Here is a 111,119-nt window from a genome sequence, read left to right on the forward strand (position 1 = left end):
TTGACCAGACCGATCGTGTGGAAGAAGCCCGCGGCGACGCCGAGGTCGGTGGGGTTGACCGTCGCCGCGGCGACGGCGACGCGGATCCGGCCGGGACCGGGCTCGACGACGGGCACGTCGATGATCTCGATCGAGTCGGGCCCGTTCGGGACGCGGACGACGGCGGTGCGGAAAGTGCGGGTGCTCATGGCTTTGTTCCCTCGCGGTGGGAGTGATCGTTTCCGGTTGTGGGATCGTGCGGCGGCCGCATTCCCGGATGCGGGGACTTCGATGGTCCGCTGCCACCCGGGGAGCGGGGATCGTGCGCCGCCGGCGCGGGGCCGGCCCGCGGGCTCAGACGAGGGCGGCGACCAGCAGGGTGAAGGCGGCGATGATGACGGCGACGCGGACGTAGTGGAAGCGTTCCCAGCGGTTCACCTGCTGCTTCCAGTCGGCGGGCCGGTTCTCGGGGGTCCACGTCTTGTTCCGGTTGTTGATCGGGACGAGCAGCAGGAGCGACATGACCACGCTGAGGATCAGCAGCGCGCCGGCGGTGACGACGAGGCCGGTGCCGGGGTCGTGCCGTCCGGCGACGGCCCAGACCGTGACGAGGACGAGCGAGCCGATGTACCAGACCGGCATCACGGCGCCGAGCATCCGGCCCCCGTGAGCGTGGCCGAGTTGACGGCTGTCCTCGGGGAGGGCGTTGAGGATCGGGTTCATGACGAAGGCGACGGAGAACTCCACCCCCACCATCACGCCGACGATCACGGTGGTGATGACCTCGAGTGTGCTGAGCATGATGACCCCTCTGGAAATCTAGCGCCGCTAGGCAATGAGGCAACGCTAGTACTGCTGCCGCTCGATTGTCTAGCGGTGCTAGGATCGAGTCATGTCGGTACAGGAACGCAAGCAGCGCGAACGGGCGGAGCGCGAACGCCTCATCGTGGCGACGGCCCGCGAACTCGCCGAGCAGCAGGGCTGGGACGCAGTCACCACCCGCCGGCTCGCCGAGCGCATCGAATACAGCCAGCCCGTCCTCTACAGCCACTTCCGCGGCAAACGCGAGATCATCGGCGCCGTCGCCCTCCAGGGCGCCGCCGAGCTGGCCGCGGCAGTGCGGGCCGCGACCGCCGCCGCGGACGGCCCGCGCGCTCGGGTGTACGCCCTCGCCCGCGCCTACCTCGACTTCGCCGCACGCAACCCGGCGGTCTACGACGCCATCTTCCAGCTCGACGGCGGCCTCGCGTACGGACAGGAGGACACCCCGGAAGCTCTCAAGGACGGCTTCGCCGCGCTGCTGGAGTGCCTCGGCGAGGTCGCCGGGGACGGCGTCCACCCGGGGCTGTTCACCGAGGTGTTCTGGTCGTCCCTGCACGGGGTGGCGACCCTGACCCGGGCGGGACGGCTGCCGCCGGAGTACACCGAGTCGAGGCTGGAGCTGATGGTGGACCGGCTCGCCATGGCCTGACACCCCGGCACCGACACACCATCCCGGCAGGCGCGCAGCCGGGGCCTTCGGCCCCGCTGCCCGCCGACACGGCTCGGCTCAGGAACCGCGATGCCGGGCGGCAGGCCTTCGGCGGGTCGCCTGGTGAACGGGTCAGTCGAGGAAGGATGCCAAGGCCTCGATGACTGCGTGGGGTTGTTCCTCGGGGATGTAGTGGCCGCAGTCGGCGACCTCGATCACCTTGACGTCCGTACCCTTCGACGGCATCAGTTCGCGCAGGTAGGCGTAATTGCTCTCGTCTCCGCCGAGGGCGAGGATCGGTGCGGCCACGGGCCCGTAGGTCTGCTCGTCGGCGATGTCACGATTGAAGGCCTGGTACCAACCATTGCCCGCGCGGATGGCGTCGGCGGTGGAGTAGGCGTGGGCGTAGACCTGCCGGGAACGTTCGTCGATGCTGCCGGGCTCCCGGGCCTGACGATCGAAGAGCCAGTCGGTCAGCAGCCGGGTGCGGCCGTCCAGCAGTTGCTCGGGCAGGTCCCGGACCTGGTTGAACGCGAACCACCAGAGGTAGGAGCGGGCGCCGGCCTCGATGGCCGATTCGACGTGCTGGTCGGGTTCGGGCAGCAGGCCGAAGGTGGACCAGGTCCCGTCGGGGTGCGGGACGTCCAGCAGGGCGATTTTCTCGGTCGCCTCGGGGTGGTTGGCCGCGAAGGCGTAGGCGACCATGGCGCCGATGTCGTGGCCGACGACGGCGACGGTCGTCAGGCCGAGGTGGCGGACGAGTTCGTGGATGTCGCGCGCCATGGTCTTCTTGTCGTAGCCGCCGGCGGGCTTGGCGGAGCCTCCCATGCCGCGCAGGTCGACGGCGATCACCCGGTGGCGGCGGGCCAGGGCGGGCATGACCTTGTTCCACTGCCACCAGGTCTGGGGCCATCCGCCCAGCAGGAGCAACGGGGTGCCGCTGCCGCCCTCGACATAGTGCAGGCGAACGCCGTTCACCTCGGCCTGGTGGCTGGAGAACTCTCCGTCGAGAGAACGCGCCAGGTCGGCGTCGTGCGGCGGTGTGTGTGCGGACGTGTTCACGCCACTCCTCAAAGTTCGACCGTACGAAGAATTCGTACGATGGGCTTGTACGAGATACTCGTACAGTCGAACGATGCACGTCAAGACGAGGGAGGCGGAGACCGTACGAGAGTCCCGTACAGTGGTGTCATGGCCGTACTGCACCATCCCGCCGCCGACGAGATCGAACTCGTCGACGTGCTCGCCGCCCTGGGGCATCCCGTCCGCCTGGAGATCGCACAGGCGCTGGCTTCCGGCGAGGAGAGGTTCTGCGGTGAGTTCATGCCCGACGTACCGAAGTCGAGCATGACCCACCACTGGCGGGCCCTACGCGAGAGCGGAGTGATCCACCAGCGTCGTTCCGGACGCAAGCTCTACCTCAGGCTCCGCCGTGACGATCTCGAGAACCGGTTCCCCGGTCTGCTCCACGTCGTACTCGGCGATTGACACCCGGCACTTCACGCGGGCGCCCGCAACGGGGCGACGGCTCGTGGGCGCCGCCGTCATCCGGCCGCGGCACCCCGCGGGCCTGCGCGCCGCAGCGCGCAACGAACGCGGCGAGCACGAGGACCTCGGCCTGTGGCTGCGCCGAATACCGCGAGGTAACACGCCAATCACCGTGAAAAGTCACAGCGGTGCGGGCGGCGCGGGCGATGGCGCAAGCGGTGGTGGCGGCGGCTCAGGCGGTCGCATGGGCCCTGCCCGACTCACCGTCACGAGGTGGGTGGGCGTGATCCGACGCAGTGTCAGGGCCCGGTGGGGAGGGCGTGGGGCCGCGCCGCGTGGTCGGCGCCGAAGCGGCCGGCCAGTGCGGCGCCGGCCACGCGGAGCCAGTGTGCGGCGTCGGTTCGGGCCGCCGTCGCCGACCCGGCGAGCCGGGTCAGGTCGGCGGATGTGGTGATGCCCGCGGGGAGGGGTGCGGCGATCGAGCCGGCGACCAGGGCCACCGGCACGCCGGCGCCGCGGCGGGCGAGGTCGAGGACCGCGCCGACCACCTTCCCGTGCGTGGACGTGGCGTCGAAGCGGCCTTCGCCGGTGATCACCAGGTCCGCGTCGGCGAGTGCGGCCGGCAGCCCCGCGAGTTCGGCGACGCGCGGGGCGCCGGGGACGATGCCGGCGTTCCAGACGGTGGCCAGGCCGTACGCGGTACCGCCCGCGGCACCGGCGCCGGGCGCGGTCGGGGTGCCGCCGAGGAGCGTGGCCAGGCGGGCGAGTCCGGCGTCCAGTTCGGCGATCTCGCGGGTGCACGCGCGCTTTTGCGGGCCGAAGACGGCCGCGGCACCGGTGGGGCCCAGCAGTGGGTTGGTGACGTCGGTGAGGATCTGGACGCCGCCGGGTGGGGGCGGCGCGAGACGTGTCGAGTCGATCGCCGCGAGACGGACCAAGGATCCTCCCCCGTACGGGAGTTCCTCGCCTTCCGGGTCGCGGAAACGGGCTCCGAGGGCGGCCAGTACGCCCGTTCCGCCGTCGGTCGACGCCGAGCCGCCCACCGCGACGACCAGGGCGGACACGCCGGCCCGCAGCGCGGCGGCGATCACCGTGCCGAGACCGGCGGTGTGCGCGCGCATCGGATCGGGAGCGATCATCAGCGGCAGCCCCGACACGGCGGCCAACTCGACGACACCCGTGCCGTCCGGCAGACGCAACCAGGCGGTGTCCACGGGCCGCCCGTCCGGGCCGGGCGCGCCGAGCACCGGCACCCGGACGGCGCCCGGCACGGCCCGCGCCATCGCGTCGAGCGTGCCCTCACCGCCGTCGGCCAGCGGCAGCGCGATGACGTCGTCGCCGGACCGCAGCCGCGTCCACCCCTCACCCAAGGCGGCCGCGGCCGCGTCGGCACAGACGGTGCCCTTGAACGCATCGGGAGCAATGACGATCCGCATGGCGGGCTCCATCTTCTCGGTCGCTGGTCGTTGCGGGTCGTTGCGGGTCGTTGCGGGTCGTTGCCGACCGTCCCCGGCAGGTCCGGGTGCGGTGCCGGTCCGGGTGTGGTGGCGTGGCCGCGGGCACAGCCACGGACGCCGGTGCGGCCACGGACGCGGGTGCGGTGGCATGCCATGGCCACGAACTCGGGTGCGGGTGCGGCCACGGACGCGGGCGGCCGTGGCCGTGGGCGCGAGTACGGGCGCGGCCGCGAGTTGTGGACGCGGACACGGACGCACGGACACGGGTGCGGTGGCATAGCCGCGGCCACGAACACGGGTGCGGGCCCCGTGGCATGGCCGCGGCCTCGGACGCGCACGCGGGTGCGGCGTGCGTCGAAGATCGCCGTCGTGGGTGCGGCGTCAGCCGAGGATCTCCGTGACGTAGCGCCGCTTGAGCGTGTCCACGACCGCGTCGCCGGGCGCGGCCCAGACGTCCGCGTTGAAGATCTCCACCTCGATGTCGCCGACGTATCCGGCCGCCTCGACCGCCGCCGCCATCGACCGGAAGTCGATCACGCCGTCGCCCATCATGCCTCGCGCGAGCAGGTTGTCCGCCGGAAGCGGCAGCACCCAGTCGCAGACCTGGAACGAGGCGATCCGCTCGCCGGCCCGGGCGATCGCGGCCGGGAGGTACGGGTCCCACCACACGTGGAACGCGTCGACCACGACCCCCACCTGCCCGGCCGGATGCGGCTCGGCGAGATCGAGCGCCTGGTCGAGCGTGGAGAGCACCGCGCGGTCGGCGCAGTACATCGGGTGCAGCGGCTCCAGCGCGAGCCGGACACCGTGCGCACCGGCGTACGGGGCGAGTTCGGCCAGTGCCTCGGCGACCCGCTCCCGCGCGCCGGGCAGATCCCGGTCGCCGGCGGGCAGTCCGCCGACGACCAGGACCAGGCACGCCGCCTCCAGCGCCGCGGCCTCTTCGATCGCCCGTCGGTTGTCGGCGATCGCCTCGGCTCGTGCGACCGGCTCACGCGCCGTCAGGAAGCCGCCCCGGCACAGCGACGACACCCGCAGTCCGGCCTCGCGGACGAGCTTCGCCGATTCGGCGAGACCGGCGTCGGCGACCTTGTCCCGCCACAACCCGATGGCGGGCAATCCCGCCCGTACACAACCCTCCACGGCCTCGCGCAACGACCACTCGCGCGTCGTCCACTGGTTCAGCGACAGCCGCGCGATGCGCGGGTCGCCGGGTCCGGGAGTGGGCGTACCGGCGGGAGTTCCGCTCGGTACGTCCGATGTCCTCGCGTCGATGCTTGCGTCGGCCCTCGCGTCGATGCTTGCGTCGCCGCTCCCGTAGGTGTCTCCGGGCCTCACGCGCCCACCCCCGCCACCGCGAGCAGCGCCCGCATCCGCGCGGCCGCCGCGTCGGCGTCCGGCAGCAGGCCCGCCGCGTCGGCGAGGCGATAGGCCTCGGCCAAGTGCGTGAGCGAGCGGGCCGATTGGGCACCCGCGACCATGGTGAAGGCGCTCTGGTGCCCGGTGAGCCAGGCGAGGAAGACGATGCCGGTCTTGTAGTGGTACGTGGGCGCGGCGAACAGGTGGCGCGACAGCGGGACCGTCGGAGCGAGGAGCGCGTCGTACCCGGCCGTGTCGCCGGCGTCCAGTGCGCGCAGCGCGCCGGCCGCGACGGGGGCGATCGCGTCGAAGATGCCGAGCAGGGCATGGCTGAAGTGCCGGTCGTCCCCCCGGATCAGCTCCGGATAGTGGAAGTCGTCGCCGGTGTACAGCCGTACGCCTGACGGCAGTTCGGCACGCAGCCGGATCTCGTGGTCGCGGTCGAGCAGCGAGACCTTGACCCCGTCGACGCGGTCCGCGTGTTCGCGCACCAGTTCCAGGAACACCTCGGTCGCCGCGTGCACGTCGCCCGATCCCCAGTAGCCGGCCAGTGCCGGGTCGAACACCTCGCCCAACCAGTGCAGTACGACGGGACGGCGCACCTGCCGCAGCAGCGTGTCGTACACCCGACGATAGTCCTGGGCCCCGCGCGCGGCCGCCGCCAGTTGCCGGCTCGCCATCAGCACGACCTTGGCGCCCGATTCCTCGACCGTCGCGACCTGTTCGGTGTAGGCCTCGACGACCTGATCGATGCTCAGGCGCGTCCCGGCGTGGTCGGTACCCGCGCCGCACGCGAGCAGGGCGTACGGATCGCCGACCGTGGCGGCCTCGGCCGCGCTGCGCCGGATCAGTTCGGCGGTGGCCGGCCAGTCCAGGCCCATGTTGCGTTGCGCGGTGTCCATCGCGTCCGCGACCGCGAAGCCGTGCGACCACAGGTGGTGACGGAAGGCGAGGGTGGCGTCCCAGTCCAACGCGGCCGGTCGGCCGGGAGTGTTGTCCGCGAGCGGGTCGGCCACGACGTGCGCGGCGGCGTACGCGGTGCGGTCACGGAAGGCCGGGCCGCCGGGGGCCGCGCCGAGGTAGTTCCCGATCGGCTCGTACGGCTCCAGCGTGCCCGCCGACGTGGGCAGCAACAGCGGGGCGGTCACGCGGACTTCCCGTCCAACACGGGCAGTTCCACCCGGCGGCCCTCGGCCGAGGAGCGCAGTCCGCACTCGGCCAACTGCACGCCGCGCGCGCCGGCGAGGAAGTCGAAGGCGAACGGCTCGTCCGAGACCACGTGCCGAACGAAGTCCTCCCACTGCACCTTGAAGCCGTTGTCGAAGCCGCCGTCACCCGTGTTGTCCGGCACCTCCTGCCACTGGTCGCGGAACGGCTCGGTGACCGGAAGGTCGGGGTTCCACACCGGAGTCGGCGTCGCCGAGCGGTGCTGGACCCGGCAGCGACGCAGCCCCGCGACCGCGCTGCCCTCGGTGCCGTCCACCTGGAACTCCACCAGTTCGTCACGGTTGACCCGCACCGTCCAGGACGAGTTGATCTGCGCGATGATCCCGCCCTCGAGCTCGAAGATGCCGTACGCGGCGTCGTCGGCGGTCGCCGGGTACTCGCGTCCGCGCTCGTCCCATCGGGTGGGTATGTGTGTGACGGCCTTCGCGGTGACGGCCTCGACCCGGCCGAACAGGTTCTCCAGCACGTAGGACCAGTGGCAGAACATGTCCACGACTATGCCGCCGCCGTCCTGGGCACGGTAGTTCCAGCTCGGGCGCTGCGCGGGCTGCCAGTCGCCCTCGAACACCCAATAGCCGAACTCGCCGCGTACCGACAGGATTCGGCCGAAGAAGCCGCCCTCGATCAGCCGGCGCAGCTTGAGCAGGCCGGGCAGGAACAGCTTGTCCTGCACGACGCCGTGCTTGACCCCGGCGGCGTCGGCGGCCCGGGCCAGGTCGAGTGCGCCGGTGAGTGTCTCGGCGGTCGGCTTCTCGGTGTACACGTGCTTGCCCGCCGCGATCGCCGCGTGGATCGCCTTCTCGCGCGCCGTGGTCACCTGCGCGTCGAAGTAGATCGTGTTGGCCGGGTCCGCCAACGCCGCATCCAAGTTCGTCGTCCACGCGTCGCCCAAGCCGTGCCGGTCGGCGATCGCGCGCAGCTTGTCCGCGTCCCGGCCCACCAGCACCGGTTCGAGCCGGACCCGGGAGCCGTCGGCGAGCGCGACGCCGCCCTGATCGCGGATGGCCAGGATCGAGCGGACCAGATGCTGGCGATAGCCCATCCGGCCGGTGACGCCGTTCATCACGACGCCGAGGGTGTGGGTGGTCATGGAGGCCTCTCGGAAGCAGGGGCGAAGCGGGGGCGGACGGGGACGAGCGACGGCGTTACGACCTGAGCCGGTGGGCCCGCGTTCCGGCGAGCCGGATCCGGGTCGGATCGATCGGATCCGGGTCGGCCGAGCCCGAGTGTCGGCTCGATCGAGCCCGGGTGGGCCGATTTTCTACTGTGCTCACGTATCGAGTTCGGGAAAGCGCTTTCCCGTAAGTTAGAGCGAGGAGACGACGGGGTCAAGAGAGCAAAGGCATCATGCGAACCCCGAGCCGCCTCGGCTCGGAACAACTTGGGTATGCGCTTTCCGCTCGCTACTGTGTGCCCATGCCGACTCCGACCTCCGACGCGCCCGCGACCCGCCCGGCGGGCCCCGTCACCCTCCAGCAGGTGGCCGAGCGCGCCGGGGTGTCCTCGGCCACCGCCTCCCGCGCCCTGCACGGCAGCAACGGCACCCGGATCGTCGGCGAGGAGCTGCGCCGCCGCGTCCTCGACGCGGCTCGCGAACTGCGCTACGTCTCCAACGCCCCCGCCCAGGCCCTGGCCCGTTCGACGACCACCGTGGTCGGCGTGGTCGTGCACGATGTGGCCGACCCCTACTTCGCCGCCATCGCCGCCGGCGCGATGGGCGTCGCCCGCGAGCACGGTCTGCTCGTGATGCTGGCCGCCACGTTCCGCGACCCCGAACTCGAACTCGACTACCTGGCCCGACTGCGCGCCCAACGCGCCCGCGCGGTGGTGCTGGCCGGGAGTGGCTTCGCCGATCGCGACTTCACCCGGCGCCTGGCCACCGAGGTGGACGCCTACCGTGCCGACGGTGGCCACGTGGTCGCCGTCGGCGCGCACGGGATCGACTCGGACACGGTCCGCCCGGCCAACCGGGCCGGCGCCGCGCTCGCGGTGCGCCACCTGTACGAGCTCGGCCATCGCCGGTTCGGCATCGTCTCGGGCCCGCGCGCGCTGACCACCGTGCGCGACCGCCTGGACGGCGCCCGGCGGCAACTGCGTTCTCTGGGCGTGATGTTGCCCCCGGCGCAGGTGGTCGACGGCGGCTTCACCCGGGAGGAGGCCCGAGCCGCCGCCCGCGCGCTGATGGGCCGCGCGCCCGAGCTGACCGCGATCGTCGTCCTCAACGACGTGATGGCCGCCGGCGTGCTGGGCGCGCTCCGCGACGACCTGGGCCTGCGCGTACCCGATCGGGTCTCGGTGGTCGGCTTCGACGACCTCCCCTTCGCCGCCGACCTCAACCCGCCGCTGACCACGATCCGCCTGCCCCTCGCCGACATCGGCGCCCGCGCGATGGACATGATCCTCACCGGCCCCACCATCGAACCCCGCACCATCGACCTCGACGCGGAACTCGTGATCCGCGCCAGCACGGCCTCGTCACCCCGCTAGCGTCACGGCCACGTGGCCGGGTCCGGTGCGTGGCGCGTGCGGCCCGCCGAGACGACGCGGGCAGGAGCGCCGTCGTGGTGGTCACCGACCGCACCCGCTCCGCCACCCGTGGGCCACCCGGCCGGCACCGGCGCGGGGCCCGGCGGGTCGGGGTCCGGCTAGGCTGAGTGGACAATGAACCGTTTCTCTGCGCCTTCCGGCGAGTTCGAGCTCACCCGTTATCCCGAGGATTCCCGCGATCTGCTGCGCGCGTGGGACGCGGCCGACGAGTACGTGCTGCGGCACCTCGCCGGGATCGACGACGACAAGCCGACGGATCTGTCCGGCAGCGTCGTGGTGGTGGGCGACCGCTGGGGAGCGCTGGCCACCGCGCTGGCCGAGTCCCGGCCCGTGCAGATCAGCGACTCGTTCCTCGCCCAGGAGGCCACCCGGGCGAACCTGGCACGCAACGAGGCGGATCCGGACTGGGTGCGGCTGCTGTCCACCCGGGACGCGCCGCCGGAGCGCGTCGACGTACTGATCGTCCGGGTCCCGAAGAACCTGGCGCTGCTGGAGGACCAGTTGCACCGGCTCGCGCCGAGTGTGCACGCGGACACGGTCGTGGTCGGCACCGGCATGACCACCGAGATCCACACCTCCACGCTCAAGCTGTTCGAGCGCATCATCGGCCCGACCCGCACGTCGTTGGCGGTGCGCAAGGCCCGGCTGATCTTCGCCACGCCCGACCCCTCCCTCCCGCGCACCCCGAGCCCGTGGCCGCGCGGCTACGCGCTGCCCGGCGACGTCGGCGCGGGGTCCGGGATCGTGGTCACCAACCACGCGGGCATCTTCTGCGGTGACCGGCTCGACATCGGCACCCGCTTCCTGCTGCGCAACCTCCCGCGCCGCACCGGACGCGACCGCGTGGTGGACCTGGGCTGCGGCAACGGTGTGGTGGGTACGGCGGCGATGCTGGCCAATCCGCGCTCGGACGTGCTGTTCGTCGACGAGTCGCATCAGGCCGTGGCGTCGGCGCGGGCCACCTTCCAGGAGAACCTGGGTTCGGACGCGGGTGCCGAGTTCGTGGTCGGCGACGGTTTGACGGACGTACCGGCCGAGAGCGTCGACCTGGTCCTGAACAACCCGCCGTTCCACACTCATCGGGCCACCACCGAGGCGATCTCGTGGCGGATGTTCGCCGGCTCGCGCACGGCGCTGCGCCCGGGCGGCGAGTTGTGGGTGATCGGCAACCGGCACCTCGGCTATCACGTGAAGCTGCGCAGGCTGTTCGGCAACTGCGACATCGTGGCGAGCGACCCGAAGTTCGTGGTGTTGCGGGCGGTCAAGAAGTAGCGGGAGGCGCGTGCGGCGACGGCTGCGGTCACGCGCACGAGGTTCGTGCGCGTCGGCCGGGCGGGGTTTCCGCGCGGCCGGGCGGTCCGGTCATCCCGCGCGGGCCCGCGCGGCCCGGTGTTTCGCGGGTCCGCGCGGGTCGGGTGTCGAGCGTGCCTGCCGGCGGGTACCTCAGGCAGTGTTCTCCACTCGGAGCAGCATGCGCTTGAGCAGGGCGACGAGTTCGTCCTGATCGATCTCGTCCAACGGCTCGACCATGGCGCGCTCGGCGCCGTCGAGTAGTTTCATCGCGGCCGTCCAGCGGGCGCGGCCCGACTCGGTGAGCTCGACGTCGACCCGGCGGCGGTCCTCGGTGCCGCGGATGCGGCGGACCGAACCGGCCTCCTCGAGCGTGTCCAACCGGCCGGTGATCCCCGCCGGCGACACCATCAGCTCCGCGGCCAGTTCGGACGGCGTGGCCCGGTACGGCGCACCGCGCGAGGCCAGTCGGTGCAGCGTGTCGAACTCGAACGCCTGGAGACCGACCTCGGCCAGAGCGCGTCCCTTGACCTGCCTGAGGTGCTTGGTCAGCATCTGGATCCGGGTGACGATGCCCTCCACGCGCTCGTCGAACGGCGCCTTGTGCCGCCACCGCGCGATGTGCCGGTCCACGGAGTCCTCGACCTCGATCTCGGCCGCGACCTCGGGCCGGTCCCGACCGCAGTCGCAGCCGCCGCGCGCCCGTCCCGGTTCGCGTCCCTCCGCGTGTTCGCGACCCTCGTCAGGTTCGCGACCCTCGTCGTGTCGTCGGCTCTCGCCGAGTTGTCGGCCGTCGCCGTGTTCGCGGCTCTCGCCGTGTTCGCGGCTCTCGCCGTGTTCGCGGCCGTCTCCATGCATGCGGTCAGTATGCTACGGCGGCTGGTATTTCGTTGACGAATGATTCGCTCACGAAATACATTCCCGTGCCATGACCCCTGCCACGCGCCGACTCCTGCTCGGCCGCACCTTCGCCGCCCTGGCGACGGCCCTGATTCCGATCACCTTGACCCTGGCTCTCGTGCACACCGGTTCGAGCACCGATCTGGGTCTGGTCCTGGCCTGCGAACTGCTGCCGATGTTGCTCCTGCTCCCGGTCGCGGGCGTGATCGCCGACCGATTCCCACCGCAGCGGGTGATCCTCACCGCCGACCTGGTGCGCGCCGGCGCCCAACTGGCGATCGGCGCCGAATTGCTCGCCGGCCCGGTACGGATCGCGGATCTGGCGGTGCTGTCCGCGCTCACCGGCGCCGCCGTCGCGTTCGGCACGTCGGCGATCCGCACCCTGGTGGTCGCGGTGGTACCCGAGCCGGAGCGGCTGCGCACGAACGCCCGGCTCGGCGTCGCGCAGGGCCTCGCACAGGTGGCGGCGCCCGCGGCCGCCGGTGGCCTGATCCTCGCGGTCGGGGCCGGCTGGTCCTCGCTGCTGACCGGTCTGCTGTTCCTCGGCTCGGCCGCCACGTTCGGCGGCCTGCGCCCGCAGCGCATCGAGCGCTCGGCCGAACGGGCGCCGTTCATGGGCGAGTTGCGCGCGGGCTGGGTGGAGACACGGCGCCACCCATGGTTCCTGGCCAACGTCTTCGCGCACGGCGTATGGCACTTGGCAGCCGGGTTCCTGCTCACCCTGGGCCCGATGATCGCGGTCGACCGACTCGGCGGCGACCGCTCGTGGGTGATCATCGCCCAGGTCGGCACCGCCGGCCTCCTGCTCGGCGTGCTGGTCTCGACCCGGTTGCCGATCCGCCGCCCGCTGGTGGCCACGTCGATCGGCGCCGCGGTGTACGCGTTCCCGCTCGCCGCCTTCGGGTTGCGCGCACCTATGGTTGTCGTCACCGCCGCGTACTTCGTCGGCATGTTCGGCCTCGGCGTGCTCAGCCCGCTGTGGGAGACCACGATCCAGCGCCGGATCCCACCGGAGGCACTCGGCCGGGTCGGCTCGTTCGACTCGCTGATCTCCTTCGCCGCCCGCCCGCTGGGCCTGGCCGTCGCCGCTCCCGTCGCGGCGGCGATCGGCAGTGCCACCCCGCTGCTGATCGGCGCGGTGCTGGTGGCCGCGACGAACGGGGCGTTGTTGCTGTTGCCGGACGTACGCGCGCTGCCGCCCGGGCCGGGAGGCACACCCGCGCCGGCGGCCACGAACCGGGCGAGTGTCGCCGAACCCGGCCCGGCGTGAGGTGGCCCGCGACAAACGCGCTTGTCCCGGTCCCGGGGTCGCACCCAGCCTGTGGGCGCGACGGCCACGGTGTGTAGCTCAGCAGCAGAGCACCGGACTTCGGTTCCGGAGGGCGCGGGGGCAGGACCCGCCATGCCGGCCAGGAACGACGACGATGAGCGGCGCCAGGGGCCTTCGCCCGCGACCGGGCGGACCGCTGTTGCCGTACGAGATCGAGACCCACGCCGGGTGGACGTCCCCGCCGACCGCCGCGCCCTGTTCGCCTGGGCCGCGGCTCGGGTGGTGTGGGGCCGAGTGGACAGCGCGGGCCCGGGCCGGGTGAATCGCGCCGGCCGGGTCCGGTGAATCGCCCCGCCCGCGCCGATGGCGGTGCCGATCGGGTCAGCGCGCCCTGGTCCCGTCCCGCCATACGCCTCGGATGCGGTGGTCGAGGTCGGTCGGGTCGAGGTCGGTGCCGGCGAGCAGCACCAGGTCGGCGCGCTTGCCGACGGCGATCTCGCCTCGGTCGTCGGCGAGGCCGAGCAGTCGCGCCGCGTCGTGGGTGGCCGCGCGAAACGCGCCGGCGGGGCCGAGACCGCACCGGGACAGGTGCTCGATCTCGCGGAGCACCTCGGTGTACGGGCGGACCGGGTTGTCGCTGCCCATGGCGATCGGCACACCCGCGTCGACCGCCAGGCGGACCGCGTGGCGATGGGCCTCGGCCGCGCCGTCGGGAGCGCCCGCGGGGTCGGTCTGCGTACACGACAGGGTCGGCACGAGCCAGGTCCCGTGCTCGGCCATCGCGCCCACGGCCGCCTCGTCCAGATAGGTGCCGTGTTCGATGCTGCCCGCGCCCGCGCGGGCCGCCGATTCCGCCGCCCGCGCCCCGTGCGCGTGCACCATGACGCGACGCCCGCCGAGCCGGGCGGCCTCGTCGACCAGGGCGGCCATCTCCTCGGGCGTGAACTGTACGTCGTGCACCCCTCGCCCCAGGGCCATCGACCCGGACGGCGTGGCCTTGATCCAGTCCGCCCCGGCCCGCACCATGCGCCGCACCACGGCCCGCGCCGCATCCGCTCCGTCGAAGACCGGATCGGGCATGGACGGGTCCTCGAAGAAGTCCACCGCACCCACCCGGGGAGCCCAGTGGTCCCCGATCCCGCCGGTGGTACACACCTGTCGCACGCTGATCAGCACGTGCGGTCCCGCGACCCATCCGCGCTCGACCGCCATCCGCAGACCCGCGTCGGCTCCCCACGCGTCGCGCACGGTGGTCACTCCGAGCCGCAACAGGGTCCGCAGTACCGGCACCGCCGACAACGGCCGCACCGATCGGGGCAGTCCGAACGGATCCCGAACGGTCTGCCCCAGACACACGTGCGTGTGACAGTCGATGAACCCGGGGACCACCAACTGCCCGGCACAGTCGACCACTTCGTCGCCGTCCAGGTCGCTTCCGACGGCGACGATCCGCTCGCCCTCGATCACGACGTCGGCCGGGCCGACCTCCCCGGACCGCACGTCCAACACCGATCCCGCACGCAACACCACACGTCCCATCCGCCCATCCTGCCCCTTCGGCAAGGTCGTTGCCGAGACCCGGGACGGCGGAGTCGGAGCGGGCTGGGGCGGTCGTCGCCCGCCAGGTCCGCGCGGGCTTCCTCCACCGTGGGCAGGATGCCGTCGGCGCCGGTGGCCGCCACGATCGCGACCGCCTCCTCGACCGGCGCCGGCGCGTCGTCGCGGCGATCCTGGCCGGCCGCGAGGTACGCCGGCCCGACCAGGATCGCCGCGACGCCGGGCAGGAAGCCCAGTTCGCGGCGCGGCCGTACCGAATCCTCCAGCCGGCCCCGGGCCGTGTCCAGCCGTCCCGCGATGTGCGCGGCGATGCCCAGGTGCCGGAGCGCGTACGCGCGCCGTGCATCGCGGATCGGGGATCGGGGATCGGGGATCGGGGATCGGGGATCCGAGGGCGATGTAAAGAAAACTGGACATCATGTCATCGCTGCTTTACATTGACGCATGTCCACTTTGCTCGACCAAGGAGCCGGCGTGGCGTTCGAAGAGAAGCGCGCGTGGATCATGGTGTTCGTCACGGTCGGCGCCTACGCGACCTATCTCGCCGTGGTCCTCGGGAGAGCGGGCGACGCCCCGCTCGCGGAGGTCTCGTACGCGTCCACCCTGCTGTGGACGATCGGGGCCGCGATCCTGGCGGCGATCGTGCTGCACATCGTGGTCTCGATCGTCACCCCCGAAGGCGCCAACCGAAAGGACCAACGCGACCGGGAGATCGGCCGGTTCGGCGAACACGTCGGGCAATCCCTCGTAGTCGTGGGCGCGGTGGCGGCGCTGGGCATGGCGCTCGCCGAGTGGGACCACTTCTGGATCGCCAACACGATCTACCTGGCGTTCGTACTGTCCGCGATTCTCGATTCCGGAGCCAGGATCACCGCCTACCGCTGGGGCTTTCCATCGTGGTGAAGAAGCCGCCGACCAGGGTCACCAACACGATCCGCGCCCTGCGCTTCGCCCATGGCGAGATGACCCAGGCCGAGTTGGCCGAGCGCGTGGGCGTCACCCGGCAGACCGTGATCGCCATCGAGCAGGGCCGCTACTCGCCGTCCCTGGAAATGGCGTTCGTGATCGCCCGCGTCTTCGGGGTGCCGCTCGACGAGGTTTTCCAATACCCGGACGATCCAGCGGAGACAGGGGAGATGCCGTGAAGGCGTTCGTTCAGGACACGTACGGGCCACTCGGGGTACTGCGACTCGACGACATCGACCGACCCGTCGTCGGCGACGACGACGTCCTGGTCCGGGTGCACGCGGCGGGGGTCGATCCCGGCGTCTGGCACCTCATGACGGGCCTGCCGTACCTGCTCCGCCTCACCGGTTTCGGCTTGCGCGCACCCAAGGTGCGGGTTCGGGGCATGGACGTCGCGGGTCTGGTCGAGGAGGTCGGGCGGAACGTGACCGGATTCCGGTCGGGCGACGAGGTGTTCGGCACATGCAAGGGTTCCTTCGCCGAGTATGCGAGCACCCCGCAGGGCAAGCTCGCGCCGAAGCCGGTGAACCTCGACCTCACCCACGCGGCGACCGTACCGACCTCCGCCCTCACCGCGCTCCAAGGGCTGCGCGACAGCGGGCGGGTCCGCGCCGGGCAACGTGTCCTGATCGTCGGCGCGGCCGGCGGCATCGGCACGTACGCCGTGCAACTGGCCAAGGAGTTCGGCGCGCACGTCACCGGTGTGTGCAGCACCGGCAAGCTGGAACTGGTGCGTTCGCTCGGCGCCGACGAGGTGATCGACTACACGCGCGAGGACTTCACGGACGGGACGCACCGCTACGACCTGATCCTCGACATCGCGGGCCATCGCTCGCTGACCCGCCTGCGACGTGCGCTCACCCGCACGGGCACACTCGTCATCGTCGGCAGCGAAACGAAGGGCCGCTGGTTCGGCGGCGTCGACCGCGTCCTCCGCGCGCTCGTGCTGAACCCGTTCGTCCGGCATCGCCTGCGCGGGCTGATCCAGGTCGAAAGTGCCGAGGATCTGGGTACGTTGCAAAGACTGATCGAGGCGGGCAAGCTCACGCCGGTGATCGACCGAACGTATACCTTCGACGAGATCCCGCAGGCCATCGACTACATCCACCAGGGCCACGCACGCGGCAAGGTCGCCATCACGATGGTGTGAGTGTCCGTTCCGGGATGACCCGGCGCGGCCCGGTACTCGTCGGGGCCGGGCGGTCGGGCTTGGACGGTGACCCGTCGGAGGCGGCGGTCGTGCGCGGCACGCTCTTGTCCGATCGCACGACGGTCGAGGCGCCGTCGTCCGGCGGGCGCGATGTCCCGCTCACCGTCGACGACGGCGCCACCGGCGGAAGTCGTCCGAGTCGGCGCGGCCTGCTGCCGGCCGGCCTCGGGGTGGCGGGGGTGGCGGCGGTCCCGGTGGGCTTCATCTGGGGTTCGCGTTCGGGGCGTACGGACCGCCCGAAGTCGCCGTCGAACTCGGGGTCGCCCACGGCGTCCGGGTCGCCTTCCGCCTCGGGTTCACCATCCGCCCCCAGGCGAGTTGGCGCCCGGTGCCGCTCTCCGGCGGCGGCAGTGCCGTACCGCTCGCGGTGGCCTTCGCCCCGACCGGCGCGTTGCCGGCCAGTGCCGGTGCGGACGGCATCGTCAGGCTCTGGGACGCGGCGACCGGCGCGTCCACCGGAACTCTCGCGCGTCGGCCCGTCAACCCATGGACGCTGTCGCCCGACCAGGTCACCGCCTTCAACTCCCGTTTCACGGCCGCGCTTTCGGTCGCCTTCCGACCGGACGGCGCCGCCCTGGCCGTCACCAACGGGGACGGAACGGTCAGCCTGTGGAACATCGCGGACGGCACCGAGACGGTGCTGCCCTACCTCGGCCCGGAGCTGTGGAACGGCTCGACCGGCTCCGTGTCCTTCGACCCGCGTGGCGGCGTGCTCGCCGCCACGTTCGACGCCCCCGCCGTCCGGCTGTGGGACCTCGCCGGCCGGAGCAGTCTCGCCACCCTGACCACCGGTGACACCAGTTGGGTCTCCCGGGTCGCGTTCAGCCCCGACGGCCGCCTGCTCGCCACCACCAGCGGCAACGGCAATCCCGGCAACACCGTCTCGGACGGCCGCCTGCAACTGTGGGACACCGCGTCCCGGACCAGGATCGCCACCTTGGACAACGTCAATTCCCCGGTGTACGCCCTGACGTTCCGCCCGGACGGCAAGACACTGGCGAACCTGCGCAGCGACGGACGCGTCACCCTGTGGGACGTCGGAACCCGCACGGCCGGCAAAACCCTCACCGGCCCCGCGTCCGGCGTCACCTGCATTGCCTTCGGCCCGGGCGACACCCTCGCGGGCGGCTTCAAGGACGGGACGATCACGCGCTGGAACACCCGCTCCGGCCAGAGCACCAACGTCCTGGCCACCGGCACCGACGACCCCGTCACCTGCGTCGCCGGCAGCCCCGACGGCACCTCCCTCGCCGCCACCACCAAGACCCTCACCCTCTGGCGGCTCGCGACCTAGTCCTGTCCGGGGGTTGCGACGCAGGTGCCCGGGTGGGCGCGCGCACGGGTCTTCGTGGTGTCCCCGCAATGGCGCGCGTGGTGTGGCGTACGCGCGTGCGGGCCGCGGTGCGGCCGACCCCGAGGCGTGGCGCGGGCCCGTCCGCGCTTCGCTCGGGCCCACCACCCGCGGCGGGCCGATCCGACGAGAACCGGCGACGGACCCGGTGCGGCTGCCGCCGGGTCGGGTCGGGCGGACCGCCCTGCCGCCCGCTGTCGTTTCCGTCCTATACGGCCGCACGGCCACGGCATAGCGTGGACCCCGCAGCTCACCCCTTCACGAGGAGACAGCACCATGCGTGACCTGGTCTACACCGGTTTCATGTCGCTCGACGGCGTCGTGGACTCGCCCGGCGGCGGGCCCGGAGAGGAACACCGCAGCGGCGGCTGGGTGTTCAAGGACCTCGAGTTCGTCCCGGAAGCCTGGTCGCTGAAGGGCGAGGAGCTCGCCGACACGACGGCGCTGATGTTCGGCCGCCGCAGCTACGAGGCGTTCGCTCCGGTCTGGCCCGGCTCGGAAGACCACGCCGGATACAAGGAGCTGCCCAAGTACGTGGTGTCGACCACCCTGTCCGACGATGCCCTCGTCGACGGATGGGGGCCGACGTCCATCCTGCGCTCGACCGAGGACGTCGCCGCGCTCAAGGAGAGCGAGGGCGGCGCGATCTTCATCCACGGGAGCGCGGAGCTGGCCCGGCGGCTGTCGGACGCGGGCCTGATCGACCAGTACAACCTGCTCGTGTTCCCCGTGCTGCTCGGTAGCGGGAAGAGCCTGTTCGGCCGGGCCGACCGCGACAAGCAGATGTTGACGCTGCGGGAGTCGCAGAGCTACTCGAACGGGATCCTGAAGATGGTCTACGACGTCAAGCGCTGATCCAGGTCGAGGCCGATCGCGCCGCCGACGCCCTCGCGCAGCCGCTTCGCGGTGCGCCCGACGTAGGAGCGCAGCGCCCGGGCCAGGTGCGACTCGTCGAAGTAGTCGAGCTTGACGACGACGTCGGCGGCCGGGACACCGGCCGCCAGCAGCTCCGCCGCCGTACGGGCGCGCTCGATCTGCCGGACGGCGCCCGGCGTCAGCCCGGTCGCGGCCCGGAACCGGCGTTCGATCGTGCGCCCCGAGACGGCCGGGCGGTGACCCCGCAGCACCTCGACGACGAGCGGGTCGCGGACCACGACCCCGGCCCGGACGAGACGCTCGACCAGGGCCTCGGCGTCGTCGGGACCGGGCGTCTGCCACCGCGCGCCGTCCAGCCGGAAGGTGCGGCGGGTGGCGTCGGGAAGCTCGACACCTCCGTCGACCAGCGACGGTGTGGACACGGCCCGCAACGAGGTGCCCACGGCGAACTCGATGCCCGTGAAGGTCGCGCCCTCCGGCACCGGCGACGTGCCGGTCCGGGTCTCGGGACCGGTGATGGCCGCGTACGCCCGGCCGTCCTGCTCCCAGAACACCAGGCCCCAGCGCACGCCTGCGACGGACGTCATCACCGTCACCCGCTCACTGGTGCAGGTCCACACCGTGTCGACCCACGGTGAGTCCGACCGGCGCGTCTCGAAGCACAGTTCCACGGGCACAGGATACGTGGCGACCCATCGGCCGCCGCCGGGCTGCGCAATATGGATGACAACGACGGCAGTTCGACGGATTTCCGGGATCCGGCGACGCGACGTGGGCGGGGCAGGAGGTGCACCACATACCGGTGATCGACCGGGAATAATGCACCCCTTTCCAGGCCGCGGGAGGAATGGTGCGCATGCGCCCGTCGGCGGGTCGGAAATGGTGCACCGGCGCCGTATCCCCTGGGCTTCGAACAGGTTTACGTTCTCTGCTCGGCGCTGACTGTCAGGGCCGTCCGACATCTGGAGAGTGCATGCGCAAGAAGCTCGTGGGCGCAACCCTCGCGTTCGCAGCCGCGTTCGGGGGCATGATCGCGGTCGCTCCGACGGCCGACGCCGCCACCTCGTGCAGGACGTCGAGCAGGAACTTCGACCTGCCGCATATGGCCGACGAGAAGGTCACCATCAAGCTCTGCATCGTGTCGTACAGCGGCGGCATCTACAAGGCGACCGCGACGGTCAGCGCGTACAGCTGGGACCCGGCCCCGTGGGACGACCCGCGTTTCGACGCGTTCGAGTTGGATCTGCGCGTCGAGCGGCACGACTACATCATGAACCGCACCAAGCAGGAACTCGGCTGGGTGAGCTACCCGAACCAGACCCGTACGGTCGAGGTCTGGTACCGCTCGACCGCCAAGGGCGGATATTCGGCGGACGCGGCCGTGCTCTACGACATCAACAACGACGGCAAGGGCTACTCGAAATGGGATCTGTACGGGTCCCCGGTGATCAGCTGACACGCCTGTGGTGACGTGAAGAACCCCGGACGGGCGCCGAGCCTGCCCGACGTGGCGGAGCCGAGGGCATCGATGTCGCGGTGTCTTCGGCTTCGCCGTTCTCGCGTTCGGGGAACGCGAGCCCGTGCCCTGGTTCCGTCCTGCGCGGAAGCGGCATCCCGTCCACCTCCGCACCTCGACGCACGCGAGCGGACCGTCCGGCGGCACGGTGGCCGGCACCTGCAACTCGTAGGCACCCGCGACGGAGAGGCGACCAAGGCCCTGGCCGAACCACCCCGTGCTGTTCACGTCGCGTCGGAGGGAGCCGCCCCGCCCGGGTGGGCGAGGCGGCTTCGTTTGCGTCACATGTTGATCATGTGGCCGGCGAGGCCGTGGATGGCTTCCTTGACGGCTTCGCCGAGGGTGGGGTGGGCGTGGACGTTGCGGGCCACCTCGTGGACGGTGAGGTCCCACTGCTGGGCCAGGGTGAGTTCGGGGAGGAGTTCGGTGACCTCGGGGCCGATCAGGTGGGCACCGAGAAGCTCGCCGTGGGTGCGGTCGCTGATCACCTTGACGAAGCCGACCGGGTCGCCGAGACCGTGTGCCTTGCCGTTGGCGGTGAACGGGAACTTGGCGACCTGGACGTCGAAGCCCTGCTCCCGGGCCTGCGCCTCGGTCCAGCCGAAGCTGGCGATCTGCGGCTGGCAGTAGGTGGCGCGCGGGATCATCACGAAGTCGAGTTCCATGGTCTCGGCCCCCGCGATCGTCTCGGCGGCGATCACCGCCATCGACTCGGCCGCGTGCGCGAGCATCAGCTTCGCGGTGACGTCGCCGATCGCGTAGATGTGCGGGACGTTGGTGCGGCCCCGGCCGTCCACGTCGATCGCGCCGCGCTCGGTGAGTCGCACGCCGATGGTCTCCAGGCCGTAGCCGGTCACGCGCGGGGCGAACCCGATCGCCTGGAGGACCTTGTCGGCCTCCAGGACCTGCTGCTGCCCGTCGCGGGTGACGGTGACCCGGACCTTGGCGTTCGAGTCGCTGTCGTCGATCGACTCGACCCGGGTCGAGGTCAGGACCTCGATGCCCAACCGTCGGTAGCGCTTGGCGAGTTCGGTGGAGACCTCGACGTCCTCCAGCGGAACGACCCGGTCGAGGAACTCGACGATGGTCACCTTCACGCCGTAGTTGTGCAGGACGTACGCGAACTCGACGCCGATCGCGCCGGCGCCGGCGATGATGATGCTCTCCGGTAGCCGGTCGGAGAGGATCTGCTCCTCGTAGGTGACCACACGCTCACTGAGCGAGGTGCCCGGCAGCAGCCGGGTGGTCGCGCCCGCGGCGATGATGCAGTGGTCGAAGGTCACGGTCTGGACGCCGCCCGCGGTCAGCGAGACGTCAAGCGTGTGCGCGTCGACGAACGAACCGCGGCCGTCGTACTCGGTGATGCCGTTCTTCTTCATCAGGTAGTGCACGCCGTTGACCCGGCCGTCCGCGACCTTGCGACTGCGCTTGAACGCGGCGTCGTAGTCGAACGTCACCGAACCCTCGACGCGGATCCCGAAGGTCTTGGCCTCCTGCGTGAAGATGTGCGCGAGTTCCGCGTTGCGCAGCAGCGCCTTCGACGGGATGCAGCCGACGTTCAGGCAGACGCCGCCCCAGTACTTCTGCTCGATGACCGCGACCCGCAGTCCGAGCTGCGCGCTGCGCACCGCCGCGGTGTACCCGCCGGGACCGGCACCCAGGACAACGACGTCAAAATGTGTACTCATGATTCCCACGATATGCGGCCGGCCCGGATGGCGGCGCGGCGGCCGTGGCGGGCACCGACGCCGCCACCGGGACGGGCACCGGCGCGACGGCCGCGCCCCCGCCCCGCGCCTCCCGGTCCCCCGCGCCCCTACGCCCGGCCCACCACCGGCCGCACCCGGCGGCCGGTCACCCGTTCCGCGCGGATGCGGACGCACACGTCCCGGCGGCCCGCCGGCCACGGGCCCTCCCCGTCCGACGGCACGTCCGACGGGTCCTCGTCCGCCTCCGCCGTGCCCCGAATCAGGACGCTCCAGCCGATCCGGGCGGCGTCGACGATCTCGTCCACCTCGAACAGGACCGGGCCGGCGACGCCGGCCAGGGACGAGTCGGCGGCCGTACAGAACATCACGTCGCGGCCGAGCATCACGTAGTTGACCGGCAGTACGAACGGGTCGGGCCCGTCGAGCACCGCGATCCGGCCGACCAACTGGAGGAGCAGGTGGGCCTGGCACTCCTCGTCGGTCATCTCCACCAACTCCCGTCCCGGACCCGGATCCTGGCCCGGGGGCCGGGGCGGCGTCCGGTGCGTGAAGGCGGCCGGCGGCGCGGAGAGCAGGTCGTCGACGGTGGTCTCCAGCGCGTCGGCGAGTCGGGACAGCCCGGGCGCGGACGGTGGCGTGGATCCGTTCTCGACGGAGTTCACCCACGCTCCGGGCAGCCCGGTACGGCGGGCGATGTCCGCCACGGACAGCCCGAGTTCGCGGCGCCGGGCGCTCACTCGCCCGGGCAGCGCATCGGTGGATGGACGGACGGTACCCGCAGTCTCCTCGGTCATCGCACCAGCCCACTCCCCACGCACCGGTTTCGGCGGGCATTGCGCCGATCGACGGCGAGCCCCGACCACGCCCCGTCCCGACCGGTCTCGCCCCGACCACCTCGTGCCCCGGCCCCGTCGTGCCCCGGCCCCGTCGAGCCCGACGCCGCCGACGGCGCGGCTACTCGGCCTCGGCCGGGCGGGCCGAGACGCAGACATCGCGCACTCCGCCGCGCTACCGTGCCCCAACCCGAGACCGGGTCGCGCGACCACCCGCCCCGGGCCCGCAACCGCATGCGCAAGCAGTCACACCGCACACTCGCAATCGCACTCGGGGAGGCACGCGTGGGCATGTTCGCGGACGGCCGGCCGGTGGCCGAGGTACTCGCGGAGCTGACGGCGATGCACGCCGCCGACGAACCCGGGCGCGGACGGCCCGGCGTGGCCAACACGTTCGACTCCGGCGCCGCCTCCGTCGAGGAGGTCGCCGTGCGCGCGTTCGAGCTGTACCTGCACGTGAACGGCCTGTACCCGACCTCCTTCCCGAGTGTCGCGACGCTGGAGCACCAAGTGGTCGCGGCCGTCGGCGAGATGCTGCACGCGCCGGCGGGCGCGGCCGGCAGTTGGACCAGCGGCGGTACGGAAAGCTGCCTCCTGGCCGCCAAGGCGGCTCGGGACGCACGGCCCGACCGGGCCCGACCGCAGATCGTGTTCGCCCGCTCGGCACACGCCGCGTGGGCGAAGGCGGCGAAGTACTTCGGCCTCGACCCGGTGATCGTGGACATCGACCCTGTGCACATGAGCGCCGACGTCGCCGCGATCGACCGCGCGATCACCGACGACACCGTCCTGGTGGTCGCCTCGGCACCCTCCTACGGCCACGGCGTCGTGGACGCCATCCCCGAGATCGCCGCCCTCTGCGCGCGACGCGGGGTGCGCTGCCACGTGGACGCGTGCATCGGCGGCTGGGTGCTGCCGTTCGCCGAGCAGCTCGGACACGACGTGCCCGCCTGGGACTTCCGGGTGCCGGGCGTCGACTCGATCTCGGTGGACCTGCACAAGTACGGCTACGCGCCCAAGGGTTGCTCGATCCTGCTGTATCGCACGGCCGCGCTGCGCCGGAGCCAGTACTTCGTCGCCGCCGACTGGACCGGCTACCCGGTGGTGAACCCGACCATGCAGAGCTCGAAGTCCGGCGGCCTGATCGCCGCCGCGTGGGCGGTGTTGCGCCATCTGGGCGCCGACGGGTACCGCGACCTGGTCACCCGCACACTCGCCGCCACCGCGAGCCTGGTCGAGGGGATCGGCGCGGTCCAGGGCCTGCGGGTGCTGGGCTCGCCCGCCACCAGTCTGGTCGCGGTGACCACGGACGGCGTCGACTTCTTCGCGTTCCTGGACGAGTTGGAACGCCTGGGGTGGGCCGTGCAACCGCAGTTGTCCCAACCCGGCATCCCGCCGACCATCCACCTCACCATGACCGCGACACACGGCCCGTACGTCCCGGACCTGCTCACCGCGCTGCGGGCGGCGGTCCGCGCGGCCGGCGGGCGCGACCCGCTGCCCACCCCCGAACAACTGCGCTCCGTCGACGAACTCGCCGCCCTCGCCGAGTCCGAGGCGGGCGTGTCCGCCGACGCGCTGACCGAACTCATGGTCAAGACCGGCTTGTTGACCGATGGGCGGATGGCCCCGGTACACGCGCTCCTCGACCGCCTCCCGTCGCGGCTGCGCGAAGCCGTACTCCTGGCCTTCTTCGAGGGCCTCAACCCGCCACTGTGACGGCGGACGCCGGCGCGGCCCGGCCCGGGTCGTGCCGGCGGATCGGCACGGCCGCCGCCGGGACCGCGCACAGTGTCGATTCGCCATGCTTCGCCACCCGCGACGGGCAGGTCCCGTCCTACCGCCGGGACATACGCGCCGACTAGCGTTTCCGGAGCGACAAGAGCCGGTGCCGGGTCGGTGGGCGCCCCCGGGACAGGCCGGCGGTTCGCCGCGGGAGGCCTCCCCGCGCCGCCCCGGATCACTCCTGTCGACGTGCCGCCCGCTTTCGGACATCCCGCGCCTGGGACGCATCCATGACCCGTCAAGGAGCCTCGCCATGCCCGTGAACGCCGCCCTGCTCGACGAGATCGTCGATCAGACCGCCCGACTCATCTCCCTCGACATCTCCCGGATCGACCCGGACGACACATTCGCGGAACTGGGCGTGGACGCGACTCTCGCGGTCGAGTTCGCGGACGTCCTCGGCAAGCGGTACGGCATCGCCGTGGAGCCCACGGTGATCCTGGAACGCGCCACCCCGAGCGGACTGGCCGAGTTCGTCGACCAGGCGCGGGCGGGGCGCACGGGCCGAACCGGATGACCCGGCACCGTGGACGCGCGGCGGGAACACCATGCGCCGGCGCTCACTCCGGGGCCGCCGCCGCGGCATCCGCCTCGACACCACCGCTCGCCGACCGTCTGTGCCGCGACAGCGAACACCGAGGCGGCGCAGGTCCGGCGGGCACGGAACGCGCGGTGCTCGGGTCGGACCGGTCAGGCACCTTCGGCCTTCGCGGACATGCCCCGCCGACCCGCCAGGAACGTGCGCAGCACCGCCAGGGAACGCTCCGGGTCCTCCCGGAAGGCGCCGTGGCCGGCGCCCGGCAGGACGTGCAGCCGGGTCTCGGCGTTGACCAGCCCGGCGGCCAGTCGCCGGGCCGCGCTCGCGGTGGCCACCGGGTCGTGTTCGCCGGCCAGGATCAGCGTCGGACAGGTGATCTCGGCGAGCCGGGCCCAGCCGTCGAAATGGTCCGCCGGATGCCGCCGGAAGTGCGCCAGGACGTCGTGGTTCCAGCGGATCCGACGCTGCCGGTTCGCGGCGTCCGGATCGCCGTCCGTGCGTTGCGAGTACAGCGGCAGGCAGACGTCCTCCCAGTCCCGCCGGACGGTCTCGGGGCTCTCGCCGCTCCAGTACCGGCGCGCGATCTCCCGCGCCGGTACTCCGCCGAGCCGTTCGAACACGTCGAGCCGTTCGGCGGTGCGTCCGGGCATCACGCTGTCCAGTACGAGTCGACCGACCCGCCCCGGGTGTCGGACCGCGGCGGTCAGCGCGACCCAGCCGCCGCTGGAGGTGCCCACCAGGATCGGCGCGGTGATGTCGAGCGCGTCGCAGAACGCGATCACGTCGTCGGCCCACCGATCCCAGGTCCACTGCTCCGGATCGCCCCGGTCGGATCGGCCGCTGCCGCGTTGGTCGAGGTAGACGACCTGGGCGAAGCGCGCGGCCGCGTACATCGCGGGCTTGAACGACGAGTGGTCGGCGCCCGGCCCACCGTGCAACAGCACCAGGGTCGGCCGCTCGACCATGATCGGACCGTACGGCACGACCCTGGGTCCATCCACGTCGAAATACAGCCGGATGTCACCTATCGACACACGCATGTGAACATCGTGACAGACCACCCGACGCAAGGCGGCGGGTCGGCGCCGGCGCGAGGACGGGCGGGGCGGCCGGCGCGGGCGCGGCGCGCCGACCAGTCGCGGCGGCGCGCGCGAGCACGGGTACGGCCCGTGCGGACAATCCGCTTGCCCGCGGTGGACCGCAACGGCCTACCTGGACACGTCGCGTCGTGCGCCGGCCGGCACGATCGCGCCGCCGGGCGGGTTTCGCGCGGTGTCAGCGGTCGGCGGTTCCGCTCGCGGCCCCCTGCGCGATTCCGGGTGCCGCGGCGCTCCGCGGGGTCGGCGTCGTGTCGACCTCGATCAGCCAGTCCAGGTTGCCGTCCGGGTCCGGGCAGACCTGAAGGCGGGTCAGGATGCGACGCCAGGTGCCGTCCTTTCCCCACACCGTGTACCGGTGGTAGACGGTCTGCCACGGCCCGAACCGGTCCGGCAACTCACGCCACGGACAACCGTTCTCGTACTTCCAGGCCACCGCGTCGATCATCGCGCGGTGATCGACGCACCGACCGCCGCGCTGTGGCGAGGCGCGATCCGGCAACAGCGGCTCGACCATCGTCCACTGACTGTTCGTCAATCCTCCCCAACGACCCACACCCCACCAACGACGGACCCGGCGATCCGACACGGCTCCCGGTCGCCGATCGCACGGCGCGCTGCGCGCCGCCGGATCCGCCGGCGTGCGGCGGGGCGCGTGACCCGACCTGCGCCACTCGCCCCACTACCCGAACTCGCCCTCGTATGGCGCCGGTTCACCGTGGTCGGTCGGGCGCGCGGGCAAGCGTGCCACGGGTCGGGCACGCCCGGCTCGTACACCCGTACGCCCCTGCCGGGCGGCCCCGAACCGGGGGCAGCATGTGCGTCCGCAGGCAGCGCCCAGGACCGGGAAAGGACGTGGTCATGTCGGACTCCGCGCCACCGCGAGTCGAGCCCCACTCGCCCGTGAACACGCACGTGCCGCTCCACCGAGGCGTACCGCCCCACGAGGCCGTACCGCCCCGGGAGGCCGTACCACCCCAGGACGTCGCAGCGCTCGACCGAACCGGAGGCACTCCACTGCCGCACACGACCGCATCACCCGGATTCACCCGGCCCACCGGGCCTCCGGGACCCGGCCGACCCCACCGACCCGACCGATCCCACCGGCCCGACCGACACGCTCGATGCGCGCGATCCGCCGCACCCACCCGAGCCATCCCACCCGATCCCGGCGCCCCCTGCCGGGCGTCCCACCGCCCGCATCCGCGCGGCCTGCGCGGGGAGGTCCGATGAGGTTTCGTCGCCGGGCGCCGGCGCGGCGGGCGATTCCGGTGTCCGGGTCGGAAAAACTGCTGTTCGGCGGCGCGTTGCGCTACGACATGTCCTTCACCCAGCATGAACAGCCGCTGCTGCGCGTGTCGTTCTGGGCCATGGCGCGGCAACTGCCGAGCATGGTCGCGCTGGTCACGCGCGCCGCGTGGAGCGTGGACCGACCCGCCGTCCTGGCACTGCTCGGGGCCGAGATCGGCCAGGGTCTCGCGGCCGGGCTCGGACTGCTGGCCACCAACCGCGCGCTGGTGGCGCTGTTCGCCGACGTGCCGACCACCGATCGACTGCGCGACGCCGCGCCGGCGCTGCTGTTCATCATGGTCGTCACCGCCCTGTCCGCGCTGCTCGCCGCGGTCTCGGTGGGCGCGACCAGTCGGCTCGAACCGCAGGTGGAACGCGTCTGCACGGCCCGCTACTACCGGCTCGCCGCCCGGGTGGAACTCCAGGCGTTCGAGGAGGCGCGCTTCCATCGCACGCTGGACGCGGGCCGGTTCGGCACCGACTCGGTACGGCGGATGATCGGCGCCTCGGTCGCGGTGATCAACGCGCTGGTCGGCCTGGTCGCCACCGGCAGCGTACTGACCCTGCTCAACCCGATCCTGCTGCCGCTGCTGTTCCTGGTCGCCGCGCCGAAGGGCTGGGGCGCGGTACGGTCCGCCCGACGGCAGCACGAATCCGTACACGCGTGGCTCGAACACCGGCGCGCGATCGAGATCCTCGGTCGCAGCCTGATCGAACCGGCGCCCGCCGCCGAGGTACGCGCGCACCGCGCCGGGCGGCTGGTGCTGGACGCGTTCGAGGACATGTCCACCACGATCGAGGCCGAGCACCGCCGACTCGCGCACGCCAAGGGCGTGACCCAGGCGACCGCGTCCGCCCTGTCCGGGCTCGGCGCGCTGCTGGTGTACGCGGCCCTGTGGCTGCTGCTCACCGAAGGCGGCATGCCGCTGGCCGCCGGCGGCACGGCGGTGATCGCGATCCGCACCTGCACCAGCGGCCTCACCGCGCTGGTCATGCAGGTCAACCGCCTGTACGAGGAATCCCTGTACCTGCGCGACCTGGAGGACGCCTGCACCGAGTCGGAGCGCCGGGCGATCCCGATCGGCGGACTGCCGCTCCCGCACGACGTGGACGAGGTACGGCTGGACCAGGTCTCGTACCGCTATCCCGGCAACGACACGCCCGCACTCGATCGGGTGAGCCTGCGCATCCCGGCGGGCAAGGTGGTCGCCCTGGTCGGCGAGAACGGCTCGGGCAAGACCACCCTGTCCAAGCTGGTGGCCGGTCTGCTGCTGCCCAGTGAGGGCACGTTGACCTGGGGCGGCGTGGACGTCCGCGACGCCGACCGGGACCAGATCTTCGACCGGGTGGCGGTGCTCGGCCAGGACTTCCCGCGGTGGGCGATGACCGCGCGCGCGAACGTCTTCATCGGCCGTCCCGACCGGCCGCTCGATCAGGCCCGGGTGGAGCACGCGGTCGCCCGGGCCGACGCCGCCGACCTTGTCGACTCGCTGCCGCACGGCTGGGACACCCTGATCGTCAAGGGCTACCAGCGCGGTTCGCAGATCTCCGGCGGCCAGTGGCAGAAGATCGGCAACGCCCGGACCCGCTATCGCGGCGCGCCGTTCGTGATCGTCGACGAGCCGACGTCCGCGCTGGACCCCGAGGCGGAGATCGCCGCGTTCGCCGCGTTGCGGTCGATGACCGACGACGGGACGACGGTACTGCTGATCACCCACCGGCTGGCCGCGACCGCGACCGCCGACCTGATCTACGTCCTGGAGGACGGCCGGTTGATCGAACAGGGCGACCACGAGGGCCTGATGGCGCTCGACGCGGGGCGGTATCGGGCGATGTACACGGCGCAGGCCGCGCAGTACGGCATCCACACGAGCCCCACCATCCCGCACGCGCGCGCGGCGACGGCGGAGAGCTGATCGGGGACGGTGTGCCCGCTGTCCGGAGCGGGCGCCGGCCGCGGCGCGCACAGTCGCGCCGCGGCCGGGCCGGGGCGGTCAGCCGTACAGGCCGGCCGCCTCCTCGAGGTCGGCGATGCCGTCGGGAGCGCGGCCGGCGCTCGCCAGGAGCAGGGCGTGGTCGCCGAGGGCGCGCACGAGCAGCGGGTTGGTGCCGGCCGGGTCGGCGACGGCGACGGCGCGGGCGTGGTCGAGCGCCTTGGTGTAGGCGGGCAGGAGGCGGCGGGCGACGGCCTCCCGGGACATCGGCGCGAAGGTCGCACGGATGTTGAGCCGGCGTTCGAGCACGATGCGCCGGGCGGGCGTGGTGGACGGGGCATCGAGCGCGGCACGCAGGGCGGGTTCGGCTCCGGTGTGCCGGCTCAGGCGGGTGGGCGACCAGTGGTCGGACGTGGTGGCGTACGCGATGTCGGCGGGTTCGTCGGCGGCGCCGATCACCGCGAGGTGGTGGGCGAGGTGGTCGTGGCGCAGACCCCGGGTGGGACTGTGTACGGCGCGCCGCCGGTACTCCTCGACCGCGCGCTCGAACACCGCGCGCCCGTCGGCGGGACGGTTCGCGGCGGCGAGCAGGTGCGCGCCGTACAGCAGGATCGGGACCTGGCGGTCCGCGTGGGTCGCCTCGAGCAACGGACGGTAGGCGTCGACGGCTTCGGCGTACCGGCCGCGAGCGGCGAGCCCGCCCGCGTGTGCGGTGACGTACCAGTGTCGGTCGGCATGGGGCGGATATCCCCGGGAGAGGCCGGCGGTGACCGCGACCGCCTCGGCGAACAGCGGCTCGGCCTCGTCGTCGCGGCCGTCCTCGACCAGTGCGACACCGACCTCCAGGAGCGCCTCGGCCAGGGACCACCGATGTCCGATGCCGCCGCCGCGGGCCAGGGTGACGATCTCGCGCCGGACGGCCAGTGCCTCGGCCCGCCGGTCGTAGCGGTACAGCGCCCATTGGTGGGTGTGCAACATGCCGCGCAACACCGCGTCCCGGTCCGGGTGTTCGGTCGGGTCCAGGCCTCGGCACAGCGCGATCGCCTCGGTCAGCCGGTCGAGGGTGAGGGCCATGTCTGCCCCGTGGTGACCGAAGATGTGCCCGGTCGTGTGCAGCGCCTCGGCCAACCGCCGGGCGTACCGCGCGGGTCCGTCGACCTCCCCCAGGACGCGATAGATCCCCACCAATCTTTCCGCCGACACCGCGTCGACGTCGAACAGCATGACTCGCGCACGAGCCACTACATCGGCATTCGCCACATGAACCCCTGTCTCGGTTTCCACCCCGCCGCACCGAACGGCACGGCGCCACAACGCGCTCCGGATCCGGGCGCACGCGAACTCGGAACCACCGGACTCCCCCGGTGGCTCGAATCGGCATGGCAGGTACGACATCCGAGGCCGCTTCCCGTTCCGGCGGCTCGTTGTCGCGGAACCGTACAGCGGGGCTTGCGTCTTCAGGGCGCAGGCGATTTCCCATAGGGTTACGGTGCATCAACCTCCACGCCGGTAGGGCGCGAGGCGCACGGAGCCGACAGCCGCTCTCCGCGCCCGGCCCGCTCGGCCGCGGCACCGATGTCGGGCCCCGCCTCGATCGGTGCGGCCATCGACTCGCCGGCCGCTGCGAGTTCACGCCATTGAGGCCTTTCATCCACTTTTGCACGAGGCCGTGGAGAGCGCGGCCAAGATGGGCCCAACCTTTCGCCCCCGATCGCAAAATCCGCCGCTGACCTGGTACTTGCATGGCGAGCTGCATGGGCAAGTGTGCGGCGATATGGAGCGTGGGAGGCAACGGGGGCGGTGACGCGCGAGGTTCGGGAGAGCCCGGGGGAACCGGCGGGTGCCGGGGTGGGATTCACGGGACACGAGGCCTGTTCGCGCCCGATATACCACCAACGGGTCGGGCTGGGCCGGGAATCGGGGTATCCGGCGCAATCCGGTGCGGATCCTGGTGGGGTACGGGCCATCAGGTCGCGTGCGCCGACGCGACGGGGGGACATCCGGCCCTCCCGGGGCCATCTGGCGACCTGCGGAGGCTGTTCTGATGAGAAAGACGTCCTGGTATCTCGGCGCCGCCGCCACCCTGTTGGTCGCGGCGAGCGCGGTGACCCGGTTCGCCGTGCTGCCCGCCGTGCACCAGGTGCCCGACGACGCCGACTTCACGATGCACTTCGCCGGCGGCATGACCATGCTCGACCCGCAGGCGTTGCAGGCGGGCAATCTGTCCGGGGCCATCGTCCGGGATCTGCCGGTCACCGTCGATCGGCACGTACACGCCGTACACGCGTCCGGATCCACCGTCGTGCTGAGCGACCGCACCGTGGTGTCCGGCCCACAGAAACAAGCCCTCACCAGCGTCGAGAAGCGATGGGCGGTGGACCGCAAGAGCCTGCTCGAGCGACCGACGCCCAAGGGCGTGGCCGCCAATCCGCATCGGGGCCTGACGGCGGGCTTCCCGTTGGAGCCGAAGAAGAAGAACTATCCGTTCTGGGACTCGCCGACGCAGACCACGATCCCGGCCACGTACGTACGGACCGAGCGGCGCGCCGGCCGCGAGACGTACGTCTTCACGATCCGCACCAGCGGCCCGCTGACCGACCCGGAGTCCCTGCGCACGCTGCCTCCGGCCATGCCGAAGGCGGCGGTCCAGGGCCTGGCCGGCGTCGCGTTCCCGGGCCGGGTCCCGGACCTGGGCGGCCAGGCCGACCCGACCCCGCTGGCCTACACCTCGACCACCGACCTCACCGGCTGGGTCGACACCGAGACCGGCGTCACGGTGGACCTCGAATCCACCCAGGCCCTGACCGCGACCGCGACATCGGCGACCGGCGACCGGACCGAGGTCTTCCCGGTGATGTCGCTGAAGATGACCACCACACCGGCCTCGCGCGCGGAATTGGCCGACACCGCCGCCGACGGCGCCCGCGCGCTGTGGCTGCTCGGCGTGGTGGCCCCGTTGGTGGCCCTCCTGCTCGGCCTGGTCCTGCTCGGACTGGCCGTGTACCTCGAACTCCGGGCCCGGCGCCGCCGCACCGGCGCCACACTGCCGGGGCCGCGCTCCGAGGCCACCCCGGCGCCCGCCGCGGATCCGGAAGCGGCCTCGAACGCACCGGCCGGCTCCACTGCCTCCGCAACCGCATCCCCATCCGGGTCCGCCTCGACCTCCGATGCGGACTCCGAGACGAACGCGCCGAGCAGCTAGCCCCGGCCGGCCGGCGAGCGAGGGGAACGGCGGCGGGCAGGGAAGCCTGCCGCGAAACGCCATGGCCCGGCACCGGAATCCCATGCGGATGCCAGTGCCGGGCTTCGTGGTGTCCACCGCCGGCGGCTCTCACCGTGCGAAGCCTTGCGCGGCGCCGACCGCGGTTGCGTTGATCCGCACAGCCGGTATCACACCTCGTGCCGGTTTTTTCGGTGCGCCCGCTCTGCCATGATCACCGGTACCCGATCGAGGGGATGTGGTGGTATGTCGGCGGAACGGGTCACCGCGACGGTGCCGTTCGGGGCCGGGTCGATCTCGTTGCGGATCTATCCGCACGACGGGCTCGACGCGTCGGGCGTGGCCGGGGAGGCGATCCGGCAGGCCGTACTCGGTGTGGAGAGCGGCTTCGACGGCGTGATGACCAGCGAGCATCACGGCGGGTTCGCCGGATACCTGCCCAATCCGCTCCAGGTGGCCGGCTGGATGCTGGACCGGATGGCGTCCGGGTGGGCCGCCGCCGCCCCCGTGCTGCTCCCGCTGCGGCCCGTCGCGATGCTCGCCGAGGAGGTGGCGTGGCTGGCCGCGCTGCATCCCGGGCGGGTCGGCGTCGGGGTCGCGCCCGGCGGGCTGGAACGGGACTTCCGGCTGATGGGGCTCGACTTCGCGGCCCGGGCGGCCGGATTCCGGGCGGGATTGCCCCGACTGACCGAGTTGCTGCGTGGCGCGGGACTGGGTGAACTGGCCGGTGACCGGGCGCTGTCCGGGTGTGCCGCGCGACCGGTGCCCGTGGTGAGCGCGGCGATGAGTCCGGGCGCGGTGCGCCGGGCGGCCGAGGCCGGCGCGGGCATCCTCTTCGACGGTGCCTCGGAGCCGGCCCGGCTGCGCGAGTTGACGGATCGCTACCTCGACGCCGGCGGTTCCGGGCCCCGCGTGTTGATCCGCCGGGTGTGGCTCGGAGATCCGCCGCGCGAGGCGTTCGAGCGACAGTCGCGGGTGTATCGGGGCTACACCCCGGCGGCGGCTCAACGGCACTGGCGCGGCACCGGGTTCGTCTGCCACGACGACGCGGTCGCGCTCGCCGACGAACTCGGCGCGGTGCGGGCCGAGATCGGCGCCACGTGCGTCAACCTGCGGATCCATGTGCCCGGCGTGTCCTTTGAGGCGGCCCGTGAGCAGATCGCCGCGCTCGGCCACGAGGTGCTGCCTCGGCTGCGGGCCGCCGGCGCGGATGCGGCCCCGGCTCGCGGTGCGAGCGCGGATCCGGCACGCGGCGACGATTCCGTGACCGATACGACCACGACGACCGAGGGAGCGCGGCAGCGGTGATAGCGGAGCGAATCAGGTTGACCGGGCGGACGGTGATCGTCTCCGGGGCCGGTGGCGGCGGGATCGGGACGACCTGCGTGCGCGGGCTGCTCGAAGCCGGTGCCACCGTGCTGGGCGTGGATCGGGACGCCGATCGATTGGCCGCGATCGAGGCCGAGTCGGCGGACTCGACGGGTCCGGAGGGTTCGACCGGGCCGGAGGGTTCGACAGGTCCGGCGGGATTTGCGGATTCGGCGGGGCCGGTCGGTCCGCGCGGCACGTTGCTCACGGTGTGCGCGGACGTGTCCACCGCCGAAGGAGTGGCGACCGTGCTGGAGCGGGCCGCCGCCGCGCCCGGTGAACTGTACGGCCTGGTCAACGTGGTGGGCGGGAGCCTGCTGCCGCACTGGGCACCCGCGCTCGACTTCGACCGCGCGCAGTGGGACCAGTCCTTCGAGCTGAACCTGCATCACGTGATGTGGCTGTCCCAGGCCCTCGCCCGGCACCTGGTCGCCCACGAGTCGCCCGGCTCGATCGTGACCATCAACTCCACCGGCGGCGTGGTCGCCGCGCCCTATCACGTGGGCTACGGCACGGCCAAGGCCGCAGTACTCGGGCTGACCCGGACGCTCGCCCTGGAATGGGGCCGGTACGGGATCCGGGTCAACGGGGTCGCGGCCGGCTCGATCACCACGCCGCGCGCGACCGCCGCCGCGCAGGACCCGGAGCTCGCGGGCCGAGGGGTCCCGCTGCGCCGCCGGGGCACGCCGGCCGACGTCGCGGCGGCCGTCCTGTTCCTGATCTCGGACCTGTCCGCGTACACCACCGGCGCGGTGATCCCGGTCGAGGGCGGCGCGCTCCATCGACTCGGACTGTTCGACGAGGACAACGTCCCGGTACACATCACCAATCCGCAGATCCTGGCCCGAATCCACGGGGACGCGCCGGACTGACCGCCGGCCCGACCTGCCGGCCGGTCTGCCGACTCGGCCCGCCCCCTCGGCCCACCGGTCCCGGAGAACAGCGGGCCGATTCCCGGTCACGGCCGCGGCAGTGCGGTCGCCGCCGCGCGGACCAACTCGCCCAACAGCGCCGCGGCGGCCGGCGGATCCGGCGCCGCGCCGTGCACCGCCGCGTCGACGAGCCGTTCCTGATCGGGCAGTGGCACCGTGCGTACCGCCGCGTTGCGCTGCGCCGCCAATGCCAGACCGGGCAGTGTGGTGACACCGAGGCCGGCGGCGACCAGTGCCTGGACGGCGACGTAGTCGTCGGTGGTGAAGGCGACTTCGGGTACGAACCCTTCCGCCGCACAGGAGAGGATCAGGTGGGTGCGGCAGCGCTCGCACCCGGTGATCCAGCGTCGTCGCGCGTGGTCGACGAGCCGATCGCCGGCCACGCCCATCGGCGTCACCAGGTGGATCGGCTCGACCAACAGCCGGGTGCGACGCAGCCCGTCGGCCGTCTCCGCCGGCTGCCCCGGGTGCGTGAACAACAGCGCGACGTCCACCTCGCCTGCGCGCAACAGCCGTACGGCGTGCGGTGGTTCGGCCTCGACCAGACGCAGTTCGACGGCCGGATGGGCGGCGCTGAACGCGGCCGCGGCGCGCGGTACGAAGGTGCCCAGCGCGGAGGGAAACGCGGCCAACCGGACCCGGCCCGCGCGCAGTCCGGTGTAGGCGGCCAACTCGGCCTCGGCCGCGTCCAACCGGCCCAGGATCTCCTCGGCCCGCTCGGCCAGCGTGCGTCCCGCGTCGGTCAGTCGGATACCGCGTCCCACCCGCTGGACCAGCCGGCTGCCGGTCTCCGCCTCCAGGCGGGAGAGGTGGTGACTGACCGAGGGCTGCGCGTACCCCAGCACCCGGGCCGCCTCGGTGACCGAGCCGTGCCGGGCGACGGCGGCGAGCACGCGCAGTCGGGTGACGTCGAGCATGCCCGGCAACATATCAATCATGTCTATGGATGTCCGAGAAGACTGGCATTGGACCGATGGAATGCCGGCATCGGACGATGGCGGCATGGATGCCGACCCCGCCTTCGCGACCACCGCCCTCGCTTCCACGACCGGTGCCGGAGCCGACACGACCGTCCCAGCCGGCACGGCCGGCGATCCCACCTTCGCCGACGTCCTGGCCGCCCGCGATCTTCTCGCCGAACACCTCCCGCCGACTCCGATGTGGTCGTATCCCGCACTCGACGCGGCCACCGGCGCGCACGTGTACGTCAAGCACGAGAACGCCCAGCCCGTCGGGGCCTTCAAGGTGCGGGGCGGGTTGACCCTGCTGGCCGGCCTGAGCCCGGCCGAGCGTGCGCGGGGCCTGGTCACCTATTCGACCGGCAACCACGCGCAGTCGATCGCCTACGCGTGCGCCGCGTTCGACGCCGCCTGCACGGTGGTGATGCCCGCCGAGGCGAACGCGGCGAAGGTACGGGCGGTCCGCGCGCTCGGCGCCGAGGTGCTGCTGCACGGCGCGGACATGGCCGGCGCGCAGTCGCGGGCCGAGGAGTACGCGGTCGCCGGGGGCGGGCTCCTGATCAGTCCCGGCGACACCGCGGCCCTGGTGGCCGGGGTCGGCACGACGTACCTGGAGATCCTCACGGCCCGGCCCGGCCTGGACGCGGTCGTGGTCCCGGTGGGCAGCGGCACCGGAGCGGCCGGCGCGCTGCTCGTGGCCGCCGAACTCGCCCCCAACTGCCGGGTGTTCGCCGTGCAATCGGCCGCCTCTCCGGCCGCGCACGACTCGTGGCGGAGCGGCTCGTGCGTCACTCGCGCGAACACCACCGTCGTGGAGGGCCTGGCCACCGGTCGCGGCTTCGAACTGCCACAGCGCCTGCTGCGGACCGCCGGCCTGGCCGACTTCCTGCTCGTCACCGACGCGCGGATCGCCCACGCACAACGGTTGCTCGCGACCCACGCGCACACCCTCGCCGAGGGCGCCGGCGCCGCCGCACTGGCGGCCGTACTCGCCCACCCCGCCGAGTTCAAGGGACTGAACATCGCCGTCGTCTGCACCGGCGGCAACGCCTCCGCCGCCGAAATCACCTCCCTGGGCGGGGACCACACGTGAGCGGGTCGGTGAGGTGAGGTGAGGTGAGGCGGGGCCATCGGCTGCCCCGGGCCCGTCGAGACCCACGATCCGCGGCGCCGAGATCGCCCGCCGGGGAACGATAACCCAGGGGTTAAGGGTGGTTCGGAGATCGGCCGTTGTTCGGGGTGGTCGGGCGCGAGAGTCTTGAGGTGTCGGGGAGCGAGGCAGCCGGACGCGCAGGACGCGGACCGTCGCCTCACCACCAACCACCTTCATTCTCATGGGAGTTCATCATGGCTGCGATCAACCACACGCTCACCGCCGGCACCGACGCGATCGCCGGCACCCGGGACGTCGTCGGCCGCTGGCTCACCGCCGGCGCCGTCGCCAACACCCTGATGGCCGGCACCTACGTCGCCTTCTCCACCGTCGTCATGCCGCTGCTCGGCACCAAGGACGACGCCGACTTCGTGCACTCGATGCAGCAGATCAACACCGGCATCGAGAACCCGCTCTTCTTCACCGTGTTCACCGCCGCCCTCGCCGCACCCGCCATCGCCGCCTGGAAACTCCGCAAGCGCGGCGGCGGCACCACCCTCATGCGCTGGACCCTGGCCGCCCTCGCCCTCTACACCACCACCGTCCTGACCACCTCCGGCATCAACGTCCCCCTCAACGAGGCACTCGCCGCCGCCGGCGGCACCGACCCGGGCAAGACCCGCGCCGACTTCGAGACCACCTGGAACATCTGGAACGGCATCCGCGCCGCACTCTCCACCGCCGCCGCCCTCGCCATGTACAAGGCCATCCGCCTGCACCGCCGCAACCGGGTCTGAGCACCGACGCGGGCCGGGTCGCCGGCGTGGTCTCGCCGCCGGCGGATCTCGACGGATCGTTTGCCCATCCCGGTCGCACAGGTAAGGATCAGGGGCGATATCCGTCCGCATCGGAGGTTGTTGTGAAGGTCCTCGTGGTCGGTGCCACCGGCACTCTGGGTACGGCCGTCACCACGCTGTTGTCCGCACGGCACGACGTGGTCACCGCCTCCCGGAGCGGAAAGACCGATGTCGCGGTGGACATCACCGATCCGGCGTCGGTGGCGGCGATGTACGAACAGGTCGGCCGGGTGGACGCGGTCGCGTGTGCGGCGGGTGCTGTGCCGTTCAAGGTGGTCGCGGAACTGAGCCATCAGGACATCAGGAGCGCGGCGCTGAACAAGCTGCTCGGACAGGTGGAACTGGTCCGGGGCGGGCTCGACTTCGTCGCGGACAACGGCTCGTTCACGCTGATCACCGGCATCCTGTCGGGCGAGAGCATCCGCACCGGATCGATGGCCTCGATGGCCAACGGCGGCATCGACGCGTTCGTCCGCGCCGCCTCGGTCGAACTGCCGCGCGGGCTGCGGATCAACTCGGTCAGCCCGACGGTGCTCACCGAGTCGATGGACGCCTACGACTCCTTCTTCCCGGGCTTCCCGCCGGTCGACGCCGCCGTCGCCGCGATGGCGTACCGCCGCTCGATCGAGGGTGTGGAGACCGGCCGGGCCCTCCGCGTGGGCTGGTAGCCGATCCGCCGTCGAACCCTCGGGCCCACCACCGCTCGCCCCCGCCGAGCCGTGGAACTCCCGCGAGGATCGTGGTTCCGTCGCTCGACCGCCCGCGGGTGACCGCCCGGTCCGTCGGCACTCGATGACCGAAGGTCCGTGGGAGCTCAGCCGCCCCCGACGCGTGTGCGCCTTCGGGTCGGGCGGGTCCCGCGTGCGTGCGAACGCGGCGCGTTCAGACCTGCGTCGAACCCTGCTTCGGCCCCCAGATGTCCAGTCCCGCGTACGCGGGCTGCCACTCGTTTCGGTAGGCCGCGCGCAGGGGTTCGGGCAGCAGGCCGAGCACGTTCGCGACGGTGTCCGTGCTCGCGCCGTCCAGCAGCCACGGCAGGTACCGGGGGCTGTCGTCACCGATCCGGATGCCGTGCTCGGCGCCGAAGCGCCGGAGCACGTCCGGCGTCACGTGCGCGTCGACGATCTCGAGTGCCTCGTCCTCCTCGTGCGCGAGGTGCCCGCTCAGGCCGCCGACCAGGCGTTCGACGATCATGGCCAGTCGCTCCGGGCCGCCTTCGCGGTCGGCCAGTGCCGCGTCGACGGCGTTCAGACCGGGGTCGACGATGGCGTGTTCGGCCTCCATCGCGTCGAGCACCGCCAATTCGTCCGGGCGGTCCTGGACGGCCGACCGGATCGCGGGCCACAGCACGTCGTCCTCGGCACTGTGGTGTACGTGCAGGTAGCGCTTGAACATCTCCCAACCGATCGCCGCCTGGAGGACCTGACGCGGGTCGTCGCTCGCGTCGGCCGTGATCCTGGCGATCCGCCCCAGTTCCCGCCGAAGCGCGTCGTGGAACGTGTACATCATGGACATGTCGTTCTTGAAGGTCTTGCGTGTCATGGTGTGCTCCGATTGCGTGATCCGCCGACCCGGGCTTCGGCGCGCGGCATCGCCCGGCGGCGCGGTGTGCGACCGCGCGCCGGTACCGGTCCGTTCGGCTGGTTCGGCTGGTTCGGCTCGTGAGGTTCGTGGCGGGCTTGGTGTCGTCGACTCGTTCTCGGCGGGCTCGCTGCGGCCCGACACATCAATGACGGATCCCGGATCACGAATGTGACCGATCCCGGCCCAAGACTTTCCGACCAAGACTTTCCCGAACCCGCGGATCCGCCGAAACGCCACCGGCACCACCGGTCGCGCCGGCGCACGTCGCGCACATCGCGCGCGCCGCCGACGAGGGTGACGGGTCGGTGGGCCGACGGCCGTTGTCCGTCCTGTCGGACATCATGGGGGTATGAATACGCACCGGCCACGAGGCACCTGCGGCGTGTGCGGTCGTCGCGTCGCGGTGACCGAGACGCACGCGGTCTGGCGGCACGACGACCCCGGCCACGCGCGCGCCGACGACGCGCCGATCTCCTGCCGGGGATCGTGGACACCGGCCGCCGAGGCCGACGATCACGCCGCCGGACCCACCCAGCTCGACCTGCTCAGCGTCGCCACGATGGTCGATGAGGGCGAGGATCCCGATCGGGAGGCGGCCGACGAGACGGGTGAGCTGTTCGCGGGCTCGGCGCCGACCCCGTCCGGTGGGTCACTCGGCCGGTGACGCGCTCCGCGCCGAACCGGCGGGATCCGCGGCCACCGCCCGTGCGGTGGCCAGCAGTTCCGGAATGGTGCCGGTGAATTCCGGGAACAGGCGCATGGCCACGATCCACGCCTCGACGTCGGCCCCCAGGAACTCCTCGACCAGCGCGTTCGCCTCGGCCCGAGGCGCGCCCGAGGCCCACCACTCGGGCAACGTACGCGCATCCGTGCCGGCCAGCACCGACAACACGACCGGAGCCGGGTGGGCGTGCCGAAGCAGATCCGCGCCGGACACCCGGCCGGCCGCCAACGCCTCGTGCAGCCACGGTCGTTCCTCCCGGCTGCGCGCCGCCAGTCCCCTGGCCAACATCGCGACCAGCAACTCGTGGGGGCAGTCCGGGGCTTCGGCGAGCCGGTCGTGCAGCACGAGCGGCAGCGCGGCGGCCCGATGCGAACGGATCAGCTCCGCCCAGGGCAGGCTCCCGCCGTCGGCGAGGATCGCGTCGACCCGGCCGCGCTGCCCCCGGTCCTCGCCCTCGCGCGCCGCCTCGCACAACAACGCGGCGACCCGCTCGGGGTCCTCCTCGGCAATCAGGCGTGCGCGCAGCAGACTCAGGCCGTCGCGCAGGGCGAAGGCGTCCTCGATCGGTTCGCGCACGTCGGCGGGGAAGTCGGCCTCGGCCAGGACCCGACGAGCCTCGTCGACGCCGTATCGGGTCCACACGCCCACGATCACCCGCAGTCGGCCCGCCTCGGTGCGCAACGGCAGCCGGTTGACGACGACGCGGGCCACCTCGGGATCGCCCGAAGTGGTCCCGGCGGCCAACCACGCCGCGCAACGACCCAGGTCGGCGCCCCACAGCAGGGCGAGGAGCGGCTCGGCCACCCGGCCCCGCGTCCCGTCGCGGCGAACGCCCGCCAGCAGCCGCGCGCGTTCCGCGTCGGACAGCAGCGAACCGGCGAACAGTGCGGCGTCCACGTGCGGATCGTCCAGGTTCGCCAGCGCGTCCACCTCGTCGGCGGCGAGGTCGCCGCGAGCGGCCCGCTCGACCGGGCTCTCGGCGACGCCGGACCGCTCGGACCCGACGAACGCGGGCATCGGGAGCGGCGGCGCGGTGGTCGGCCGAGGCCGATCGTCGCGTCCCCCGCCCGCCTCGCCCGACGCGCGCGCCTTGATCGCGGCGGACAACGCGGCGTCACCCGACGCCCGCACCGCGTCGGCCAACACCGCCGGCACCGACGCCATCGCCCGCAGCGCCGGCGCGAGTTCGGCGCCGAGCCGGGCCACCAGGACGGGCACGAGGGCGGGATCCGCCAGGGTGAAGACGGCCCTGGCCACGGAGCGTTCGATGCTGTTCACGGGCGTGCTTCCTGTCGGGTGAGGGGCACCTGTCGGGCGGGCGGGACGGACCTGTCCGGTGGGCGGGACCGGCGCGCCGACCGGCGTCGTCAGACCCGGGCGCGCAGCGTCTCGAGCGCGTTCCGAATCACGCCGGGGTTGCGCGTGTAGTAGCCGAGTTCGCCCGACGTGTACGGGAGTTGGGCCACGTACGCGTCGGCCGCCTGCTCCGGCGTGCACTGCTCCGGGCCGACCACCTCGCGGATGATCACGATGCTCTCGGCCAGGCCCAGCGCGCGGCTCTTGAGCCAGGCCGACAGCGCGGGCATGCCTCCGCGCGCCGCCGCGCTGCGCGCGTCCGGCAACAGCGGGTCGAGCCACCGCAGCCGCCACGCGTAGCCGTCGGTGGCGGGCTGCTCGTCCTCCTCGGCCAGCACCGGTTCGAGCGCCGTCAGCAGCCGCGACATGAACTCGGCGCCGGTGCCGCCGATGTCCGGGTACTCCTTGGCGAACTCGTCCCAGTCGGCCTCCTGGTCGACGAACGTACCGGCGGTGATCCGCGATCCGGCCCAATGCGGCTCGCCCGCCACCAGGGTCCGGTGCAGCAGTTCGGCGCCCAGCGTCGTCGATTCGGCCAGCAGTACCGCGTCGTAGAGGTCCTTGCCCTGGGGGTAGGAGTCGGAGAGCAGCCAGAGCAGTTTCCAGGCCAGCGACTGCTCGGGGGTCGCGGCCAGGATCCGGTGCACCCCCGACCCGTCCCGGCGCGGTACGTCCGTGTACTCGGCCGCCGACGGGAGCGGTTCGTTGAAGACGAAGTCGAGTTGCACGGTGCCCGACGGCAGTCCGTCCGCGTGCCACGGCAACACCAGGCGCCGGCCGGGCACCCGGTCGTAGGTCCAGATCTCGTCGTCGATCGCGCCGTCCGCGTCGATCCGTACGCCCGGACCGGTGTGGGAGGGGGCGTCCGCGCGCGAGAGGGCGTCCGCACCGCGCGCGATCGCGGCGAACATCCGGTCGGTGCGCGGCTCGACCACGTCCCACGTGGCCGGTACCACGACGAAGTCGAGGTCGCCGGGCTCGCGCGCGGCGGCGCCGTACCAGGCCCGGAGCAACATGCTGCCGCGCAGCACCAGGTGCTCGGCCCACGGGGAGTCCGCCACCGCCGCCAGGACGTGGTCGACCGCCTGTCGGCGGGCGGTGTGCCAGCGTTCGGCGGTCTCGGGCGCGGTGAACTGCGGCTCACCGGCCCGCATGGCGCTGCCGTAGTGCTTCAACGCCGGGTCGAAGACCGGCCGTTGGCGTACGCCCGGGTAGGTCACCGAGACCAGGGTTCGTGGCAACTGCCTTGCCAGTCGGACGTGTTCGTCCAACGGCTCGGTCGGCAGGGTCTGCTCGTCCCACGGTCCCCAACCCAGGTTGTCCCAGGTGTTGTGCCCGCTGCTGTCGGTCATGGCCGCTTCCGTTCGTCGTGGCGGTCACCGTCGCGGTCCCCGTCCGGCGACCTCTCGTCGCGAGACGGCGCGAAGTCCCTCGGGTTCGAGCCGGATCGGAGCCGTTCGGGCCGGGTCGGAGCCCGTTCAGGCCCGTTCAGGCCCGATCGGACCGGTGCGCGCCGGCTCCGGCCGGCTCGGGTCGGTCGGTGCCGTCGAGGTCCTTCGCGTACCAGATCTCGGCGTACTTGCCGCTGTTGTGCGCCGGTACCTCCGCGTAGCCGCTCCTGGTGTACAGCGTGCGGGCCTCGATCAGGTCGAGGCGGGTGTCCAGGACGATCCGGGCCACGCCCAGGGTGCGGGCGGCGTCGTCCGCGGCGGCCATCAGGTGCCGGCCGCCGCCGGTGCCGCGCAGGTCGGGTCGTACGAACACGCGGGTCAGCTCGGCGGTGCGCGCGTCCCGCAGCAGCAGCCCGGCGCACGCGGCCGGCTCGCCGTCGTATCGGCCGATCAGGAACAGGCCCCGCGGCGGCGCGAGGTGGTCGCTCGGCGCGTCGGCCAGGCCCTCCTCGATCTCGGTCGGCGTGGAGTCCCGGCCCTCGTGCAGCCGGTAGTACCGATCGCTGACCTCGACGAAGTACGCCCGCAGCAGCGCGAGCGCTTCGGGAGAGCCGACCGCGGCGGGGGCGATCGTCCAGGTCTGCGGGTGCGGACTGCGTACGGCGGTGGACATGGGAAAAGTGTTCCGCACCCGTCAAACCGTTTGCCGACCGGGTGACGCGCACACCGCCGGGTGATCGCACGGTCGCACAACGCACCGCACCGGCGGCGCGGCCCCGTGGGACCGCGCCGCCGGTGCTCACCAACTCTCGGGCAGCGGCTGGCCCTCCGCGTAGCCGGCCGGGCTCTGGATGCCCAGCACGGCGCGTTCGTGGAATTCGGTCAGGGTGCGGGCACCGGCGTAGGTGCACGCGCTGCGCACACCGGCGCCGATCGAGTCCAACAGGTCCTCGACGCCGGGGCGGTTCGGGTCCAGGTACATCCGCGAGGACGAGATACCCTCCTCGAACAGCGACTTGCGGGCCCGGTCGAAGGCGGATTCGGTGGCCGTGCGCAGCCGGACCGCGCGTGCCGAGGCCATGCCGAAGCTCTCCTTGTACAGCCGGCCCTCGCCGTCGCGGTAGGCGTCGCCGGGCGACTCGTAGGTGGCCGCGAACCACGAGCCGACCATCACGTTCGACGCGCCCGCCGCCAGCGCGAGCGCGACGTCGCGCGGATACCGGACACCCCCGTCGGCCCACACGTGTCGACCCAGCCGGGTCGCCTCGGCCGCGCACTCCGCGACGGCGGAGAACTGCGGGCGCCCGACGCCGGTCATCATCCGGGTCGTGCACATCGCGCCGGGGCCGACGCCGACCTTGACGATGTCCGCGCCCGCCTCGATCAGGTCGCGCACGCCCTGCACGGTGACCACGTTGCCCGCCACGACCGGTACGGGCGGGTCGAGCGCCCGTACCGCGCGCAACGCCTTGATCATCTGCTCCTGGTGGCCGTGCGCGGTGTCCAGGACCAGGGTGTCCACGCCCGCCTCGATCAGGCCCTTCGCCTTGTGCGCGACGTCGTTGGTGATGCCGATCGCGGCGGCCAGGCGCAGGTGCCCGGCCGCGTCCACGGCCGGCGTGTACAACGTCGAGCGCAGCGCGCCGGTGCGGGTCAGTACGGCCACCAGTCGGCCGTCGGCGTCCACGATCGGCGCGAGCTTGTGCCGGCCCTCGTACAGCCGGTCGAACGCCTCGCGTGGGTCGACGCCGTCCGGCAGGGTGAGCAGTTCGGTGGTCATCACCCGCGCGAGTTGCGCGAAGCGGTCCACGCCCAGGCAGTCGGCCTCGGCGACGATGCCGACCGGGCGCCCGCCCTCGGTCACCACCACCGCGCCGTGGGCGCGCTTGGGCAGCAGGTTCAGCGCCTCGCCGACGGTGTCGGTGGGGGCCATCGTGATCGGGGTGTCGTAGACGAGGTGACGCCCCTTGACCCAGGAGGTCACCTCGGCGACCACGTCGACCGGGATGTCCTGCGGGATCACCGCGAGCCCGCCGCGCCGGGCGATGGTCTCGGCCATCCGGCGCCCGGCGACGGCGGTCATGTTGGCCACCACCACCGGGATGGTGGTGCCGGTGCCGTCGGAGGTGGTCAGGTCCACGTCGAGGCGGGAACCCACGCCCGAGCGCGACGGTACGAGGAAGACATCGCTGTAGGTGAGGTCGTGCGGCGGTACCTGATCGTGGAGGAATCTCATGTCGCGGTACGTACCCAGCCGGCAGGTGGATATCGATCTTCGGGGCCGGTGGGGCGAGTTGCGCGGGGTGGGCCGGCCGGGTCCGGTGTCGCCGGACCCGGCCTCGGTCACCGGGGGTCAGCTCGCGAGCACGGTCGGGTCGAGCCGGCTCAGGCGTTCGGGGTCGGTGAGGATGTCGATGGTGACGATCCGGCGCCGGACGATGGTGAAGGCCACCACCGACATCGGCTGACCGGCGACGCCCGCCACGAAGCCGGCCGTACCGTTGACCAGCGCGGGTCGGGCGACGGCGGCGAGTCGGGCGAAGGTGAGCGCGCCGCCGGCCACCTCCGCCGCGCCTCGGGTCACACCGCCGGGGCGCGGGCCGCCGCCGTCGGAGCGGGCCACCACGTCCGGGTCGAGCACGGCGACCAGCGCGTCGAAGTCACCCCGGCGGGCGGCGGCGCGGCGGCCCAACGGGCCCGGTCGTCGTGGCCGGGGTGATCCGGGGGCGGCGTCGCGCGTCGCGGTCCGGGCCCGGTGCGGCTCACGGGGTGTCCGGGGCGTGTGCCGTGCCGTCGGGCATCGGTCACGGTACTAGCATCGAGCCATGACTATTCGTAGCGCAACGGCTCAGTGGCAGGGCACCATCCTCGATGGTGCCGGCACCATTCGCACCGGCAAGGGCGGCCTGGAGGGGGCCTATTCGTTCAAGTCCCGCTTCGAGGAGGGCGAGGGCACCAACCCCGAGGAACTGATCGGCGCCGCGCTCGCGGGCTGCTTCTCGATGGCCCTGGCCAAGGGTCTGGGCGACGCGGGCTTCCCGGCCACGTCGGTGGACACCACCGCCAAAGTGCACCTGGTCCAGGTCGAGGGCGCCCCGACGGTGACCCGGATCGACCTGGAGACCGCCGTCGTGGCCGCCGGGATCGACCAGGCGGAGTTCCTCAAGATCGCGGACGTCACCAAGCAGAACTGCCCCATCTCCCGGCTGCTTTCGCCGGGCGCCGAGATCACCCTGACGGCTTCGCTGGGCTGACCTCACCCCGGACAACCCGGACGACCCGGACGACCCGGACGGCGAGGGCGTCGGCGATCCTTCGGTCCCCATCGCGACCGCGGGTAGCCCCGACTCCCTCGCCGTTCGCCGTCCCGGCAGCCCTCCGCCGCGCTTGCCGACGTACGCCCGGCGTGCGGCGAAGCGGCAGACGGGTGCGGACGGGTGGGCGGACGGCGGCGGAAAACCGGGTCGCCGGGGCGTCGGGCCGCCGGCAGGATGGCCGGATGCGTGTGGGAGTAGTCGGGTTGGGCATGGGGCTTCACCTGGCGAATTGGTCCAGCCGGGTGGGACTGGACGTGGTGGCGGCGTGTGATCGCGACCCCCGACGCCGAGCCGAGGCGCAGACGCGGCTCCCGGGCGTCGTGTTCACCGATCACTGGCGGGACCTGCTCGACCAGCGGCTGGACGGCGTAATCCTGGCCAACGACTTCGACGCGCACGCGCCGCTCGCGATGGCCTTCCTGGAGCGGGGCGTGCACGTACTGTCCGAGTCGGCCGCGTGCGTGAGCGAGGACGAGGGACGCCGGCTCGTCGACGCGGTCGAACGCTCCGACGCGACCTACTCGTTCGCCGAGAACTATGTGCTGCATCCGCACGTTCGCTTGCTGCGCCGGGTGGTCGAGGCCGGTGAGGTGGGTCGGATCACCCTGATCGAGGCCGACTACCTGCACGGCATGTCGCCCGAGACGGTGGACGCGCTGATCGGCGATCCCGCGCATTGGCGCGGCCGGATCGCGCCGACCGCGTACTGCACGCACACACTGTCTCCCGTGCTCGCGCTCACCGGCGAATGGCCGGTCGAGGTCTCGGCGTTCGTCGCGGACGAGGCCGACCCCAGGAGTGCGGTGGTGCTGGTGGTGCGGCTGTCCGGCGGCGCGTTGGCGGTCACCCGGCACGGTTTCCTCCAGGGCGAGCCGGACAGCCACTGGAGTTGGGTCTCGGTACGCGGCAGCCGGGCCTTGGCGGAGTCCGTCCGGGGACCGGGCGAGCGGGCCTGGTCGGTGCGGGTGCGCTCCGAGGGATGGACCACCGCGGACGGCCGGGCTCGGGACGAGGAACGCGTGCCGCCCACCCTCGCTCTCGGCGACGACACCGTCGAACGCTCCGCCGAGGGCACCGTGCTCCTGCTGCGGGCCTTCCGGGCCACCATGGAGCGGGGCGAGCCGGCGTTGATCCCGGTCCGCCGGGCCGTCGCCGCCTCCCTGGTCGGCGTGGCCGGCGCCAGGTCGCTGCGCAACGGCTCCCGCCCGGAACCGGTACCCGACTTCGCCGGCCCCGCCGCCCACGGCTGACCCGCGGGGCGCGCGACTACGGGCATCCCGCGCCCGAGCTCGCAGCACCTGCCGGCGCCGGTGGCGGGGCGCCCCGCCCGAGGTCAGGAGGCGCCCGGGGCCGGGGGTTTGCGGGCCAGGAGGAAGGCCTGCGGACACGGTCGTACGCTCTCGCCGGCGATCGGTTCGCGGATGGTCCGGGCCTGCACGGCCAGGCCCGCGTCGGTCACCAGGTCGGCGATGACCTCCGGCCGGCGGCGGTGGAAGTCGAGGTCCACCGATCGGCCGAACGCCTCGGTCATGCGCAGCGGCTCGTCCCCGACCTGGAAGGCGAGCAGAAGATGGCCGCCGGGCGCGAGCACACGATGGAAGCCCGCGAAGACGGCGGGCAGTTCCGCGATCGGCACGTGGATGGTCGAGTACCAGGCGACCAGACCACCGAGGCCGGCGTCCGGAAGGTCCAGGTCGGTCATCGTGCCGACCTCGAACCGCAGATCCGGGTACTCGCGTCGGGCCACCGCGATCATCTGCGGCGACAGGTCGATCCCGAACGCCTCCACGCCCAGATCGTGCAGGTGCGCGGTGACCCGGCCGGGTCCGCATCCGACGTCGGCCACGGGTTTGGCCTCGGCGCCCGACGCCCGTACGAGTTCGGCGAAGGCGGCGAGTTGGGCCCGGTCCACGGGCTTGCCCGCGAGTTCGGTCCGGACGTAGTCCGTGTACTCGCCGGCGACGGCGTCATAGGACGTGCGGGTGGCACTCAGGAAGTCTGGTTCGATCACGGCCGCGCACACTACTGCGGGCCTCCGACAACGCCGGGCGGGCGCGTCCCGGTCACACGACGGCGCCGGAATTCGTCAAAGCGTCGGGAGTTCGCTTCCCCTTCGCCGCTCCCCGGCCTGCCTCCCCTTCCACCGGCCCGCCCGTCCCCGACGACGACAACGCTCGACAAGCGAGGAATCCTGTGCGCAGCAAGGTCTTCCGACACGACATGACGATGGTGTTCGCGATCCACGACGCGCTGCGCCGCGATCTGGAGCGCATCGCCGAGATCGCCGCCCGCACGGACGACGACCCCTGGCACATCCTGCGGGTGACCACCGGTTGGGACCTGTTCCGCCGCTACCTGCGGGTCCATCTCGGCGCCGAGGACGACCTGCTGTGGCCGGTGGTCCGCAAGGCTTTGGCCGGTCGGCCGGCGGAACTGGGCGTGATCGCCGTGATGGAGGCCGAGCACGCCACGTTCGATCCGCTCCTGGATGCCGTCGACGCGGCGCTGGCCGACCGCGATCGGGGCCGGCAGCGGCTCGGCGATCTGCTCGACGCGCTGGTCGCGGGGTTGCGCGGGCATCTCGCGCATGAGGAGGACGAGGCGCTGCCGCTGGTCGACGCGGTCGCCACCGCCGAGCAGTGGCGCCGCTTCGAGGCCGAGCACGGCCGGCGGATCGGTTCCGGCACGTGCCGCTACCTGCCGTGGCTGCTCGACGGCGCGAGTACGGAGCACGCCGCGAGCATCCTCGGCCAGTTGCCGGAGTCCGTCCGCCCGACCTACCTGAACCTGTGGCGGCCGGCCTACGCCGCCCAGGACCCGTGGGGTACCCGCGGCCGATCGACGGCGTGAGCGGAATTCGTCCTCGCCGCGGCCACCGGCAAACCGAACGAGGCCGGATGGGAGTGCGTGCGGCGCCCGTGCGTCGGCACCGATGCCGTGCGGCCGGTCCCGACGCCGGTCCCGATGCAAGGGCGCCTCCGGGGGACCGACTACTTCTTCGGTACGAGCACCAAGGGCCCGGCGGCCACGACGTGGGTCGGGCCGTCCGGAAGGGCTCGCAGGGTGCGGATCGGGGAGCAGAAGACCGGGAGGAAGCCCACCGACAGGCAGGCGCCGCCGACCCAGATCGCGGTGTGCACGCCGGCGAACTGGCCGATCAGTGCCGCCGCCACCGCGCCGATCGCGGACGCGCCGGTAAGCAGGCAGCGGAAGGTCGCGTTCATCCGGCCGAGCATCGCGTCGGGGGTCAGGCGTTGGCGCAGGCTGACCCCGAGGACGTTGTCCATGCCCATCTTGGCGGTGGCCAGGAACCAGCCGAGGCAGGCGGGCACGAGCCACGGGCCGCGATCGAGCAGCGGGATCAGCAACCCGGCGGGGGCCAGGCACAGTCCGGCCAGGCCCAGCGTGCGACCGAAACCGAGCCGGGCCGAGATCGGCCGGGCGCAACGCGCGCCGACCAGGATGCCCAGCCCGCCGAGCGCCATGTACAAGCCCAAGGCACCCGCGGGCAGATCCAGTTCCCGAACGAACACCACCGGCAGCAACACGTTGACCAGTTGCGAACCGAAGTTGGTGAGCGCGGCCGTGGCGGCGAGGGCACGCAGCTCCCGTCCTTGGCCCACGTGCCGCAATCCCTCGGCGATCTCGGTGCGCAGTCGGCGTTCGGGACCGCCGGCCGTGGTCGGTGCGCCGTCCGCGCGGATCCGGGTCAGGCCCAGGCCGGAGGCGAGATAGCCGACCGCGGTGCACACCAACGCGGCCGGGGCGGCGACCAGTTGGATCAGGAAGCCGCCCGCGCTGCGGCCGGCGATGTTGGCGGTGGCCATCAGGCTGACCATGGCGGCGTTCGCCGTGACCAGCGCCTCGCGGCCGACCAGGTGCGGCAAGAAGCTCTGCGAGCCGACGTCGAAGAACACCGTGGCGCAGCCGTTGAGCAGGACCACGGCGTACAACTGGGGCAGCGTCAACGCGTCCAGCCACCAGGCCACCGGTATCGAGGCGATCAGCGCGGCGCGGATCAGGTCGGCGACCATCATCACCCGGCGGCGGCGCATCCGGTCCACCCACGCGCCCACGGGCAGGCCGATCAGCAGGAAGGCGACGGTGCCGAGCGCGGCGAGCGCACCCACCTGGCCGGGGCTCGCGTCCAGGGCCGCGACGGCGATCAGCGGGATGGCGACGTAGCCCATGTTGGTGCCCAGTTCGCTGAGCGCCGCCGCGGTGAACAGCGTGCGGAAGTCGGCGATGCGCCAGGGGGAGTGCGGTTGGCTCATGGCGGCAGCTTGGCGCGCGCCACCGAGCACACCCAATGATTTAGCCTGGGCTTAATGATCGAGATCGAGTTCACTCCGGAGGACGTGGCCCGCACCCGCTTCGTCGTCTCCCCCCTGTGGGAGGTGATCGCGAGCGTGCGGATGCTCAAGGGTGCCGACGAACAGGGCATCCACCGCACCTGGACGGATCAGGTCCGCGGGCGCCTGGCCGCCGCGAAGGTGGACCTGACGCCGCTCACCGATCTGGTCCCGGTACCGACCCGAGCCCTCGCGGGCTTCCTGTGCCCGCCGCCGACCACGCCGCTGACCTCGCTCGAGGTCGAGCTCGCCACGCTGCGCGCCACACCGCTCGACCTGCTGCGCACCACCTCGGACGTCGCGCCGGAGCGGATCGCCGCGCTGCGGGCCGATCCCGAGCGCGAGTTGGCGCGGTTGGCCGAAACCATCCGGGCGTACTGGGAGTTGGCGCTCGCGCCGTACTGGCCGCGGATCCTGACCTTCCTGGAGGGGGACATCCTGTTCCGGGCGAGGCGGCTGGTCGAGGGTGGCGCGCGCGGCCTGTTCAACGACCTGGATCCGCAGGTCACCTGGGACGCGGGCACGCTCCAGGTGCAGAACCGCTTCGCGTGCGGTCGGCGCACGCTGGACGGCAAGGGGCTGCTGCTGGTGCCGTCGGCGTTCGTCTGGCCGAGGGTGTTCTCGGTGCTGGACGGGCGGTGGCAGCCCACGCTGCGCTATCCGCCGCGCGGCATCGGCACGTTGTGGTCCACGCCCGCCCGACCGGTCGCGCCCGACGCGCTCGCCGGCGTCCTGGGCCGCTCCCGCGCCACGCTCGTGGCCGAGCTCGTCACGCCGGCCTCGACCACGGACCTGGCCCGGCGTACCGGCCTGACCCCGGGCGGCGTCTCGCAACACCTGTCCGCACTGCGCGCGGCCGGCCTGGTCGCCGCCCACCGCGCCGGCCGGGTGGTGCTGTACGCCCGCACCCAGGCGGCGGAATCCCTGCTGGCGGCGGCGCGTTCGACCTAGTGGTCTGCCCGGGGCGAGCCGGGCCGTGGCTTGGAAGCGTCGGCGGGTTCGGCACATCGGACCGGCCGACCGCGTACGCTCTCGGTCCTGTCCGCCGCCACCCGATCCACTTCTCACGTTCCACCGCGTCGAAAGCGAGTCCGACGGTGCCCACACTCCCCTGGACCACCCCGAATCCGACCACCCCCGGGACCCGGGCGCTCGTGATGGCCTCGCGCTTCGAGATCCGCTCGGCCAAGGACGTACCGAAGTTCTTCCTGAAGTCGCTGTCCGCCTGGCGCCAGGTGAAGTCCGCGCCGGGGGCCGTCGGGGCGTCGCTGATCGCCCAGCCGTTCAAGCGGGTCTTCTACACGCTGTCCGCCTGGGAGAGCCGCGAGGCGCTGGACACCTTCGTCCGAACCGAGCCGCACCGCGGCATCATGACCACCCTGCGGCCGACCATGCGCACATCGACCTTCACCTTCTGGGAGGTCCCGGTCGAGGACCTGCCGATCACCTGGCCCATCGCCCGGGAACGCCTGGCCGAACAGGCCCGCCGCGACGGCACCGGACAGGGCGGCCCGGCCGGCTCCTGATCGACCGGGCGCCGAAGCGGACGAACGCGCCGGCGCGTGTCCTGGACACGGCCTGGGACCCGCCTAGGACCCGCCGGGCGCGGAGGACTCGCCCGGCGGTTGCCAGCCGCGCGTGAGGATGTCGAAGATTGCCCCGACGGCGGCACGGCGATCCTGCCGCCCGCGCGTGAGCGCCGGAATTTCGAGGACGAAGCGAGCGAGCGCCACACATGCGACGTCGTCGTGGTCCACGCCGATCTCGTCGGCGATGGCCGCGCCGAGGGCGTCGGTGTGCCGGGTCCACATGCGTTCGCCGTACGCGCGGAGCACCGGCGTGGAGTCCACCAGGCCGGTGAACTCGGCCAGCCGCGGATCCGCCGCGAGCGGCAGCCAGGTGTCGAGAAAGTGCTGCCGCAGGGCGTCGACGATGCTCCGACCGACGGCTCGCTCCCGCACCGCGGCGATCAGTGCCGATTCCCGGTCCTCGGACCGGTCGAATACCAGCGCCTCCTTGCCGGTGAAGTGCTTGAACACCGTTGTCGTGGACACGTCCGCCGCGTCGGCGATGTCGCGGATGCTCACCTGGTCGTAGCCGCGCGCCACGAAGAGCTGCAGCGCGGCATCGGCGATCGACTGCCGGGTGGCCGCCTTCTTGCGTTCGCGGCGGCCGGCGGGAGGCGAAGGCACGGGCCCAGGGGCAGGGGCAGATTCAGGCATGGCCTGAGCATATCCAAAAGTTGCCTCAGGCGGATAGTGGTTCCATAAGCAAAGTTGAGTCGTTGCACTTTTTGGCTCGGTCTGCTTTTCTGGGAACCGCGGAGGCCGAAGCGCCGGGACGCCCGCCGGCCCCCGGCCGGCCCCCGGCCGGCCCCCGGCCCTGTCCGGCCCAGCCCCGCCCCGCCCCGCCCCGCCCACGACGTTTTCTGCTCTTCGCCGACGAAGGGAACACTCATGACCTCCCCACGCCCCACGCACGCCCGAATCGCCGTCATCGGCGCCGGACCCGGCGGGCTGACCTGTGCCCGCATCCTCCAGCAGCGCGGCATGGCGGTCACCGTCTACGACCGCGACCGGGGTCCCGACGCACGCGACCAGGGCGGCACCCTCGACCTGCGCGCCGACGGCAGCCAGATCGCCCTGCGCGAAGCCGGCCTGCTCGGCGAGTTCTTCGCATCGGCCCGCCCCGAAGGGCAGGAAATGCGGCAGCTGGACCCGACCGGCACGGTGGTGTTCCATCAAGTCCCGGAAGCCGACGAGCTGTTCAAGCCGGAGATCGACCGCGACCGACTGCGCACGCTGCTGCTCGACTCGCTGCAACCGGGAACCGTGCGCTGGGGTCACGCCCTCGACAGGATCGGCGGGCCCGCCGACGGGCCACGCCGACTGCACTTCGCCGACGGCACGACCGTCGAGAGCGATCTGGTCATCGGCGCCGACGGCGCCTTCTCCCGGGTACGGCCGGCCGTGTCCCCCGCCGTCCCCGAGTACACCGGGGTGAGCTTCCTGGAGGCATGGTTCTCCGACGTCGAAAACCGGCACCCCGACATCGCCGAACTGGTCGGCGCGGGCAGCGCCGCCGCCGCCGACGGCGATCGCGGCCTGTTCGCCCAACGCAACAGCGGAAACCACATCCGCGTCTACATCATCCGACGGACCCCGGTCGACTGGATCGCCGCGCGCGGCCTGGCCGCCGGCGACACCGACGGCATCCGCGCCCTGCTCCTGGACGAGTACGCCCACTGGTCACCCCGCCTGCGCCGGATGATCACCGACAACGACGGACGCTACGTCGACCGACCGCTGTTCGCCCTCCCGGTCCCGCACACCTGGGAACACAACCCCACGGTGACCCTGCTCGGCGACGCCGCCCACCTGATGCCCCCACTCGGCGTCGGCGTCAACCTCGCCATGCTCGACGCCGCCGAACTCGCCCTCGCCCTCGCGGACGCCGCCACGGTCGACGACGCCATCCGCACCTACGAGAAGAGCATGCTCCCCCGCTCCACCGAGACGGCCGAGGCACTCGAAGGCGCCGCCGAACACCTGTTGTCCGCCGACGTACCGGACTTCGGCAACGACTGCGGCGCCGGGCATTGAGCGCCGGGCGCTGGGCGCCGGGCGCCAAGTTCCGTCCCGCCCCGCCCTGTTCGGTTCCGTTCCGCCCCGCCCCGTCGCGCGAGCACGCGTCCTGTCCCGCGAGCACGCCGGAACGAAGCGGTCGATGGCCGTGTCAGGTCGGCCAGCAGCGCATCGCGAGGGTGGCGACGTGTTCCAGGGTCTCGCGGGAGACGCCGTCCACGGCCTGGGTGGACATGCCCTGGATCACGGCCGCGTAGTAGGTGGCGAGGGCGTCGGCGTCGGTGTCGGCGGGCAGCCGGCCGGCCGTGATGCCGGTGGCGATCTTCGCGCGCATCCCCGCCTTGGCCGCCTCGCGCAGCGCGCGCAGTTCGGCCTTGACCTCCTCGGCCGCCGACGTGCAGTTGACGGCCGCGGTGATCACCATGCACCCCGGTGGGTGGCCGGGCTCGGTGTACGCGTCGGCCAGCGCGAACAGCAGGCGTTCCATCGCGAGGCGCGCGTCCGGCTCGGCGGCGATCACGTCACCGGCGACCGCGCCGTAGGTGACGCCGTAACGCTGGATGGCCTCGCTGAACAGTCTGCGCTTGTCGCCGAAGGCGGCGTACAGGCTGGGCGGCTTGATGCCCATCGCGGCGGTCAGCCCGGCCACCGAGGTCGCCTCGTAGCCGTGTTGCCAGAACTCGAGCACCGCGCGGTCCAGCGCGGCTTCGCGGTCGAAGCCGCGCGGACGGCCCGGGGCACTGGTGGTGGACATGCGGCCATTGTATAGCGCTCGCTATGAAACCGGGGAATCTCTGTTACGGTGAGATTTGTAGCGACCGCTACACAACCGTCGCCCCCATCGGGAGCCCGCATGTCCACGCCCACCGTCGCCCTGCCCACCGTCGCCCTGCCCACCGGCGCCCTGCCCACACCGACCTACGCCCGTACCGTCCTGGGCTCGGGCCCCGGCCTGCTGATCGCACACGGCGCGGGCGGCGGCATCGCCGCCAACTACGGGCCGATCCTGACCGGCTTGGCCGCGGCCCGCACCGTGGTCGGCGTCGACCTCCCCGGCGCCGGCCAGACCCCGCGCGCCGACGCACCCCTCGAACTGGACCACCTCGCCGACCAGTTGATCGCGGCGGGAGTGGCCGAGGGCCTGGACACCTTCGCGGTCTCCGGCTACTCGCTCGGCAGCGCGATCGCCGTACGCGCCGCGACGCGCCATCCCGAGCGGGTCACCGCGCTGGTACTCACCGCGCCCTTCGCCCATGCCGACCACCGCCTGCGCCTGGCCGCGCGGGTCTGGCGCGGGTTGTACGAATCCGGCGACCGCGCGACGTTGGCCGCGTACCTGACCCCGCTCGCGCTCGGCCCGGCCGCGCTGGCCGCACTCTCCCCCGAGGAGTTGGCCGCGGTCCTGCGGATGACCTCGGAGACCCCGCCGCCCGGCACGCCCGAGCACACCGAACTGGTCGAACGGTTGGACGTACGCGCCGACCTGACCGCGATCGAGGTCCCGGCCCTGGTCGTGTCCACGACGGGCGACCGACTGGTCGAGCCGTACCACCACCGGAACGTCGCGGCCGGGCTGCGCGACGCGCGCGTGGTCGAACTCGACACGGGCCACCTGCCGTTCGCCGAACGCCCCGCGGAGTGGCAGGCCGCGATCGTCGACTTCCTCGACGGGGTCGGGGCCGCCTAGGAGGCCGGGCGGCGGGGGCCTCGCGGGTGGTCGCCGCGAGGCGTCGAGCCGTCACACCTCCGGGCAGAGCCTCGCCCATTCCTCGGCCGGCGGGCGAAGCGCGTTGGCCACGTACGCGATCGTGCGGCACCACCCCGCCGGCACCAGGACCTCCACGATCCGCGGCTCCTCGAACAGCGCGCGCAGATCGGCCCAGGTCGCGTCCATTCCGGGCGGCGAGTCGCCGCGCCGGGTCCCGAAGTGCGCCGGGGCTCAGTCCAGGTCGTGCAGGACCACGTCGGTGATCTTGCCCGCGTCGGCGGTCAGCGTCATGTAGGTGTGGTGCGGCTGCCGGCGTCGGTCGGTGGGCGAGCCGGGGTTGAGCAGGCGCAGCCCGGTGTCGGTGACCGTGTCCCACGGGATGTGGCTGTGCCCGAACACGAGTACGTCCACGTCGGAATAGCGCGCCGCGCACCGCCGTTCCCGACCCTCCGCCGGACCCGTCTCGTGCACGACGGCGAACCGTACGCCGCCCAGTTCGACGCGCGCCACCTCCGGCAACCGGCTGCGCAGATCCGGCCCGTCGTTGTTGCCGTAGACGCCGATCACGCGACGCGAGTGCGCCTCGAACAGGTCCAACGCGGCCCCGTCGACCCAGTCACCCGCATGGATCACGACGTCGACGGCCGCCATCTCGGCGAGCAACCGCTCGGGAACGGCCTTGGCGCGTTGGGGCACGTGCGTGTCGGACGTGAGAAGAACTCGCATGCCTCCCACAGTACGAGAGCACGAGCCGAGACACCGTCGAGGACACCATCGTGCGCGAAACCTCCGCAATTCCGCCCGCCTCGCGGAAGTTCGGAACGACAGACGACCCGCTCCCGTCACGCATCGCCTGCTCGGGTTCGGGGATCGCCGCCGACGGCTCAGTCATGACATCGGCGATGGGGCATGCACCCGGGCCTCCGAGGCCGGTATCCGATTTCCCTCCCGCTCCGACCACGGCGGGAGCGTTTCGCGCGTGAGCAGCCTCAGGGCGGCAGGGTCCGGATGCCGGTCCAGGTTCCACAGCCGAAGTTCCGTGCCCCGCTGCTCGGGAGCCCACCCGAGGCGGTGTGCACCCTCGATCACCGCGGCAACCACTCCCGGCGTGATCACAGCCGACTGCTCGAAGTTCGTCGACAGGCGCTGCCCCTCCTCTTCTGCGCGTTCGACGACAAGGACGATGGATCCGCTGTCGGCTGAAACCACCCAGCGATAGCGCTCCCCGTCGACCACGATGATCCGCGTGCCCTTCTTCGCAATGGCCATGCCGTCGACCCTCCCACGAACCCGGCGACACCGGACAGCGTCCGGGGTCCTTGGTTCACGGATATTCGAGCGCGGCAACATCACCTTCGGGATGTCCATGCTTCGGACTCCGGCTCGGGTCTCAGGTAGCGACCCCGGATCTGGGCCCTGCGATAGGGGCCGTGCCCGTGGGTTCGGAAGGATCAGGTCGTCGGCGTGACCTTCGCCAAGCCGACCGGGGCGTCGGGGTTGGCGCCGCGGTGCAGGGCGAAGGTCCGGGCGAGGCATTGCAGATGCACCGTGGTGGCGATGCCGCGGGCCGATTCGGAGTGCAGGTCGGCGAGTTCGGGCGAGACCATCGCGTACGGTATGCCGTCGGCCACCAGACGCGCGCGCAGGGCGGCGATGTCCGGGGCGGTCGGACCGCCGAGGTCGACCAGCAGGACCGGTACCCGGTCGCCGAGCGCCGCGATCGGCCCGTGCAGCAGGTCGGCGACCGAGATGCCCTCGGCGAACACCCCCGACGTCTCCCGGATCTTGAGCGCGCCCTCCAACGCCACCGCGCCGCCGAGGCCGCGGCCGGCCACCACCAGGCGGTCGTGGTGCGCCCAGTCCGCGGCAAGCGCCTCGCACTCGGCCGCGCCCGCCAGGACCCGGCCCACCGCGTCGGGGAGTCGGGCCAGATCGGCGAGGTCCGCGAGCTTCGACGGCAACGGGCCGAGCGCGAGGGCGATGCCGACCATGGCCACGAACTGGGCGGTGACCGTCTTCGTGGCCGGGACCGCGATCTCGGTGCCCGCGTCGGTCGCGACGAGCACGTGCGCCTCCGCCGCGAGCGCGCTGTCCGCCTCGTTGGTGACCGCCACCACCCGGGCACCCCGTTCGCGCGCGGCCCGGACCGCCGTGACGATCTCCGGCGTACGCCCGGACTGGCTCAACGCGGTGACCAGATAGCCGGTGTAATCGGTGCGCGCGTCGTAACGGGTGACCAGGCTCGGCGCGGCGAGGCCGGCGGGACGTCCGGACGCCATCTCGTACAGGTAGCGACCGAACACCGCGGCGTTGTCCGAGGATCCGCGCGCGACCAGCACGGCCCCGTGCGGCGGCGTCGGCAGCGCGGCCCGGATCGTCGCGCCGAGTTCCGGCAGTCGCGCGACCAACCGGCGCAGTACGTCGGGCTGTTCGGCCATCTCGGCGGCCATCACCGAACCGGGGGCGGGAAGGGTGGAGGGAGCGATGTTCGTCATGTTCATCCCATCGGTCGACTTCGGGTCACGACTTTCTTCACCACGCTGTTCCGGGCCGTACCGGCGTTCCGAGCCACGCCACCGTTCGGCTGTGCCTCCTCGCCCCCGAACACCCACCGCCCTCGATCCGCCTCATCGGGTCGCCGGCGCCCATCGCGGTCGTTCGCCGCGGACCACGTCCCACGCGAGGGCGGCGGCTCCGCGCAGCGCGCCGTCGTGGATATAGCGGGCCGCGACGATCACCTCGCCCGGATCGGGCGTACCCGGGGAGTGCTTGGCGAGGAAGCCGCGCAGGACGTCGAGGATCCGGTCGGATACCGCCACCAGCCCGCCACCCAGCGCGATCCGGGTCGGATCGAGGGCGAGGTGGAGGTTGAGGACGTGGCCCGCCGGCACGTCGAGGGCGTGTTCGGCGCCGGCCCGCAGCCGTGGGTCGGCGGAGGTGGGGATCGCCGCCGCGTCGGGCGGCGGCCCGCTGCCGGCGAGCGCGTACAACGTCTGCGTGCGGGCGGCGAGGGGACCGCCGCCGATCAGGGATTCCAGGTCCGGCTCGTCCGGCCGGCCCGGCACGAGCGAGTAGCCGATCTCGCCGGCCACGCCCCGGACGCCGCCCACGATCCGGCCGCCGACGGTGAGCGCGGCGGCGCTCGCGGGCCGGCCGCAACAGCCGATCCAGCGCGTGCGCCATGTCCTCGCCCGGCTCGCGGGTGGCCACCCGGCGGCCCGCGAGCACCGTACCGGCCGCGTCGGTGGCGGCCATCGCCGTCTGCGTCCCGCCGATGTCGCGCGCGACCATCCCGAGGGAGTCGCGCGGCAGCGGCGGGTCGACCAGGTCGGCGGAGTCGAACACGTCGTCACCATCCTTGTGGGGTCGGGCGAAGGGGGTGATGGCCGCCGTGCCGGCCGCCGCCGAGCGCGGCGAACAACATCGGCCTCGGCCTCGGCTTCGATCTCGGCTTCGGCCTTGCGCTGTGCTGTGGTGAGCGAGGAACGCGGTTCGGATTACCGGCTGTTCGGGGTCGATGACCCGATGCGATTCGCCTGGTGGGAGCCGAGCCGCCGACGGGGACGTACGGGTGCGGAGGTGCGCGTGACGCGTCTCGCGGGCTCGCGCCGTCGAGTGGCGGCGCGGCGTTCCGTCAGCGTGCGGCCGGTGCGAGCAGCGCGGCGAGGTCCAGGTCGGCCCGGACCGCCGCCGCCGCGTCCGCCGCGACGTCGAAGCGGATCCGCAGAGCGGTGAGTCCGCGCGATACCGCGCCCAACGCACCCGCGAGGTCGGCCAGTTCGGAGTGCGCGAGTTCGGGGCACGCGGGCAATCGTCGGCGCACCCGCTCGCGCAGCCGGGTGGTCATCGCGGCGTCGATGGAGGCGGAGACCCGGCCACCGAGGACGACCAGTTCGGGCTCGTACGCGATCGTCACCGCGATCAACGCCACTCCGAGCGCGCGCTCGAACCGGTCGACCACGGCCCGCGCGGCCGGCGAGGTATCGACGAACAGGTCGGCGGCGTTGGCCACATCGAGGCCGGCGTCGCGCGCGGCCCGCATCAGGCCCTCGGCGCCGACCAGTTCCTCCACGGTGTGGTCGTCGGAGTCCACCGGCAGGAAGCCGAACTCGCCGACCAGGCCGGTCGGTCCGCCCCGCATGTGCCGATCCACGGCCACACCGGCGCCGAAGCCCGCGCCGACGGTGAACATCACGGCGGTGTCGGCGGTACGCGCGGCGCCGTGCCGCAACTCGCCCTCCAGGGCCAGGTCGGCGTCGTTGCCGAAGGTGACGGTACCCTCCAGCGCGCGGCGCACCCGACGGGTGAACAGGTCGCCCTCGATCTGCGCGAGGTTGGTCGCACCACGCACGCCCAACCCGTCGGCCGCGACCGCACCGGGCAGGCCTATCACGCCGGCGCGCAGCACGCCGGGCGCGGCCGAGTCGGCGTACAGCGCCCGGACCCGCTCCGCGAGCCAGTCCGCGAGGTCGTCGGCGGCCAGGTGCCGGGGGGTGGGCTCCTCGCGATAGCGCGGTGAGCGCCCGAGCAGGTCGGTGGCCAGGAACCGGCAGGTGGTGCCACCGAGGTCGACGCCGACCGCGACACCGCGCTCGGCGGCCACCTCGATCACCACGCCCTGCCGGCCGCGGCGCCCGGTCTGGAGGACCGCGCCCTCGCGGACCAGGCCCTCGTCCAGCAGCCCCTCGACCACCCTCGAAACGGTGGCCGCGCTGAGCCCGGTCCGCTGGGTGAGCCCCGCGCGGCTGTGCTGCCCACCGGCCAACAGCACCGCGAGCAGGCTGGAGCGGTTGGCCCACCGGGCATCGGCCGTCTCCGCCACATTCACCTCTCATAGTGAAAATATTTCAGTATGAGAGAAAATTAGGCCCGTCACGAAGGGGTGTCAAGAGTCCGTCAAGACCCACCCCAGACCCGACACACAAACAAGCAACGCAACGCGAATGGGTGGGTAACACACCACGGCGCGGCGCGGCGCACCGCATTGGGGCACGGCGCGGCGGCCCATCGGTCGGGGTGCGCGCGGCTCGGATCAGCCCTGCCGCCGACCGGTTTCCACGTAGGCGCGGAGGTGGTCGAGGCCGCGTTCGACGATGTCGCCGACGGCCAAGTCGGCGTCCGTGCCGGTCCGGCGGTGTCGGGTGAGCGAGTCCACAGGCAGGGCCTCCCGCCCCTGCTTCCCCCCGAACTGGCTCGCGTCGTGGATGCGCTCGCGCTCGACCGCCCCGAGGTCGAGCGGGTCCTCACCGTCGTCGACCACCACGGTGACGATGCTGTCCACGTCGCTCGGACCGTCCTGAACGATCACCATGCCGGTGTACGGCGTACCCCGCACGGCCCATTCGATCCGCGTACCGGGACCGTCCCGTTCCAGATCGACCTCGGCCGCGACGGAGTGCGCCGCCTCACCGGCGGTCACCACCACCGCACGCCCCGAGGTGGCCCGGACAGCGGTCACCGGAGGGAAGTATTCGGGGAGCTTGTCCGTGTCGGACAAGAGCATGTACACCCGGTCGGTGGACGCTGCGACCTGCACGGAACGCGTGTGAAGAACCATGCGCGTACTGCTATCCGTTCAAGCCCGGTTCCATTCGCGATCGCCGCCCTCGCAAACCCGGAAAACCCCGATACTCCGCCCCCGGTCGCGGCGCGGCCGACCGGCCTCGACCACCACACCGGGCGCACCCCGTCGGTCGGTCGTGACGAGGTGGGCCCGGCCGCGACGGCATCGGGGAGGTGATGACGACCTCGGGGGAGGAAGTGTTCACCCGGTGGTGGTGCCCGCAGTGGTGTCCTCGCCCCCCGCGGAGTCGGTCGGGGTGGCCCATTCGACAAGCTGGATGACGACTCCATTGGGGTCGGTCATCTGGAAGAGGCGTTCGCCCCAAGGCTCTTCGCGCAGGGGCATGGTGATGGGGGCGCCTTCTCCTCGCAGCCGCGCCTCCTCGGCTTCGAGGTCGGTGACCGTCAGCGCCAGGATCAGGCCGGTCGCCTGTCGGTCACGCTGCTCGACCGGGAGCACCTCGATGCCTCGGCGGAGCAGGACGATGTCGACGGCGTCGTCGTCCCGGCCGAGCGAGGCGAAGCCGTCGGCGGACGCGGTCACCCGGTAGCCGAGGTGGGAGGTGAAGAAGTGCCGAGAGGCATCCACGTCGGCGACGGTGAGGGAAAGCGTGGAGGTGACGACATGCATGGGGGCTCCTCGAAGTGGTGGCCGGCAAGGCGGACGGGCGCTCGGCCCGGGCGGGCTCAGTAGGTGCGGCGAGGTGCCTGGTACCTGGTGCGGACGGTCGCCCTGCCGCGGCCGGTACGGGGCAGCTCACGCATCAGCCGCCGAGGCGTCGACGCCGGGGCCGCCGGGGCCGGGGCAGCGCCGAGGCCCTGAGCGGTACCGAACTTGACGGGTTCGAGCTGCACGGAGCCGACCTGCACGAGGCCGAGCCGGGCCGCGTCGGGCCCGGCCGGGTCAAGCCCGGCCGGGTCAAGCCGGGACGCGTCGAACCCGACGATGTCGAACCCGGCAATGTCGAATCGATCGGTGCGCGAACCGGCGGGGTGGATCTTTCGCATCTGCAATCTCCCTCCATCGAACCTAACTTTACGACGGACGTAACTTTATGCAGAGCCACTCATGCCGTCAAGCATATTTTTACGACGAGTGTAAGATTCGCACATGGGTATCGAACCGCTGGGGCTGCGCGAGTCCAAGAAGCAGGAGACCAGGCAACTGATCTCCGACCACGCCACTCGGCTCTTCATCGAGCAGGGTTTCGAACAGACGACCATCGCCGAGATCGCGACCGCGGCCCGGGTCGCCAAGAAGACGGTCACCAACTACTTCCCGCGGAAGGAGGACCTGGCCCTCGACCACCACGAGGAGTTCACCGCGAGCCTGGCCCGCGCCGTCATCGGACGCGCCGACGGCGAATCGGCACTCGGCGCGCTACAAAGGGAGTTCGACGCCGCCCTCGACGAGCACAACCCCGTCGCGGGCTTCGCCGGCTTCGACTTCGCCCGCATGGTCGCGGACAGCCCCACGCTCACCGCCCGCCTGCGCGACCTCCACGATCAGCGGGAGGACGCTCTCGCCGAAGCCCTCGCCGCCGCCGCTCCTCCCGACGCGAGTACGACCATCGCCCCCCGGGCCGCCGCGGCCCTCCTCGCCGCCGCCCACCGCCTGCTCTTCCAACGCGTCCAGGAACTCACACTGGCCGGCGACCCCACCGACCGCATCGCGGCCATCGTGACCCCGGAAGCCGATCACCTCTTCAGCCTCCTGGCCCCCGCCCTCGGCACCTACCCCGACGCGGACCCAAGTCCGAACCACCCGTAGGCGTCACCCGCAGAGCGAGCCGCCTCCGCCTGCGCGTCGCCGCGACCACCACCGCGCCGGATGGCGCTCGCAGGGGGCGGCCATCCGGCGTGGGGCGGGGGTTGGAGCGGGTCGTCGTGTGTGGGTCAGGTTCGAGTGTCGCCGAGCGATTCCAAGAGGGTACGGAGGCCGTCGGCGAGGGCGGCGCGTTGCTTGGGGGTGAGGGCGGCGAGCACGCGTTCTTCGGTGTCGATGTGCGCGGGCAGGACTCCGTCGATCAGATCGCGGCCCTCGTCGGTGAGCGCGACGAGGACACCGCGGCCGTCGGATGTGCTGGTGGTGCGGGAGATCAGGCCGCGCGCCTCCAGGCGATCGAGCCGCTGGGTGATGGCGCCCGAGGTGACCATCGAAGCGCGCATCAGTTCGGTGGGGCTCAGTCGATGCGGGGGCGGGTGCCGGCGCAGCGTGGCGAGTACGTCGAACGACGAGGCGTCGAGCCCGTGTTCACCGAAGGTCCGGGTCAGCTCGGCGCCGACCAGTCGCGCGGCACGAGACAGCCGGGCGAGTACCGCCATCGGGGACGCGTCCAGGTCGGGGCGCTGCGTACCCCACTGCTCCAGCACAAGGTCGACGTGATCTGCCACGGCGTCAGGTTAGCCGAGGCGATCCGATGAACCGGGCCGCCTCCCGCTTCCCAATTATCTTAGCGTTGAGGTATCTTTTGCTTAGCACTAAGGAATCAACCGCTCGGTTCGATCCATCCGATCCATCCTGCCCAGCCTGGCCCGAGCAGTCGGTCGAACCCTCCGAGAGAGAGGCACCACCATGCGCATCACCGTGTTCGGAGCAGCCGGAAACGTGGGCAGCCGCGTCGTGTCCGAGGCCCTGTCCCGAGGCCACGAGGTCACCGCCGTGGTCCGTGACGCGGCCCGCTTCGCGAAGCTGCACCCCGATGCCGCAGCCCGAGTGGGCGACGCCGCGCAAGTCACGGACGTGGCCGCGCTGAGCACCGGCCAAGACCTTGTCATCAGCGCCACGCGACCGGCACACGGCAGCGAGCAGGCGCTGGCCGACACCGCCGAGGCGCTGCTGGCCGGCCTCACCGGAACCGGAGTCCGCCTGCTGACCGTCGGCGGCGCGGGCAGCCTGACCGTCCCGGACGCGGGCGACACGATGGCCGTCGACGACCCGAGGTTCGTACCGACGGCATGGCGCGGCATCGCCCTCGCCTGCAACGCCCAACTCGACGTGTTCCGCGCCGACGACAACGTCGACTGGACCTACCTGAGCCCGCCCGCCAACCTCGAGCCCGGCATCCGCACCGGAACCTTCCGGGTGGGCACCGACGAACTCCTGATCGACGCCGACGGCGTCTCGGCGATCTCCATGGAAGACCTCGCGGTCGCCCTCATCGACGAGGCGGAGCAGCCGAAGCACCACCGCTCCCGCTTCACCGTCGCGTACTGAGGCCGTCCCGATCCGCTCGGATGACCGGAGAACCGACCCCGAACCGGCGGTGGCGGTTCGGGGTTCCCGGTGGGTAAGGACCTCGGTGATCGAGTGCGCGAGGCGGCGTTCGACCGCGTCGCACCTGGATTCGACACCGGATCCGGTGTCGAATCCAGGTTCGAGTCCAGGGTCGAATCCGGGTTCGGGTTCGGTCATCGCCAAGCAACTGGTCACCGGGCGCGGGCGGATCGACTGAACCCTCCGAACAAAGGGAGAGGCCCCGCCCTTGACCCGCACCCCGGCGACCACCCGCCGCCCACTGGCCGTCTTCGACCTCGACGGCACCCTCGTCCGAGGCGACTCGTTCGGCCACTTCAACCGCGCGCTCCTGCGCCGCTCCCGATGGCGCGTCGTGGCAGCGGTGCTGTGCCTACCGATCGTCGGCCCGCTGTACGCCTTCCACGCAACCCGACGCCACGCCTTCGCCATCCTCCTCCGCGTCGCCACCATCGGCCTGCCCGCACTCCGATTCGAGGCCCTGGCTGTTTTCGACAGGTTGTTTCGGAGCCACTCGGGCAACGTGATCGGGAGCCAGGTTGCTCCGTTCGTGGTGGGCGTGGACTGTTGTTCAGGTCCGGTTCGGGCAACGAGTTTGAGAGCCACCCCTTTCGGGTGACTTCGGGTGTGCCGGGATCGCGGTCGGCGTAGAGGCCCTTGGGTCCGCAATAGCGTGAGTGGGCCGGGCCCTCGCGCGGCCGTGTCCCTGACAGGCGTGGTGCGCGAGGGCCCGGTGGCACGCAGGTGGCAGCGCCTGTTCCGCTGCGAAGGCCATGCTCTAGCGGAGGCGGGCCAGCAAGTGGGCGTCGAGGAAGCCCCGCTCAGAGGCCGGGTCGTGGAGCAGCCGGGCGAACGTGACGAGCCCGGCCCGGGCCAGCAGCTTGGCGAACCGGTCCGCCGGCCAGCTATAGGCGGGTGTCACCTTGTGGTCGAAGCGGACCGGCTCGGGTCCGTCGGTCGCGAAGAACGAGGCCAGGAGCAGGCCCCCTGGTGCCAGGACACGCGCCTGCTCGGCGAGCAGCGCGGGTAGTTCTTCGGGAGGGGTGTGGATCATCGAGTAGTGGGCCAGCACGCCGCCGAGCGCGCCGTCCTCGACCGGCAGGGCCTCCATCCGCGCCTCGTCGAACCGCAGCGCCGGATGGGCCCGCCGGGCGTGGTCGACCATGGCCGGGGAGAGGTCGAGCCCGAAGGCGTCCAGCCCCAGGTCATGCAGCATGGCCGTCAGATGTCCGGGCCCGCAGCCGACATCGGCCGCCCGCGGGTTCCCCGTCCCACGCACCAGCTCGGCGAAGGTGCCGATCATGTTCCGCGAGAACGGCTGCGTCTCCAGCCGATCAGCGAACAACGACGCATACAGCTCCACGACCCCGTCGTAGGCCGACCTGGTCTCCTCCTGATGCTCCACCACGGGAAGGAAGCTAACACCCGCCGTTCGCAGCCGTTCTCCCGCCCTGTGCCGAATACCGCGCCGCGGCGGATGCCGGCGACGCGATGGTCAAGTACTTGAATTGCTGAGGCAGGTTCAGAGCCGCCCGTTCCGGGCTGCTTCGGCGGCGTGTTCGGCTTCGGTGGCCCGCAGGCGGAACGACTCGGAACCGGTCTGGACGAGGATGCCCTTGAACGTGAGCCGGTCCGCGATGGCCGCGCAGAGCCTCGGATCGGTGAAGGTGCGGTCCCACTCGGTGAAAGGCGCGTTGCTCGCGACCGCGGTGGACTTGCGTTCCTCCCGTTCGGTGAAGATCTGGAACAGCAGCTTCGCGCCCTTCTTATCGAGATTCAGGTAGCCGAACTCGTCCAGGCAGAGGAGATCGACCTTGCTGTAGCGGGCGATCACCGACGAGAGGCGGCGGGCCTGTTCGGCCTCGGCCAGCTCGTTCACCAGCGCTGAGGTGGTGGTGTAGCGGACCGACAGCCCGGCCTCGGCGGCCGCGGTCCCGGCCCCGATCAGCAGGTGCGACTTACCGGTCCCGGAGTCGCCGATCAGCACCAGCGGGCGGCCTTCGCGGACCCAGGACGGGTCGGTGATCAGGCCGACGACCTCGGGCGGGACGTTCGGGTTCCAGGTCGGGTCGTACTCCTCCATCCGCTTCTGCCTCGGGAACTTCGCCGCCCGGACCATGCGCTGCTTGCGGCGGGTGTCGCGGTCCACGCACTCAACCTGCAAAAGGTCGGCGAGGAACTGCTTGTAGGAGTACTTCTCCCGCGCGGCGGTCCCCGCCAGTCCCTCGAACCTGGCGCGGATGGTCGGCAGCCGCAGCTCGCGGCATGCCTCGTCGATGACCTGGTCCTCCCACTCCGAATCCGGGAGCGGGACCCGCGAGGGCGGGACGTGCCGGTCGAACACCTCCCCGGCCACCTCCCGTGCCGCGTCGGCGGCGTGCTCGGCGGTGGCCGGCCTGGAGGGGGTGGGGCTCATGCGCTGCTGCCTCTCTGCTGGTGCTCGCCGTGCTGGTCACGACGGTCGGAGTGGGGAAGGGCCGGCCGCAGCAGCCGGTCGTACTTGGCCATGTTCGGCAGCGGCCTGGTGTCCGGCGGCAGCCGCCGCCCGTGCAGGACGATCACCCGCCCGCCATCCGCCTCACCCGGCGCAACCGCGGTGGCGTCGTCGGCGGGGCCCTCGGCGAACTTGCGGGCCTCGATCGCCACCAGGTCCGCGCTGACCGACCCGATCCGCACCGCGGTCCGCAGCGCGGCCGCCATCGCGTCGGCGGGCAGCTGCCGGTGCAGCAGCAGCACCTCGATGAGCATCCGGGTGCCCTCGCGTTCCCCGCACTTGGCCTTCGCCGCGGCCCAGAACTCCTCGTGCGCGGAGGTGAACACCCCTTCAGCGCGGGCCTGGGCCAGCGCGGCGGCCCCGGCGAACGCGCCGGGCTTGACCAGCAGGATCTCCAGGTAGTGGTCGAGGATGTCGTGGTAGGAGTAGCGGCGCGTCAGCCTGGGGTGCCGCGCGACGACCTCGCGCTTGTCGAACACCCACAGCTCGTTCGCCCGCAGCCGGACCCGGACCTTGGCGCCGATGAACCGGGCCGGAACGGAGTAATACGCCTGTCGCACCGTGATCCGGCCGTTGCGGTGGACCACCGGCGTCAGGTCCGTGCCGGTCTCGAAGTCGTCCGCGGGCAGCGGCCGCAGCAGCTCGCGTTCCCGCTCGAAGTCGAACCCGATCGAGGTCGGCCGGCCGTGGACGTGCCGGGCGTCCTCGCAGGTCGATCGCCGCCAGCCGCTCGTTCAGCTCCGACAACGACTCGACCGCGGGCGGCGGGACGAGGTGCTTGCGGCGGAACCGGCCGCCCTCGTGCTCGACCCCGCCCTTCTCGTGCGCGCCCTCCTCGCCCGGGATGCAGTAGAACGGCTCGAAGGAGAACCACGACCGGAAGGACGCCCACCGCGAGGTCTCCGTCCGCGACCGCCCGAAACACACCGCCTTGACCGCGGGCTTGAGGTTGTCGTACCGGATGTGGACCGTCGGGCAGCCGCCCAGCGCCTCGAACGCCTCCACGTGCCCTTCCAGGAACGCCTCCTGGGACGGGGTCGCGAACACGCGGTGCACCGTCGCGATCACCCTCGCCCGGGCCCGAGCACACCTCGCCGCCGGCGACCGCGTCGTGGTCGCGACCTCGTGCGCCGACCCCCTGGCCCGCGCCATCTGCCGCGAACTCGGCCTCGGCTCAGCGGACGTGATCGCCTCCCGTGTCATCCCGGGCCGCACCGGCATGCGACCGCTGCCCGCCTGTCGCGGCCCGCGCAAGGTCGCCCGAATCCGCGCGGCCGGCATCACCGATCCGATCACCCACGCCTACACCGACAGTTCCGTCGACCTCCCGCTCCTGGCCGAAGCGACCCACCGCTATCTGATCGACCCCTCCCCCGCCCACCTGACCCGGATCCGCGCCCGACTCGGCGCCGATTACGTGGTGTTGCGCTCCCGGTAGCCGATGCAGCGCATGGGTACGCACGCCCATGCGTTCCCGCCGGGCGAACACCGCCACACACGCCCTGATCCGGGTCCGGGCCGGGGCCAGGCCGGGGCCAGGCCGGGTCCGAGTCCGAGTCCGCCAGCCATGGCCGATGCCTGGAGGCACACGATCCTCTGTCCCGAGGCGAAGGAACGGCGTGGCCGGCATGCCTCGCCGGCGCCCCCCAAGTCACCCCTCTACGCTGTCGCGATGGAGATCACGGAGCGTGCCGTCGGTGCCGTCGTCGGTTCGGCGGTCGGGGACGCGCTGGGCGCGCCCTTCGAGTTCGGGTCGGCCGGCGCCTTCGGGACCCGGTTTCCCGAGGCACCGCCCGGGAGTTCGCGTGCCGAGGGGCGCTACGCGAACGAGATGTGCGGTGGTGGCGGGTGGGACGCCGGCGAGGCGACGGACGACACGCAGATGGCCGTGCACGTGGCGTACTCGCTGCTGGAGCGGAACGGTCCGGACCTGCCCGACATGTTCGCCCGCTTCCAGCGCTGGGCCCGCTCCGAGCCCAAGGACATCGGCCTGCAGACCGAGGACGTACTCACCAACGGCATGCCCTGGGACCTCGCGGCCGGCGTGCACTTCCAAACCACCGGGCGCGCGGCCGGCAACGGATCGCTGATGCGGGCCACCACGCCCGCCGTGTACTTCGCCCGGGACGGCCGTACGGCCACCATGGCCGCCGCCCGCCGGATCGCCGCGCTGGCCCACGGCGACCGCGCGGCGTGGGAAGGCACCGCGATCTTCCACGAGTTGCTCCGGGTGACCCTGCTCGGCGGCGACCTGCCGACCGCGCTCGCCGAGACGCTCGCCGAGGTTCACCCCGATCACCGTGAGCGCTACGCCACCGTCCTGGCCCCGACCTGGCATCCCACCGACGCCACGGAGTTCAACGGCGCCGTGTGGCCCTGCCTCGGCTCGGCGGTCTGGGCGCTGCGCACCACGTCCTCGTACGAGGGTGCCCTGCGCGCGGCGATCGACCTCGGCGGCGACACGGATACGGTCGCCGCGGTCACCGGCGCCCTGGCCGGCGCGCGCTACGGCCTGCCCGCCATCCCGGTTCGCTGGACGGACCGCCTCCACGTACCGATACCCGGTTCCGAGTCCACCGGTGAAGTCCTACGCCTGCCCGACCTCGTACACCTGACCAACCGCCTCCTGAGCCGTACGTCGGAAACCGCCGAGCCGTTCACCACCGACCGAGCTCGTCCCACCACCTCGCTGCCCATGCCATCGAAGCCGACCGGTGACGATCGGGCCGCCGGCCGGCCTCCGCTCACCACGGATCGGGCAAGCCCGCTCCCGTGGTGATCAGGCTGCGCAGGCTGCCGTCGACGTAGTGCAGCCAGGCCGTGGAGCACGCCCCGAAACACTCGACGTCCGGCACCAAACCGACGTGGGTGAACCGCAGTTCGGTGCCGCCGCCCGCCGGGACGAGGTCGAACACGATCTCGGTTCCGGTCCACTCACCCGGCTCCGGGATGAAGGACAGGTGGCTGTCGGTGACCCGCCAGACCACGCGACTGGCCGGCACGAGCTCGACCACGCGCTGTCGGCTGTAGTGCTGGGGAGGATGCCGGTAGGTGAATTCGGCACCCGGCTCGTCGGCACGCCCCTCGACCCTGCCCGTCCACCAGGCGCCGACGTTCAGGATGGCGGCGAAGACTTCCGTCGGCGGCTGCTCGACCGTGTACGACGTCGAGTAGCCGCGCTCGGTGCGCGCCGCGTCGGCCGTGCTTGACGCGCCTGCCGCGCTCATTTCGTGGCTGCCCGGTGTTTGTGTCGTCATGAGTGATCGGATCCTTGTCTCTTCGTGTCCGTTGATCGCGTGGTTGCGGAACCGGCGCCCGATGCCGGATGTCCGCGGTCTCGTTCCCTCTTCCGCGCTTTCCGGGTGCGTGCGCCCGCTTCAGGGCGTGGTCGTTCGGCGCCGCCACGGACGTGGCGGCGAAACGGGGGTTTACGCGGGTGCGGTCAGCCCGGCTTGCTCTGCTGGATCCGCTCGGCGATCCGCCTGATCCGCTGCAGCCGGGCGTCCCAGGTCGCGCCGACCGCGGACAGTTGGGCGACCGCACGGGCGAGTTGGGCCTCGTCCACCCGGTAGAGGCGTGCGCGCCCCGCCGGCGCCACGTGCACCAGGCCGACGCGCTCCAGCACACCGAGGTGCTTGGCGACCGCCTGCCGGGTGACGGGAAGCCGCTCGCTGAGCGTGGTCGCGGTACCGCCGCCGTCGGCGAGGAGCAGGTCGAGCATCCGCCGGCGGGTCGGGTCGCCGACCGCGGACCAGAGGTCGTCGTCGATCGCGGTGCTCACGGCCGCGCGTCCAGCTTGTCGGCGTACGTGACGAGACGCGGGAGGAACTCGTCCCAGCCGCGCACGTGGTCGAGGTAGGCCTCCTCCAGCACTGCGGCCTCCCACCCGCGCTCGCGAAAGCCGGTCTCCTTGAAGCGCAGCAGCGTGCCGTCGCCGGACGGAACGAGGTCGAAGGTCACCAGGAACGAGTTCGTCTCGGTGGCCGGGCCGTCGTCCTGGGCCCAGCGGAACACGAATCGGCGGGGCGGGTCGGCCTCCAGGACGGTGAGCGGCACAACCGTCGCGTCGGGTCCCGTCGGGTCGCCGAAGGTGATCGCGCCGGTGGCGCCGGGGACCGGATCGAACTCGGCGTCGTCGGGCCACCACTCGCGCAGGTGCTCAGGGGAGCTGATCACCTCGTAGACCACCTCGGGGGCGGCGTCGATGCGGAGCTCCCGCTCGATGCTTCCGTACTCCATGCGATTCTCCCGACCTCAACGCAACCAATGGTTGCACCTCAGGCTATCCGGAGCATTTCGCTAACGCAACCTTTCGTTGCACAAGACGTCCGGACGGATCCCGGACGCCGCATCCGCCGGACCCGGTCGGGTCGGGTCGGGTCGGGTCGGCCCACCCTCGGCTGCGACGACTGCGGCTGTCGCCGCGTCTGTCGCTCGCCCTGCGCTTGACGGCGCTTACGACGGCGACTGCGCGGGCGGCTGCGTCCGCGGCTTCGCCTGCGTCTGCGTTCGCCGGGCGTACGCGCGGGCCGCGCGCACCCGGTCGCCGCAGCGGACCGAGCACCACTGGCGGGAGGCGTGGGTGCGGACGAGGAAGCGGCGACAGGAGGTGGCGCCGCACGGGGCCAGGCGCTCGGCGTCGGGGCCGGTGAGCAGGTCGGCGGCGTCCGCGGCGAGGATCGCGATGGCGTGGTCGACGATCTGGTCGATCGGGTGCGCCTGGGCGCGGTACGGCCCGCGCGCCTCGTCCCAATAGAGCAGCGCGGCCGACGGGGCACTGGTCAGCGCGTCGTTGATGGCTCGTACCGATGCGTCGGGCGCCGGAAGATCGTCGATCCGAGACGAGAGCAGTGTTCGCACCGCGTCGCGCAGCGCTCGCAATCGGCCCGCGCACACGTCGTACAGCAGGGTGTCCGGCGGCGCGAGTTCCCGCGTCACCAGCCACTCCTTCGCGGACGCGGGCGTGCCGAGCAGATCCACTTCCTGACCGCCGGGCAGTGCGAGGTCGGTGTTGGCCAGGTCGAGCGCGAGATGGCGCTCCGCCCCCGGCGCGGCCGGCAGGACCGGATGGGCTGCGCGGGCGGCATGAGCGGGCTCGCCCAACACGGTCTCCTTCATGAGTCTCATGTTAAGCCTTGCCGTTGTCCGTGAGGATCCGCTAGCTTTTCTCACGGCAAACACAACGATTATCCGTGAGGTGTTCAGTGACCGGCAGCAGTGCGACCAACGCGCGGAACGACCAGGGCAACCTCGGCAACCAGAGCGATGCGAGCGATCAGCGCAACCAGGGCAAGCAGGGGAACGAGCAGGTCGCCGTCCGCGTCTTCGGTGGCCCCTCCGCGCTGATCGAGTTCGGCGGGCTCACGTTCCTCACCGACCCCGCGTTCGACGCGCCCGGCGAGTACCCCGTCGGCGGAAACCGCGTCCTCACCAAGACCGCCCCCGCCGCCGTCGACCCGGCCGACCTCGGCCCCATCGACGCGGTCCTGCTCTCCCACGACGAGCACCCGGACAACCTCGACCACTCCGGCCGGGCGCTGCTCGCCGACGTCCCCCTGGTACTCACCACCCCCAGCGGCGCGGGCCGACTCGGCGGCACGTCCCGGGGCCTGGCCCCCTGGGAATCGGTGGACCTGCCCCGCCCCGGCGGCGGCACCGTCACCGTCACGGCCACCCCCGCCCAGCACGGGCCGGAAGGCTGCGAACCGATCACCGGCGAGGTCGTCGGCTTCGTACTGACCGCCTCCGACCTGCCCACCGTCTACGTCAGCGGGGACAACGCGTCCCTGGCCGTGGTCGAGAAGATCGCCGCGCGCGTCGGCCCGGTCGACACCGCCGTCCTCTTCGCCGGCGCGGCCCGCACGCCGCTCTTCGACGGCGCGCTCCTGACCCTGGACAGCGCCCAGGCCGCCGAAGCCGCCTCGATCCTCGGCGCACGGCGCGTGGTCCCCGTGCACTTCGACAGTTGGGGCCACTTCACCGAGGGCCGCACCGCCCTCATCGACGCCTTCACCGCGGCCGGCCTGATCGACCGCCTGGAATTGGCCTGACCCCACCGACCCGAACCCCGGCTCCCGAGACCTCACCCACCTCGGGAGCCGCGCGCCCTCGTCCCCCGGCCGCATGGCTGCCATGGCTGCCATCGCTGCCCCGGAAGGCCCCGGAAGGCTCCGGATCCACGGCGTGCGAGTACAAGTACGAAGGACGAAACCCGATCACGACGTACGGAGCCCCGCCGCGATGAGCGAGCACCCGGCCGCGGAACGCCTCACCCGATACACGAAGGCCGAGCAGAACGAGATCCTGGGCGACGGTGCCGACCCCTTCGGCGTCGCGGACACCGGCCTGACCTGGCTGCCCAAGGAGGACCACTTCGGGATCAGGTACGGCGGCCGGCTCGTGGCCCACGCCGGATCGTTGCGGTTGCCCGTGTCGATCGGCGAGGTCGACACGGAGGTGGTGGGCATCGGCGGTGTGGCCGTCGCACCCGATGTGCGCGGCCGCGGACTGGCCCGGACGGTGTTGGCGGCGGCCCTGGATCACGCCCGAACGATGGGGCCACGACACGGCATTCTGTTCTGCCGACCGCCCCTCGTCCCCCTGTACCGGAAGCTCGGGTGGCATCGCCTCGACCGAGACGTACACGTGCGACAGCCCGACGGCCTCGTTCTCATGCCGCTGCGCACCATGTGGACGCCGCTGCGCGATGCCGCGACCTGGCCCGACGGCGCGGTACGCCTGCGCTCCTTCCCGATGTGACCCGAGCCGGATCGGCCGCCGCCCCACCTCGCCCCGCACGATCGATCGGGCCGCCACGCCCGGCCCGGGCACCCGCCCGTTCGACCACAGGGCCGGCGGAATTCGAGCCGGTAGGATCAACACCCGATGAACTCCGGTACGACAGACACGATGATCGACATCCCGTCGGGGCGGGTCACCCTGACCGACCGCCGGACGCAACGCAGTTGGTCGGTCCAGCCGGCGCCCTACCGGCTCGCCGCGTACCCGGTCACCCGGGCGCTGTACGCGCAGGTCACCGGCCTGCGACCGAGCGGCCCGCAGGGGGACCGACTGCCGGTCGAGAGTGTCTCCTGGTGGGACGCGGTGCGGTTCTGCAACGCCCTGTCCCGGCGCGACGGGTTCACGCCGGCGTACCGCGTCGACGCGGACGACGAGGGCGTCGAGTGGGATGCCGCCGCCGACGGGTACCGGCTGCCGACCGAGGCCGAGTGGGAACACGCCTGCCGGGCCGGCACGACGGGACCGCGCTACGGCCCCCTGGACGAAGTCGCCTGGTACCGCGCGAACTCGGGCGAGCGCGTCCACGACGTGGGCGGCAGACAAGCCAACCCGTGGGGCCTGTACGACATGCTCGGCAACGTCTGGGAGTGGTGCTGGGACGTCTACGACGCCGAGGTGTACGGCTCCTACCGGGTGCTGCGCGGCGGCGGTTGGTTCGACGAACACTGGAGCTGCCGAGCCTCCGTCCGCCGCCGCAGCCACCCGACCTTCAAGGTCGACGACGTGGGCTTCCGCCTCGCGCGCAGCGCCCGCTGACCCGCTGGGCTGCCGGACCGCCGGGGCGCCGGGCCGCCACCGGCGTACAACGGGTCGAAGCCCGGTCCGAGTCCGGTTCGGAGTCTGCTCTCGGTCGCGTCGCATCGACGCCTACCCCTGGTCCCTCCCACTCGCTCCCAACACGCCGGCCGTGAAGCGCGCCAGGTCCGCCCGCATCTGCTCCCGTGTCATCCGCTCGCCCCCGACGAGGTGTTCCACGAGGTCCGCGCGCACCGCCGCGAGCAGGGCGTGCGCCGCGAACTCGCCGTCGCCGAATCCGGGGATCCGCTCCAACGCGGCCCGGAGCGCGCCGTGCCAGCGTTCGTAGTGTGCCGCCGCGTAAGGGCTGTCACCGCCGGTCCCCTCCAGCGCCAGGGCGAGGTGGCGATGGTCCAGCTTGAAGCACAGGACTGCGTCGAGCAGCGCCGGTACGCGCCGAAGCGGGGGCGTACCGGGCCCCAGGGGCGGTGGGCCGGATTCGACGGCGAGCTCGATCGGCGCCAGGCGCATCGCGTACAGCGCTTGAATCAGGCCGGTGCGGTCGCCGAAGCCGCGGAAGAGCGTCGCCTTGCCGACGCCCGCCGCCGCGGCGATGTCGGCCATGGTGACCGTCTCCGGGCTCTCGCAATGGGCGAAGAGCGAGTCGGCAGCCGCCAGAACGGCCTCGCGATTGCGCGTGGCGTCCGCACGTGGCTTGCGTTCGGTCATGCGGTTCCTTCGCCTCCGTCGTCCATGCCGCTCCTCGGCCATTTCTTCGGGCGCTTGCAAAGCGGACCCCGGGTCCGTATTGTCGATGAAACGGACCCCGGGTCCGTATCGTACGGGACGGAGATACCCATGAGCGCGAACACCACACCCGCGGACCTGTATCGCCACGGTCTGCGACTGCTGCTGGACAAGGACATCCCCGCGTGGGTCGACCTGTGGGACGAGGACGGCGTCTTCGAGTTCCCGTTCGCGCCGGCCGACCGGCCCCAGCGGTTGGTGGGCAAGGCGGCCGTCGCCCAGTACATGCGCCACTACCCCGACCACATCGACCTGCACGACTTCCCCTACGTCGAGATACACCGGACCACCACGCCGGAGACCATCGTGGTCGAGATGCGCGGCGTGGGCCGACTGGTGGCCACCGGCAGCCCCTTCGACATGTCCTACATCGCCGTGGTCACCATCGAGGACGGCCTGATCACCCGCTACCGCGACTACTGGAACCCGCTCGCCCTCCAGGACCCCGCCGCCGACTTCGCCGGGAGCAACGCGTGAACGAGATCCGACCCGCGCGGGAGACCCAACACGTACAGGAGGGCCGACTCGCGAACGAGACCCGACCCGCGAGCGAGGCCCGACTCGGGGACGAGACCGGGGAGTTCATCCTGGTCATCGGGGCCACCGGCACCACGGGCAGCCGCGTCGCCGCCCGGCTCGTCGCCGCGGGACACCCCGTCAAGGCCGCGAGTCGGCGCGCCCGTCCGGTGCACGGCGCCCATCCCGTACGGTTCGACTGGGACGACCCCACCTCCTTCGAAGGCGCCCTCGAAGGCGTGGACCGGATCTACCTCATCCCGCCGCTCGGCTCCCCGGACCCGGCGGCCGTCATGGTGCCCTTCCTCCGCCGGGCCCGCGCAGCGGGGATCCGGCGCGCGGTACTGCTCGGTTCGTCGGCAATCCCCGCCGGTGGTCCGGCAGTCGGCCGCGTCCAGGCGGCCCTGCCCGACCTGGTCCCCGAATGGGCGGTGCTGCGTCCCTCGTGGTTCATGCAGAACTTCACCGGCGACCACGCCACGCCCGGACGATCCGAACGCACGGAGCCATCCGCACGGCCACCGGTGACGGCCGCGTCGGATTCGTCGACGCCGACGACATCGCCGCCGTCGCCGTACACGCGCTCACCGACGCACAGGCCCCGAACGCCGAACTGGTCCTCACCGGCCCCCAGGCCCTGGGCTACGACGACATCGCCGCCGTCCTCACCCGGGTCACCGGCCGCACCGTCACCCACCAACGACTGACCCGCGAGCAGATGTACGACCGCCTGGCCGCCGACCTCCCCGCCGAATTCGCCGCGATGCTCGCCGACCTGGACCACGCCATCGCCACGGGTGCCGAGGACCGCACCACCGACACCGTGCAACGCCTCACCGGCCGCCCGCCCCACCCGTTCCACACCGTCGCGCAACGAGAACTGGGCCGCCACGGCACCTGATCCGAACCACGAGCTCGGATGCCCACCAAGCGCGGCGGAAGAGTGCCCCGCCCCCTCCGATCACCGCACCCGCCCGCTCAGCCAGGCCGCGGCGCCGAACCACTCGGACAGCCGACCGTCCAGTTCCGACTGATCCTCACCCACCCACACCACGTGGCCGTCCGGACGCAAGAGCACCGCGGGCACGTCCGGTTCCTCGCCGACCTCGGCGACGTGGTCGACGCGATCCGCCCAGCCCGTCACCGAAAGCCGGCCGGTCCGGTCGAGCAGCAGTCCGCGGCCAGCGTGCATCCGCTCGTACAGACGCCCTTCCTTCAGCGGCACGTCCCGCATCCGCCGGCCGAGCAGTTCATGGCCCTGGTCGTCGCCGAAGTCGTAGCGGATCCCGACCGCGGAGATGATCTCGGTGATGTACCGGTTCACCTCGTCGAAGTCCATCAGCTTCGAGAACAGCTCCCGCAGCGCGGTCGCTCCCGGATCGGCCCCCAGCAGGGTGATCTGCGCCCGGGTGTTCTCCAACACGGCGGCGCCCACCGGGTGCCGTTCGGCGTGGTAGCTGTCCAACAGCCCTTCCGGTGCCCAGCCGTTGACCGCGGCGCCCAACTTCCAGCCGAGGTTGAACGCGTCCTGCACGCCGAGGTTGAGCCCCTGCCCACCGGTCGGCGGGTGGATGTGCGCCGCGTCGCCGGCCAGCAGCACCCGGCCGACCCGGTAGCGCTCGGCCTGCCGGGTGGCATCGCCGAACCGGGACAACCAGCGCGCCGAGTGCGCGCCGAAGTCGGTACCCGCGACGGCCCGCAACCGCTGCTTGAACTCCTCGAGGGTCGGCGCGGTCGAACGGTCCTCGGCCACCCCGTCGGCGGGCACGACGATGCGGTACAGCCCCTCGTTCTCGTCCTGGAGAGGCATGAGGCCGAACCGCAGTTGGGTCTTGTGGACTTCCGCGACGACGGCGGCGATCGTCGCCGGATCCTCGGTCACCTCCATGACACCCAGCATCGTCTCGACCTTGGCGGGCACACCGGGGAAGCCGACGCCGATCCCCTTGCGCACCGCGCTGCGGGCGCCGTCGCACCCGACGAGGTAGCGCGACCGCAGGTGCGTACCGTCCGCCAGTTCGACGCTCACCCCGTCCTCGTCCTGGCTCACCCCGACCACCTGGCAGCCGCGCCGGATCTCGGCACCGAGTTCGCGGGCCCGCTCGTCGAGCAGCCGCTCGGTCAGCGGCTGCGGCGTGGCGAGGCCGTACGGGTGCGCCGTGTCCAACCGCTCCGGCCACGGCTTCATGATGCCGCCGAAGAGACCACCGGCCTGGAACTTCTCACTGACCGCGAGGAAGCGGTCCAGCAGACCGCGCTGGTCCATCATCTCGACGCTGCGCGTGTGCAGGCCCTGCCCGCGGGATTCCCCGGTCGGCTCGGTCAACTTCTCCAGCACGACCACGTGGACTCCGGCCAGCCGCAGCTCGCCGGCCAGCATCAGGCCGGTCGGTCCGCCGCCCACCACGATCACGTCAATCATCAAAACGCTCATTTCCGCAGGTTGTGGAGCTCAGGTCGATCATTCTGCGGCCCGACGGGGGCCTTGCCGCAAGCCCCCCGGTGCGCTATACGTTGAGGTAGGCAAGGAGTGGGTACTCCTTGCCTTTCGCTTTCCCCGCTCCATGCGGACGAGCGCACGCCGGCGCACCGCGACGCCCCACGAACGCCGACCGGAACTCACCGATCACCCACACGACTTCGAACCCGCCGACACCCCTCGGTCGGGTGGTGGGGTGCTCGGGCCGGTGGTCGGGTCGGGTCGGGTCAGTAGTCGAAGTCGATGTAGTCGATGGCGGTGAATTCGACGACGAGGTCGTCGGCTCGGTGGCCGTTGTCCTTGAAGTAGGCCTCTTGGAGGCCGGTGGCGACAATACGTTCGAGGTCCTGTTCGCGGGCACCGGCGTGGCGGGCGTCGAAGAGCTGTTGCGCGTATCTCGGGGCCAACTGCTGGGTGATCCGGCGCATGCGGGGGTCGTCCGTGGAGCCGGCCGCGGCGGAGAAACCGAAGCGGGCGCGGGCCTCGATCGTGACACCGCCGACCGACGCGGCGCGCTGCTCGGCGCGGCGGCGGACCTGGGGTTGCCAGCGGCGCAGGACCTCGGCCTCGATCCGGGCCGCGATCGCGGGCGGCGGGTGCTTGCGGTCGCCCTTGAGGTAGCGCTCCACGGAGCGCTGACTGACGCCCAGCCAGTCCGCGACCACACGCGTGCGGCCCTTGGCCCGGCCGACCAGGAAGCGCACCCGGGCCTGGGTCGACTTGGGCGGCTTGCGGGTGAGGACGTGCTGTGCGGCCTGGTCGAGACCGTCGCCGATCTTGCCCACCGGGGCTCCTATTCGCCTTCGGCGACGGCGTCGACGCCGTCCTTGATGTGCCGGGCCGGGTTCTGCGCCTCGACCAGCAGGCCCAACGCCCATTCCAGCGAACGGGTGCCCTCGTGCTTGACCATGCCGGGGCTGACCCCGAGCCGGAACCCGCCGGGAACGGTCTTGCCGTCGGCCCCGCGCGGCAGCACGTCCAGGGGTGACGGGCCGGACGAGGGATAGACGACGCAGTCGGACAACACCGCGAGCGGGTACAGGTCGGCGACCGTCGCGAGCTTGCGCATCTTGCGGTGCATCCCGACGCGGGCATTGGCGATCACCGCGGCCCGGATGTCCGGACGCCACGTCGGCCGCTCCAGCGCGGGCCAGCGGTCACCGGGTCGGTAGCGGGCCCCTTGCGGTCGCTCACGCAGTTTGCCGATGCCGCCCTTGACGGTCGCCTTGATCGCGGAGAGCACGACGGCCCGGCCCGGATCGACCTTCTTGTGATGGCGCATCGCGTCGAGGAAGGCGGCCTCGTCCAGGTCCGGCGTCACGCCGAGATCGGCCATCGTGGCCAGATAGGCGTCCCGAAGTCGGCCGTACCAGGGATCGAGGTAGGAGCCGTGGTCCGGCCGCACCCACGCCTCGAACGGGTCGACGACGGCGCCGAGTTCGACCGCGTACGCCACCGTCGGCGTGGCGTACCAGCCCGGACCGGTCGGCGGGACGCCGTCGGGGGTGAACGGACTGGGCAACCTGGGATCGACCGCGACGCCGGACAGATCCACGTACCAGCAACCCGGCAGCTTCTTGTCGAACGTCGGCGCCTGTACGTGGACCGGCCCGCCCAGCCCCACCGGCAACCGGCTCGCGGCGGCCAGGAACGCCGCGTTGACGTCGAGACCGACCGCGTACTCCAGATTGCCCTCGTCGTCGCCGACCAGGTGGATGGCCCGATGCCAGTCGTACGCCTCCTCGACCAGCACGTCCGCGCCGGTGCGCGTCTGCGCGACCGGATGCTCGTCCGGCGCCTCCGGCGGCGCGGGGTCGACCGCCTCGGTCAACGACCCGGCCACCGGGCCCGAACGCCAGCCGCCGGTCGTCGCGTCCTTCACCGCCTGGGTCGGCGGCCGGAGTTCGGTCATCAGACTGAGGCCCGCGACGGCGGTGGAGCCGCGCGGGGTCAGTACGCGCGTGGCGTATCCGCCGAGTACGTCGGCCAGCTCCGCCGCCGGCAGCGACTCGGCGGCACCCCACGAGCGGGTGTCGAGCGCGCCCCACGGCAGGATCGCGAACTGCACGCACTGTCGGCGACCGCCCTCGACCGGCCGGTAGACCTTGGCCCATGGGCCGAACCCGCGACGGGTCAGCTTCCAGCCGTCCCGGGTGACCTGCTTGACCACCTTGTGGTCCTCCGGCAGCCGCAGATTGCGTCGGTCCTCCAGTTCCGCGGGCAACCCGAGCCGTGCGGTGGCCGCCGCCGTGAGCACGATCAGCGGATCGGCGTCCCGTCCGGAGCGATGCAGTCGCTCCGCGCCGAGCCCGGCTTCCAAGGCCCAAGTGACCACGGCGGGAAGCGACTTCGCGGGACAGACCAGGGTCCGCAGGTCGGTCAGACGAGCACGGAGGGCGGAACCGTCGACGTCCAGGACGGCGAGGGGGCCGGCGGGGAATCGGGGTTGGGCGGTGGCGGGGTGCGGCGGTGCGAGGGTCGCTTTTCTTTCGGGCTTCGTGGGGGCGGGGGCCGGAGCCGAATCCGGGTCCGGGAGCGGGGGCGGGGGCGGAGTCCGGGGTTGAGGCGACGTCGGCTGCGTCTCCTGCTCGGCAACGGATGGTGCCTCGACCTCCACGGCCACGACCGCGGCCACGTCCGTGTTCCCCTCCGGCCCGGATTCCGGCACGTCCACCGACGCGGCGACCGGTTGCGACTTCGACGCCGGTTGCGAGTCCGGGTCCGAGAGCATCGCCGATGCCGAGGGAATCGCCGGCTCCGCGTCCGTTGACGGCTTCGCGTCCGTTGGCGGCTCCGCGTCCGTTGGCGGCTCCGCGTCCGTTGGCGGCTCGAAGCCCGACAACGGCTTCACGTCCGCCGCCGATGACGCTGCCGCTTCCGAGGCCGCCGATTCGGGCGACCGCACCGTTGTCTCGCCGGCCTCCCGCCCGGCCCCGCCCAGCGTCGGATACCGCGCCGCCAACCCGTCGAGCAATCGGACGTACGCCTGCCGTTGCGGCGGCCGAGGTTCGCTGCGGCCCTTCTCCCAGGCGACCACCGTCTCCCGGGCAACCCCGAGCGCGTCCGCGATCTGACGTTGGGTGAGCCGTGCGACCTTCCGCAACCGCTCCCGCTCGGCGGGCGGCGGCAACTCGACCTCGGCCGCGGCCTGCGCCAACAGGGCGTCGACGGCGTCGAACAGCTCGGACACGAACGATCTCCTCACATCGATCACACACCTATATCACGCCCCACCTCACACCTATCTCACGTCACCTGCCCGCACGTCGCCGAAGGAGCAGCACACGGTGCGCGGGCTCGCGTCGTGCGCGTGGTCGGTGGCCGTGGCCGTGGCGTCGGCGACGACGAAGGCGCGGTACCCGAGGGTGAAGGCGTCCCGGGCGCCGGACTCGCAGCACACATCGGTCGTGGCGCCCGTGACCAGAGGCCGGGGCGAGCATCATCACCCTGTGTATTCACCGTCGGCTGACCCGTGACGCGCGGGGGATACACACGACATGATGCCGGTTACACCATGTGGGGTACACAGGGCCGGGCCGCCCACCGCGACCTCTCCCCCATCGGTGCGCATGGCCGGCACCGACCATCGACGGGGGATCCGAACTCGTGCTCTGTCCATCCTGCGGCGCCCGCTCGACGCTGCCGGACCGCTGTACGAACTGCGGTCACCAGGAATACGCCCCGCCCACCACCCCGGTATCCGACTCGACGCCCCTGGACCAGCGCTTCGCCCGGTTCGGTCCCGCCGCGACGCCGCCGCCGGGTTGGTACGCCCCGGTGTTCCGCTCCCTGCGCGGCCCCGCCCTCGCGCTCTACATCCTGCTCGGCGTCACCGCCGTCCTGTCCTTGCTCGCGGCGATCGCGCTGTTCCACCGTGCAAGCCTGGTCGACGAGACCCTGCGGGGTGGGTGGGTGTCCGCCGACCCCGACGAGGCGAACCGCTCCATCGGTGTGTGGTGGGGCCTGGCGAGTCTGGCCATCGTCGCGGTCATGGTGATGTTCGTCATCTGGTTCCACCGCGCACGCCGTAACGTCGAACTCTTCCCGCCTTCGGTGCAACACCTGTCCAGCGGTTGGGCGATCGGCGGCTGGTTCTGCCCGGTGGTCAACCTCTGGTTCCCGCCGCTGATCGCGCACGACATCTGGAAGGCCAGCGACCCGCGCGCGCCGATGCGGGGCGGCCTCACCCCGGGCCGGCATCCTCTCCTGTCGGCCTGGTGGTTGACCTACGTGGCGGCGAACGTCGTGATCCTCTTCGGTGTCTTCGGGCGTGAGAGCGATGGCGGCGACGACTTTTCCGGCACCGATTCGTGGCGGGAGTACCACGAGTCGTACCGCACCGCCGACACCGCGGCGGGCTGGGCCTTCCTCCTCCTGATCGCTGCGGCCGGCCTCGCCATCGCGGTCGTGGCCCGGATCACCGCCTTCCAGTCCGAGTACGAGCGCGCCTTCGTCACCCCGCCGACGATGCACCCCATGCACGCCGTTCATCCCATGTACGCGATGCATCCCATGCACTCCGCGTATCCGATGCACTCCGCGTATCCGATGCAGGCGATGCACCCCACGCACAACGTGCCGGGGACGCCGGGGCCGCCCTTGATGCAGCCGGCACCCTCGACGCAGCCGACATCCCCGACGCAGCCGGCCCAGCCGACGCAGCCCGATGCCGGTCCGACGACCGGAAGCCACGAGCCGCCCCCGGTTCCCCACCAACCCCCGCCCCGCCCCCGGAACCCGCCGGCCCCGTTCTGACCGAGCCGGGACTCCCCTCCTCCCGGGACGAAGTCGCCCCGGCCAGACGGAAATTCGGCGTCGACGCGCGCAAACGCCCCCGACGACCGAAAGCCGCAGCTCGCGTCGGGCGTGCTCACGCGCGGTCCCGCAGTCGCGCGGTCACGCGCTTGTGCCGTCAGCCGCTGTCGCGTGTCCGTCCCCGTGATCGGGGTATCTCGGTCGCGGCGGCGATCTCGCGCAGAGCCAGCGTCGCCGCCTCGATCGCCGCCGCCGGTGCGCCGCGCCAGACCTCGGCGTGCGCGGCGGCGTTGGCACGGACCGCGTCCTCGGCGACCTGTACGCCCCGCGGCGTCAAGCTGATCAGCGTGCCCCGCCCGTCGCCCTGATCCGGGAGGCGCTCGGCCAGACCTTCGGCGACGAGATGGTTGGTGACGTTGCTGGTACCGCCCGAGGAGAGCAGCAGCGCGCGGCTGAGTTCGGTGGGCTTGAGCCGATAGGGGGCACCGGCCCGACGCAGCGCGACCAGTACGCCGAACTGGGCCGGGGTGAGCCCGAATTCGGGTAGCTCGCGCCGGGTCGCCTCGTCCAGGTCGGCCGCGAGCAACATGATCCGCTTGCTCAGTTCCGTCGTCGCGTCCAGCACGTCGGGCAGTTCGGTCTGCCACGCGCCGATGAGGGCGCTCGCACGGTCCTGGGGGGCAGTCATCTTGACAGCGTATTACAGCCACCTGATAGCTTTCAGAAAAGCTTTCAAGTGAGCTTCTTGCTCTTGATCCCGGCTCGATCCCGTTCGATCCCATTCGAGCTCGGCCCGACGCCGGTCCGAGGCCAGTCCATTCCCCATCGGCTCCGCTCCGATCCGGCCCACACAAACCACACCTCGACGCACCCTCCGGAGGCACCCGTGACCGCCCCTGCCACCCACACCCCCACCCACTCCCCCGACCGGTTGCTCCTGCGCGGCGGCACCGTCGTCGACACCGACCCCCATGTCACCGCCCGACCGAACACCGACGTCCTGATCGAGCACGGCACGATCGTCGCCGTCGGCTCCGGGCTGTCCGCCGAGGGAGCCGAGGTCGTCGACGCCCGCGAGCGGATCGTGCTGCCGGGATTCGTCGACACCCATCGCCACGTCTGGCAGTCGGTACTGCGGGCGGTGGCCGTGGACAGCGACCTGGGCGACTACCTCGGTCTGGTACTCGGCCGGCTCTCCCCCGCGATGCGTCCCGAGGACGTGTACACCGGCAATCTCGTCGGCGCGCTGGAGTGCCTGGACTCCGGCATCACCACGGTGCAGGACTTCTCGCACGTGCAACACCGCGCCGAGCACGGCGACGCGGCGGTCGGCGGACTGCGCGCGGCCGGCATCCGGGCCGTCTTCGGCTACGGCCACCCGCCGTTCGACCCGGCCGCTCGCGACCCGCGCCTCGTCCGCGACCTGCGCGAACGACTGTTCGCCGACGACGACGAGTTGGTCACGCTCGCGCTCGCCCCCGGCGGGCCGTCGTACACACCGATCGACGTCGTCGAGGAAGACTGGCGCCTGGCCGCGGAGTTGCACATCCCGCTGGCCGTACACGTCGGCAGCGGTCCGGTCGCCCAGCGTCCCATCGAGGCGCTGCGCGATCGGGGCCTGCTGAACGCACGCACGCTGTACATCCACGGCAACTCGCTGCCCGACGACGAACTCGCGATGATCGCCGACTCCGGCGGCGCGCTGTCGATCGCGCCGCACATCGAGGCCCAGATGGGACACGGCGCACCGATGATCAACCGCTCACACGCCGTGGGACTGGTCACCGGGCTCGGGGTCGACGTGGTCACCAGCGGCCCGGGCGACATGTTCTCGCTCCTTCGCGCGGCTCTGTTGACCAGCCAACTCGCCGACGGGCCAAGGCTGTTCGCAGCAGACATGCTGCGCATGGCCACCATCGGAGGGGCCGCCGCGCTGGGCCTGGCCGATCGCATCGGATCGCTGGCCGTGGGCAAGCGGGCCGACGTGGTCCTGCTCCGCGCGGACGCGGTCAACCTGGTCGGCGCCACGCACGACATCGCCGGAGCGGTGGTGGCGTCAGCCCATCCGGGCAACGTCGACACCGTCCTGGTCGCGGGCCGCACCGTCAAGCGCGCGGGCCGACTCACCCACCCGCACCTGGCGACCGCCCTCGCGGACGCCCACAACTCCGCCGCCCGCCTGGCCACCACGCCCTGACGCACCGAGCCCGAGCCGGCGCGACCAGGTACAACCGGGCGGTCAACAACGGCAATCGGCATTCGGCAACCGACACCCGGCAACCGGTCGGGAAACGGCATGCCGTGCCGGCAGCACCCCACATGTCCTCCCGGTTCACCCACCTCCCGCTTCCCCGTTCGTTGACCTGCGGACAGTCCTCATACAGGCTCTGGTCTCAGGTGCGGGGGGATCATCGTGGGGAGGCACAGGATGGCGTACTGCGGGGGCTGTTCGGGACAGCGCTATATCCCGATGGACACGATATGCAACGGCTGTGGCGGATCCGGCCAGAACGGAATGGGCTCGGACAGCAACTGGTCCTGCTCGGGGTGCGGCGGTTCCGGACGGATGCAGTCGATGGTGCCGTGTCCGACATGTGGCGGATCCGGAGGCCACGCGGACGACGGCGGCCAGGCGTACGCACCCCCGCGAACCCCACTCACGCGTGCCGGGCGAATCAAGGTCAAACTCTTCAACCTGATCGCCCTCGGCGGACTGGCCGCATACGTGTACTACACGACGCGATAGGCCCCGCCGAAGCCGCGCCTCCTCCGCACGGCGGCTTCGGACGGACCAACGGTCACCGACCGTCTTCCGCCCGAGGCCGCACGAAGGACGACACCCACGCGGAGGACGGCACCCATGTAGCGAAGAAGGACACCTCTATGTAGGGAACACCTCTATATGGAGGACGCGCCCATGGCTGGAACGCGCCCATATATAGGGGCACCGTCCAGGGGCACCGTCTTCACAGCGCTTCGTCGATGACTACCGCCTCATTGCGCCTGCTCGCGAGTGCACTGGCCAGGTATCGGTGCCGACCCGGCCCGACCCGGCCATCCAGGACCTGACGAGACGCCACCCGCCCGAGCTGCTGCGCACGGTCGGCCGCCGGCTGGTGCGCCACGGCACCGAACGGGACGTGGTGTCCGCCGGCCTGGCCGCGCTCGCCGAGACGGCCACCGAGCGAGCCCTGACCACGGCGAGCTTCGCCGACCGCCCTCGCGGCATGACAGACGGCATGGGGAATCGACGGCACGAAACCACCGGTGATCAATCTTCGATGACAACGATCAAGGTTCGTCGGCACGCGACAACTCGCTGTCCGAGCGCTCCGTTAGTGTCGCTCCCCCGGTAATCGAACAAAGATTCGATCAACAAGCGACCACTCTCCTCGTCGAGCTCTCGGAAAGGGCCCCTGTGAAGGTACGGATATCCCGCGACCGCCTCGTCGAGGGCATCGGCTGGGCCGTGCGCGCGCTGCCCGCGCGACCGGTCATTCCCGCTCTCGCCTCGTTCCGACTCACCGCGACCGACGGCACCCTGGCGATCTCCGCGTACGACTACGAGGTATCGGCCGGTATCGAGGTCTCGGCCGAGGTCGGCCGGCCCGGGGAGATCCTGGTCCCCGGTCGGCTGCTCGCCGACATCGCCCGCGCCCTCCCCCACGACCACCCGGTGGACCTGACCGTGGACCCGGCCCGGGCCCGGGTGACCTGCGCCGGTTCGTATTTCGCGCTGCCGCTGCCGGCTCTCGCCGACTATCCGGCCGCGCCGCTGTTGCCGGAGACCGCGGGTACCGTGGGCGCCGCCGGATTCGCCGAGGCCGTCGCGCAGGTCGCCATCGCCGCGGCCCGGGACGAGAGCCTGCCCGTGCTCACCGCGATCCGGCTGCACCTGGCCCACGACGCACTGATCCTGGCCGCGACCGATCGTTATCGGCTGGCGGTGCGACGGCTGCCGTGGCGCCCGGCCACCGAGGATCCGGCGCGGACCGCCCTGGTGCCGGCTCGGGTACTGGCCGATCTCACCAAGCACCCGGCGACCGGCGAGGACCTCCGGCTCGCGCTCGGCCCGGAACCGGGTCGCCGCGGCCTGCTGGGCCTGGCCGGAGGTGGACGACACGCGACCACGCGACTTCTCGACCACGAGTTCCCGCGCTACGACTGGCTGTTCGACAACGAGACCACCGCCGTCGCGACGATCGACACCGCGGCGCTGATCGAGGCCGTGCGGCGGGTGTCCCTGGTGGTCACCCGCAACGCCCCGGTCCGGCTGTCGTTCGCGCGGGACTCGCTCCGGATCGAGGCCGGTACGACCGGCCAGGCCGAGGCACGCGCGACGGTGCCGGTCACGATGGCGGGCGAGCCGACCAGGGTCGCGTTCAATCCGACCCACCTCCTGGACGGCTTGGGTGCGCTCCGTACACACACCGCTCGGCTGGTGTTCAGCGCACCCACGAAGCCCACCGTCCTGACAGACGACCCGCACGCGGACGAGCCGGAGCGCACGAACGGGTCCGACGATCCGAACGCCCCGGTCGACCCGGACACGCCGGTCGACCCGAACAACCACGCAGGCAACGCGACGCACGACGCCGACGGCCCGGGCGCCACGGAGCCCCCGGACTACCGCTACCTGCTGATGCCGATGCGCGGCACCTGATCAACCGGCCGGCCCCGACGACCCGCCCGGACTCACGCCGCGCGGCCCAGCAGCGCGTTCAACACCTCGTCCGTGTCGGCCAGGTCCGCGAGCACGACGTCGGCGCCCGCCTCTGCCAAATCGGCCATGCTCGTCCTACCGGTCGCCACCGCCACGCACCACGCGCCCGCCGCCCGGGCAGTGGCTACATCGCGCACGGTGTCCCCGACTATCACGGTGTCCGCGCCGACATGCCGCAGGCCGAGGTGCTCCCGCGTACGTGCGAACGCCCGCGCCGGCAGGTCGGTCCGCTCGTAGGCGTCGTCGCCGTACGCGCCGAGCCGGAAGTCCACGTGGTCGGCGAGACCGAAGACCGTCATCTTCAACACGGCGAGCGAGTAGAGGTTGCCGGTAAGCACCGACTGGCGTACGCCGGGCATCGTGCCGAGCGCGGTCAGTGCCTCCGACGCACCTGCCAGGACACGCCCCTCCGCGGCCAACTCGGCTTCACGTTGCCGGAGTTCGGCGACGATCAGGTCCAGGAAGGCATTGAGCATGCCGCCGTCCGGCGGCATCCCGTGCGCGCGCAGCACCTCGCTCGCCGCGGCCAACTCGGTACGCCCGTCGAACTGCCAGGGCTGGTCCAGCGCACGCCCGGAAAGTTGACGAAACGCCGCCGCGTAGGCCCGCCTCGACACCGTTCCGCCGTCGATCAGCGTGTGGTCGATGTCCCACAACACCAGCCGGGGGCCGGCTTCATCAGTCGCCATGCGCACTCCGATCGTCGACAACCATCCGTGCGGCCATTGCTCAGAGCATCGCACTCGTCGCCCCACGCATTGACGACGGGGTCGCCGGAACAACTACGGAGTGCGCTGCCATGGGCACCCGGAGTGCCCGGCGCCGCATCGCATCCGCTCCAGGTGCGCCCGACCAAGACACATCGAGGCAGGCCGAGCACGCCGGGCACTCTCCCTTTTCAGCCGTAAAAGCAGATTTCCTAACGGTTCAAGCAGGTTTTGATAGCCGATCACGCGCCCCGGGCCATGCCCGGAAAGCCCGGACACCGGCAATTCACGGCCTCACCCGGCCGGCAGCCGTGGGATCCCGGGAGCCGGCCGGCCCCGATATCACCGCGAATCCACCCGACCCGCATAGCGGGCGGACGCCGAGAAGGCGCGGGGAGGACGCTCGAAAGACACTGCGGAGACACCGGACAGTCGCGAGGGGCACCGTGCGTGGCGTCGCGCAGTCGTCGAATTCACGATGGTCGTCGATCGACTCGAAGCACCTCTGAAATGGCCTGTGACCTGCAACTTGCATGGCAACCAGTTCGGCAATCCGCATGGCGGACTGTCCGTGGATATATGCGTCGTGATGTGCGCATGGATGTACGGCCTTCTGGAACCCAACCCGTTCGTCAACCCGCATGGCTGTATGGGCGGGTGTGCGGGTGGCTGTGCGGCTCGCTCGATAGACGCACGGAGTCCTGGGCGGCCGGTCGGAGCAACGGGCGGAACAACGGCCCGAGCGGTGGAGCCGCCGGTGGATCTCGCGGCGGGTCTCACGACGGTGCGTCGGCTCGGTGTGGCGACCGGTCGCGCAATGGCGCGAACGGTGGATCCGACGGTCGGTCGAGCATCGGCTCACGCGAACGAACACGCGACGAAACAGACAACGGAGCACACACTCGGCGTCTGGGTATTCATGCGTGACAGGGGATGGATGTGCGGGTGGATCTTCCAACATGCAGATCGAACACGACGCCAATGCCTTATTTTCTGGGCTTTTGCGCTGTTCTCGTGAGGACGTCATCGCAATACGCGACACGCCGACTCTCCTGACAGGAAGTTATTTGCCGGAGATCGCGATAGGCTTCGAGCGTTGACACGAAAGGACGGTCATGGCCACTTCCCGGGAGCGTTGGACCGTGGCGAGGCTCGCGGCCATCGCGGGTCTGCCCAGCAAGGTGGGCTACGAGGCACGGGACCGAAACGTGCTGCACCCGACGGTGCTCTCGCCCAGCGACGTATTGCCCCTGCTCACCTTCGAGGCTTTGCGAAGGATCAGCTGGCCGGGCGAGAACTATGCGCGCAACACGCCACAACGCCTGCGCCTGTGGGAGCACCTGGCCATCGAGCACTCACGAGTGGGCGATCTCGCCGATGTCGACCCGATGACCGGCCTCTACGTGCATCCCTCGGGTGCCGACCTGGCCGTTCGACCGAGTGAACACGCCGCGCTCGCGCTGCGGTTCGTCGAAGAGAACACGCCTTACCAGTACCTCACGCTCGGCGCGTGGGCCCAGCAGGCTCTGCGGGCCCTCGCCGCCGAACAGGAGCAGGTCGGACGACGCCACGGTGCCGCCTGACCACCCCGCGGCAGATTCGGCCGCAAAAGCAGAGCGAGTGGCCTAGGAGTCCAGCCCTAGTCCACTCGCTCGCAGCTCAGCGCCCCTAAGGGCGCCGTCGGAGAAAGGAGGCCTGTCGGCCGCTTACACAACCGAACAGTGAGACCCAGCCGTTCCGGTACTTCCACGCGCCGAACGGTCGGGTCACCCCTACCTCTTTCTCTTCACCAGCTTCAGGAGCAGATCATACCTGCGATCCCCGAGGCAGGCCCAGTGCTGTCTTCAGCCAGGTCCTTGCCCTCTTCAAGTGTGCCCGAATCCTCTGGATTCACGATGCAGGCTCGGGTCCGCGCCGCCTTGCGCGCCGCGCGGGTTCGCGTCGGTGGCGCCCGAGGCGTCGATCCGACCATGCCGGACTCGGTCCGCCGCGCCTCCGTCAAGGTCCCGCTGTGTGTGGTGACCGGCGAGGCGTACAGCGACCTGGCCTTCGTCTTCGCCGCCAAGGTCGGCCATCTCGCGGCCGGCCCGAACCAGCCCGGCTGCATCGCCGACCTGACCACCATCGCCCGCTACCTGGGCCTGACCGTGCGCTCGGTGACCCAGCCCGACGGCCGGGTCGCACTCAAGGCCCCGTCGTCCCTGTACGCCGCGCAGAAGCAGCTCACCGCCGGCGAGGAACTGACCGTCGTACGTCGCACCAAGCCTTCCGGGACCGGGACTTCGGCCGTTCGCCGGCTGCGCACGCCGGAGAAGGGCGAGCCGTGGGTGATGGTGCCCGTGGCCCTCCTGGGCGCGGTGCCGCACCGACACGCACGGGCGTACGCGGTCATCTGCTACGCCCGGGCCCGGGGTCACCACCTGACCTACGCGGAGCTCGCCGACGTACTCCGGCACCAGTCCGGACGCCGGATCGGCGAGCCGGTGAGCGTTCGCGCGGCCCGCGGCGTGGTCTCCGACCTGGAACGCTGGGGCTGGGTGGAGGTGGGCCGCCGCGAGGGGTGGCAGGGCCGCAACATGCTCGTGCCGCTCCGACCGTTCGAGCACCCGAGCGACCACGAGTCGGCGGCGACCGCGGGTGTGGACACCGAGGCGGCCGAGGCGGTGGACATCTTCGCCGGAGATTTCTCCGAGGAGGGGGTCGCGGAGGGCACCCGGGAGGACGGCGCGGAACTCGCCGAGCAAGGCAGTGCGGAATTCTCCGCGGAGGGGAGCGAGGAAGAGCCGGGGGGAGAGCCTGCGGGGGAGGTTGATGCAACGAGCGAGGCCCGCCGGGCGAGCGGGAACGCCGAATCGGTCGGGGCCGTCGGGGCGGTCGGGGCCGTCCGTGACATCGCCGCGGGGGAGTCGCGAGCGGTTGCCGCGATGCTTCCCCCGGCGCGTTCCGCGATGCCCTCGGAGGGGACTTCGCGAACCGGTGTCGTGGGCCCGTCCGAGTCGGCCTGGAACGGTATTTCGGCAGGTCGGAGCCTATGTGCGGAGGGTCAATGGACGTCGGGTGCGCAGGGGGTTGGGACCTCCGTCACGTATAAGGAAGACACTCCGATTGACCTACAGATGAACGCGGACTCCCGAGGGGGTTCCGCCCGGAGGGCGTCCTGCGGAGTAGACGGGCGCGAGTCCGCGACAGGCCCGCGATCGGCTCCCACGACGACCCCTGCGAATGGGACGCCTCCGGCGGAACCCCGTCGAACTCGACACGTGACGACGGCGAACCACCGGACCACCATCTCCGCGACGGCGGCGAAGGCGTTCGCCGGAATCGGCCCGCTGGTGGCCAGGATGAGCACCGGACAGCGGGTTCTCGCCGCTGGTCTGGTGGACCGGGCCGTGGCCGAAGTCGGGGACGCGGACCGGGTCTTCGCCCGGCTGGCGGACCGCTGGCGGACCCAGGAAGGGGCCGTCCGGAGCCCCGTGGGCTGGCTGGACGGTCGCGGACTGGCCCGGCGTGGCTGCGCCGACCCGAACTGCGAAGACGGCCGCCTGTGGCTGCCCGCGACCGGTCCCGGCGTCGGCGTGGACGGCGACCCGTACGCGTGCCGCAACTGCGCCCGCCGGGACGAGGATCGGCGGGCGGCGGCGGACGACCGCTTCGGTGCCGAGCGGCGTGCCGCGTACCGGTCCCGGCAAGCCGAGGCCCCGGTCGTGCCGGCCCGACGGACGCCGGCTCCGCTGCCGATCGGCACCTGCGACGACTGCGACCGGGCGGTTCGGGGGCTGCGAGAGGACGGGGTCTGCGCCGAATGCCGCGAGGACCGGGAGGCTGCGGGAAGCGCGTGCCGAGCCCTTCAACCGGCCTTCTGAGCGTCTTCGGGGCGGCCGGCGGGAGTTCGGTGGCCTCGGGGCCTGTGAAGGCCTCAGCGGGCCGCTCAGCGACTTTGCGGTGATCGGGGCGTGGCCGGCGATCGCGCGGGGAAGGCACGTGGGTTGCCGCTCGATCGGGTTCGGCGCCTGCGCGCCCGTGCTCGTGCTCGTGCTCATGGAGGGGCACATGAGTGCGCCGTCGGCGGGCACGGGGGACTGGATGGCCTCCATACCCGCCGACGGCGGGTTACTGCTGGGGCGAGAAGATCTCGGGGCGGCCGAGGGCACCCTCGGCGTCGAGGCGTTCGAGGAACAGTTCGACGGCGGCCGAGAACAGGTAGACGACCAGGCCACGCTTCTCGGTCGCGGTGAGCTCGGTGTCGAGGTCGCGCGCGAGTTCGTACACGGCCGGGCTGACCCGGTAGCTGGAGGACTGGCTCGGGTCGGTGATACCGCCCCTGGCACGCAGGAACGAGCGGATCATCTCGATCTGCTCGTCGTTGTCCTCGGGGAGTTCGAGCAAGGCGGCGTTGAGGTAGTGGCCGAGCGCCAGCCGCCGGTTCTGTGACGAGCGCTTGTCGGCCGTGAGCCGCTTGCCCAGGCGTGCCTTGACGTCGGGCAGGAGCCGGAATCCCCAGGTCTCCCAGCCCTTGGAGTTTATCCGCGCGTCGAGAAAGCTATCGAGCAGCGACGCGTGCGCCGACTGCTCGCCGGCGGCACCTCTGCCGACCGTGGCCGGCGCGGCGGGGGCCGGAGCGGGAGCGCTGCGCCGAGGGGCGCGGGCGGCCGGGGCCTTGGCGGGCGCGGATGCCTTCGCCGGCTGGGGCGTCGGGGTCCGAGCCGGCTCTGCGGCACGGGGGGTGGCTTCGGCAACCGGGGCGGGGGCGGGGGCTTTCGCGGGCTCCGGGTCCGGGTCCGGCTGCGGGGTCGGCTCGGGTGCCGGTTGCGCGGTCGGTTGCGCGGTCGGCTGAGCGGTCGGCTGGCGGGCCGGCTCGGGCTGCGGCTCGGGCCGGGCCGCCTCGAGGTGAGGTGCCGGGGTGGGAGCGGGTTCGGGTGTGGGTTCGGGCCGGGGAGTCGGGGGGTCGGCCACCGCCGCCGGTTTCGGGGTCGGCTCCGCGGGCGCGGGCGTGGGCGTCGGGGTGGGCTCGGCAGCCGTGACCGGCTCGCGCGTAGGCGAAACCGGGGCCTGGGCGGTCTGCGGGGCCTCCTCGCGCGCGGCCGCCGGAGCGGGAGCCTCCTCGACGGCGGGCGCCGCGGCGGCGTGTACCGGCTCGGGTTCGGGGGCGTGCGCCGGCTCGGGTTCGGGTGCCGGTACGGCGGTTGCCGCGTTCTTGAACGGCGGTCCCGAGGTCGTACCGCCGGACGTGCTGCCGCCGGCACCGCCCATCTGTGCGAGGAGCGCCGCCGTCGAATCGGTACCCGAGTTCAGGAAGCTGCCGTTCATGGCGTCCTGCAGCGCAGCCGCCAGGACCGACGACTGGACGGCGGGGGCCTTTCGGGCTTTGGCCCTCGACTTGGGCACGGGCTTCTCGTCTGTCATCAGGCTGCCTGCTTCACACGGTCGAACAGTTCGATGGCCAGCTCGGTGTAGGCAACGCTCGCGGCGATGTTCGGTTGCTCTATGCAGACGGGGCGCCCGATCTCGTACGCCTGCGAGATCCGGCTGTCCCGGCGGATCTGCGTCTGGAAGGGGTCGAGGCCGTAGTCGGCCAGCCGCTGCTCGACCTGGTCGTCCTCGCTGGTGCGGCGGGACGGGGCATTGGCCTTGTTGATGACCGTGCCGAGGAAGCGCGGCTCGCACTCGCCGAGGGTGCGCTCGGAGGTGGCCGCCGTCAGGCCCTTGATCACCGCGGCGCCCTGGACGGTCGCGTACAGCGGTTCGCACACGGCGACCACGAAGTCGGCGGCGGCGAGGGCGACCGCGGACAGTGCGCTGACGCTGGGCGGGGTGTCGATCAGGATGATCGTGGGGGTACGGCGGATGGGTTCCAGAATGCGCCGCAGGATGCCGGTGGTGGAGAAGTCCATCCCGGCGATCTTGCGCTCCGCGTCGACCATGGTGCTCTGCACAGAGCCGAAGAGGCTGAGGCTGCCGGTGGTCTCGAACGACTTCAGCAGTTCGCTGCGGTCGAAGATCATCTCCGGTACGTCGGGCGTCATGCCGTTCAACTGGGCGTACAGCGCGAAGCCGACCGAGCGCTGGGGCTGCGGGACCACGCCGAGCGCGACGCCGGCCTGGGCCTGCGGCTCGAGGTCCACCACGAGGGCGTGAAAGCCGTTGATCGCCAGAGCGCTCGCGAGGTTCACCGTCGTCGTCGTCTTCCCGGGACCCCCCTTCTGGCTGGCCACCGCCACTACTGCACCCATCGTGCGTCCTCTCGAGGTAGAGCGGCCGAACGCCTGCGGGAGCCGGGTTTCTGCCCGGTGGCCTGTCAGAGCCGTCCACTGCACCTGACAGGGAAGACGACGTACCTCCGGGGTAGCTGCTCGATACTTCCGTCGGAAGTCCGAAAGCGCAACGAACCAGGATCTAGCGGGCAGAACCTTCAAGACGTCCTTGAGGGGTCCGACCTAAGTTTTGTCTGTCAGGTTAGCAGCGGAATCCCAAAATTCACTGTGACACTCGGAAAACCCACCCGTATGTCCCGGTTAACCCGTTTGGTCGGGCGAATCAGCGCCCCCAACAGACTCTTTTGGCGCACGAATTGCCGATCGAACTCTCGATTTATGGGGCAGCAGTTCGACATATCGAGACACAGGGCGAATCGTCGACCCGGACCATCTCCTGGACACCGCCCGAACGGGCCGGCGCTCACCGCTCGGATGGACGCCTCACCCCGCACCCCCGACCCCGATTGGCCGGGCGGGTGACACCCCCTCCCCGCCGCCGCGGCCTGTCGCCTCTCGACCGGCCCCCCGACCGGGCCTCCGAAATCACCCGTGAGGGGGCCCGGTCGGGCGTGTCGCGACTCCGGCGGTTGCTACGGGCATCCACACAACGCGCGCACGGTTCGGCCGGGTTGGCGGAGGTAGCCGGCTTGGCCGGCATCGCCGGTAGGTGGTGTCGAGGAGGTGGGGGCAGCCGGCAACTCGGTGCTTGGAGGGGACGGGGGTGGTCGAGCGTGCGGGTCCCGGGGCCGCCCGCGCGCGTGCTGAGCGGGTGAGCGTGGGTCCGCAACGGCCGCCAGGCCGGCCGAGCGGCGGGCTGCCCGGATGGGCCTCGACCGCGGCGGCTTCGAGGCGCGCTCGATCCGCAACCGGGCGCCGCCGGCGGCTTCCGGGGACGGCGGCCACTGCGGGGTTCGCTCCGGAACGGCGCGCACTCGGGCTCGGGGCCGGGCTCGGCAGCGGCGCGCGGCTGCCCGGGTCCGACGCGCGGCGCACAGCGCTGCCCCGGGCCACCCCCAACGGAAGCGATCAACAACGACCCGAAGCTTCCCCTCGCATCCCCGCGCCCAGACCGGAGCCAGGACAAGCGCAAGCGCAAGCCGCAACCGAGCACTCGTCGCCGCCCCGTGACGGATTCCTCCCGGTGATCGGTTCGACCTGGCGCCCGCCGGTCCGTCCGCCGTTCTGTTCGGGCGGCGCTTCGCGGAGTGGCCCGGGCGCTCGCCCATGCGTCGTTCCGGCGGTGCGGCGCTCCGGCCGCAACCTCGCCCACCGATCGAGGGCCGGGCCCGTGGTTCCGCCTGTCCGCCTGTTCGTCCGCCCGCGCATCTGCCGGTCGAGCCCGCCGTCGTGCGCGGAGCGGAGCGCTCTGTCGAGTGTGAGAGCCGCACAGCGCTTGTCCCGATGCTCGGATGTGCGTTCCGCCCGTCCCGGCCGCCACAGAGGCACCGAGGGGCCGCCCCGGCCGCAGGGCCGCACGCGCGTTGCGAGCTTGCGTGTGTCGGCCGTCCGCCGAGTCGACGATCGACCCGAACGAGCGCCCCTCCGCCCGTCGGTCGTTCGCTCGCGACGTCGTTCGAGCGTTCCGCCGCGTCGGCCGCACAGCGCGCCGGCTGTTCCGTGATCCGCAGGCCGGTTGATCGCAAGGCCGGTTGCTCGCAAGACTGTCGGATCGCGCCGTACGCAGGCCCGTCCGGAGAGGCGAACGCACGCCCGACGGCCCATGGACCGGCCGATCGACCGGTCCGCAGGCACACCCGGTCGGCCGCACGCCCGTTGTTCCGGCCGCACGCCCGTCGCCGGTCAGGAAGAGCGATCCGGCCGTAGACCGGCCCCTCCGCCCGGCCACCGCTCGACAGTTCCGCCCACCCGCACGTGCGCCCATCGTCCTGTGCGCCCGGGCACCGATCCGCCCGTACGTCGTCTCATCCGTACGCAGGCCCACCCGTCGTTCCGACCGTCCGCATGCCCATCCGTCCGCACGCCCGTCCGCTCCAACACCCGCCCGCCCAGACGTCCGCCCGCACGATCACCCACCCAGGTATCCATCCATCCGCAGACCCACTCACCCGTACGCCCGCCGTTTCGTCCGACCGCACGCCCGTCCAACCACCGTTCTGCCCGCAGGCACATCCCTACACCTGCCCACCCGAAGACACGCCCGCCCGGCCGCACACCGGCCCGGCCACCCGCACGTTCATACAGGCATCCGTCGATCGATCCACCCGCACACACGGTGATCCATCCGCACAACCACCGCTCCGCCCGAACGCCCATCGATCCGAACATCCACCCCTACAGCCGTCCATCCATCCGCACACAGGCACATCCACAGAAACGCCCACAGGCACATCCGTCCGCCCATCGGTACACCCGACCGCACGTCTGCCCGCCCAGTGCAACATTCATAGATCCGCACGTCCGTAGACAGATACGCACGCCCGACCGTAGGACCGCCCATCGATCCGTGCACCCGACCGCAGATTCACAGACCCATCCATACGCCCATGCGTCCACCCGCACATCCACCGCAACAAACGCCCGCACACCCGCCCGCACAGCCGCCGTTTTAGTGTTGCAGTCCCTCGAACATACCCCGTTGCGACTCCAAGCACTTGTCCTCATGCAACCTAACGAACATCTCGGCGAATATCTCCCAGAGCATCTAGCCAAACACCATACAGAACAAGCTTATGCACATGCTCCGCTTTAGACTCCGTCCCATGTTCTGTTGCATGAGTTGTGAACTTGTGAAATATGCAGGTCAGAGGCGCCATCTCAATGCAGCAGGTGACCCACAAGCCTTGCTGACCGGCCCGTGACCTTTGCCTCAGAAGCATCGGGCGAGTGCCTCCGGATGCGCGTCATTCATCGGCCCCAATCGGAAGCCGGGACGTAGACGGCCACTCCCACCCTCCGCGTAGTCCGAGTCCGACTGGCCGGCTCGACCGGGGCCACGCGTACTCCGCCAACATCCCCCGTCTTCGCCTTGGCCCGCCGATGTCGTAGAGGCTCCGCTGCCAAGAACATGTCAACACTGCCGCTGGAGCGTCGCCAGGCGACGCGCTTCACGGTCACGAGGCACCTCGCATCCAGGGCACGGCTGAAGACTACGCGGGCTCGACTCCGCCGAACCCAGAGGAATCCGTGCCCAAGGCCGCTCCTGACCGGAAGGCCATCATTCGGTCCGCATAGGCAAACCCGCCTCGACGCGCCCGGATGAGCAAATCGCACCCACGAAACGTCGCCCACGAGCTTGCCCCATACATCGCTGAAGGCCCGTCGGCGTGGACGGGGTGTGCGCACATCCGCCCACAGACCCGTGGCAAGCCGCTCGCGGGGCCCAGCCGACAGGCCCTTCAAACAACTACGACCCTGTCACCGCTGCCATCATCCACGCCCGCCCGGACGAGACGGACCCGCTGGTGGCGGCTACCGCCCGACCAACTTCAGCCCACTCCCCCATCGCTCCACCCCTTCCCGCTCATTGCCGGAGCCGTGATCGAGCGCACCCGCCCACCTCAAGCCGGCAGTGTGCCGAGTCACGCCGAGGCCGCACGCACACTTGGGCGCCAAACCACGAAGCCCAGTCCCAAGGCCGGGGGCGCCGTGACATCCCGTCGCCAACACTTCGCCGATGCGACGATGTGCACATTGCGTTCTGCGGGAGGCCACGGCCGAGGCAAGGCTGATGAGGGAAACCGCCCCATCGCAGGCAAGGCCGAGGGGTCAGTCCGTCACCAACTCCCCCGAAAGGCACCGTGCTCTGCGGTTCGCCACGACAACTCCGGCCGGACCGGGACGACAACGATGAGCCGACCCCAGCTCGTACCGAGGGCGGCGGAGACAGCTCTCGATGTCGCACCCTGGCACGACACGCACAGGATTCGAGGATCCGGATCGCCTCCGGGTTCGCCAGTTGTATGCCACCCCGAAGCCGAGTGCCCGCAGCGACGACGTGGCGGCAAACTCAGGAGCGGGTTCAGGCCGGCGCTCGTGGTCGTCTTCCCAGGGCGAGATTTACGGAAGAAACCCGATCACCAGCTCGTACACCCCGTCTGACCTGCGCTTTTCTTCGAATTCCCGCGTGCGGCGCGATCCGCTGACGCCCGGTGTGATTCCCTGTGCTCCCTCAAATCAGCCCCTCAGAGCGCCATCTGGGACATCGTCGCAGGTCAGAGCCTTGTCCCGATGGCCGAGACGATGCCTGGCTTGATCTGATGTGAGGAGCTTGCGGCGGCATGGCGGTGAGGCAGGTGAACCAGTGCGTCCTTCATGACGAGTTGTGGTGGGACTCCGAGTTCTCTTGCGAGATGCTGACCGTCGGATCGTCCCGGCATCCGGATTTCATGACGAAACGCGGAACCGTAACGTGGCGGGTGATGAACATCCTGATCGTAGGCGGCAGTGGTTTCCTTGGCCGCGAGTTGGCCCGGCGGGCGGTGACGACCGGACACGCCGTGACGGCGACCTTCGCCACCACCGCCGGCGACATCCCCGGTGTTGCCTGGCTGCCCCTCGACCTGCGCCGCAGCGAGGAGATCACGTCGGCGCTCGGGCGGGTCCAGCCGGACGTCGTCATCAACGCGGCCTCTCGCAAGGCCGACTGGGCAACCACGGCCGACGGCGCGATCCGCCTGGCGATGGCCGCCATCCGGCACGGATCCCGGTTGGTACACGTATCCAGTGACGCCGTCTTCTCCGGCAGCGACGTCCGCTACGACGAATCCGCCACACCGGATCCGACTACCGCCTACGGGGCTGCGAAGGCTGCGGCCGAAACGGCGATCCGGCTATTCGCCCCGGCCGCTCTCATCGCCCGCACCTCGTTGATCATCGGCAACGGTGGCTCCGAGCACGAGGCGCTCATCCACGATCTGGCCACCGGGCGACGAAATGGCGTGCTGTTCACCGATGACATCCGGTGCCCCGTTCACATCACCGACCTTGGCCGGGCCATTCTGGAGCTGACCACCTCCGACCGCGCAGGCGTGTGCCATCTCGCCGGGCCGGATGCGATCAGCCGTCATGAACTCGGTGTTCTGATCGCCGACCGCGACGGACTCGACCACTCCCGATTGACCGCCGGCCGCCGCGCCGACACCGGTCCCCAAGGGCCACTGGACGTCCGTTTGGACAGCACCCGGACGCAGCGCACGTTGCACACCACGCTGCGCGGCGCCCGCGACTTCCTACGCCCCGAGCACTGACTCGCACGCCTTTCCCGACATCACCAACCTGCCTGCTGCTCGTGCCGGTTCGACCGGCACGAGCAGCAGGGCGGCGAAGTCACATCACGCGACGGCGGTTCCCTCGAGTTCGACCATCTGGCCGGGGATCGCCAGTCGCGTCACCCCGAGCATCGTGGTGGTCGGCGCCACCCCGGCGGCGCCCAACCGCGCCGCCAGGCCGCCGTAGTGCTGGAAGAGCAGATCGACGTCGGTCGTGTAGACGTTGAGCCGGATCAGGTTCGCGAGGGACATGCCGGCCTCGCCGAGTACGGCCTCCAGGTTGTCGATGCTCAGCGTCAACTGCGCCGCCATGTCCCCGTCGTGCTGGGGCTTTCCGTCGCTGCTCATCGCGGTCTGGCCCGAGATGTACAGGGTTCGTGTCTGTCCGGAGACGACCTCACCCTGGTTGAACCCCATGTCCACCGACCATGTCACCGGGTTGACAGCCGTTCGTTCCATTGCTTCGTAGCTCCATTCGATGCGATTCATGGGGAGTGCGTTCGTCCATCGGCTCGGTAGCCGCCGACTTCGACGTCACGTTGACGAGCCTCTCAACAAATCACGACACCCTTGGTCATGTATTTCGTTAGAGTTTTCGCATGCGCGCCGACCGATTGGTTTCGCTGGTGCTCCTACTGCGCCAGCGCGGGCGGTTGACCGCGGACACGCTGGCCCGCGAGTTGGGGGTATCCACCCGTACTGTGCTGCGCGACATCGAGGCGCTCTCCGCGGCCGGCGTCCCGGTCTATGCCGAACGTGGCCGGCACGGCGGTTTCGCGTTGTTGCCCGGATTCCGGACCGAGCTCACCGGGTTGAACCACGACGAGGCCCTCGCCTTGTTGACTGCCGGATCCGGCCGCGGCGAGCTGGTATTCGGCCTCGGCTCGGCGCTCGCGTCGGCCATGCGGAAGGTGGTCGACGCGCTCCCCGAAGGGCACCGGGCCACCGCGAGCGACGCGGCCCAGCGATTTCTCGTCGATCCGGAGACCGACCTGCTCTCACGTCGGATGGTTGCCGAGGAGGTAGCCGACACCACAATGATCGAGATCCGGCGTGCGGTGCTCGCCGGACACAAGCTGCGCATCCACTACGCGGCCACCGGCCAGGCGCCACAGTGGCGCACGGTGGACCCGATCGGGCTGGTCACCGTACGCGACCGGGGCTACCTGCTGGCCACGAGATCCGGCGCGGACCGCACCTACCGGCTGTCACGGGTGTTGGCCGCCGAGGAACTCCCCGAAATGGCACAGCGACCGGACCGGGTCGATCTGGACCGGGCGTGGCAGGAGCGCAGCACGCGGTTTCGGACCGGCGGCGACCAGGTCGCCGTGCTGGTGAGGGTGAACCCGGCACGACGGGAGGAGCTGGTGGGCACCGCGCTGGCCGTCCTCGCCGAGGAAGCCGAGGCAGACGGCCGGCTGCGGCTGGAGGTCACCTTCCAGGACTCACGACACGCCGAATGGGCCCTGTGGCAGCTCGGCATGGACGGGGAAGCCCTGGCCCCGCAATCGCTGCGCATCGCCCTCCGCAACCGCGCCGCCGCGATGGCCACCCGCTACGGAGACTCCCTCTGAGCCGGATCTTGCGCATTCCGGGCGCTGGTTCTCCTGAACGGTCCCCGGCCCGAGCAGGATCGAGGATGGCCGCACCGAGATCGCGACGCGTCGGGTCGAGTTGTCAACCGTGCACTGCACTGCACTGCCGAACCGGTACCGAATGATGTTCGTTGCCCATCGGCGAGCGGAAGCGGAAGTGGGCATCGCCCGCTTGGCGTTCGACGGCGGTGGGGCGGTTTTGCGGTGGTTGGTGGTCCGTTGACGGGGGATGGTGCAGGGGCGTGCGAGGCGGTCCGGGGATGGTGGTGGCGAGGACGCGAGGATGGTTCGGTGGTTCTATCCGTACTCCGTTGCGGGGAGTCGTTCTGCGAACGATCATGGCCGTCATGGCGCAACCGAGGCAGGTCATCGAGTGTGGAGACTTCGTTCTGCGACGCTGGCGGGGGGAGAGCGACTTCGCTTCCGCCTTCACGTTGATCGAGGAGTCTCTGGAGCATCTGCGTCCCTGGGAGCCGTGGGTCGCCGGTCACAGCGAGGAAACCACGCGGGGCCTCCTGGCGAGGTCCGAGTCGCGGTGGGAAAGCGGTGACGTGTACAACTACGCCATTGCCCAGGACGGCACCCCCATCGGCATGTGCCAGACCTCGCGCGGGACCGAACCCCGGGGTCGGCGCATGGGGTACTGGTTGCACCCCGCCGCCACGGGACAAGGCATCGCCACGAGAGCGACAGCGGCCCTGATAGCCGAGATGTTCACCCTGCCGGACGTGGAGTACCTGGAAATCTCGCACGACCTGGCCAACACCACCAGCGCCGCCATACCGCGCCGGTTGGGCTTCACCGAAATGCGGCGCGAACAGGCGAGGCCGCCCGTGGCTCCTGCCGGTGCCGGGATCGATGTGGTCTGGCGGCTGAACCGTCCCACGCCGCCCGTCGACGGCACTCGCCGCCCCTGAGATTCCGAGCCCACCGACCACGGCTCCGGCCTTTCGACACCAACGCGACGTCCCCGGGGCGCCATTCGGAAGCGCGGGTACGCATTCGTCGCGCTCGGCCTGTTCGACGCGATCGACGAACACCCGTGGCTCGCCACGCAACTCTCCCGCAGCCCTTGGGGTGCCCCTATGTGTTTGGTCAAGGTCGGAGGTCAGTAGGTTCGTGTGATCGGGGTCGAGCTGTGGGGGTGTGCATGGGTGATGGTCAGGTGACGATCACGCTGACGAATGACGAGGCACTGGTGCGGTCGGACTGGCTGTATCGGCTCCAGATGACCAACCTCAGCCGTGTCGTGGATGACCCGGCGGTGTGGGCGCCGGTCCATCGAATCGCCGGAACACTGGACAAGGCGCTGCCCGAGCTGTTCGCGCCTGACTACAACCAACGGCTTGAGGCCGCTCGAGAGCGGCTTCGCCCGGAAGACTGACCTGTCGATGCGGCGTCATGCCGCGGCGGGTCGGGGTTCGTAGAAGGTGCCGTCGCGGAGCATCGCGAACAGGACGTCGGCGCGGCGTCGGGCGAGGCAGGGCAGGGTTTGGGTGTGGTGCTTGCCCTGGGCGATCTTGCGGTCGTAGCTGCGGGATGCCGGGTCGGCCAAGGCGGCGAACGCGGACAGGAAGAACGCCCGTTTGAGCTGCTTGTTTCCTCGCCGTGACGGTTGTTCGCCGCGGATCGAGAAGCCTGAGCTGCGGGTTGCCGGGGCGAGGCCGGCGTAGGCGGCGAGGTGGGCTGCGGACGGGAACGAGCCGGCGTCTCCGACGTCGATGAGGATCCTGGCTCCGGTCCTGACGCCGATGCCGGGCATCGAGGTCAGGACCCTGGAAAGAGGGTGCGCCTCCAGCAGTTCCTCGATCCGGGCGGCCAGGAGTTTGCGCTGGTCGAGGACGGCGTGGAGCGAGCCGGTCAGGCTGGGGACGATCAGCGCGGCGGCGTCGGTGCCGGGGACGACCACGGTCTGCTCGTCGAGTGCGGTGAAGACGTCGTCGACCGGTCGTTCTGCCGGGGTGACGGCGGTGGCGTGGTGTTCACCCTTGCCGACGTCCAGGCCGAGGAAGACGCCGATGTCGCCGGTCTCGATTACGTGCGTCCTTCGATTGTCGCTGCCCGGCCGTCCCACGGCACCGATTGCCACATCCACATTACGAAGAGCCTCCCGACCTGCGGACAAGCCGGTGGTCATGCCCCTAGTCAGCGGTCTGTCGATGCCTCCGGAGCCGGTGACACCACCCCCACCACCCCCCCAGGCCATGCGATCGACAGGGGGAGAAAGTCATGCCGACTCCGGGGGCCGGGCGCCCCATGGCGAGGCCACCAAGAAGGCGATGGGGGTCGGTGCTGCCGCGAGTCTTCGAAAGCAATCGGTCGGCAGGTCCGCGCGCTCGGCGTGGCCGAAGCCGGTTGGTTCACGGCGGCCTCGGTACTGGTGCACTGCATCCTCGGCGCCGCCGGCCAGAACGCCGCGAACGCTGCCTGTCGGCGCGAGGCGACCGGCCTGGTCGAGGCGGACGTCTTCGTCTGTCCGTTGTCCGCGTGGTGGGAGGCCCCGCGGGTGTAGGGAGGACGGCGGGATGAGCGGGTGTGTGGCCCGGCGCCCCGAGGGGTGCCGGGCCACGGCCTTGTGGGTTTGCGGTGAGTCCAATTGGACTCGGACGGTCAGGGACGGACGGCGACTGCGTCGACCTCGAAGAGCATGTCCGGCAGGGCCAGGGCGGCGACGCCGAGGAGGGTTTGGGCCGGGGGCTTGTCGCCCCAGATGCGGGTGATCACCGCGAGGAGCGCTTCGAGCTTTGCGTGGTCGTGGTCGACGATGAACGTGCCGAGGCGGGCCACGTCCTGGAAGCCCAGGCCTGCTGCGGCCAACGCGGTGCCCAGGTTGGTGAAGGAGCGTACGACCTGGGTTGCGAAGTCCGACGAGTCGACCGCGCCGGTTTGGTCGGAGCCGTACTGGCCGGCGATGAAGACCAGGTCGGGATTGGGTGCGTCGACGACGTGGCTGTAGCCGAATGCCACCGGGTTGTGCAGGTCGGCCGGGTTGGTGATGGTGATGGAGCTGCTCATGATCTGGTTCTCCCAGGTGTGATGGTGGTTCCGGAGCCGGTGGCTCCGAGTCGGTGCTTCTGGAACCGGTGCTTCTGGAACTGGTGGTTACGGAGTTGCCGGATCCGGAGTAGGTGCTTCAGGAACCGGTGGTTCGGAGCTGGTTGTTCGTGCGGCCGGTGAGCCGTCATCGGTCCGTGGTCGGGCGGCGGGTGGCGGCTGCGGTCAGGGCGGTGAGGAGGGTGAGGGCGGCGCCCAGCCACGGGGCCGCGGCGATGGCGATGTTGTCCACGGCGAGGGCGCCGAGAAGTGCGCCGAGCGCAATGGACAGGTTGAAGACGGCGACGAACAGGGATGTTGCCGCTTCGGTGGCCTTCGGCGCGGCGGTGAGCATCCAGGTCTGGAGGCTTACGGGTACGCCGCCGTAGGCCAGGCCCCACACGATCAGCAGGGCGATGCCGGCCGCCGGGACGTCGTGCAGGAGGGCGATCAAGGTCAGGGAGACGGTCAGGGCGGTGGTGATCGCGAGGAGTGTGCGCCGGGCGTCGCGGGAGGCTCGGGTGCCCGCCGCGAAGTTGCCGGCGACACCGGCCACGCCGTAGCCGAGGAGCAGGACGCCGATCAGGCCGTCGTCGACGCCGGCCACGTCCCGCAGGATGGGGCGGACGAAGGTGTACGCGACGAAGTGGCCGGTGATCAGCAGGAACGTGAGCGCCAGCCCCGCTCGTACGCCGGGGTTGTCGCGGCCGAGCCGGGACAGGTCGCGGAATGTCATCCGCCGGGCGGACGGTTCCGTGGGCAGCGGTGGCAGAAGGAACACCAGGACCACGAGCGCGACCAGGCCCAGCGCGCCGACGGCCGCGAAGGCGGTGCGCCAGCCGGTGAGTTCGCCCATCAAAGTACCGGCCGGGACGCCCAATACGGACGCGGTGGACACGCCGCCGAAGACCACGGCGGTGGCCCGGGCGACCTGTGCCGGGGGTACCAGGCGCAACGCCAATCCGCCCGCGATGGCCCAGAATCCGCCGACCCCGACGCCGACCAGTACGCGGGCGACCAGGACCACCGCGAAGTTCGGTGCCGCGGCGCCGGCCAGGTTGGCGATGCCGACCAGGGCGATCAGCGCGGCGAGCAGTACGCGGCGATCCAGCCTGCCGGCGGTCACGGCGATCACGGGAGCGGCGAACGCGGCGACGATCCCGGGGGCGGTGACCATCAGGCCGGCCGTGCCCTCGGAGACGTCCAGTGTGGTTCCGACCGGCGTTAGGAGGCCGACGGGCAGCAACTCGGAGGTCATGAGGGAGAAGATCCCGAGCGCGACGGCGCTCACGGCGAGCCAGGCGCGGAGCATCGACGGGGGTGATGGGGATGGAGGTGGCGTGCGCGAGGGGGGCGGTGGTGTGGGAGGTGGCGGTTGCGAGGGTGTGTCGGGGCGCGACCGAGGCCGGGTTGTCTCGATTCGGGGTCCCGTTTCGGACCGGTCCCGGGGTTCGGACCGGTCTCGGGTTTCGAGTTCGGAGTCGGTGCGGGGGCGGGGGCGGGGGTTTGGAATCTGCTTATTCACGATGTTCAATATCCAGAATCTAGATCGTCGGACATCCCTCGATGAGGGGGATGCAGGCAGGATTGCCCCTGGTCGGCGAATCCGCAGAAGCGGAGGAGCCGTTGCCGCCGAGGTCTTATTCTGGATCTTCCTCATCCAGAATTCAAGTCTCGCTCCGAATCCAGCTCGTTCGCCCTTGCCGCAGGGCGGTGGCTCGGGGTCAGGGGGTGGTGACGGTTCGGTTCAGGCGGGTCAGGGCTTGGTGAAGTTCGCGGGTGGTGCCGATGGGCAGGATGGCTGCTCGGCCGGGGACTCGTACGCCGCCGGTGAGGGCGACCCGGGTCGTGTTGCCCTGCGGTACGGCCGCCATGCCGATGATCACGAACCGGCTTTGCAGCCAGCACCAGCCCGGGCGCAGGATGCCGTCGAAGCGGGCCCGCATGCCGTAGCGGCTGCGCGCGTGGGCCTCGACGCGGTCGCCTTCGCGTCGGGTGACCCGTACGTGGCGCATGTCCGGTTGGAACCGGCCGAAGCCGTCTTCCAGGTCGCCCATCACCGCCCAGACGTCGGCGAACGGCGCCGGGATCACACCCTCGACGACGCGCGCGCCGGGGATGCCGGCGGTCAGCGCCCGAAGGCGGCCCACCGCGTCGACGAGGCCGGGGTCGACATCGCCGGACTCGACGCGGCCGGGCCGGACGCTGCCGGACTCGACGTTGTCGGGGCCGATGTTGCCCGGGTCGAGTGGCTCGGTCATGCCGTCCACATCCTTCGGAATCCCGCCCGGGCGCGATGCAGCCGGGACTTGACGGTGCCTTCGGGTACGCCGAGCAGGTCGGCGGCGGTCTGTTCGTCCAGACCCTCGACGTCGCGCAGGACCAGTACGGCGCGGTGCTCGGGGGAGAGCCTGGCCAGTACGTCGTTGATGTCGGCGGCGAGTTGGGGGTCGCCCGGTGCGGGGAGTTCGGTCGATTCGACGGGGGTGTCGCGGCCGGCGCGGCGGGCGATGCGGACCGCCTCGCGGGCCGCGATCGCGCGGACCCAGCCGTACAGCGCCTCCGGTTCGTCCAGGGTGCGCAGCGCGCGGAAGACGACGACCAGGGTTTCCTGGACCGCGTCCTGGCGGGCGTCGAGGGCGATCGGGCCGCAGATGGTGGTGACGTAGGGGATCAGGTGATCGAGCAGGTCGCTCATCGCGATGGTGTCGCCGCGGCGGGCGGCGCGCGCGAGGGCGACGCCGCGCGTGCGACGGTCGGTTGGCTGGTCTTGGGTTCGTTGGTCCTTGGGCGTCTGCTTTCGGGTCGTCTGCTTTCGGGTCGTTCGCTCTCGGGTTGTCGGGGCTTCGGGTTTCGAGTCTGTGGTGGTTCGGTTTTCGGTGGCTCGGTTTTCGGTGGTTCGGTCTCCGGGGGTTCGGTCCTGGGGGCTTCGGTCCTGGGCTGGACGGTCTTCGCTTCGGCGATCCGGCACGGTGATGATCATCTCCCGGTGACCCCGGCCCGCGGCAGTCGACGCGACGTGCGGCGGAAGCCGGTGAGCGTGAGCCGCGCGGCCGCGTATCCGAACGCCACGCATACCGGCGTGTAGACGACCAGGTTGAGGCGGTGGAACGTGCTGCCCGGGTCGGTTCCGATGCCCAATGCCCACACCATGCCCACCGTCGCCCGGACGGCGAGTCCGGCGGCGACCGCTGCGGTGACGAGCGCGGTGATCCGGCCGCCTCGGTCGCGGCTGTGCGCGTACACGCCGATGGCGCCGGTGCCGAGCAGTGCGCAGAGCGGCAGCAGGACGCGTGGGGTGAACGGGACGTCCGCGTTGAGGAGTCCCTGGGAGAGCGCCTCGGTGCTGTCGGCGGGCCAGGTCGGGCCGGCCGCCCAGAACGCGTGCAGCAGGGCGTCGGCGGTGAGCAGCGCGGCGACGGCGGTACCGGCGCGCCTTCGGGCGGCGATGCCCGGTGTCGAGGCGCCCGGTGTCGTGGTTCCGGTGGCGGTGGTGGTGATGTGCACGGCGAAGTCCCTTCCGGGGCCGACGGGTTGTCGGCCGGTCGATCGTCGGGAAGAGGACGCCGGGCGGGAAAACGTTCCATGTGACACCGGGCACACTCGTCGGTCGCACCCGCCGGGCACACCTGCCGGTCGCACCCGCCGGCCGTGGCGGCGTTCGAAGGCGGGTCGTCGGCCGGTCCGGGACACCGATCTCGATCGGCGGCGCGGTGCCGAACCGGATGCCGCCGTACAGGACCGGCAGCGCTGTCGGGCCTCGTCCCGCCGTCGACGACTCGGCGGTCTCCGGCTCGGCGGGCGCCGGTTCGACGCGATCCGCGATAAGCCCTTGCCAGATGATACGTAATTACGTAACTTCGAATTATCGAGACCTCAGGTCCGATCGACACGACGAATCGACACGACGAGTCCCACGGGGAGCCCCACGATGCCTGTCCGTAAGGCCGCCACGGCCCTGTATCGCTTCTGCTGGATCGCGTTCTTCGCGGTCCTGGTGGCAGGGATGTACTACGGCCACTCCTGGATGTGGAGTTGGGTCCCGCTGGGATTGATGATGGCTACCCAACTCCTGGTGAACTGGGTGCCGGACGAGCCCGATGACGCGGACGAGTCGGATGCCGCCGCGAGGACCGGTGCCGACGCCGAACCCGGCGCGAAGCCCGGCGTGGAGGTGGAGGCGCCGGTGTCCGGGCGGTGGCGGGCGTTGAACAGCCCGGCCGACAAGGTGCCCAGCCATGGCACCAGGGCCTATGGGCAGGCGTACGCGATCGACATCGTCGCGGAGCCGGAGGGCGGGCGGGCTCGCCCGAGGTTCGGGTGGTGGCCGGTGGCACGGCGCAGCGGCGCGTTCCCGGGGTTCGGCCTACCGGTGTCGGCGGTGGCGGATGCGACGGTGGTGCGGGTGGTCGACGGCCAACGCGACCACCTCAGTCGCAACTCGTTCCCGGCGCTGGCCTATCTGGTCGTCGAGGGCGTCTTCCGGGAAGTGGCCGATGCGCGTCGGCTGGTCGGCAACCACGTGATCCTGGACCTGGGCGACGGGGTGTACGCGATGTACGCGCACCTGCGGCGTGGGTCGGTGGTCGTGCGGGAGGGCGAACGGGTGCGGGTGGGACAGGAGTTGGCGCGCTGTGGCAATTCGGGGAATTCCAGCGAGCCGCACGTGCACTTTCAGCTCATGGACGCCGCCGACCTGACTGTGGCGCGCGGGATTCCGTTCACGTGGCGCGGGATCGGGGTGCCGTCGAACGACGAGGTCTTCAGCGCTTCGAGCGCCCTCAGTCGGTCTGGGACTCCGTGACCGGCATCCGGGAAGCGGTCCGGTCCGTCGACCCGGGGTGGTGACGGGAGGGCTGGGCGGAACCGGGCCGGACGGGACCGGGCGCGACCGGGCGCGACCGGGCGGGCCCGAGCCGGGCGCGGCCGGGCGGAATCGGGGCAGGCGCAGGCGTGGGATTCGCAGGCGGAACGCGACGACCGATTGCCGCCGGCAGCGCGTGGGTTCGGTGACCACGATGGGCTCATGAGTACCGAGAACACGATTCCGCCACCGACGCCCGTGCCCGCCGTGCCCAGGACCGGGTCCGAACCCGGGCCGGTGCCCGCGCCCGCCCCCGAGTCCGCCCCCGAACCCGGTGGCGCGCTCGCCGTCCTGGAGGCCTTCTTCACGGCCGAGGCCGCCTATGTTGCCGCCGGTGGTCGTCTGGGCGGGGCGAGCTTCGCGGGACTCGCCGCGTACCTGGATCCGGACGTGGTCATGTACCAATCGCCGGGGCTGCCTTACGGCGGTCCCCGCCACGGTCCGAGCGGAATCGAAGACTTCATGGCCGCGATGAGCGAGGCGTGGCAGGACATGGAATTCCTCGAACAGCGCTTCGTGGTCGACGGCGACTCGGTGGCGATCCTCAATCACGGCCTGCTGACCGCGCGTGCCACGGGCCGGATTCTGGACACCTGGGTGATGCAGATGATCACCATCCGGAACGGACTGATCACCGAGATCCGCCCGTTCTACTGGGACACCAAGGCGGTAGACGCGGCCTTGACGCCTTGACGCCTTGACGCCGGTCGCGGCACGCCACGCGCGGGGCCCTTCGGTGGGCGAGTTCGACCAACTTGGTCGCGAGCCGCCGCGGAGTCGGACAAGGCGTGCCCCGGACAGCCGCCTCGGTCGTTTCGGTCAGGCGACTTCCGCCGCCGCGGGCTCGGGGAAGCGGGTACGGAAGGTGAAGGCGTGCGCGGTCGGGCCGTGTTCGCGCAGGTGGTCCAGGCGGCTCTTGCCTTCGGCGACGGTCGGGACGGTGCCGGCCGGGATCCACCACAGGACCTGCGACATCTCCGCCAGGTGCTCGAACCAGTCCTGGCGGCGGCGCAGGTATTCCAGGTGGCCGCTGCGGTAGACGAATTCCCAGAGCAGGTCCGGGGTTTCCCACACCGACATGGTCACGATGCTGTCGGCGTCGTACGGGCGGACGTCGGTCGCGTCGGGAACGCCCTCGTCCTCGCCCTTCATCCGCCAGACGAAACCGGGCGCGTGGTCCGCGAGTTCGTTCACCGGATCGAGGCCGGCGACGAA

General features: G+C 71.6%; 109 protein-coding genes, 1 tRNA gene and 3 pseudogenes (1 of these 113 running past the window's edge). 52 read left to right on the forward strand and 61 right to left on the reverse strand.

The window, feature by feature from the left end; translation table 11 throughout:
* Together ACWCPW_RS03380 and ACWCPW_RS03385 are read right to left on the reverse strand one after the other, a co-directional pair.
* A pseudogene (locus ACWCPW_RS03380) lies at positions 1-188 on the reverse strand (NADP-dependent oxidoreductase); the annotation flags it as partial.
* Positions 189-333: 145 nt separating this feature from the next.
* Positions 334-780 (reverse strand): anthrone oxygenase family protein, encoded by a 447-nt coding sequence (locus tag ACWCPW_RS03385; protein ID WP_449759886.1) that lies wholly within the window; start codon positions 778-780, stop codon positions 334-336.
* A 91-nt stretch (positions 781-871) separates the two neighbouring features.
* Here ACWCPW_RS03385 and ACWCPW_RS03390 point away from each other — a divergent pair, with 91 nt between their 5' ends.
* Positions 872-1,450, forward strand: coding sequence for a TetR/AcrR family transcriptional regulator (locus ACWCPW_RS03390; RefSeq protein ID WP_449759887.1), 579 nt, complete (start codon positions 872-874; stop codon positions 1,448-1,450).
* Positions 1,451-1,582: 132 nt separating this feature from the next.
* On the opposite strand, the gene ACWCPW_RS03395 is transcribed toward ACWCPW_RS03390, so the two are convergent.
* Positions 1,583-2,512, reverse strand: a complete 930-nt coding sequence (locus tag ACWCPW_RS03395; protein ID WP_449759888.1) for an alpha/beta fold hydrolase — start codon at positions 2,510-2,512, stop codon at positions 1,583-1,585.
* Between the two features lie 129 nt (positions 2,513-2,641).
* Here ACWCPW_RS03395 and ACWCPW_RS03400 point away from each other — a divergent pair, with 129 nt between their 5' ends.
* Positions 2,642-2,938 carry an ArsR/SmtB family transcription factor gene (locus ACWCPW_RS03400; RefSeq protein ID WP_449759889.1) on the forward strand — a complete coding sequence of 99 codons (297 nt, stop codon included), beginning with the start codon at positions 2,642-2,644 and terminating at the stop codon, positions 2,936-2,938.
* A 299-nt stretch (positions 2,939-3,237) separates the two neighbouring features.
* Here ACWCPW_RS03400 and ACWCPW_RS03405 read toward each other — a convergent pair whose 3' ends face one another.
* The 4 genes from ACWCPW_RS03405 to ACWCPW_RS03420 all read right to left on the reverse strand — a co-directional run bounded on the left by ACWCPW_RS03405 (position 3,238) and on the right by ACWCPW_RS03420 (position 8,071).
* Positions 3,238-4,374, reverse strand: coding sequence for a glycerate kinase (locus ACWCPW_RS03405; protein ID WP_449759890.1), 1,137 nt, complete (start codon positions 4,372-4,374; stop codon positions 3,238-3,240).
* A gap of 402 nt (positions 4,375-4,776) precedes the next feature.
* Positions 4,777-5,595, reverse strand: a complete 819-nt coding sequence (locus ACWCPW_RS03410) for a sugar phosphate isomerase/epimerase family protein (protein WP_449760207.1) — start codon at positions 5,593-5,595, stop codon at positions 4,777-4,779.
* 134 nt (positions 5,596-5,729) lie between these two features.
* Positions 5,730-6,902, reverse strand: coding sequence for a dihydrodipicolinate synthase family protein (locus ACWCPW_RS03415; protein WP_449759891.1), 1,173 nt, complete (start codon positions 6,900-6,902; stop codon positions 5,730-5,732).
* Positions 6,899-8,071, reverse strand: a complete 1,173-nt coding sequence (locus tag ACWCPW_RS03420) for a Gfo/Idh/MocA family protein (protein WP_449759892.1) — start codon at positions 8,069-8,071, stop codon at positions 6,899-6,901. The genes ACWCPW_RS03415 and ACWCPW_RS03420 overlap by 4 nt, the downstream gene beginning before the upstream one ends.
* 326 nt (positions 8,072-8,397) lie before the next feature.
* On the opposite strand from ACWCPW_RS03420, the gene ACWCPW_RS03425 reads away from it, so the two are divergent.
* Positions 8,398-9,468: a LacI family DNA-binding transcriptional regulator gene (locus ACWCPW_RS03425; protein ID WP_449759893.1), complete on the forward strand. Its 1,071-nt coding sequence runs from the start codon at positions 8,398-8,400 to the stop codon at positions 9,466-9,468.
* 174 nt (positions 9,469-9,642) lie between these two features.
* Positions 9,643-10,800 (forward strand): methyltransferase, encoded by a 1,158-nt coding sequence (locus tag ACWCPW_RS03430; protein WP_449759894.1) that lies wholly within the window; start codon positions 9,643-9,645, stop codon positions 10,798-10,800.
* Between the two features lie 171 nt (positions 10,801-10,971).
* Here the strand turns inward: ACWCPW_RS03430 and ACWCPW_RS03435 are convergent, their stop codons facing one another.
* On the reverse strand, positions 10,972-11,676 hold the full coding sequence (locus tag ACWCPW_RS03435) for a MarR family winged helix-turn-helix transcriptional regulator (RefSeq protein ID WP_449759895.1): 705 nt from the start codon (positions 11,674-11,676) through the stop codon (positions 10,972-10,974).
* Positions 11,677-11,746: 70 nt separating this feature from the next.
* Between ACWCPW_RS03435 and ACWCPW_RS03440 the strand changes: the two genes are divergently transcribed.
* Both ACWCPW_RS03440 and ACWCPW_RS03445 read left to right on the forward strand, forming a co-directional pair.
* Positions 11,747-12,988 (forward strand): MFS transporter, encoded by a 1,242-nt coding sequence (locus tag ACWCPW_RS03440; RefSeq protein WP_449759896.1) that lies wholly within the window; start codon positions 11,747-11,749, stop codon positions 12,986-12,988.
* A 67-nt stretch (positions 12,989-13,055) separates the two neighbouring features.
* A tRNA-Arg gene (locus ACWCPW_RS03445) sits at positions 13,056-13,130 on the forward strand.
* A 239-nt stretch (positions 13,131-13,369) separates the two neighbouring features.
* Here ACWCPW_RS03445 and ACWCPW_RS03450 read toward each other — a convergent pair.
* Positions 13,370-14,527 carry an amidohydrolase family protein gene (locus tag ACWCPW_RS03450; protein ID WP_449759897.1) on the reverse strand — a complete coding sequence of 386 codons (1,158 nt, stop codon included), beginning with the start codon at positions 14,525-14,527 and terminating at the stop codon, positions 13,370-13,372.
* A gap of 492 nt (positions 14,528-15,019) precedes the next feature.
* On the opposite strand from ACWCPW_RS03450, the gene ACWCPW_RS03455 reads away from it, so the two are divergent.
* From ACWCPW_RS03455 to ACWCPW_RS03475, 5 genes are all read left to right on the forward strand, one after another.
* Complete coding sequence (locus ACWCPW_RS03455) at positions 15,020-15,448, forward strand: hypothetical protein (RefSeq protein WP_449759898.1); 429 nt, start codon at positions 15,020-15,022, stop codon at positions 15,446-15,448.
* Positions 15,442-15,690 (forward strand): helix-turn-helix transcriptional regulator, encoded by a 249-nt coding sequence (locus ACWCPW_RS03460; protein ID WP_449759899.1) that lies wholly within the window; start codon positions 15,442-15,444, stop codon positions 15,688-15,690. The genes ACWCPW_RS03455 and ACWCPW_RS03460 overlap by 7 nt, the downstream gene beginning before the upstream one ends.
* Entirely contained in the window at positions 15,687-16,661 is a 975-nt protein-coding gene (locus tag ACWCPW_RS03465; protein WP_449759900.1) for an NAD(P)-dependent alcohol dehydrogenase, read from the forward strand. The genes ACWCPW_RS03460 and ACWCPW_RS03465 overlap by 4 nt, the downstream gene beginning before the upstream one ends.
* Before the next feature lie 388 nt (positions 16,662-17,049).
* A complete protein-coding gene (locus ACWCPW_RS03470) occupies positions 17,050-18,015 on the forward strand; it encodes a WD40 repeat domain-containing protein (protein WP_449759901.1) in 966 nt (321 codons plus the stop codon).
* 333 nt (positions 18,016-18,348) lie between these two features.
* Positions 18,349-18,927: a dihydrofolate reductase family protein gene (locus tag ACWCPW_RS03475; RefSeq protein ID WP_449759902.1), complete on the forward strand. Its 579-nt coding sequence runs from the start codon at positions 18,349-18,351 to the stop codon at positions 18,925-18,927.
* Here the strand turns inward: ACWCPW_RS03475 and ACWCPW_RS03480 are convergent.
* The gene (locus ACWCPW_RS03480) at positions 18,909-19,619 is read right to left on the reverse strand and encodes a helix-turn-helix domain-containing protein (protein WP_449759903.1); all 711 of its coding nucleotides are present in this window, start codon (positions 19,617-19,619) and stop codon (positions 18,909-18,911) included. The two genes, ACWCPW_RS03475 and ACWCPW_RS03480, sit on opposite strands and share 19 nt — an antisense overlap.
* A 302-nt stretch (positions 19,620-19,921) precedes the next feature.
* On the opposite strand from ACWCPW_RS03480, the gene ACWCPW_RS03485 reads away from it, so the two are divergent.
* A complete protein-coding gene (locus ACWCPW_RS03485) occupies positions 19,922-20,404 on the forward strand; it encodes a hypothetical protein (protein ID WP_449759904.1) in 483 nt (160 codons plus the stop codon).
* Between the two features lie 341 nt (positions 20,405-20,745).
* Here the strand turns inward: ACWCPW_RS03485 and lpdA are convergent, their stop codons facing one another.
* Together lpdA and ACWCPW_RS03495 are read right to left on the reverse strand one after the other, a co-directional pair.
* Positions 20,746-22,152, reverse strand: a complete 1,407-nt coding sequence (gene lpdA / locus ACWCPW_RS03490) for a dihydrolipoyl dehydrogenase (protein WP_449759905.1) — start codon at positions 22,150-22,152, stop codon at positions 20,746-20,748.
* A gap of 128 nt (positions 22,153-22,280) precedes the next feature.
* Entirely contained in the window at positions 22,281-22,967 is a 687-nt protein-coding gene (locus tag ACWCPW_RS03495) for a helix-turn-helix domain-containing protein (protein ID WP_449759906.1), read from the reverse strand.
* Between the two features lie 330 nt (positions 22,968-23,297).
* Here ACWCPW_RS03495 and ACWCPW_RS03500 point away from each other — a divergent pair, with 330 nt between their 5' ends.
* Positions 23,298-24,725, forward strand: coding sequence for a pyridoxal phosphate-dependent decarboxylase family protein (locus ACWCPW_RS03500; protein ID WP_449760208.1), 1,428 nt, complete (start codon positions 23,298-23,300; stop codon positions 24,723-24,725).
* Positions 24,726-25,044: 319 nt separating this feature from the next.
* Complete coding sequence (locus ACWCPW_RS03505) at positions 25,045-25,308, forward strand: acyl carrier protein (protein ID WP_449759907.1); 264 nt, start codon at positions 25,045-25,047, stop codon at positions 25,306-25,308.
* Between the two features lie 173 nt (positions 25,309-25,481).
* On the opposite strand, the gene ACWCPW_RS03510 is transcribed toward ACWCPW_RS03505, so the two are convergent.
* Positions 25,482-26,369: an alpha/beta fold hydrolase gene (locus ACWCPW_RS03510; RefSeq protein WP_449759908.1), complete on the reverse strand. Its 888-nt coding sequence runs from the start codon at positions 26,367-26,369 to the stop codon at positions 25,482-25,484.
* A gap of 235 nt (positions 26,370-26,604) precedes the next feature.
* Complete coding sequence (locus ACWCPW_RS03515) at positions 26,605-26,964, reverse strand: transposase (RefSeq protein ID WP_449759909.1); 360 nt, start codon at positions 26,962-26,964, stop codon at positions 26,605-26,607.
* A gap of 691 nt (positions 26,965-27,655) precedes the next feature.
* Here ACWCPW_RS03515 and ACWCPW_RS03520 point away from each other — a divergent pair.
* The gene (locus ACWCPW_RS03520) at positions 27,656-29,632 is read left to right on the forward strand and encodes an ABC transporter ATP-binding protein (protein ID WP_449759910.1); all 1,977 of its coding nucleotides are present in this window, start codon (positions 27,656-27,658) and stop codon (positions 29,630-29,632) included.
* Between the two features lie 78 nt (positions 29,633-29,710).
* Here ACWCPW_RS03520 and ACWCPW_RS03525 read toward each other — a convergent pair whose 3' ends face one another.
* Positions 29,711-30,874 (reverse strand): hypothetical protein, encoded by a 1,164-nt coding sequence (locus ACWCPW_RS03525; RefSeq protein ID WP_449759911.1) that lies wholly within the window; start codon positions 30,872-30,874, stop codon positions 29,711-29,713.
* 820 nt (positions 30,875-31,694) lie between these two features.
* Between ACWCPW_RS03525 and ACWCPW_RS03530 the strand changes: the two genes are divergently transcribed.
* The 3 genes from ACWCPW_RS03530 to ACWCPW_RS03540 all read left to right on the forward strand — a co-directional run bounded on the left by ACWCPW_RS03530 (position 31,695) and on the right by ACWCPW_RS03540 (position 35,110).
* Positions 31,695-32,852, forward strand: coding sequence for a porin PorA family protein (locus tag ACWCPW_RS03530; protein WP_449759912.1), 1,158 nt, complete (start codon positions 31,695-31,697; stop codon positions 32,850-32,852).
* Between the two features lie 264 nt (positions 32,853-33,116).
* Positions 33,117-34,178: an LLM class flavin-dependent oxidoreductase gene (locus ACWCPW_RS03535; protein ID WP_449759913.1), complete on the forward strand. Its 1,062-nt coding sequence runs from the start codon at positions 33,117-33,119 to the stop codon at positions 34,176-34,178.
* Positions 34,175-35,110: an SDR family NAD(P)-dependent oxidoreductase gene (locus ACWCPW_RS03540; RefSeq protein ID WP_449759914.1), complete on the forward strand. Its 936-nt coding sequence runs from the start codon at positions 34,175-34,177 to the stop codon at positions 35,108-35,110. Before ACWCPW_RS03535 ends, ACWCPW_RS03540 begins: the two co-directional genes overlap by 4 nt.
* 86 nt (positions 35,111-35,196) lie before the next feature.
* Here ACWCPW_RS03540 and ACWCPW_RS03545 read toward each other — a convergent pair whose 3' ends face one another.
* Positions 35,197-36,108, reverse strand: coding sequence for a LysR family transcriptional regulator (locus ACWCPW_RS03545; protein WP_449759915.1), 912 nt, complete (start codon positions 36,106-36,108; stop codon positions 35,197-35,199).
* Between the two features lie 64 nt (positions 36,109-36,172).
* On the opposite strand from ACWCPW_RS03545, the gene ACWCPW_RS03550 reads away from it, so the two are divergent.
* From ACWCPW_RS03550 to ACWCPW_RS03560, 3 genes are all read left to right on the forward strand, one after another.
* Positions 36,173-37,222 carry a threonine ammonia-lyase gene (locus tag ACWCPW_RS03550; protein ID WP_449759916.1) on the forward strand — a complete coding sequence of 350 codons (1,050 nt, stop codon included), beginning with the start codon at positions 36,173-36,175 and terminating at the stop codon, positions 37,220-37,222.
* Positions 37,223-37,476: 254 nt separating this feature from the next.
* Positions 37,477-38,019: an anthrone oxygenase family protein gene (locus ACWCPW_RS03555; RefSeq protein ID WP_449759917.1), complete on the forward strand. Its 543-nt coding sequence runs from the start codon at positions 37,477-37,479 to the stop codon at positions 38,017-38,019.
* 122 nt (positions 38,020-38,141) lie between these two features.
* Positions 38,142-38,747: a short chain dehydrogenase gene (locus ACWCPW_RS03560; RefSeq protein WP_449759918.1), complete on the forward strand. Its 606-nt coding sequence runs from the start codon at positions 38,142-38,144 to the stop codon at positions 38,745-38,747.
* A 214-nt stretch (positions 38,748-38,961) separates the two neighbouring features.
* Here the strand turns inward: ACWCPW_RS03560 and ACWCPW_RS03565 are convergent, their stop codons facing one another.
* A complete protein-coding gene (locus tag ACWCPW_RS03565; protein ID WP_449759919.1) occupies positions 38,962-39,621 on the reverse strand; it encodes a hemerythrin domain-containing protein in 660 nt (219 codons plus the stop codon).
* Between the two features lie 391 nt (positions 39,622-40,012).
* Here ACWCPW_RS03565 and ACWCPW_RS03570 point away from each other — a divergent pair, with 391 nt between their 5' ends.
* Complete coding sequence (locus tag ACWCPW_RS03570) at positions 40,013-40,327, forward strand: hypothetical protein (RefSeq protein ID WP_449759920.1); 315 nt, start codon at positions 40,013-40,015, stop codon at positions 40,325-40,327.
* Here ACWCPW_RS03570 and ACWCPW_RS03575 read toward each other — a convergent pair.
* From ACWCPW_RS03575 to ACWCPW_RS03595, 5 genes are all read right to left on the reverse strand, one after another.
* Positions 40,313-41,665 (reverse strand): hypothetical protein, encoded by a 1,353-nt coding sequence (locus ACWCPW_RS03575; protein ID WP_449759921.1) that lies wholly within the window; start codon positions 41,663-41,665, stop codon positions 40,313-40,315. The two genes, ACWCPW_RS03570 and ACWCPW_RS03575, sit on opposite strands and share 15 nt — an antisense overlap.
* Positions 41,666-41,754: 89 nt before the next feature.
* A complete protein-coding gene (locus ACWCPW_RS03580; RefSeq protein WP_449759922.1) occupies positions 41,755-43,095 on the reverse strand; it encodes a nucleotidyl transferase AbiEii/AbiGii toxin family protein in 1,341 nt (446 codons plus the stop codon).
* A gap of 136 nt (positions 43,096-43,231) precedes the next feature.
* Positions 43,232-43,807, reverse strand: coding sequence for a GNAT family N-acetyltransferase (locus tag ACWCPW_RS03585; RefSeq protein WP_449759923.1), 576 nt, complete (start codon positions 43,805-43,807; stop codon positions 43,232-43,234).
* Between the two features lie 126 nt (positions 43,808-43,933).
* Positions 43,934-45,370 (reverse strand): GuaB1 family IMP dehydrogenase-related protein, encoded by a 1,437-nt coding sequence (locus ACWCPW_RS03590; protein WP_449759924.1) that lies wholly within the window; start codon positions 45,368-45,370, stop codon positions 43,934-43,936.
* A 117-nt stretch (positions 45,371-45,487) separates the two neighbouring features.
* Positions 45,488-45,826, reverse strand: a complete 339-nt coding sequence (locus ACWCPW_RS03595) for a hypothetical protein (RefSeq protein ID WP_449759925.1) — start codon at positions 45,824-45,826, stop codon at positions 45,488-45,490.
* Between the two features lie 133 nt (positions 45,827-45,959).
* Between ACWCPW_RS03595 and ACWCPW_RS03600 the strand changes: the two genes are divergently transcribed.
* Positions 45,960-46,388 (forward strand): OsmC family peroxiredoxin, encoded by a 429-nt coding sequence (locus ACWCPW_RS03600; RefSeq protein ID WP_449759926.1) that lies wholly within the window; start codon positions 45,960-45,962, stop codon positions 46,386-46,388.
* 245 nt (positions 46,389-46,633) lie between these two features.
* Positions 46,634-47,701 (forward strand): Gfo/Idh/MocA family protein, encoded by a 1,068-nt coding sequence (locus ACWCPW_RS03605; RefSeq protein WP_449759927.1) that lies wholly within the window; start codon positions 46,634-46,636, stop codon positions 47,699-47,701.
* 83 nt (positions 47,702-47,784) lie between these two features.
* Here ACWCPW_RS03605 and ACWCPW_RS03610 read toward each other — a convergent pair whose 3' ends face one another.
* The gene (locus ACWCPW_RS03610; RefSeq protein ID WP_449759928.1) at positions 47,785-48,462 is read right to left on the reverse strand and encodes a class I SAM-dependent methyltransferase; all 678 of its coding nucleotides are present in this window, start codon (positions 48,460-48,462) and stop codon (positions 47,785-47,787) included.
* A 182-nt stretch (positions 48,463-48,644) separates the two neighbouring features.
* On the opposite strand from ACWCPW_RS03610, the gene ACWCPW_RS03615 reads away from it, so the two are divergent.
* On the forward strand, positions 48,645-49,301 hold the full coding sequence (locus ACWCPW_RS03615; protein WP_449759929.1) for a hemerythrin domain-containing protein: 657 nt from the start codon (positions 48,645-48,647) through the stop codon (positions 49,299-49,301).
* 140 nt (positions 49,302-49,441) lie between these two features.
* On the opposite strand, the gene ACWCPW_RS03620 is transcribed toward ACWCPW_RS03615, so the two are convergent.
* Positions 49,442-50,725 (reverse strand): MFS transporter, encoded by a 1,284-nt coding sequence (locus tag ACWCPW_RS03620; protein WP_449759930.1) that lies wholly within the window; start codon positions 50,723-50,725, stop codon positions 49,442-49,444.
* A 54-nt stretch (positions 50,726-50,779) separates the two neighbouring features.
* On the opposite strand from ACWCPW_RS03620, the gene ACWCPW_RS03625 reads away from it, so the two are divergent.
* Entirely contained in the window at positions 50,780-51,754 is a 975-nt protein-coding gene (locus tag ACWCPW_RS03625; RefSeq protein WP_449759931.1) for a DUF5937 family protein, read from the forward strand.
* Between the two features lie 146 nt (positions 51,755-51,900).
* Positions 51,901-52,329 carry a DUF3291 domain-containing protein gene (locus ACWCPW_RS03630; protein ID WP_449759932.1) on the forward strand — a complete coding sequence of 143 codons (429 nt, stop codon included), beginning with the start codon at positions 51,901-51,903 and terminating at the stop codon, positions 52,327-52,329.
* A gap of 63 nt (positions 52,330-52,392) precedes the next feature.
* Here the strand turns inward: ACWCPW_RS03630 and ACWCPW_RS03635 are convergent, their stop codons facing one another.
* On the reverse strand, positions 52,393-53,025 hold the full coding sequence (locus ACWCPW_RS03635) for a TetR/AcrR family transcriptional regulator (protein WP_449759933.1): 633 nt from the start codon (positions 53,023-53,025) through the stop codon (positions 52,393-52,395).
* A gap of 234 nt (positions 53,026-53,259) precedes the next feature.
* Here ACWCPW_RS03635 and ACWCPW_RS03640 point away from each other — a divergent pair, with 234 nt between their 5' ends.
* The gene (locus ACWCPW_RS03640; protein WP_449759934.1) at positions 53,260-54,405 is read left to right on the forward strand and encodes an FAD-dependent oxidoreductase; all 1,146 of its coding nucleotides are present in this window, start codon (positions 53,260-53,262) and stop codon (positions 54,403-54,405) included.
* A gap of 133 nt (positions 54,406-54,538) precedes the next feature.
* Here ACWCPW_RS03640 and ACWCPW_RS03645 read toward each other — a convergent pair whose 3' ends face one another.
* Positions 54,539-55,141: a TetR/AcrR family transcriptional regulator gene (locus ACWCPW_RS03645; RefSeq protein ID WP_449759935.1), complete on the reverse strand. Its 603-nt coding sequence runs from the start codon at positions 55,139-55,141 to the stop codon at positions 54,539-54,541.
* 99 nt (positions 55,142-55,240) lie between these two features.
* On the opposite strand from ACWCPW_RS03645, the gene ACWCPW_RS03650 reads away from it, so the two are divergent.
* Complete coding sequence (locus ACWCPW_RS03650; RefSeq protein WP_449759936.1) at positions 55,241-56,074, forward strand: alpha/beta fold hydrolase; 834 nt, start codon at positions 55,241-55,243, stop codon at positions 56,072-56,074.
* 51 nt (positions 56,075-56,125) lie between these two features.
* Here the strand turns inward: ACWCPW_RS03650 and ACWCPW_RS03655 are convergent, their stop codons facing one another.
* The 9 genes from ACWCPW_RS03655 to ACWCPW_RS03695 all read right to left on the reverse strand — a co-directional run bounded on the left by ACWCPW_RS03655 (position 56,126) and on the right by ACWCPW_RS03695 (position 62,665).
* Complete coding sequence (locus tag ACWCPW_RS03655) at positions 56,126-56,281, reverse strand: hypothetical protein (protein WP_449759937.1); 156 nt, start codon at positions 56,279-56,281, stop codon at positions 56,126-56,128.
* Positions 56,282-56,326: 45 nt separating this feature from the next.
* On the reverse strand, positions 56,327-56,821 hold the full coding sequence (locus ACWCPW_RS03660; protein WP_331771173.1) for a metallophosphoesterase family protein: 495 nt from the start codon (positions 56,819-56,821) through the stop codon (positions 56,327-56,329).
* Between the two features lie 162 nt (positions 56,822-56,983).
* A complete protein-coding gene (locus ACWCPW_RS03665; protein WP_449759938.1) occupies positions 56,984-57,364 on the reverse strand; it encodes a hypothetical protein in 381 nt (126 codons plus the stop codon).
* Between the two features lie 182 nt (positions 57,365-57,546).
* On the reverse strand, positions 57,547-58,590 hold the full coding sequence (locus ACWCPW_RS03670) for an SIS domain-containing protein (protein ID WP_449759939.1): 1,044 nt from the start codon (positions 58,588-58,590) through the stop codon (positions 57,547-57,549).
* Positions 58,591-58,722: 132 nt separating this feature from the next.
* Positions 58,723-59,451 (reverse strand): ROK family protein, encoded by a 729-nt coding sequence (locus tag ACWCPW_RS03675; RefSeq protein WP_449759940.1) that lies wholly within the window; start codon positions 59,449-59,451, stop codon positions 58,723-58,725.
* Between the two features lie 278 nt (positions 59,452-59,729).
* Positions 59,730-60,923 carry an ROK family transcriptional regulator gene (locus tag ACWCPW_RS03680; RefSeq protein ID WP_449759941.1) on the reverse strand — a complete coding sequence of 398 codons (1,194 nt, stop codon included), beginning with the start codon at positions 60,921-60,923 and terminating at the stop codon, positions 59,730-59,732.
* A 204-nt stretch (positions 60,924-61,127) separates the two neighbouring features.
* Entirely contained in the window at positions 61,128-61,652 is a 525-nt protein-coding gene (locus ACWCPW_RS03685; protein ID WP_449759942.1) for an SRPBCC family protein, read from the reverse strand.
* A gap of 207 nt (positions 61,653-61,859) precedes the next feature.
* Positions 61,860-62,288, reverse strand: coding sequence for a VOC family protein (locus ACWCPW_RS03690; RefSeq protein WP_449759943.1), 429 nt, complete (start codon positions 62,286-62,288; stop codon positions 61,860-61,862).
* A gap of 56 nt (positions 62,289-62,344) precedes the next feature.
* Positions 62,345-62,665 carry a hypothetical protein gene (locus ACWCPW_RS03695; RefSeq protein ID WP_449759944.1) on the reverse strand — a complete coding sequence of 107 codons (321 nt, stop codon included), beginning with the start codon at positions 62,663-62,665 and terminating at the stop codon, positions 62,345-62,347.
* Positions 62,666-62,768: 103 nt separating this feature from the next.
* Here ACWCPW_RS03695 and ACWCPW_RS03700 point away from each other — a divergent pair, with 103 nt between their 5' ends.
* Complete coding sequence (locus tag ACWCPW_RS03700) at positions 62,769-63,428, forward strand: TetR/AcrR family transcriptional regulator (RefSeq protein WP_449759945.1); 660 nt, start codon at positions 62,769-62,771, stop codon at positions 63,426-63,428.
* Positions 63,429-63,553: 125 nt separating this feature from the next.
* On the opposite strand, the gene ACWCPW_RS03705 is transcribed toward ACWCPW_RS03700, so the two are convergent.
* The gene (locus tag ACWCPW_RS03705; RefSeq protein ID WP_449759946.1) at positions 63,554-64,051 is read right to left on the reverse strand and encodes a MarR family winged helix-turn-helix transcriptional regulator; all 498 of its coding nucleotides are present in this window, start codon (positions 64,049-64,051) and stop codon (positions 63,554-63,556) included.
* 181 nt (positions 64,052-64,232) lie between these two features.
* Here ACWCPW_RS03705 and ACWCPW_RS03710 point away from each other — a divergent pair, with 181 nt between their 5' ends.
* Positions 64,233-64,874 (forward strand): NAD(P)-dependent oxidoreductase, encoded by a 642-nt coding sequence (locus ACWCPW_RS03710; protein ID WP_449759947.1) that lies wholly within the window; start codon positions 64,233-64,235, stop codon positions 64,872-64,874.
* A 268-nt stretch (positions 64,875-65,142) separates the two neighbouring features.
* Positions 65,143-65,532, forward strand: a complete 390-nt coding sequence (locus ACWCPW_RS03715) for an HAD family hydrolase (protein ID WP_449759948.1) — start codon at positions 65,143-65,145, stop codon at positions 65,530-65,532.
* Positions 65,533-65,691: 159 nt separating this feature from the next.
* On the opposite strand, the gene ACWCPW_RS03720 is transcribed toward ACWCPW_RS03715, so the two are convergent.
* From ACWCPW_RS03720 to ACWCPW_RS03730, 3 genes are all read right to left on the reverse strand, one after another.
* Entirely contained in the window at positions 65,692-66,321 is a 630-nt protein-coding gene (locus ACWCPW_RS03720) for a class I SAM-dependent methyltransferase (protein WP_449759949.1), read from the reverse strand.
* 114 nt (positions 66,322-66,435) lie between these two features.
* On the reverse strand, positions 66,436-67,329 hold the full coding sequence (istB, locus tag ACWCPW_RS03725; RefSeq protein ID WP_449759950.1) for an IS21-like element helper ATPase IstB: 894 nt from the start codon (positions 67,327-67,329) through the stop codon (positions 66,436-66,438).
* The gene (locus ACWCPW_RS03730) at positions 67,326-68,078 is read right to left on the reverse strand and encodes a Mu transposase domain-containing protein (RefSeq protein WP_449760209.1); all 753 of its coding nucleotides are present in this window, start codon (positions 68,076-68,078) and stop codon (positions 67,326-67,328) included. The genes istB and ACWCPW_RS03730 overlap by 4 nt, the downstream gene beginning before the upstream one ends.
* 260 nt (positions 68,079-68,338) lie before the next feature.
* Between ACWCPW_RS03730 and ACWCPW_RS03735 the strand changes: the two genes are divergently transcribed.
* Positions 68,339-68,845, forward strand: a complete 507-nt coding sequence (locus ACWCPW_RS03735) for a haloacid dehalogenase-like hydrolase (RefSeq protein WP_449759951.1) — start codon at positions 68,339-68,341, stop codon at positions 68,843-68,845.
* Between the two features lie 234 nt (positions 68,846-69,079).
* Positions 69,080-70,186 carry an ADP-ribosylglycohydrolase family protein gene (locus tag ACWCPW_RS03740; protein WP_449759952.1) on the forward strand — a complete coding sequence of 369 codons (1,107 nt, stop codon included), beginning with the start codon at positions 69,080-69,082 and terminating at the stop codon, positions 70,184-70,186.
* On the opposite strand, the gene ACWCPW_RS03745 is transcribed toward ACWCPW_RS03740, so the two are convergent.
* The 4 genes from ACWCPW_RS03745 to ACWCPW_RS03760 all read right to left on the reverse strand — a co-directional run bounded on the left by ACWCPW_RS03745 (position 70,152) and on the right by ACWCPW_RS03760 (position 72,525).
* Complete coding sequence (locus ACWCPW_RS03745; protein ID WP_449759953.1) at positions 70,152-70,664, reverse strand: SRPBCC family protein; 513 nt, start codon at positions 70,662-70,664, stop codon at positions 70,152-70,154. The two genes, ACWCPW_RS03740 and ACWCPW_RS03745, sit on opposite strands and share 35 nt — an antisense overlap.
* Before the next feature lie 185 nt (positions 70,665-70,849).
* Positions 70,850-71,128: an ArsR/SmtB family transcription factor gene (locus ACWCPW_RS03750; RefSeq protein ID WP_449760210.1), complete on the reverse strand. Its 279-nt coding sequence runs from the start codon at positions 71,126-71,128 to the stop codon at positions 70,850-70,852.
* 56 nt (positions 71,129-71,184) lie between these two features.
* Positions 71,185-71,646: an SRPBCC domain-containing protein gene (locus ACWCPW_RS03755; RefSeq protein ID WP_449759954.1), complete on the reverse strand. Its 462-nt coding sequence runs from the start codon at positions 71,644-71,646 to the stop codon at positions 71,185-71,187.
* A 216-nt stretch (positions 71,647-71,862) separates the two neighbouring features.
* Positions 71,863-72,525 carry a CGNR zinc finger domain-containing protein gene (locus ACWCPW_RS03760; protein WP_449759955.1) on the reverse strand — a complete coding sequence of 221 codons (663 nt, stop codon included), beginning with the start codon at positions 72,523-72,525 and terminating at the stop codon, positions 71,863-71,865.
* An 86-nt stretch (positions 72,526-72,611) separates the two neighbouring features.
* Between ACWCPW_RS03760 and ACWCPW_RS03765 the strand changes: the two genes are divergently transcribed.
* The 3 genes from ACWCPW_RS03765 (at position 72,612) to ACWCPW_RS03775 (ending at position 74,964) form a co-directional block, all read left to right on the forward strand.
* On the forward strand, positions 72,612-73,457 hold the full coding sequence (locus ACWCPW_RS03765) for an MBL fold metallo-hydrolase (protein ID WP_449759956.1): 846 nt from the start codon (positions 72,612-72,614) through the stop codon (positions 73,455-73,457).
* Between the two features lie 190 nt (positions 73,458-73,647).
* Positions 73,648-74,166: a GNAT family N-acetyltransferase gene (locus ACWCPW_RS03770; RefSeq protein WP_449759957.1), complete on the forward strand. Its 519-nt coding sequence runs from the start codon at positions 73,648-73,650 to the stop codon at positions 74,164-74,166.
* A 126-nt stretch (positions 74,167-74,292) separates the two neighbouring features.
* Positions 74,293-74,964 (forward strand): formylglycine-generating enzyme family protein, encoded by a 672-nt coding sequence (locus ACWCPW_RS03775; RefSeq protein WP_449759958.1) that lies wholly within the window; start codon positions 74,293-74,295, stop codon positions 74,962-74,964.
* 111 nt (positions 74,965-75,075) lie between these two features.
* On the opposite strand, the gene ACWCPW_RS03780 is transcribed toward ACWCPW_RS03775, so the two are convergent.
* Positions 75,076-75,672 (reverse strand): TetR/AcrR family transcriptional regulator, encoded by a 597-nt coding sequence (locus ACWCPW_RS03780; protein WP_449759959.1) that lies wholly within the window; start codon positions 75,670-75,672, stop codon positions 75,076-75,078.
* 129 nt (positions 75,673-75,801) lie between these two features.
* Between ACWCPW_RS03780 and ACWCPW_RS03785 the strand changes: the two genes are divergently transcribed.
* Positions 75,802-76,227 carry a nuclear transport factor 2 family protein gene (locus tag ACWCPW_RS03785; protein ID WP_449759960.1) on the forward strand — a complete coding sequence of 142 codons (426 nt, stop codon included), beginning with the start codon at positions 75,802-75,804 and terminating at the stop codon, positions 76,225-76,227.
* A 107-nt stretch (positions 76,228-76,334) separates the two neighbouring features.
* Positions 76,335-77,167: pseudogene (locus ACWCPW_RS03790) on the forward strand (NmrA family NAD(P)-binding protein).
* Positions 77,168-77,227: 60 nt separating this feature from the next.
* On the opposite strand, the gene rox reads toward ACWCPW_RS03790, so the two are convergent.
* The 4 genes from rox to ACWCPW_RS03810 form a co-directional block, all read right to left on the reverse strand.
* Positions 77,228-78,688, reverse strand: a complete 1,461-nt coding sequence (gene rox, locus ACWCPW_RS03795) for a rifampin monooxygenase (protein ID WP_449760211.1) — start codon at positions 78,686-78,688, stop codon at positions 77,228-77,230.
* A 284-nt stretch (positions 78,689-78,972) separates the two neighbouring features.
* Positions 78,973-79,530 (reverse strand): telomere-protecting terminal protein Tpg, encoded by a 558-nt coding sequence (tpg, locus tag ACWCPW_RS03800; RefSeq protein ID WP_449759961.1) that lies wholly within the window; start codon positions 79,528-79,530, stop codon positions 78,973-78,975.
* Between the two features lie 8 nt (positions 79,531-79,538).
* Entirely contained in the window at positions 79,539-81,935 is a 2,397-nt protein-coding gene (gene tap / locus ACWCPW_RS03805) for a telomere-associated protein Tap (protein WP_449759962.1), read from the reverse strand.
* A gap of 51 nt (positions 81,936-81,986) precedes the next feature.
* Positions 81,987-82,169, reverse strand: coding sequence for an isochorismatase family protein (locus ACWCPW_RS03810; protein ID WP_449760212.1), 183 nt, complete (start codon positions 82,167-82,169; stop codon positions 81,987-81,989).
* Positions 82,170-82,351: 182 nt separating this feature from the next.
* Between ACWCPW_RS03810 and ACWCPW_RS03815 the strand changes: the two genes are divergently transcribed.
* Positions 82,352-83,500, forward strand: coding sequence for a DUF4328 domain-containing protein (locus tag ACWCPW_RS03815; protein ID WP_449759963.1), 1,149 nt, complete (start codon positions 82,352-82,354; stop codon positions 83,498-83,500).
* A 157-nt stretch (positions 83,501-83,657) separates the two neighbouring features.
* Here ACWCPW_RS03815 and ACWCPW_RS03820 read toward each other — a convergent pair whose 3' ends face one another.
* Positions 83,658-84,188, reverse strand: a complete 531-nt coding sequence (locus ACWCPW_RS03820) for a MarR family winged helix-turn-helix transcriptional regulator (RefSeq protein ID WP_449759964.1) — start codon at positions 84,186-84,188, stop codon at positions 83,658-83,660.
* Positions 84,189-84,386: 198 nt separating this feature from the next.
* On the opposite strand from ACWCPW_RS03820, the gene ACWCPW_RS03825 reads away from it, so the two are divergent.
* Positions 84,387-85,697 (forward strand): amidohydrolase family protein, encoded by a 1,311-nt coding sequence (locus ACWCPW_RS03825; protein WP_449759965.1) that lies wholly within the window; start codon positions 84,387-84,389, stop codon positions 85,695-85,697.
* A gap of 769 nt (positions 85,698-86,466) precedes the next feature.
* Here the strand turns inward: ACWCPW_RS03825 and ACWCPW_RS03830 are convergent.
* A complete protein-coding gene (locus ACWCPW_RS03830) occupies positions 86,467-86,775 on the reverse strand; it encodes a hypothetical protein (protein WP_449759966.1) in 309 nt (102 codons plus the stop codon).
* A gap of 143 nt (positions 86,776-86,918) precedes the next feature.
* Between ACWCPW_RS03830 and dnaN the strand changes: the two genes are divergently transcribed.
* Positions 86,919-88,163: a DNA polymerase III subunit beta gene (gene dnaN, locus ACWCPW_RS03835; RefSeq protein ID WP_449759967.1), complete on the forward strand. Its 1,245-nt coding sequence runs from the start codon at positions 86,919-86,921 to the stop codon at positions 88,161-88,163.
* Between the two features lie 32 nt (positions 88,164-88,195).
* Here the strand turns inward: dnaN and ACWCPW_RS03840 are convergent, their stop codons facing one another.
* Positions 88,196-88,912: an HAD family hydrolase gene (locus ACWCPW_RS03840; RefSeq protein WP_449759968.1), complete on the reverse strand. Its 717-nt coding sequence runs from the start codon at positions 88,910-88,912 to the stop codon at positions 88,196-88,198.
* Between the two features lie 977 nt (positions 88,913-89,889).
* Here ACWCPW_RS03840 and ACWCPW_RS03845 point away from each other — a divergent pair.
* From ACWCPW_RS03845 to ACWCPW_RS03855, 3 genes are all read left to right on the forward strand, one after another.
* Positions 89,890-90,030, forward strand: a complete 141-nt coding sequence (locus ACWCPW_RS03845; protein ID WP_449759969.1) for a hypothetical protein — start codon at positions 89,890-89,892, stop codon at positions 90,028-90,030.
* Between the two features lie 15 nt (positions 90,031-90,045).
* Positions 90,046-90,513: a hypothetical protein gene (locus ACWCPW_RS03850; protein WP_020554288.1), complete on the forward strand. Its 468-nt coding sequence runs from the start codon at positions 90,046-90,048 to the stop codon at positions 90,511-90,513.
* 387 nt (positions 90,514-90,900) lie between these two features.
* The gene (locus ACWCPW_RS03855; protein WP_449759970.1) at positions 90,901-92,793 is read left to right on the forward strand and encodes a hypothetical protein; all 1,893 of its coding nucleotides are present in this window, start codon (positions 90,901-90,903) and stop codon (positions 92,791-92,793) included.
* A 247-nt stretch (positions 92,794-93,040) separates the two neighbouring features.
* Here the strand turns inward: ACWCPW_RS03855 and ACWCPW_RS03860 are convergent, their stop codons facing one another.
* Both ACWCPW_RS03860 and ACWCPW_RS03865 read right to left on the reverse strand, forming a co-directional pair.
* Positions 93,041-94,333 carry a hypothetical protein gene (locus ACWCPW_RS03860; protein ID WP_449759971.1) on the reverse strand — a complete coding sequence of 431 codons (1,293 nt, stop codon included), beginning with the start codon at positions 94,331-94,333 and terminating at the stop codon, positions 93,041-93,043.
* A complete protein-coding gene (locus ACWCPW_RS03865; protein WP_078980120.1) occupies positions 94,333-95,160 on the reverse strand; it encodes a ParA family protein in 828 nt (275 codons plus the stop codon). The genes ACWCPW_RS03860 and ACWCPW_RS03865 overlap by 1 nt, the downstream gene beginning before the upstream one ends.
* A 4,403-nt stretch (positions 95,161-99,563) precedes the next feature.
* Between ACWCPW_RS03865 and ACWCPW_RS03870 the strand changes: the two genes are divergently transcribed.
* A complete protein-coding gene (locus ACWCPW_RS03870; RefSeq protein WP_449760213.1) occupies positions 99,564-100,391 on the forward strand; it encodes an SDR family oxidoreductase in 828 nt (275 codons plus the stop codon).
* An 84-nt stretch (positions 100,392-100,475) separates the two neighbouring features.
* Here ACWCPW_RS03870 and ACWCPW_RS03875 read toward each other — a convergent pair whose 3' ends face one another.
* On the reverse strand, positions 100,476-100,871 hold the full coding sequence (locus tag ACWCPW_RS03875) for a RidA family protein (RefSeq protein WP_449759972.1): 396 nt from the start codon (positions 100,869-100,871) through the stop codon (positions 100,476-100,478).
* A gap of 140 nt (positions 100,872-101,011) precedes the next feature.
* Between ACWCPW_RS03875 and ACWCPW_RS03880 the strand changes: the two genes are divergently transcribed.
* The 3 genes from ACWCPW_RS03880 (at position 101,012) to ACWCPW_RS03890 (ending at position 103,391) form a co-directional block, all read left to right on the forward strand.
* Positions 101,012-101,986: a helix-turn-helix transcriptional regulator gene (locus tag ACWCPW_RS03880; RefSeq protein WP_449759973.1), complete on the forward strand. Its 975-nt coding sequence runs from the start codon at positions 101,012-101,014 to the stop codon at positions 101,984-101,986.
* A 368-nt stretch (positions 101,987-102,354) separates the two neighbouring features.
* A complete protein-coding gene (locus ACWCPW_RS03885; protein WP_449759974.1) occupies positions 102,355-102,924 on the forward strand; it encodes a GNAT family N-acetyltransferase in 570 nt (189 codons plus the stop codon).
* A 233-nt stretch (positions 102,925-103,157) separates the two neighbouring features.
* A complete protein-coding gene (locus ACWCPW_RS03890) occupies positions 103,158-103,391 on the forward strand; it encodes a hypothetical protein (RefSeq protein ID WP_449759975.1) in 234 nt (77 codons plus the stop codon).
* 15 nt (positions 103,392-103,406) lie between these two features.
* Here ACWCPW_RS03890 and ACWCPW_RS03895 read toward each other — a convergent pair.
* Positions 103,407-103,964, reverse strand: a pseudogene (locus tag ACWCPW_RS03895) (transposase); the annotation flags it as partial.
* 384 nt (positions 103,965-104,348) lie between these two features.
* Here ACWCPW_RS03895 and ACWCPW_RS03900 point away from each other — a divergent pair.
* Positions 104,349-104,519, forward strand: a complete 171-nt coding sequence (locus ACWCPW_RS03900; protein ID WP_449759976.1) for a hypothetical protein — start codon at positions 104,349-104,351, stop codon at positions 104,517-104,519.
* 98 nt (positions 104,520-104,617) lie between these two features.
* On the opposite strand, the gene ACWCPW_RS03905 is transcribed toward ACWCPW_RS03900, so the two are convergent.
* The 5 genes from ACWCPW_RS03905 to ACWCPW_RS03925 all read right to left on the reverse strand — a co-directional run bounded on the left by ACWCPW_RS03905 (position 104,618) and on the right by ACWCPW_RS03925 (position 108,547).
* Entirely contained in the window at positions 104,618-105,022 is a 405-nt protein-coding gene (locus tag ACWCPW_RS03905; protein WP_449759977.1) for a RidA family protein, read from the reverse strand.
* 166 nt (positions 105,023-105,188) lie between these two features.
* The gene (locus ACWCPW_RS03910; protein WP_449759978.1) at positions 105,189-106,298 is read right to left on the reverse strand and encodes an MFS transporter; all 1,110 of its coding nucleotides are present in this window, start codon (positions 106,296-106,298) and stop codon (positions 105,189-105,191) included.
* 466 nt (positions 106,299-106,764) lie between these two features.
* On the reverse strand, positions 106,765-107,301 hold the full coding sequence (locus ACWCPW_RS03915) for a hypothetical protein (RefSeq protein WP_449759979.1): 537 nt from the start codon (positions 107,299-107,301) through the stop codon (positions 106,765-106,767).
* Positions 107,298-107,738: an RNA polymerase sigma factor gene (locus tag ACWCPW_RS03920; protein WP_331771136.1), complete on the reverse strand. Its 441-nt coding sequence runs from the start codon at positions 107,736-107,738 to the stop codon at positions 107,298-107,300. The genes ACWCPW_RS03915 and ACWCPW_RS03920 overlap by 4 nt, the downstream gene beginning before the upstream one ends.
* 281 nt (positions 107,739-108,019) lie before the next feature.
* Positions 108,020-108,547, reverse strand: a complete 528-nt coding sequence (locus ACWCPW_RS03925; protein ID WP_449759980.1) for a DUF3995 domain-containing protein — start codon at positions 108,545-108,547, stop codon at positions 108,020-108,022.
* 424 nt (positions 108,548-108,971) lie between these two features.
* Between ACWCPW_RS03925 and ACWCPW_RS03930 the strand changes: the two genes are divergently transcribed.
* Positions 108,972-109,844, forward strand: a complete 873-nt coding sequence (locus ACWCPW_RS03930) for a M23 family metallopeptidase (protein WP_449759981.1) — start codon at positions 108,972-108,974, stop codon at positions 109,842-109,844.
* A gap of 222 nt (positions 109,845-110,066) precedes the next feature.
* The gene (locus ACWCPW_RS03935) at positions 110,067-110,597 is read left to right on the forward strand and encodes a nuclear transport factor 2 family protein (protein ID WP_449759982.1); all 531 of its coding nucleotides are present in this window, start codon (positions 110,067-110,069) and stop codon (positions 110,595-110,597) included.
* 126 nt (positions 110,598-110,723) lie between these two features.
* On the opposite strand, the gene ACWCPW_RS03940 is transcribed toward ACWCPW_RS03935, so the two are convergent.
* Positions 110,724-111,119, reverse strand: partial view of a DUF3291 domain-containing protein gene (locus ACWCPW_RS03940; protein WP_449759983.1) — the 3' portion only. Its footprint extends 78 nt past the window's final position; only the last 396 of its 474 coding nucleotides appear in the window; its start codon lies off the right edge, out of view; its stop codon occupies positions 110,724-110,726.

The sequence above is a fragment of the Embleya sp. NPDC001921 genome (assembly GCF_053594475.1).

Bases quoted from the DNA above. Each gene is read 5' to 3' on its own strand.
- ACWCPW_RS03865 (WP_078980120.1), bottom strand. From the start codon at position 95,160: ATGGGTGCAGTAGTGGCGGTGGCCAGCCAGAAGGGGGGTCCCGGGAAG.
- ACWCPW_RS03385 (WP_449759886.1), bottom strand. From the start codon at position 780: ATGCTCAGCACACTCGAGGTCATCACCACCGTGATCGTCGGCGTGATG.
- ACWCPW_RS03605 (WP_449759927.1), top strand. From the start codon at position 46,634: ATGCGTGTGGGAGTAGTCGGGTTGGGCATGGGGCTTCACCTGGCGAAT.
- ACWCPW_RS03930 (WP_449759981.1), top strand. From the start codon at position 108,972: ATGCCTGTCCGTAAGGCCGCCACGGCCCTGTATCGCTTCTGCTGGATC.
- ACWCPW_RS03685 (WP_449759942.1), bottom strand. From the start codon at position 61,652: ATGGTTCTTCACACGCGTTCCGTGCAGGTCGCAGCGTCCACCGACCGG.
- ACWCPW_RS03675 (WP_449759940.1), bottom strand. From the start codon at position 59,451: ATGGTGACGACGTGTTCGACTCCGCCGACCTGGTCGACCCGCCGCTGC.
- ACWCPW_RS03710 (WP_449759947.1), top strand. From the start codon at position 64,233: ATGCGCATCACCGTGTTCGGAGCAGCCGGAAACGTGGGCAGCCGCGTC.
- ACWCPW_RS03440 (WP_449759896.1), top strand. From the start codon at position 11,747: ATGACCCCTGCCACGCGCCGACTCCTGCTCGGCCGCACCTTCGCCGCC.
- ACWCPW_RS03520 (WP_449759910.1), top strand. From the start codon at position 27,656: ATGAGGTTTCGTCGCCGGGCGCCGGCGCGGCGGGCGATTCCGGTGTCC.
- ACWCPW_RS03580 (WP_449759922.1), bottom strand. From the start codon at position 43,095: ATGACCGACAGCAGCGGGCACAACACCTGGGACAACCTGGGTTGGGGA.
- ACWCPW_RS03485 (WP_449759904.1), top strand. From the start codon at position 19,922: ATGCGCAAGAAGCTCGTGGGCGCAACCCTCGCGTTCGCAGCCGCGTTC.
- ACWCPW_RS03870 (WP_449760213.1), top strand. From the start codon at position 99,564: ATGAACATCCTGATCGTAGGCGGCAGTGGTTTCCTTGGCCGCGAGTTG.
- ACWCPW_RS03570 (WP_449759920.1), top strand. From the start codon at position 40,013: ATGAATACGCACCGGCCACGAGGCACCTGCGGCGTGTGCGGTCGTCGC.
- ACWCPW_RS03495 (WP_449759906.1), bottom strand. From the start codon at position 22,967: ATGACCGAGGAGACTGCGGGTACCGTCCGTCCATCCACCGATGCGCTG.
- ACWCPW_RS03860 (WP_449759971.1), bottom strand. From the start codon at position 94,333: ATGACAGACGAGAAGCCCGTGCCCAAGTCGAGGGCCAAAGCCCGAAAG.
- ACWCPW_RS03665 (WP_449759938.1), bottom strand. From the start codon at position 57,364: ATGGCCATTGCGAAGAAGGGCACGCGGATCATCGTGGTCGACGGGGAG.
- ACWCPW_RS03550 (WP_449759916.1), top strand. From the start codon at position 36,173: ATGGATGCCGACCCCGCCTTCGCGACCACCGCCCTCGCTTCCACGACC.
- ACWCPW_RS03645 (WP_449759935.1), bottom strand. From the start codon at position 55,141: ATGTCCACCACCAGTGCCCCGGGCCGTCCGCGCGGCTTCGACCGCGAA.
- ACWCPW_RS03910 (WP_449759978.1), bottom strand. From the start codon at position 106,298: ATGACCTCCGAGTTGCTGCCCGTCGGCCTCCTAACGCCGGTCGGAACC.
- ACWCPW_RS03590 (WP_449759924.1), bottom strand. From the start codon at position 45,370: ATGAGATTCCTCCACGATCAGGTACCGCCGCACGACCTCACCTACAGC.
- ACWCPW_RS03775 (WP_449759958.1), top strand. From the start codon at position 74,293: ATGAACTCCGGTACGACAGACACGATGATCGACATCCCGTCGGGGCGG.
- ACWCPW_RS03545 (WP_449759915.1), bottom strand. From the start codon at position 36,108: ATGATTGATATGTTGCCGGGCATGCTCGACGTCACCCGACTGCGCGTG.
- ACWCPW_RS03640 (WP_449759934.1), top strand. From the start codon at position 53,260: ATGACCTCCCCACGCCCCACGCACGCCCGAATCGCCGTCATCGGCGCC.
- ACWCPW_RS03920 (WP_331771136.1), bottom strand. From the start codon at position 107,738: ATGAGCGACCTGCTCGATCACCTGATCCCCTACGTCACCACCATCTGC.
- ACWCPW_RS03585 (WP_449759923.1), bottom strand. From the start codon at position 43,807: ATGTCCACCGCCGTACGCAGTCCGCACCCGCAGACCTGGACGATCGCC.
- ACWCPW_RS03535 (WP_449759913.1), top strand. From the start codon at position 33,117: ATGTCGGCGGAACGGGTCACCGCGACGGTGCCGTTCGGGGCCGGGTCG.
- ACWCPW_RS03555 (WP_449759917.1), top strand. From the start codon at position 37,477: ATGGCTGCGATCAACCACACGCTCACCGCCGGCACCGACGCGATCGCC.
- ACWCPW_RS03745 (WP_449759953.1), bottom strand. From the start codon at position 70,664: ATGACGACACAAACACCGGGCAGCCACGAAATGAGCGCGGCAGGCGCG.
- ACWCPW_RS03750 (WP_449760210.1), bottom strand. From the start codon at position 71,128: ATGCTCGACCTGCTCCTCGCCGACGGCGGCGGTACCGCGACCACGCTC.
- ACWCPW_RS03770 (WP_449759957.1), top strand. From the start codon at position 73,648: ATGAGCGAGCACCCGGCCGCGGAACGCCTCACCCGATACACGAAGGCC.
- ACWCPW_RS03935 (WP_449759982.1), top strand. From the start codon at position 110,067: ATGAGTACCGAGAACACGATTCCGCCACCGACGCCCGTGCCCGCCGTG.
- ACWCPW_RS03740 (WP_449759952.1), top strand. From the start codon at position 69,080: ATGGAGATCACGGAGCGTGCCGTCGGTGCCGTCGTCGGTTCGGCGGTC.
- ACWCPW_RS03405 (WP_449759890.1), bottom strand. From the start codon at position 4,374: ATGCGGATCGTCATTGCTCCCGATGCGTTCAAGGGCACCGTCTGTGCC.
- ACWCPW_RS03635 (WP_449759933.1), bottom strand. From the start codon at position 53,025: ATGCCTGAATCTGCCCCTGCCCCTGGGCCCGTGCCTTCGCCTCCCGCC.
- ACWCPW_RS03780 (WP_449759959.1), bottom strand. From the start codon at position 75,672: ATGACCGAACGCAAGCCACGTGCGGACGCCACGCGCAATCGCGAGGCC.
- ACWCPW_RS03875 (WP_449759972.1), bottom strand. From the start codon at position 100,871: ATGGAACGAACGGCTGTCAACCCGGTGACATGGTCGGTGGACATGGGG.
- ACWCPW_RS03430 (WP_449759894.1), top strand. From the start codon at position 9,643: ATGAACCGTTTCTCTGCGCCTTCCGGCGAGTTCGAGCTCACCCGTTAT.
- ACWCPW_RS03655 (WP_449759937.1), bottom strand. From the start codon at position 56,281: ATGGACGCGACCTGGGCCGATCTGCGCGCGCTGTTCGAGGAGCCGCGG.
- istB (WP_449759950.1), bottom strand. From the start codon at position 67,329: ATGAGCCCCACCCCCTCCAGGCCGGCCACCGCCGAGCACGCCGCCGAC.
- ACWCPW_RS03660 (WP_331771173.1), bottom strand. From the start codon at position 56,821: ATGCGAGTTCTTCTCACGTCCGACACGCACGTGCCCCAACGCGCCAAG.
- ACWCPW_RS03600 (WP_449759926.1), top strand. From the start codon at position 45,960: ATGACTATTCGTAGCGCAACGGCTCAGTGGCAGGGCACCATCCTCGAT.
- ACWCPW_RS03690 (WP_449759943.1), bottom strand. From the start codon at position 62,288: ATGCATGTCGTCACCTCCACGCTTTCCCTCACCGTCGCCGACGTGGAT.
- ACWCPW_RS03450 (WP_449759897.1), bottom strand. From the start codon at position 14,527: ATGGGACGTGTGGTGTTGCGTGCGGGATCGGTGTTGGACGTGCGGTCC.
- ACWCPW_RS03885 (WP_449759974.1), top strand. From the start codon at position 102,355: ATGGCGCAACCGAGGCAGGTCATCGAGTGTGGAGACTTCGTTCTGCGA.
- ACWCPW_RS03505 (WP_449759907.1), top strand. From the start codon at position 25,045: ATGCCCGTGAACGCCGCCCTGCTCGACGAGATCGTCGATCAGACCGCC.
- ACWCPW_RS03475 (WP_449759902.1), top strand. From the start codon at position 18,349: ATGCGTGACCTGGTCTACACCGGTTTCATGTCGCTCGACGGCGTCGTG.
- ACWCPW_RS03670 (WP_449759939.1), bottom strand. From the start codon at position 58,590: ATGACGAACATCGCTCCCTCCACCCTTCCCGCCCCCGGTTCGGTGATG.
- ACWCPW_RS03530 (WP_449759912.1), top strand. From the start codon at position 31,695: ATGAGAAAGACGTCCTGGTATCTCGGCGCCGCCGCCACCCTGTTGGTC.
- ACWCPW_RS03625 (WP_449759931.1), top strand. From the start codon at position 50,780: ATGATCGAGATCGAGTTCACTCCGGAGGACGTGGCCCGCACCCGCTTC.
- ACWCPW_RS03695 (WP_449759944.1), bottom strand. From the start codon at position 62,665: ATGCGAAAGATCCACCCCGCCGGTTCGCGCACCGATCGATTCGACATT.
- ACWCPW_RS03855 (WP_449759970.1), top strand. From the start codon at position 90,901: ATGCCGGACTCGGTCCGCCGCGCCTCCGTCAAGGTCCCGCTGTGTGTG.
- ACWCPW_RS03420 (WP_449759892.1), bottom strand. From the start codon at position 8,071: ATGACCACCCACACCCTCGGCGTCGTGATGAACGGCGTCACCGGCCGG.
- rox (WP_449760211.1), bottom strand. From the start codon at position 78,688: ATGATTGACGTGATCGTGGTGGGCGGCGGACCGACCGGCCTGATGCTG.
- ACWCPW_RS03390 (WP_449759887.1), top strand. From the start codon at position 872: ATGTCGGTACAGGAACGCAAGCAGCGCGAACGGGCGGAGCGCGAACGC.
- ACWCPW_RS03755 (WP_449759954.1), bottom strand. From the start codon at position 71,646: ATGGAGTACGGAAGCATCGAGCGGGAGCTCCGCATCGACGCCGCCCCC.
- lpdA (WP_449759905.1), bottom strand. From the start codon at position 22,152: ATGAGTACACATTTTGACGTCGTTGTCCTGGGTGCCGGTCCCGGCGGG.
- ACWCPW_RS03905 (WP_449759977.1), bottom strand. From the start codon at position 105,022: ATGAGCAGCTCCATCACCATCACCAACCCGGCCGACCTGCACAACCCG.
- ACWCPW_RS03435 (WP_449759895.1), bottom strand. From the start codon at position 11,676: ATGCATGGAGACGGCCGCGAACACGGCGAGAGCCGCGAACACGGCGAG.
- ACWCPW_RS03500 (WP_449760208.1), top strand. From the start codon at position 23,298: ATGTTCGCGGACGGCCGGCCGGTGGCCGAGGTACTCGCGGAGCTGACG.
- ACWCPW_RS03890 (WP_449759975.1), top strand. From the start codon at position 103,158: ATGGGTGATGGTCAGGTGACGATCACGCTGACGAATGACGAGGCACTG.
- ACWCPW_RS03845 (WP_449759969.1), top strand. From the start codon at position 89,890: ATGCAGATCGAACACGACGCCAATGCCTTATTTTCTGGGCTTTTGCGC.
- ACWCPW_RS03850 (WP_020554288.1), top strand. From the start codon at position 90,046: ATGGCCACTTCCCGGGAGCGTTGGACCGTGGCGAGGCTCGCGGCCATC.
- ACWCPW_RS03620 (WP_449759930.1), bottom strand. From the start codon at position 50,725: ATGAGCCAACCGCACTCCCCCTGGCGCATCGCCGACTTCCGCACGCTG.
- ACWCPW_RS03840 (WP_449759968.1), bottom strand. From the start codon at position 88,912: ATGGCGACTGATGAAGCCGGCCCCCGGCTGGTGTTGTGGGACATCGAC.
- ACWCPW_RS03425 (WP_449759893.1), top strand. From the start codon at position 8,398: ATGCCGACTCCGACCTCCGACGCGCCCGCGACCCGCCCGGCGGGCCCC.
- ACWCPW_RS03785 (WP_449759960.1), top strand. From the start codon at position 75,802: ATGAGCGCGAACACCACACCCGCGGACCTGTATCGCCACGGTCTGCGA.
- ACWCPW_RS03820 (WP_449759964.1), bottom strand. From the start codon at position 84,188: ATGACTGCCCCCCAGGACCGTGCGAGCGCCCTCATCGGCGCGTGGCAG.
- ACWCPW_RS03400 (WP_449759889.1), top strand. From the start codon at position 2,642: ATGGCCGTACTGCACCATCCCGCCGCCGACGAGATCGAACTCGTCGAC.
- ACWCPW_RS03565 (WP_449759919.1), bottom strand. From the start codon at position 39,621: ATGACACGCAAGACCTTCAAGAACGACATGTCCATGATGTACACGTTC.
- ACWCPW_RS03525 (WP_449759911.1), bottom strand. From the start codon at position 30,874: ATGCTGTTCGACGTCGACGCGGTGTCGGCGGAAAGATTGGTGGGGATC.
- ACWCPW_RS03760 (WP_449759955.1), bottom strand. From the start codon at position 72,525: ATGAAGGAGACCGTGTTGGGCGAGCCCGCTCATGCCGCCCGCGCAGCC.
- ACWCPW_RS03700 (WP_449759945.1), top strand. From the start codon at position 62,769: ATGGGTATCGAACCGCTGGGGCTGCGCGAGTCCAAGAAGCAGGAGACC.
- ACWCPW_RS03880 (WP_449759973.1), top strand. From the start codon at position 101,012: ATGCGCGCCGACCGATTGGTTTCGCTGGTGCTCCTACTGCGCCAGCGC.
- ACWCPW_RS03650 (WP_449759936.1), top strand. From the start codon at position 55,241: ATGTCCACGCCCACCGTCGCCCTGCCCACCGTCGCCCTGCCCACCGGC.
- ACWCPW_RS03915 (WP_449759979.1), bottom strand. From the start codon at position 107,301: ATGACCGAGCCACTCGACCCGGGCAACATCGGCCCCGACAACGTCGAG.
- ACWCPW_RS03510 (WP_449759908.1), bottom strand. From the start codon at position 26,369: ATGCGTGTGTCGATAGGTGACATCCGGCTGTATTTCGACGTGGATGGA.